Genomic DNA, 104,652 nt, shown 5'->3' on the forward strand with positions numbered 1-104,652 from the left:
CGTTTACAAGAAGCTACTGGTGTTTCATTTTTAACACCCATATAAGTCTCCTGCTTGTTAATAAACATGCAGAAATCTTAAAGAAATCAGGTCCAGCATCACACCCCACATAAATTTAGTACGTACGCCCGCAGGACCGGCCAGCCGGCCGGCCTGTGGCCCTGGGCCATCCTGGCTGGCGCAGCTGAGCGCTGAGCCTCTGCCGGCTGTCCTGATTGGCAGACCTGAGTGGAGGTCCTGACAAACAGTCTGGTGGCCCCTGCCGCTTTGGAGAGCTGCGCCATGGCTGGCTGCTGGCTGTTGTCAAATGGTGACCCAGTCAGGGATAGCGCACATGGCCTTGAGGTCAGAGCAGATTTTCCCTGAGATATGGGCGGCCAGAGCACGGCGGCGGGTGTCGTCTGCAAGGCACAGGGCCAGAGACTTGTCCATGCGGTAAAAGTCAGGCTCGTCGGTGCAGCTGTCCATGCTGTATCTGCTGTCCATGATGTGTCTGCTGTCCTTGTTGTACCTTCTGGTGCTGCTGTCGCTGCTGTGCGGCTGCTCAAGGTTGCAGGTCAGATAGCGGAAGTTGATAAAGCCGTCAGTCTTGCGTGCGCTGGCTGTATAGCCAAGGTATTCAAGCAAAGAGGCAAAGCTGTCAGTAAGGTGAATGAACTGACGTTCGACCTGCTGGCCATGGGCATCAAAGAGCACAGGGCCGTAATACATCTGTTCGTAAAACTCGACCTTAAAGGCGATACGGCTGCCATCAGGCAGGTTTTTAATGCCCAGGCACAGCGACGAGCAGCAAGGACAGTCAGAGCTGTAGATATCCATCAGGGATGGTAAGGATGAGCTGTCATCAGGCTCAAGCTGCAGCAGCCATTGCTCAGGCTGTGCCACAGTCTTTTTCAGGGTACTTAAATCTGACTTCAGGGCTGTACTCAGATCCTGCCAAAAAAGGCTCATCAGCCGGGCGCGCACCTGGCTTAAGACATCACCCATATCAAAAAGAGGCCCCAGCATACGCCTGTCATCGAGCAGGGACTGAGCAAATGATGCGGCGACCGGGTCTACTGTGTTGTTGTCACTCATATCAGCAAGCAGCTCCTTATACTGGTTAATACAGTCCTCAAGACGTACAGGCAGGCTCAGATGTCCCGGGCAGCACTCCAGCCATTTGATGAGATCATCGCGCCATGACATGCATACTGTAGCTCCGGCAACTGACGCAGGCAGTCCTGTAAGGCTTATCTGCTCTGGTGCATGTCCATCAGGGGTGATATAGACAAGGACAATTTCCTCATTGAGCCAGCCCTGATTTTTAAGTCCCCTCCAGTAGCGCGCCAGTTGACGGGGCTGATCCGAAGCATAAATCTTATTTTCTATAACCAGAGCCAGGCGTCCTGAAGGCACCTGAGCCTCAATGAGGATATCAATAAAGCCCCGCTGCCCTTCATCATCGCAGGTCAGGTATTCGCAATGAACACCCATCAGTCTGAACTTCAATCCGAAGTGAGCCTCAAGATTAGCCCCAGCCCGGCCCTCATCCCGCACGTTGCCGTCATCGTCCCCGGCACCAGCACCGCTCTCAGCCCTGGCGACGTTCTCGCCGCCAGCAACGACATCGGTTCTGGCACTGTTCCCGGCGTCACCCCTGGCTGCGTTCCCGACTAAAGCACTGGCACTGCTTCCTGTGTCACGAATGGCCGCGATCCCGAATAAAGCACTGGCGCCGTTTCCGGCGACAGTACAGGCTCCGTTCCCGGTACCAGCACTGGGAGATATGGCGGCATAACCAGCTATCCCGGTATTCTCTATATTCATGGCATAACCTGACGGCGCCATGTCACAGGACTTCGCTGCATCCTGCAGTGCCCCGGCAGATGAAGTAATGCTGCTGCAGCTGCTGCAGTAGCTGGGGTCAGAGCACTGAGCTGATGCAGCTTCATGAGCTGCACAGATGCAGGCGCCTGTTTTCACGCTGCTCGTCAGGGCTTCACTTGCATCGGCCTGGCTATAGTGAGTATTACCCTGTTCAGAATCCTGATCATGGACTTGGCCATGGTCATCCCCACAAGTGCTGCAGTCCTTGGCGATACTGCGGTCCTGGCTGCCGCAGGCTGCCTGCCTTGCATGGCAAGAAGAGTCATTGCCCTGGTACAGGCCGGTCAGGATGTCATTGCCATTTTCAGTTTCACCAGCCTCGGAGATCTCAGACACGCAGGATGAACAGGCGCTGGCTGTCCCAGAAAGCGTGGCTGCGGCTGAAGCTGCAGATGCAGCTGCAGATACAGCTGTGCCCAAAACGGCTGCCTCAGGGGCAGTATAGTTGCACATAGGTGATGGAGCACAGACATTGCTGCCAAGGTAGCCAGGGATGCTGTGGCTTGCTGGACTGTCCTTGCTGTGCAGGGGGCCAGGGGCGTTTTGGCAGCTGTCTGCGAGAGCCTCATCCCTGCTGTGTTCAACTGTGTTGTCCGGGCAATGACAGACAGTGCTGTCAGATGCAGCTGCCAACTGGGTCATTGTCGAAGCAAGGTCAGCACAAAGGCTCGCACCAGAATTATCCTGAACTTCATCATGCCCTGCCCAGGCACCAGCCCCGGCACCAGTATCAGTTGCGCTGGTTACAGCAGCCCGTGCTGAAGGGCATAGCTCCTGGTTGTTTTGTGTCTGGCTGGTGCAGCTGCGGCTGGCTGTGGAGTTCAGGTGTGGGCTGTTGGAGCCATGTAGTGTTGTGCTTTGATCATCGTCACCATCATTATCAGGCTGCAGGCACTGGCTTTCCTCAGGCTCTTTCAGGCTTACTGTTACCAGAGGATTGAGCATGCGGAACTGAATCTGTCTTACCAGCATGCGTGCCAGATCCTCACCATGGTGAGGATCGCTTAGCAGAGCATGGATAAATCTGCTGTGAGCACGCTCATCTGTGCTCAGACCAAAAAGGGAAAAGAGATTGAGATTGCATGGCCGCTGCACGCGCAGCTGCTGCTCATACCGGTCTCGGGCTTGAGCATAGTCCTTCAGCAGCTGCATCATCATATTATTATCCATGCCTTTGCTTTCCAAAACAGGGATGAGAACCATGCCCTCCCTTTGCCAAAAATAACTGCTTGCCAGGCAAGAGCTGTTTCACAAGCCTCACTGCCAGTTTAGCCTGAGCCAACATCCAGCCTGAGCACGCATACTGTCAAAGCCCACATCCAGGCTGAGCTATCACCTGCCTGAGCAATCATCAGCCTGAGGCCGCATCCGGGCTGTACTGTTTATTCCCGGCACAACCAGGAATAACCAGGCATTATAGGCTCCTGCGGCTGCCGCCGCTCATAAGTAAGCTCATCAGATGCCGTTCAGATTTCATTCCATACCATGCCATGAGCACAGTCTTTGGGGCTGACTGTGCCTCACTTTGAGAATGAGCCAGTGTCAGCCTTACTGACCGCCAGCAGCATAACAGCTCATAGCTTGTCCATGCCCCTAAGCTCAGCTCACGGTAATCATCAGTCCAGTGTGCCTGCAGATGCCCGGGATAACAGACTGTAAGTCCGTTTGACCGAGCATATAGCGACTGCTCTGACAATTGAGGTGTATGCAGGTCTGAGCAAAGCCGTTAGACATCAAGTAGCCATTGTCTCTGACCTTTCCATTGGGCAGTCGCAATTGGGCGGCATTTGAGCTGCATTTGGAGCGGTACTGTTTACCTGATGCATGGGCTTACCTTGCACTGACAGGTGACGGTGCCGCAATGGACTGTCATAGCGGCAGAGCTGAAGCTGCACAATAGCGCACCGGGCACGGTTAGGGCAAGGCCACTCTTAAGTTCGTACTTCATAATGATGACAGTCCTTGTGTCACAGAGGCATATTATGCGGCGTATTAACGTACCTGGAACACTATCTGGCTACGTGCCTGGTAAATCAATGGTAAAGCCTGGTAAAGCCTGTTAAGCCCATGGCGCAGCCAGGTATGTTGCTGCTGCCCCAATAAGCATATTCAAATCATCCATGGTGCATACAGACGGAGCTACGTCTCCCATAAAAGCCCGCAAAGGCAGGACAGAGCCAGGTCAGAACCATATCTTATTCTGACGGCTGTCATCAGATTAAGGCTGGAGATGAGCCAGCAAATGCTGCCCTGCAGTCAGGGCTGCCAGGATGGATAAAAGCTTACCATGGCCATATGCCGGGGATTATCTTGTGATGCTTTGCCGGTGAGGTTATCCCGGAATCAGCGATACCATATTCCTGGTTGCTCGGTGATTTGTTCAGTCCTGCCCTGCAAGGCCATTGCAGGTGCTGCCAGGGCCAGTACATGGACGGTCCAGGCATGACTGCAGTGCCCAGTAGCAACAGTTATACACTCTGCTGTCCTTAGGACAGCTCGTGTGGCTGCATATACAGGAGGGATGGTGGAACAGGACAGTCTTGCTTGTGCGGGTACCATGGCATGGCACTGTCTCAAGTACGTATTCCTGTGGTCACTGTATGTTTGGTTATGGAAAGCGACTGTGATGACCGGAAAGCAGGATCTTTGAAAGTCAGGCAGTTGAGGGAAATGCAGCCCCGGCTCTAAGTTTGATGCCCGGGCTATGCAGTGCTGCATCAGGATATGGCAGCAGACAGCTTCATTGGAGAGGAAAGATACCCGCTCATGTGTAACAGTGCTGGATGCTCAGTTGCAGGTAAGGCCCTGCACAGGACACAGGTGCTTGCTGGCAGGGAGAATATGTCGGGACTGTTGTCTGTGATCTTGCCTGTGCAGGTGGGAGTGATATGGATTTTCCTGTGCTGCTTGAGGAGATTGCAACAGGATCGCTTGCTGTCGGCCATGCCTTTTGTGAGTTGACAGCACATGGACCAGGCTTTTCACCAGGAGTATGGCTATCAGGCCAAAATCATGGCCATCAGCCATGACCGGAATTGGGCAGTGGGGCAACAGCCGGGCTTGAGCCCCTGGATGCGGGCCAGCAGCCAAGAGCAGAGCGGACCATGAGAACATGGCCATGGCCATGGCCATGGCCCTGGTCGGCAGTAACCAGCCGAGCCAGCCATTGGGGCAACGGCCGGGCTTGAGCCCCCGGATGTGGGCCTGGACCTGGGCCAGGAGCCAGGGCAGTGGCAAATGGCAAGGGCGCTTAGTCGTTGCTCCTTGCAGTATTACTGGGGGCGTACTACTCAACGGTCACGTCTGGCAGGTCGCGTACCTTTTTGACCAGGCCTGATAAGGTACCCAGCTTTGGCAGCTCTTTGTAACGGGCCCATCCTTTAATGCCCGGGGTATGCGGGAGAACAGGTTTGAGTATCGAGTTGAACATGACAGCCGAGGCGGCTCCCATGCTCCACAGCTGGCTGTTTACAGCGGCACGGGCGTACAGCTCAACAGCCATTCTTTCAGCCTTTGAGCCGTCATCTGAAAGCTGTGGTGCCTGAAGAGCCGACAGCTGCTGCGCGGTGGCCTGCTGTTCAGGCAGGGCCTTGTCTGTGCCAGGGCAGGCATCGGCTGCTCCACCAGAGGCAGGCAGTTCAGGGGCAGCGGAATGGGTCGTGTCAGCGGATAAATGAGCCTGCCCGGCTGCAGATGCGGCGGCAGTGGCCGCAGCGCTCTCTGCCTGGGCGGGCTGGGGGATGCCAGGCATCTGGCCTGCGCGTATGGCGCGCAGGTGTCGGATAAGCCGGGCAAGGGGAATCTTTTCCGGGCAGACTTCGGAGCAGCGGCCGCACTGGGTGCACAGTGAGAGCATTTCACCATGCTCTTTGATGCCAAAGATATTAGGGGTGATGACCTCGCCAATCGGTCCTGTGTAGATGCTGCGGTAGGCATGGCCACCTATCTTGTCAAAGACAGGGCAGAAGTTAAGACAGGTGCCACAGCGTATGCAGCGTAAGGCCTCGTGGAGCTCTCGGTGAGCAAGCAGGGAGCTGCGTCTGTTATCAAGCAATATGACATGGACTTCACGTGGCCCGTCCTTTTCACCTGCCTTACGCGGGCCGGTAATGATATTGCAGTAGGCAGGGATAAGCTGACCTGTAGTTGACGGGGTAAGCAGATGGGCAATGGTAGCGGCATCTTCAAGGCTTGGTACCAGTTTCTCTATACCGCAGACAGCTACATGGATATCAGGAGCTGTGGTGCACATGCGTCCATTGCCTTCGTTTTCTATCAGCCACAGGGCGCCCTCAGAGGCCGCTGCAAAGTTAACCCCTGATATGCCCATTTTCAGCCGGGCAAAGTCAGAGCGCAGATGTTCACGGGCTATGGCATTGAGCTTTTCAATGTCTGACTCCAGGGGAGCGCCCAGGTGCTCATGGAAAATCTGTCCCACCTCATAGCGGTTCTTATGCAGGGCCGGTCCCACAATATGTACCGGCATCTCCCCATTGAGCTGAATAATAAGTTCGCCCAGATCAGTCTCTATGGCATCAATACCACGCTCCTGTAAAAAATGGTTGAGCTTTATCTCCTCTGTGGCCATGGACTTGCCCTTAAGCACACGCTCAATGCCCCGGGAGCGCATCAGCTCATAGACAATGGTGCAGGCATCCTCTGATGTGGAGGCGTAATGAACCTGCATTCCATTGCTCACAGCATTGCGTTCAAAAGTCTCAAGCATTTTGCCCAGACTGTTGAGAGTCTCATCCTTAATCTGGCGGCCACGTTCACGCAGTCCCTCCCAGTCAATAAATTTGCTTTGTATAGTACGCTGGCGGTTGGCCTGCATAGTGTGCATAGCGGCGGCCAGATTTTCACGCATCTGCCTGTCCTCAAGCTTCTGCTGAACAATGGTTTTATGAGCAATAGCTAAAGCGTCCATGTGCTGTCTCCTGGCCTAAAAAAACAGATCCCCGCCATGTCCCGGGCAAATAATTCGGGCACTCTTAACTGCAGGAGCGTCTATCTTAGCGCCGCATACATCGGCTTACGAGGTCTGCACAGCTACGGATCCGAAGCTGTCTGTTGAGGTGCAATTCCTGACCGTTATGGTTCACGGCCAGCCATGTCCCAGCCAGGCCAGGGCCTGCCTGGCCCAAACCTGCCTTGCCAGGACCAGGGGCCAGGTAATCGGCCAGTGCAGCACTGCCTGCAGGCTGACCCTGCCATGGCAGTTCCATGCCGGAGCCGTGTCGTGTCGTGTCATGCCATGCCGTGATGTATCAGGGCAATGCCATGCAGTGCCATATGGCATGCCGGGAAATGGGCATGGCTGGACTGGTGAGCAGGTGCGGTCTTTGGGCTTAACTGTTCAGATTATGGAGGCCGTATTATGGGACGAGGCTGTGATGATTTAAGCTGAGGGGAAAGATAAGACGAGCTGAGCGCGATGACTGTGGGACAGGTGGCCGGGCTTTGCTGGCTGCGGGTATGGATTTGACCCGTGTTGTGGGGCTATTACAGTTATAAACTATTTTGGAAAGTGATTATGGTTTGGGGTATGCCGCGACAGCGGCCGGGGGAGATTGATGGCCGGTGCAGCTGAGTGAGGGTATGGTCGATGACCGGGCAGCCGGGCGGGTCGTCCGGATCTGATGAACGGATGGGGTGCAGAAAAAGGCAGGGCCGCACCCGTGAGGGAGCGGCCCTGCTTGCTGGGGCTGAGCTCATGCAGCAGCCCCTGGTGCTGTCCGGACAGGCCGGGCAGCGGCGTTATTAGAAGTCGTAGCGGGCAGAGGCATTGACGGCAACGTCGTCTGCGTTCTTGGAGCCCTTGTAACCTACGCCGACTTCAGCTGAGAAGGCACCGTTCTTGACGCCCAGACCAGCCTTGACGCCATAGGTGATCTCATCGGTAAGCTCGTTCTGAACTGCAGTAGACAGGTTCTGAGCACCGGCCCACTGTACATTACCCTGAGTATCGGTATCACCAAGGTTGGCGGTGACATCAAGAGCAACCGATGGCTTGATATTCCAGGTACCGGAAGTGATGGTACGGGAAATATTGATACCTACAGGTACGGATACCATGGTGGAGGCATCAGCACTGTATTCGGCTACCTTGCCCTTATCACTGTTAACAGTGTAGCTGTCGGTCTTGACGTGAGATACACGAATACCGGCATAAGGGCTGATACGGGTGTCACCAAGGTCATTGTTGTAGTAGGCCTTGACACCGGCACTGATATTGGTGGCCTGAGCATCAGCAGTCAGACGGCCGCTGGTTGCAGTCTGGGCCTCAACATCACCCTTGCTCACAGTTACGCTGGCATCAGATACGACGGATAACTTGTTGTAGTCGTAACGGGCATAAGCACCGGCACCAATGTACTTGAGATCGGACTTGACGCCATCTCCAATGCCATTACCTGTACCGTCAGCGGTACCGGCGTGGATTTCACCACCAACAGCCAGCTGTGGATGCAGGCTGATGTCAGCACCAATGGTGACGCCCTTCATGTCCAGATCGGCACCGTAGGTACGATCGTCAGCCTCGAGATCCTCAGACTTGAAGTCATGGACCTCAGGGGTGAACCACAGAGAAGCACGGCCATCGGTGTTGACCTTGGTTGGGCTGGCATCGGTGCTGTAGCGGGATGCCAGACGTGCGTTGACAGTCTCGCTTACATTACGGGAAGCCTGAATGGCTGACTGGGTAACACCGCCCATCTCACCCATACGTGCAGCAATTTCAGCATCACGGCCTGATACAGAGCCGGTAGTGATATTGTGCAGCAGAGGGTTGTAGGCTGCCTTGTAGACATCATAGCCACCGCTGGCATTGCTTACAGCAAGGTAATCATTCTTGTTGAGCACCTGACCGGTAGCATCCTTGAAGTCCTTGCCATCGTAAGTTACACCGGCTGCGGCGCCATTGTGTACTGTGCCACGGCCAACTTCACCCAGCTTGTTCTGAGGGTCAGAATAGGCAATAAGAGTCTTTCTGACCGGAGCGGAGGCATCGGTAAAGAGGCTGCCGGCAGCATTTCTGTTGATGGTGAGCTGGATATCCTTAATCTCACCTGGGTTTAAGCCGCCTTCGAGCTGGTACAGGCCGTTGACGGACTCAACAGCAATAGCCTGATTACCTTCAGTCTTAAGCTCGGCATAACCGGCACCCTTGTTATCAGCAATAAGCTTGATAGAAGAGGTGTTGTTAACATTGCGACCGGCCAGCAGGATCTTGGCACCCTTCTGAGCGTAGACCACAGCATTTTCGTTTTCAAAGGTAACTGCAGCAACGCCTGAGGTGGCAGCGCTGTGGCTTACAGCCAGAGCTGAGTTGGCGCCCAGATAGAGGTCAGAGCCGTTAACATTCTGGGTGTCAGCTGCAGAGGCTAAAGCCATGCCGCCCTGATAGCTCTCAAGGGTCTTTGTAGCATCAACAACGATCTTCTTGCCATTCTGTACGGTAACAGGCTTAGCTGCGTAGAACACGGCACCCACAGCCTTGCTGTCCTTTGCAGGGTCGATAAGAGAACCGTTCTTGTCCATGAGAGGACCAAAGGCCTCACGCAGTTCGTTCATGGCAGCATTGGCATTGGAGGTATCCACACCAACAGCCACGATGGAGTTCTGCAGAGCCACGATGTTGCCATCGATGACGCCAGCAGAGGCCACAACCGGACCGGTGCCGCCATTGTCACCACCGGTACCACCACCGGTGCCGCCGCCAGAGCCGCCCTCACCACCGGTGCCGCCGCCAGAGCCGCCCTCACCGCCATTGCCACCACCGGTGCCGCCGCCAGAGCCGCCCTCACCGCCAGTGCCGCCACCGGTACCACCACCGGTGCCGCCGCCAGAGCCGCCCTCACCGCCAGTGCCGCCACCGGTACCACCACCGGTGCCGCCACCAGTACCACCACCGGTACCGCCGCCGGTACCACCACCGGTGCCACCGCCGGTACCAGCATCGCCGCCAGTACCACCCTGATTTGCGTCAGGGGCAGTGGTGTCACCAGATGCAGCCAGAGCGTTCATCAGGGCTGGAGCAGTGGTCTTGCCCACGGTATTCATAGCCACGATGGATACTGGTGAGCCATAGGCCGGATCAGCGTATAAGGTACCGCCTGCCAGGTCGAGATTACCGGCAATCAGGGAGGCTGAGCCGCCGCCTGTTACAGCAGTATCGTCAGAGCCTACAATCAGGTCCTTATTGGTGGCCATGGTGACATTGGTAGCACTGGTAGTGCCGCCTGCCAGATGGGTGCGACCATTGAAGTTTACGGTGTTGAGCTGGTTGTTGCCATTGAGGGTAGCGTCATCATTAATGGTGGTGTTGCCGCTAACCTGCAGGTTGCCGGTAAAGTTAATGGCCTGACCGCTGCCGGCGCCATCACCCTTAACAGTGAGCTCCTTGGTGGTCAGCAGACCCTGGCCCTTGCCATTTGCTGAGGAAGCAAGGAACTTGACATTGGTCTTGCCGCTGCCACCCTCAACATTGATACGGTCGTTAACCTCGAGAGTACCGACATCAACACCCTCGGCAACAACGGTATGGCCGTTGACGGAGAGCATGGTGTTGTCAGTACCACTGACCTTGGCGATATTGGTAGTTCCGGTACCACCGGTAGCCAGTGTGGTAGGAGCTGTGGAAGTACCATCGGTCAGAGTTACAGTGCCGATGTTACCGCCATTGTTCAGAGCGCTGTAGGAGCCGGCAGTAATAGTGGCATTGGCGACCTTGCCGGTATTCTTATCAACAATGTAGTTGCCACCGTTGCCCTGAGCATAATTCAGGGAACCATTACCAAGGGTGGCGGTAGCACCATTGAGCTCTACGGAACCAAGGTTCATGCTGATGGTGTCATTGGTATCGACATTGGTCAGCTGAGCCTTGTTGAGCTGCTCGGTCTGAATATCAGAGAAATTGCCGTTTTCTACGTCAGCAAAGTCCTTGATCTTGTCCCAGTCGAGCTTGTTGTCTTTTCCGACCTCAATACCCTTGAGCTTGGCATTACCTAGCTTGAGGTAACCTGACTTGAGCAGACCGTCTGAGGTAAGGGTGCTGTTGTGCATGAACTCTTTACGCAGGGCTGCTACATCAGATGCAGTCAGCTCGACAGAAGAGTCGAAGTCCAGGTTCAGAGTGCCACGCTCGTCAAGTACGATGACATCAGCATAGAGATTGTTTGGATCAATATTGGCTGCAGTCTGATCGCTGGTTGAGTTGTTTCCAGAGCTCTGATCACCTGAGGTTCCCTCAGCATACAGATTACCAGCAAGCATTCCGGCAGTCTGCTCAGCATCACCCTGGGCTTCAGGAGTGCCCTGCTGACCACCCTGTTCGCCTCCTTCTGGGGCTGGAGGTGCTGGAGGATCCTCACGAAGCTTAATACCGGCCAGGGCCTCCTTACCAATAGTAAGCATGGCGTCACGGCCAATAACAGTAACAGTACCTGAGGTTACCTTGTAGACATAGTCTTTAGCCTGATCTTCAGGGACGTTGCCATCAGCCTTACCTACAACTGCATCACCCCAGATCTTGACTGTACCATCAGTCATATCGAGATTCTTGATATTTGCGGTAGTACCGGCATGAACATCAAGGGCAGAACCTTCCTTAAGGGTCAGCTTGTTGAAGGATACAGAAGGACGGCCACCATCATAATTAATCTTTGAGGTGTCCAGACCATCAATGGCCTTACCAACAGAGATGCGACCATTGGTTGCCTCAACGTCTGAAAGATTCCAGGTGCCGTAGGCAACAGCCAGTTCAGACTGACGCTCCTTGTCCTGACCGTCAAGCTTGATGTTGGCTGAGATGAGACCGGTTTTGCTTGAGTGGGACTCAAGTTCGCCAAGCTTACCGGCGGCACTGAGGTTGCCCATCTCATCTTTCTTGAGGGAAGCATGACCAAGCTCAAGAGCAGCTACAGACTTCTCACCAATGTTAATGGTGTTCTTGTTGCTGCTGCGGATTTCATCACCGGCAACCAGTCGACCTGTGCTGATCATGAAATCACCAGTTGCACGGCCTGAGCCTGACTCCAGTTCAGCTACGTTGAGGTTGAGCTGCTTGCGGGCAACAATGGTATTGCCCACACCGATGTCGATCTTGTCGCCCTGAATCCAGGCATTTTCGGTAATAAGAGTATTGCCTGAGCCTTCAAATCCGATGTAGTCGGAAGTGACCTTTTCACCGGCTGCTGCATAGGCCTTTGGCTTCTCCTCAGTGGTCATGTTGACCAGCTTGGAGGTCTCAAAGCCACGGGTATCACCCTTGAGGTCTCCCATGATTTCCATGGTTGATCCGGAGCTTAAGACAACAGCAGCACCGGCAGCCTTATCTCCCTTGCGCTGATTCTTTACATTGAGCAGCTCTTCAAAGTTAGCCTTGCTCAGCTTAATATCAGACTCTACAGCCTTGACAGTGGTTACATTGGTCTCGTGTGCAGTAACGGCTACAGAGCCAGATGTCAGATCCAGTTCACCACGGCCGGTGTACTTAACGTTTTCACCAAGATCTGCAATAGAACCATTGCTCTGAATAAGGATCTGATCGCCTGATGTGGAGTTGGTAAGATTGAGTTTACCCTTAATAGCCAGGGAGGTTGCGGCACCTACGAGATCTGCATCATCTTTGAATCCGCCAATCTGCAGCTTGCCACCACTGAGGGTAATATCATCCTCTGCTGTATAGTGACCAGCCTTAACAGTAATAGAACCGCCAGACTCAATCTGTACCTTACCCTTTAATGTACCGCTGTCAGCAACATTGATTTGATGATTGATACCTGGGCGGTATGGATTTAATTCTTTGTGAACATTCTGCAGCTCAACCTGGTCTTTGAGGCTGTAGTAACTGTTGAGCTGATCGTTGTAATTCTCAAAAGTGACATTTGAGGCAGCGCGGACAGCCTTGAAGCCAAGGGAACCGCCACCAGACTGCTCGTGAAGAGTTACATTGTCAGCAGCCAGAGTGATCTTGCTTGCGGCATCTCCAGTAAGAGCTGACTTGATCTCAAGGTTGTCAGCACGAACAGTGCTGCCTGACTCACCAATCTTGATCTTGCCGACACCGCCCGCAGTGCTGAACTCAAGTGCGTTAATCTCTGCGGACTGACCAGCATCAGCAATCAGGTAGAGCTCGCCATTGTTGCCCAGCTCAACTGCACCGGCCTTGTCCTGGACGGCAGCTGCACCGTCAGCGCCAGTCTGGTTGTCAGCCGACAGGTAGGACTGGAGCTGAGCATTGCTGATCTTCAAAGTGGCCTTGCTGTTTCCAGTGCCTACCTTGATGGAGCTGTTCTCGGTTGCAGCAGTAACAGTAGAACCGGTACCAATCTCAAGGGAGCCACTGCGAACTTCGATTGCACCAGTTGTTGAGGTGCCACTTTCTGTGTGGCCCAGAGTTACCTTGCTGTTGTTGATGCTCAGGTTGGCAGTCTGCTTCTCTACAGCAGCCAGAGCGGTATCAAAATCAAATACAGCAGTAGCTGTACCGCTGCCTGAACCCTTGATGTGGATGTTGGTCTTGTCAATCTTGCCCTGGGCCTTAAAGGTACCGTTACCCTTAAAGTAAATATCGCCACCCAGAGAGTCGACCTTGCCATCAAGGACAGCTTTGTCAGCAGCAGTACCATTGAAGACAATCTCACCATTGTGTCTGAGATTGGTGACTGAGCCGTCGCCAGCGCCCAGCTTGCTGTCAGCACGACCAAAGATGGCCTGGCCGCCGTTACCGTTGATAACGACGTTACCGCCCTTCACACCGCCGCCAATGGTTACATTGCGTGCAGATACCTGGGTCTTGCCACCTGATGCTGCATTGACATTGAGGTAGCCCTGCTCAATGGAGGCAGAGCCGATGTCCATGTCGAATTCGTAATTGCTGTTAGAGCTGCCAAAGTTAACGATGGCTGCATTGTTGGTGCTCATATTGAGCGAACCGGCACCAGTTACCTTAACCTTCTGAGTTTTTTGATTAAAGGTAATACCGGAGCCTGAACCATCAGTTACGTTAAGGTTAGCTTCCCACTTGCCGTCAGCATTGTTGATATCGATATTCTGCTGCTTTTTCTGGGAGAAGCTTACGTCGCCCTTATTGGCCAGATCGGTGAATGCATTGATCTCAGCGGCAACTGCTGTGTTGACCGCGCCGACGGCTCCGATTGCAGTGCCCAGGAGGGCTGTTGATGCCAGTCCCTTGACGTAGGCATTGTGCAGCACTGCTGAGTATTCGGCAGTTAAAAACTTGAGGGTTGAGTTTGTCTGTTTCATTTTTGCTTCCATTTAGCAGGAAGGCAGCGTGGTTTCCCGAGCGATACCACCCTGCATTGGAGAAATTTAACTAAATTAAACTGAACCTCAAGTCTCACAGCGAAAGGCAAGACCCAAGTTCCAGAAAGACCGCCCTTTTCCTGCCCTGCGCTGTCGGGCTGGCCTCTCAATGTCCATACTGGACAGCTAGTTAAGGCCCAGACCCTGTAGCAGAGTGCTGGCAGATTTATTCGAGCATCAGGCTGATTCGGCATACATGTGCAAAAGCATGCAGCGGCTGCACCACTGCAATCTGCAGCAGCGGCCGACGGGGACGCCGAAAGATACCAGTAAGCACCGATATCAAGGCCCTTTGCTGTAAATGACCTGGCTCATGTGCTGCCTGCATGGCAGGCATGAGGGCACAAGAGCCGGGCAGACCGCACGCAGCTTCAGGCTGCATGCGGCTGTCCTTATGCTCAGTCCTTATGTCCGCTCACAGGCGGCTACATAGCCTGAGACAGGCGTATTTTTCAGGCCGCAACCCGGACTCAGGCAGGGTAGGCGGCAAAAAAGGGAGGTATAGTGCTGACAGAATGCGGCAAAATTGGCCATAAAGTCCAAAGTTACACTACGGGACGTTCTGTCAGGCATAGTTACATTTGATGTTAGCACGCATCATGCCATTGTGCGCCTGTATTTGCGCAATGAAAGGAGCGTACCTCACAATTTATGAATATGTGCTGTCTCTGCCTGTTCTTAACGGCCTTTAACCTCTCTTCTGCAGTAGCAAAGTGTGACCTCTAATCTGTAGACAGAATTTAAGGGATCAAAAAGCGCAGACAGGACGGAGCGGCAGTTATCCTCCTGTGTTTAGCAGCCATATTACCAGATCCGCTTAGCCAACCCTTATATATATAGGAGTTGGCTTTTATTTTGTCTACAAAAATTTTTTATACTACTGGGGGATTCAGGGGGCCCACTATGATAGAATTGGGCTCTATCATTAGGTATGGATATTTGGGGGAGCTTATGTACCTGAGGTTGAAGACCAATCGTGGCAGGAAGTACCTGCTTATGATGGAGTCGGTTCATGATCCTGAAACAGGCAAGTGCGTCAAAAGGATGGTGAAGAGCTATGGCAGGTACGAGAACTTACCTGAGGAGGTAAGAAGAGCGTTTGAGGACGAACGAGCTCGCAAGCAGCTCACTGCTGAACTGGAACGAGACTGTCTTAATGCACGGCTGACCATGGCAGCAGAGTCAGCAGTAAAGGCGGCTGATGTTGCTAAGGTTGATGATGATGGCCTGGAGTGTGACGATACCCCCAGGTTGAACGGGGCTTTCGAGCTTAACTACGGCCATCTTGCACTGAAGCCAATATGGGAGAATGAACTGGGACTGAAGTACAAGATCAGTTATCTTCAGCAGGCTTATACCGAAATAGAAGCGTGGAGCCTCAATGATCTGCTGTTCTACCTGGCGTCAGTCAAAATTCTCAGACCACAGTCATACTTGCAGGCAAGCAACAACAGAAGTGACTTTATCTACTGCCCCTGGAGCCGAATCAATCAGGATAACTTTTACCGTGCTCTGGACTTTGTTTATGAATTTAAAGACGAGCTGTTAAGTCATGCAGTAAGAACTCACATGGAGCATAAGAAAAAAGCGATAAGACTGGCTTTTTTTGACTGTACAAACACATGGTTTGAGACTCCCTATGATGATGTTACCTGGCGTGCCATCCGCTTCGCACGTACCACTCGTGAATACATGACTAATCAGGGAGCAAGCCATGAGCAGGTCAATGCTTACATGGAGACCGAGGAGTATCAGCTTGCACTAAGTGAGGCTCTTGAGCTGGGTAAAAACTCAGATATACGAATGAGAGGACTATCTAAGGAGGGGAGGTACGCTCAACCTCTTGTTTCTATAGCACTTGCTATTGATGAGGATGGCTTTCCAATCGACTGCCGTATATTTGCAGGCAACATTTCTGAAATTCATCAGGTTGAGCCAGTCATACAAAGTCTTCAGGACAAGTACGGCATAAAAGATTTTTATTTTGTCGCAGACCGGGGCATTAATGGAACTGAGGTTCTCAGCAAGGTACAGGAAAGGAATCTTGGTTTTGTAGTTTCACAGAAAGTTTCTCAACAAAACCCAAAGGATCGAGCTCAGATGCTCGACATATCAGGGTACCGCAACTACCTTCCGGGAGACGATGGGGCCTTTGTCATATCAACTGAAGATGGCACCGTGAAAGAGAACGAGCTGCGTTTCAAGATATGTGACTACGTCAAGACCGCCCGTATCAAGGGTGAGGTTGATCCGACTTCTGGGAAAATAAAATCAAGAACGATCAAGGTACCATGCAAGATCATTTACACGTTCAGCCCAGAAAGAAAAGCAAGAGATCTTGCACAGCTTGAGGAACAGAAGAAAAAGGCAATGAAAGCTGTTCTTAATCATGAGTTGATTGGTGCAGCTGTCAGTGGCTGGCGAGCATTGGTGAGAACCGAACGCACTGATGCTACTGCAGGAACAAAGAGAAACAGCAGCACAGGCAAAGACGAGAAGGAAGCTTTCAGAGCAACCGGGCTCAAGGATGAGCTAATCCGGAAAAAAGAGGAGATTGCAGGCTACAGTGCTGTTATCTTCGACCATCCTAAGGGTGAGCATGCCCAGATTTTATCTGACACAGGAGTGCTGGATACCTATCATAAGCTGGTTGGCATTGAGGAGAGCTTCAGGATAATGAAGAGCTCTTTCAGCATCAGGCCTTTATATGTAAGGCTTCATGAAAGAATTGAAGCTCACTGTTACCTCTGTGTATTTGCTCTGATGATGCTGCGCATTCTTCAGGACAGGCTGCTCAATCTTGGATACAGGATGTCAACGAAGCGCATTTGCGAAGCACTGGCAGATGCCCGTGTTGTACCTTCAGCTAAGACCAGGGATGATGTCTTCTTCATTAACATTCGTAGCCGCTCGAGACTGTACGACCCATGTAACACTGGTAAAGGCCAGATACAGTATGGGCTCAATGATCTGGTCCCAAAAGAAGATGTTTTTAATGGTTTTGTCCAAAACAACTTATTTATGAGAGGAGACACGCAAATTGTTATGGATGCCGCAGGAATGGGTGAGGTGCCTCTCCATGTTGGTCTAAAGCAGCTGAAAAGACTGCTCAAAATAGGCACCTGCCCTGACAGTAAGGTGCTTGCCTACGAGCATGCTGAGCTTATAAAGATTGCGGGGATTTAAAGCATTGCATCCCCTGGAAGATTAAAAAAATTAAAGGCCTTAATCCCTTTACGGATAAGGCTTTTCTTATAAAATGGCTGCTAAACACAGGTATTTGCGCAATGAAAGGAGCGTACCTCACAATTTATGAATATGTGCTGTCTCTGCCTGTTCTTAACGGCCTTTAACCTCTCTTCTGCAGTAGCAAAGTGTGACCTCTAATCTGTAGACAGAATTTAAGGGATCAAAAAGCGCAGACAGGACGGAGCGGCAGTTATCCTCTCTATCATGGAGAGGAACTCTACGTCCAGGTTGCAACTGAGCTCAACAGGATCGTTACCATGCTGCCAGACCGATGTCAGTCTGTGAAAAGGCCATGCAGCTCAAAAGCAAAAGACCCCGCTCTGGCATCCAGAGCGGGGTCTGAGTCAGAAAGGACATTACTCAAACGATCTGTACGGCAGGCAAAGCTCCGTACCAGACCGGTGGAAATCCTTTCTGAGCAGTATGACTTGCAGCAGGCTCAGCTGCTTAAAGACAGCTGCGCAGCTGACTGTTAGTCATCAATGTTGAAAGAGGCATTTACGGTGGAGCTGACAACAATAGGCTCAATGGCATAAGTGCTTACAACTGCTGAATCATTTTCAGCCATAGGAGCGGCGTAGGCCAGAGCGCGGTTGCTCATGGCGCGGTAAACGCCAATATGGCGATCCTGGAAGTTCAGGGAGCATGGCTTGCCCAGTTTGACTTCAAAGCCGTCAGCCAGTAACTGAGCACGCTCACGGGCATCAGCTATAGCGAGCTTTGCAGCTTCCTTTTCGTGCTTCTTCTTGTCAGACAGAGAGTACTCGAAACCGGAAATCTGGTTGATGCCTGACTTGATGGCCATATCGTTAATCTTGCCAATCAGAGCAAAGTCAGCAATCCTGATTGAGACGTTGCGGCTGGCCTCGTAACCAACGAGTTCCTGCTTTTTGGCCTTCTCGTCGTAGCGATAGCTGGCTGTTACCACAATGGAGTCAGCAACGAAAGCCTGCTTGTCCAGCTTAAGGGATTCAACTTCCTTTGAGAAAGCAGTAACAGTCTTCTCTACTTCCTTGCGGGCCTCATCGGGTGTGGCCTTGATGGTCATGACACGGTAGTTGAGGGTAGCGCGGTCCGGCATAACCTTTACCTCACCCTCTCCGGTAACATTAATCTTTCCATAATCCATAGAACACTTCCCGTCGGCAGCCATGGCAACGCTTGAGGTAAGGGCGGCAACAGCCAGAGCCAGAGCGCTGATACTTTTCTTGAACTTATTCATGGAGACCTCATAAAACAGTCATGGGCAGGGCGGCATACCTGTCAGAAGGTCTTTCCCCAAAGCCGGTCTGACTTACCCTTATCCCCTAAAGACACAAGGACAGGAATCACTTTGGAATTGAGCTGCTGCTGTCTTACAGCAGCTCCGGCCCGGCACTGATTCCCGGTATGCCGTTGCCGGTCTTAATGACCACGGATTCATAATAGCCCGGCAAAATTAGAAGGACCTTAGATACTGCATAATCACAGTTGAGGCCCGCCAGCTGGCCAAAATTCGGCAGCCCAAAATGCTGTTGCATGATCCTTATTGCAGTCACTGACAACACCAGTACTGGCAGTCCAGGCGAACTTACAGAATATGACCAGGGTAAAAGCTTCCGTAAACGCTTTAGGTAAAGGACAGAATAGCCCGTCACAAACAGTTAACAGGCCTCCACTAACCGCATAGCACCATGGGTATGAGAGCAAGCTGCTGGAGACTATATCCTGACGTGGCAACACAGGATAAATAAGGATCAGGAACAATTTAATGCGCCTGTCATACTCTCAAAATCTTGTCTGTATCAGGCCATTTGGCTAAGATAGCAAAGTGAATTCTAACTGCCCGTCTGCGGGCCGTAAGCGTTAACGAAAGCTGCGGCTCAGGTGTGTGCTTGAGGGCCTTTTCTGGAGAATCCCATGTTTTTAGATACCAAAAGCCGTTTCCCTTTCCTCCACACAGGTGAGCTTTATGATTCCAGCATAGCCGAGCTGTGCACCGAGCAGCGCAAGTGCCTGAAAGCCATGAATGAGTTCAATGCTTCCGCTTATAACGATCTTGAACGCCGTTCCCAGCTCCTTAAGGAAATGTTCTGGTCAGTAGGTGAGAACTGCTTTGTTGAAGCTCCTGTTCGTATGAACTTCGGCGGTAATCACGTTATCCTGGGCACTGGCGTGTATATTAACTACGACTTCTGCGCTGTAGACGATACTTTCATTACCATTGGTGATTACTCTCTGATTGGACCTCGTGTAGTGATTGCCACTGCTCTGCACCCGGAAAATCCTGAGCTTCGTGCCCGTGCCTACCAGTTCAATCGTCCTGTCACCATTGGCAAGCGCGTCTGGATCGGTGCCAACGTCACTATCTGTCCTGGTGTAACCATTGGCGATAACTGCATTATTGGCGCAGGCTCTGTTGTAACAAAGGACATCCCAGCTGACATGGTGGCTTTCGGTACCCCATGTCGCGCCATACGACCAATCCGTCCGGATGACTTTACCTGTCCTGAGGCTGCACAGTAACAGCAGCATTAAAAGTAGTATCCCTTACCAGGACTTGAATTCCTTTCTAAATACAAATAAACCTGGTGCACTGTCCTCACAACATGGCTATGAGACTGGATGCACCAAAAAATAGGGCGCTTTCCAAAATGGAAAAGCGCCCATTTTTATTTCAGAAAACAAGGCATACCATGCACTGCGTCATGTACAAAACAAACATATTGAGCCGACTCTGCCTGCACTGCACATATCAAAACAATGGGATAAACCATGGTTACGTGTTGAAAAAGTACAATCTCAGAGCAGGTTTACATCCCGATTTGTAGAGCAGATCCAGTCAGCCGCCAATCACAGGCGCAATAAAATTATTATCATCATAGCCACCAGCACCTCCAGCACCAGAACCAGAACCAGCAACGCCACCACAGCCAAACTAATCAGAATCGGAAATATGCATTACAAAATATAAAGTATTACAGGCAATATAAAATGAGATCTGATGTTGAGGAAAGCATCTTTCAAGGAACTTAGCATAATTTAATGATCGTTTCTTATGCCAGGTTGCGCCAGGTATTTTTATTTACAAAAGCCGGGAAACACCAGGTAAAGCAATGCCATGCGTGTAAAAATAACCCTGCTAAGGAGACCTGGAAGATGCTTTTCAAAAAACTAACGAATTGCATTTAGATCAGAAACCAAACTTTTTCGGAAAGCGTCATTATTTGCCGGGCAATGAATTGTGAGCTTAATTCATGCTTCAGGTGTCGGAAAACACGCCTGACAAAACTATGGTCAAAAAGCAATTATATGGGGAAAATGTCAGAAAAATGGACATGATATAGATATGAATCGCTGTATCTTTACATGTGCTTTACAAAGAGCCGTATCATGGTCAATTGACCGGCACTTTTCTGGTCGGGAGTGCGCTCATATACAAGGCATGATACAGCGTTAAAATGGCTTAAATATGCGTCACGTGATGTATAAGGGCATGTGTGGCAAGCCTTTTGCTACATTGTCGGTATGAACAGCTGTCAGACAAAGACCAGTGATCAGTAACTGACAGTACCATTAACCAACGTTCACCGTACTTACGGCGCTCCACAATCTGACATGCGCCGACAGTTTTGTGAGATCAGGGCACACAGTGCCGAAGAACTGCACTTACCTGAACGCCGTAATTGAGAGTATTTAAAATGAAGCAGACTAACTCAACTTTGACTTTCCTGTCAGCCCAGTACCGCGCTGTGATGAAGGACGCCTACCTCAAAGGTCTGGCTTCAACAGCTCTCCTGAGCACAGCCGCCATGGGCTCAATCTACGCCTCCACCGCTGATGCTGCTCCAACTGACCTTAACGATTTCAAGGATCTCGCTCAGTCAGGTGAGGTTTCCTATAGCAAGGATGCAGCTAAAGAAATTGCTATTGCTGACAGCGGTGAATGGAATGCTAAGTTAAGCGTAACTAATGGCAAGGATGACGGCGTCGTATTCAAGCCAACCGCCAAGGATGTTACTGTCAACGGTACTGGCTCTCTGACCGTATCCTCTAGCGATTCAGCTGTAGTAACTTTTGGTGATGCTGCCCAGAATTACGAGTTTGCGATGAACATCGAGTCTATCGATGTTCAGCAGGGCAAGATTCAGATTAAGGCTGGTCAGAGTGGTGCAAGAACATCGGTTGCTGCTAAGAATATCACTATCGGCACTGCAGATACCTCTGCAAAGGCAACTGGCACCCATTTAATCGATATCCAGGGTAAGAGCGGCGCAGTAGCTTCCCTTGGTAATGCCACCTCTCAGATTGCCCTCAACTCAAATGGTGCCATCCATTTCAATGGTGAAAATGCAGATGCTGCTGTTCTTAATGGCCAGATTACCGGCAAGGGCGGCGCTATTGAGTTCAAGCAGAATGGTACCTTTAAGGCAGGCGGTAAGACTGAAGGCACCAATTTCAAGATTTATGCAGGCAAGACTGCAGTATTTGACTTCGACGCTGCTCTGGCAAAGGTTGAAGGCACCGATGCCAACCTGAAGATTGATAACGGCAACATTGAGATTGTTGGAAACAGTGGCGGCACAACTAATGCCGGCACCATGCATATCAAAAATGGAAATGTCCATTTAACTGCCAAACTGGTTGGCAAAGAGGGCAACTCACAGTTAAAGATTGGTGACGGCAATGAAGCCCAATCAGCAAAGCTCACTGGCTACTGGGGTAATCTTACCGACTACCTGAATGCTAAAGCAGGAAATAAGAACAACTCCATTGAAATTGAGAAAGACGGCACTCTTGAGGTTAAGCTCTGGAAAGATGACTATGTAACTCTTGGAGAGTTTGCTTTTAGCGATAAGCTTCAGGCTGGTAAGGTAAAAGTTGCTGATGGAGCAACTGTTCAGGCTGATAAGCTGCATATAGGTAGCATGCTTATAAAGGATAGCGGCGCTTCAGAGCAGTTTAAGAAAGCTAAGTATATCAATATCAAAGCAAGCACTCTTAAGCTGAGCGAACCAGCTTGGAAGAATGGTGGAAATGAGGACTATGGCTTTAAGCAGGCTACTACTGAGAAGCTGGAAGTTGTTCCGCATAGTGGCTCTACTTTCAACCTCTTGAACGAAGTCAATGTTGTCAAGACCACTCAGATCGATAATCCTTACGTAAAGGACACCAAAGTAACTGTAGGTGCTGATAATACCCTCGATGGCGAGATCCAGGTAGATGCTGGCGGTAAGCTCGTAGCAGCTGCTGGTAACCTTACTGCAAATGGCAAGCTCAAGGTTGACGCTGGTACCCTGCAGGTAGGTGGCGCACCAGCCTCAGCTAAGGTATCTGGTGTTGATGCATCCCTGATTGCCAGTGGCGGTCTCGAGATCATGAACCAGAATGCTGGTGGCACTGTTCAGGTCTTAGGCAATGGTGCTCTGGAGATACCTACAGATGCTTCTACTGGTAAGGTTACCTACGAAAGCCAGGGCAAGCTCGATCTGACCAAGGGCGATCTGACTGTAACTGGTCATGCCTCCAACTTCACCACTTTCAAGGCCTCCAACGGTACTATCGCTTTAAACCAGAAGAATGCCGATGAGCTCCTGAACACTCAGGGCAAGCGTTCTGGTGGCACTGCAAAGGGCGCTGCTGTAGAGCTGGGTAACAACGGTGTTCTGGATATCCAGGGTGATCTGCATGGCAAGGCTACTGGTGACAATCAGTATGCTGCCTTTGATGCAAACAACATTACAAAGCATACCGGCAGCCCTGAATCTGACATGATCAGCTTCAGCGGTACCGGCAATACCGTGATTGCCAACAATGCTCACCTCGCCGGAGAGGCTCTGCAGATCGGTGCTGGTAACACACTTGCAACCCGTCAGGCTCTTACCCTTGACTCAACCGCTCAGAAAATTGATGCAGCTTTAGATCAGGCCCGTAACCTGCTGGCCGCTGCTCAGGGCGGTGACGCTGACAGTTCTGCAAGCCCGGATGCTCCTGCAAAGGCTGTAGAGTTCCAGCTTAGAAATGGTACTGTTTCCGTTGGTACCGCTTTAAAGACCAATGTTAAAGACCAGATTCTGTCCGTTACCCATGACGAGTCAACCTCAGCTACTCTTGAGCTCGGTCAGGCCTCTCTGGGCAAGGACCGCTTTGGTCAGCTGACCCAGTCCGGCTCTGCTGGCGTTCTGGCCAGCCACTCAGAGTTTGCTGAGGGCTCCGGCGGTACCGTCGATATGGCTATGAAGCTCGATGGTCTTGCCGAAGACAAGATGGCTGCTCTGAAGGTCAAGTATGGCAAGTGGACCGCTAAAGATATAACTGCAAGCAAGGGTCTCATTGAGATTGGCAGTGATATCGATGGTATGACTGCTGACAAGATTCAGTATGGCAAGGATGGCTCTCCAGTTCTCAATGCACAGACTGTAACTCTTGCTGACGGCTCTAAGGTAATCGTCAACGTACCTGCCAGTGGCAGCTTTGACAAGCTGGACATTAAGAAGGGTACTGTTGATGTTGCTGGCAAGCTCCACGCAGGTCAGTTAAATATGGCTGATGGCAGCAACTACAACGTTACTGGCAATGCTACTGCCAACAGCATGACCATGGAAAGCGGCAGCACTGTTACCGTAAGCGGTGCTGGCAACATGGTCGTTGCACAGGCTGGAGATGGTAAGGCCGATGCAGCTCAGTATGCCTTTACCTCCAAGGACGGCTCCGCTATCAACGTAACCGGCCACAGAGCCAATTTCACCATTGGTGCTAAGGGCCTCGATGGACTCAAGCTGGAAAATGGTGATAAGGGTCTTGATCCAGACAATAAGTACGCTCAGAACGTAACTCTTGCCTCTGGTGGTACTCTGACTCTCGGTTTCGAGTCTGGTACCAAGCTGAGCTCTCAGGACCTGATTAATCTGAAGAAAGAGTTCCTCAAGGGCTATTCAGGTGCTGGAAGCAAGGTTGACGGCGCTCTGGATATTGGTAAGGCAGTACTTACCGATATCGGTGATGTCATCAAAGATGGTCGTGCTGACTGGAATGAACTTGAGCAGTACGTTAGCGCTGGTTCCCTTGACGGCGTTATCAACGAGCAGCTGAGCAACACCACTGTTTACAATGTTGGCTCCGGCGATCGCTTCAGTGCCAATGTAGGCAGCATGGAGGCTTCCGGTGACGTTGTTCTGGGCAATGGATCCCTGAATAATGCTGGTCTTAACAGCCAGAATAACTTTATCGCTGATCAGAAAGATCCTTCCAAGGTAGGCAACGCTACCCTCGATACTGGTGCCCACTTCGCATTCAAGAACGGTGGTAACGTAGGCGAGATCACCATGAAAGCCGGTGATGCCAACGACAAGACCACTATGGTTATTGGTGGTGATACCTCCAAGACCACCAATATCGCCGCTATCAAGGGTGCTGCTCATACCATGGTCGACATCTCTGCCACTACCAATGTTTCTGGCAGCGTAACTGATGTTGCAGATCTGGATGTTAATGCCAGTCTGAAAGTTGGTGGTGATGTTACTGCAGATCGTCTGCTTAGCTCAGCCAATGCCTCCGGTACCAGCCTGACTGCCAAGAACCTGACTGTTAAGGGCGCTGAAGAGACCCGCTTCAACGGCGATATCAATGTTACCGAAAAGGCTTCCTTTGCCGGTAAGGCAATGCTTGGCGGTTCCAACACCTTCGGTTCTGTCGAGTTTAAGAATGATGCTCACCTGACCTCAGGTAAGAACGTAGCTCAGAACGTAACCATTGGTGCAGGCAAGAACCTCTTCGTTGGCACTGACGGCCCATCCGGCACATCTGCCGTACTGGCCGCCCAGAACCTGCAGCTCAATGGCGGTACCATTTACGCTGACCCAGAGTACGGTCAGGAAGCCACCATGGTTCTGATTGGTTCCCTTGGCAAGCAGGAAACTGCACAGCTGCTGGCTGATGCTGGCAATGGTGATGGTACCCAGAAGCCTGAAGGTGAGCAGAAGCCTGATGCAGGTCAGGGTGGTGCTGACCAGGATAAGATTCCAGCCCTGCCAATAAACCCAGCTCCAAAGCCAGAGGGTGATGCTGGCGGCAACAACGGCGGCTCTGATGTTCAGATTGCCTCTGCCGGTCGTCTCGACGGTAACATCCACGCTCTTAAGAACTCCATCGTTGCACTGGGCGTAGACACTGCAAATCTGCAGGCTGCAGTTGACGATCTGAAGAATACCTTTGCTCCATACATGAAGAATGGCTCTCTGCAGGATCCATCTTCTGCACCTGGCGCTGTAGGTGCTATCGCTTACGTAGCCAAGCCAATCACTGTTGCTAATGGCAGCAAGATTGTAGTTGATGCAGGCGCCTCCAACACTCCAGGCTTAGGCGAGGAGGCCAAGCCAGCCTCTGCCAATACAGCAGATACTTACATCGGCAAGAACTCTGCTCTGGCTATGAGTGCTCAGGCAGTATCCGGCAAGCAGGCAGCTGTTACCTTCGAGAAGAAGAACGCTACCATCTATGCCGACGATGGTGCCAAGGTTCTGCTTACCGCTGACGGCCTGCAGAGCGATCAGAGCATCAAGCTCTTTGCTGACGCCGATGGTACCGTTACCCTTGAAACTGCTGGTAACAAGAACCTGGCTGTTCAGTCAGTAAATGGTCTGTTCGAGGTTGAAGGTGGTCTGGCTGCCGGTGAGATCGGTGATGTCAAGCTGACCATGAATCAGAGTGTAGGCAACACCCTCTACCATGATGCCTCTGACCCAATTCGAGAGACCATCAATGCCTACAACAACACCAATGGCACCAATGAGCTGCTCAACAAGATCAAGTACGAGTCCAAGACTGGTCGTGATGCTGACTCCGCAGCCCGTCTGGCCGCTATGGGTGGTGCTGTAAACGCAGCTCTTACCGCCAACAGAACTACTACTGATGCTGTTGCTGCCCGTATGGGTGTAGGCGTAGGCGCCAATGCTGAGGGCAAGAACATTAGCTCTCTGGGTTCAACCCGTGGCTCTGTATGGGCAACCCCTGTATACACCCGTGGTGATTCCAAGGGCATGGAAGCTCAGGGTCAGAGCTATGGCAACAAGACCGACATGTACGGTATGGCCGTTGGTGCTGATTACCGCGTAAGCCGTGATGTTGAGGTAGGTGCTGTAGTCAACGTAGGTAAGGGTGAGGTTACCGGTAAGGAGCTGGCTTCTAACGTATCCAACGACGTAAGCTACATGGGTGCAGGTGTTTACAGCCGCTTCAAGAACGGCGACACCTCAGTTGTAGGTGATTTAACCTACACCCAGGCTGACAACGACCTGAGCAGTAACCTTGATGTTGCTCCAGATCGCAAGCTCAGCGCTGCCGCCGATACCAAGGTAATTTCTGCCGGTGTAACCGCCAAGCGTGACTTCAATGTCAATGGCTATGAGGTCAGCCCTCATGCTGGTGCCCGCTTCAGCCACATCAAGACCTCCGGTCACGATGTCAAGATGGGTGACAACGTTGTTGCCTCCTACAGCTCCGAGGCTCAGAATGTTGTTTCCATCCCTGTAGGTGTTACCGTATCCCGCAACATCAACAGCAATGGCTGGAACATCAAGCCTTCTGCAGATGTTCACGTAACAGCCAACCTGGGCGACACCTCAAGCAAGGGTGAAGTCTCATGGACCGGTACCAAGGATCTGCGTACCAATGTTGAGACTGAGGTTATCGACCGCGTTACCTATGGTGCTGCAGTCGGTGTATCCGCCACCCGTGGCAACTTTACTGCCGGTGCCGGTGTTTCCTACAACGGCTCATCCAGCAGCAGCGAGGTTGCTGTAGGCGCCAACGTTCGTTACGACTTCTAATATCAGGCAGCCCGCAAGGCGGGCTGCCATGGCTTGCCGCTTCGGTATGAAGCTGCAAGCCTGAAGTAAACGAACACCATCGTGTTTTTAACTGTCAGGTCAACCTGACAAGGATTTAGCCGCTGCTTCCATAGGGAGCAGCGGCTTTGGCGTATGCGTAGTCGGCAAAATAGCGCTTATCCGGCAGACTCTCAAAGAAAGAAATAGACTGTCATGAATTTTTAGAAAGCAGGGCTGTACTTCAGGGATTAATTTAGCGGTGTCTGGAGAGGTCCTGCTGTGTGACAAGTATTCAGAGTCGGCTCTATTAGCGGGATTTTGTAGTCAGATGCATTGATTGATCTAAATATAGATGTTTTACGGTTGCTGGGAAGTGCCAGGTTGTGCCGGGAGTAATCTGCATTTGAAACAGTTGCGAAAATGTAGCTAGGGATAACGTCTGAAGGCCTGTCATGCGGTATTAATAATACTTTTTTCGGATTTGACCTGAGCTTTCGGCTGCCTGATTAAAATATTGGCAGTTTTAAATGCTTTCTCTAGTGTAAACAGCATGTAAATAAGGTTTGACGAAGGGGAAAAGGTGGGAGTGCAGACATGGTCAGTTGGTAGTAACAGGGCAGAGGCTGGTCACAATCGGTGCAAGTATGGGCACTGTTCACATTTTGACAGTGTAAAGTCAAAGAACTATCAGTACCTGCCGTTAAATGCATCGCTGTATTGCCTTTTGTCCCTGCAAGGACCCGGCATCAGACAAACATACTTACTGCCACTGCCTGGTGGTATAAATTAAACAGTACCAATCTATTTGGAAACTGAAGAGAGAGCTGCACTACAGTCGTCATCAGCCAAAACCTGACCTGCCATGAGCAGCGCAGGATGTCTGTCACTGGTTGTCTTAACTTTAAGGTCACATCTTAAGCTGATGGGCCTCCCTGGCAGACGGTCAGCAACATAAAGAGACGCAGGGCCAAGCCCAAACTGTACTGCAGTAGAGAATAACTGGCTCCTGAATATGGAGCACCACTTTCTTATTTGCCCCCGGCCTGGACACATGTCCTACCTGCCTTAACAGCAAGGCAGGATTATTCTGCTCAGCCGGCTGGCGCTACGAGAAGAAGAACAACATGAAGCAAACAAATTCCACAATTACTTTTCTGTCGGCACAGTACCGTGCTGTTATGAAAGATGCCTATCTCAAGGGTCTGGCTTCTACTGCTCTTCTCAGCACGGCCGCCCTCGCCTCTGTCTATTCCACCTCTACTCAAGCTGCAGAGCTTAATAATCTTGAAGAGCTCAAGAATGGCGGCGATTTTACTCTCAGCTCTGATAAGGCGCCTAAACAGTTTAACGTTGACAAGCAGATTGAGTGGAATGGAAATCTGAGCATTACTGCCGGTCCGGCTGCAGGTCAAGGGGTTCACTCGATTAAGTCTAATGGCCCTTCCGGTCAGATTACTGGTGGTGGCTCTCTATCTCTTGAAAGTAGTGATCGCTCTATCATTGCTATTGGTGAGCCTAATGCCGGTTATGAGTTCAAAATGGACATCGGCTCTGTCGGTGTTCAGCAGGGTGAGCTGCGCCTGCGCTCTGGCTTTCATAGCGGTGGCAATGTCCAGTTAAGTGCAGACAGCATCACTATTGGCAGTGGTCAGGCTGCACGAGCCAGCAGCGGCGGCGCCGACAGCAGTGGTGACGCATCTGTTGGCCCAACCGCTATTATTCATGTCGCCAGTCAGGGCAATAATGGTGCTACAGCAACTTTAGGTCGTGCCGCATCAGGTGGTAAGTCGGCTTCAGAGATTCATCTCAATGAAGGCGGCATGATCATCATGAACGGCAAAAAGGCAGAGAATGCTGTTCTTCTTGGAACCATTAATGGTAATGGCGGCATCATTTCTTTTGCCGAGCACAATAATAAGGCAGATTTTAATAATAACGGCACAATCAAGGCTACAGGCTCTCTAAACGGTACTACCATCAAGGTGGGACAGAACCGTACTGCAGTTTTTGATTTTGATAAGGCCCTTGATGCAGCAAATGGTGAAACTGCCCATATGACTATTGGTGGTGGAACCATTGAAATTAATGGTAATGCCTCCCCTGCTAATGCTGGTAAAGTTGAGCTTAGAAATGGCATCATGGAGCTTACTCCTGATACCAAGCTTGTAAGCAAGGACAGTGACAATGGTCGTTTTGTTATTGGTGACGGCAATACCAGTCTTGAAGCAAGACTCAAGACCAGTACACAGCAGGTAACAGATTTCGTTAATGGCGGCGGTGAAGGTGGCGGTCAGAAAGGTACCGTTGTTATCAAGGGCGATGGTGTACTTGATTTCTCGTCAGAAGGTGGTGAGCTCAAGCTCGATGAGCTGCAGTTCTCTGTCAACCCTGAAGCCGGCAAGATTGGCGTAGAGTCAGGCGGTACTATTGCTGCAACCACTATTGCCATCGATAAAGCAATTTCCGATACCACAGGTCCAAACAGTGTCGGCCGCAATCTGAATCTTGAAGCTGACACTTTGCAGCTGACCGAAAGCGGCGATGCCAATATTGATTACAACTTCAATAAGGCTGCTGCCAAGAATCTGCAGCTCAACGCTGCAGCTGATGGCGTTTTCAACCTCAAGAACAAGGTTGAAATAATCAACAGCGAATATGTTGATAACAAGTATGATCCTGATGCTCAGGGTTACTATGCCGCTCAGGAGGGCACTGTTGAAGGTGCTGTGCAACTGGACAGCGGCAGCCGTCTGACCATAGGTGCAGGCAAGATCACCTCTACTGGTGAAATTACAGTTGGAGAGGGCGTTCTGCAGGTAGGCGGTCTGGCATCAGATACTCAAACCGATGGTGTTGACTCAACCCTCCATGCCGACGGTGGTCTGCATCTTAGCAGCAAGAGTTCTACCAGTATCAAGATTTATGGCAATGGCGAGCAGCAGATAGACGGTGGTACCGGCATTGACGGCCAGCAAAAGCCTGCATTTAAGTACCATGGCCATGCATCTGTTGATCTTACCAAGGGTAAGCTCACTGTCGATGGTGTATCGCACCGCTCAACCTTTGATATCAAGGATGGCTCCATCAAGCTTAATGAGGCAAACGGCCGTGAGCTGCTTAATCTTGATAATCAGCGTTCAGGCAACCTTTCTCAGGGTGCGGCCGTCTTCCTGGGCGGCAATGCCTCCATGGTGATTGAGGGCGACATTTACGCCAGCGGTGGTAAGGCAATTTCCACTGACCGCATCTCAAAGGTCAGCTCCATTGGTGCAGTAAAGACTGACAGCGTAGGTATGTCAGGCACAGGCAACATGCTGCAGGCCAATAATATTCACCTGCAGGGCAACAGCATTGATCTGGGCAACGGCAATACTCTCAAGGCTGCAGGCGATCTCAAGATCGATGAGCAGAAGGCAGACAGTAATGTAACCATTACCAGCGGTAAGGTCATTGCCGGCAGCAGAATCAGTTCTGACAGCGGCATGAAAGAGCTGCTGGTGGGCAACAGCGGTGGTGAATCAGCCTCCCTGGAGCTGGGCTTTGCCGAGCGTGACCGTGATGAATTCGGTCAGCTGACTGATGCCGGTCTGGCCGGTCAGTTCAGCAGCGTTTCAGCTAATACCGGTACTGTGGACATGAGCGTCAAGCTTAACGGTATGTCTGCTGATAAACTCGCCGCCCTCAAGGTCAAGTATGGCCAGTGGACTGCCAAAGATGTTGATGCCTCTACCAATGCTCTTATTGAAGTCGGTACAGAGTCTGGTGCTGGCGATCTGGGGCTGCCTCAATATGGAAACGGCACGCCTGCACTTAATGCCGGAAAGGTTGTACTGGGCGCAAATTCCAAGATTGTTGTCCACGAGCAGAGTTCTGCTTCTTTTACCAGCGCAGAAATTCAGAGCGGCACCATTACAGCCAAGGGCGATGTAAGCCTTGGTGAGCTGAAGATGTCTGGCGGCAGCATAGATAGCACTCACTCACTTGCCGGCGGCAACATGGCATTCAAGGACGCCACAGTCAAACTTGGTGGTGCATTGAGAGCATCCGGATCCGGATCCATTACAAACACCAGTATTGAGGCCAGTGGTAATGTCGGTTTTGTAGGTGACATGACCCTTGAGGGCACCTCCAAGCTTACCGCCAATAAGGATCTGACTGTAAACGGTAAGGCTGTACTTAATTCAGGCACCACTTTAAACGTCAGTGGGGCCATGGTTGCCGGAGCCGCCTCTTTTGATGGCGCCAACGTTGTTATTGGCCCTGGAACTGACGACAAGCTGTCTCAGATTGACAACTTTAGCATGTCAGATGGCAAGCTTACCCTCAACGGCAAAATGGTGGTAGGTAAGGCTCCATTTGGAACATCTGATACTGATAAGGAAAAGTACGGATATACCACTACTGGTGGTGCCATTGATATTCAGGGTGCTACAGCCCAGATGGAGCTCGGTCCTGAGGCACTGCGTCACATCAAGATTAACTATGACATCACTGGAAATAACGGAAACGACTATCCACCAGGATGGACTCCTTCTGTTATTGATCCTGATAACAAGATTACTAATAACATTACCATCAAGAATGGCGGTACTCTCAAACTTGATCTGGGCACTACCGGTGCAATAACTGCTGAAGATCTTAAGAAGCTTAAGGAACAGTTCCTGACTAATCCTCAGGATCCTGTTGATGGTACTTTCGATATCGGCGATACACAAATTGCCGAGCTTGATAAGGTAATTCGCCCAGATGGCACCGCTGACTGGCAGATACTCAAAGTATTCATGTCTCAGCAGGGTTTAGACGGTTTCAAGAATGACAAACTTGCTAATGCAAAGGTAGTCAATATTCGCGATGGTGAAAAGGTTGTAGTACACGCCGGCTCCATGGCTGTAGACGGCTCTCACGTTGTGCTGGGTAACGGCTCCCTGAGCAATGCTGAAGGCAATGGGGGCATGTTTATTTCTGATACCAAAAATAATGCTGTGGTATCAAATGCTACCCTTGATTCAGGAGCTGCATTTAAGTTTATCAACGGCGGTAAGCTCGGTAATGTAATCCTTAAGGACGGCAGCTCAACTGATGAGACCATCCTGGCTGTAACAGGTAATAATGCCGCGCTTACTGAGATGAAGAACGTTGAGGGCGGCAAGTACACTAACATGCAGATTGAGGCTACCACTACTGTTGCTGAAAATATCAGCAAGGTAGCCAATATTACTGCAGCCGGTACTACAGTTAGTGTAGGCAAGCACATTGACCAGTTCACAAAGATTGATCTGTCCAATGCTGTTGCCACCGTCGGTGAAAACATCGAGAATGGCCAGACTCTGAACATCAACTCAGGCTCCACTGTAACTGTCAGCAACAATGTTGCTAAGGTTGCTGCTGTTAACGTTAACAGCGGCAGCCTCAAGGTTGGTCAGCACCTCTACGAGAGCACCAATGTCAATGTTGCCAAGGGAGCTCAGCTGCAGGTAACTGGTGATATCAAGAATGTTGCAAATCTTAAGAGCCAGGGCGATCTGAAGGTTGATGGCAATATCCTCAGTGGCGGCAATCTGCAGGTAGACGGAAAGACTGCTGTAATTGGCGATATCAGCGTCAGAAACCTTACTGGTAAGGCTGTCACTGCCGATGGTGACTCAGGTGTAACCCTCCAGGCTGCCAGCCTGCACGTGGGCGCTCCTGAGGTGACCGATACCACCGACTACACCGGTAATATGAAGATTTCCGGACATGCAGCTTTCATCAACAAGACTGTACTGAGCGGTAACAACGAGTTTGGCTCACTTGAGTTTGGCCGTGATGTACACCTTGCCAAGGGTGATAACACTACCGGCTCCTTAAAGCTGGCCAAGGGTGTTGAGGCCCGTGTCGGCTCTGACGGTAAAAACGGTACTGCCCGTATCGTTACCGGTCATACCGACCTTGCAGGCGGTACCATCATTGCCGATCCTGGCTATGGTGAGCAGACCACTATCGTGGCCATGAAGAGCGTTGGCAACTCAACCCCTGTTACCCCTGAGAAGCCTCAGGATGGTACCGGTGGCGGTTCTGCTGATGCCGGTGGCTCTGCTGGTGGCGCTCATGGCGCACCTGCCAAGCTGGCTGCCGCTGCAGCTGTCGGCAGTGCCGGTGAGCTCAATGGTACTCTGGTTGCCCTGAAGAACTCTGTTGTTGCAATGGGTACTGAGGCCTCCGATGTCGATGGCGCTCTCAAGGAGCTCCAGACTGCATTTGCTCCGTACTTCAAGAACGGTTCCCTTCAGGATCCGGTAAGCTCTCCTGAGGCTGTAGGTGCTATTGCCTATGTTGCCAAGCCAGTAACTGTTCAGAACGGCAGCAAGATTGTTGTTGACGCGTCCCGCAGCTACTCTGAGTATCAGTCTGCTGATGCCGATTACAAGTCCAAGGTTGCCAGCAACGACGTTTACATGGGTAAGGGCTCTGCTCTGGCCATGCACAACAGCGCTGTTAACAGCAAGGCCAATGCTGCCATCACCTTCAACAAGCCTGATGCCAGCATCTACGCTCAGGAAGGTGCCAAGGTTCTCATCGCAGGTACCACCATCAATCCAAATGGTCCGATACGTCTGTTTGAGGACCAGAACGGTTCTGTTGACCTCACTACTGAGAACAATGCAACCATCAAGGTTGAGTCTGTAAACGGCCTCTTTGAGGCTCCTGATGGCCTCAATCCAGGCAAGGTCGGCGATGTAACCATGGTGGTTCGTCCTCAGGTAGCCGAGGCCAGCTATAAGGATATTTCATCTCCTGTACGTGAGGCTCTGGCTGTCTACGGCGGCTTTGATGGCAACCCTGAGCGCGAAAAGCTGCGTGGCGAAGTTGCTCCAGGCGTTACCTACAATCCGGACAAGAAGCAGTTCAGCGACAGCGAGGGTAACATCCTTGCAGCCAGCAAGTATGTTTCTGTAGACAATGGTGACGGTACCTACAGCGTTTACCATGCTGCCAGCAACCCACTGCTCAACCATGTTGTCACTGCAACCAACAGTGGACGTGATGCTGAGGCTGTGGCCCGTATGGCCAATCTGGGTGGCGTAGCCAAGACTGCCATTGCTGCCAATGAGACCACTGTTGAAGCCATTGCTGCTCATGCCGGTCTTGATGGTAACGATCTGTCTACCTATATTGCAGGCCAGCCACGTCGTGCCGTACCTTGGATGAACGATAAGCGTAATTACTACACTGCCGCCAGTGCCCAGAACCGTGGCTCAGTCTGGATGACTCCTACCTATAAGAAGGTGGACAGCAAGGGTCTTAAGGCTGACGACAGGGATTATGGTAACGAGGCCGAGCTCAACGGTCTGGTAGCAGGTATTGACGTACGTCTGGGTCAGAATACCGAGGTGGGTGCAGTAGTATCCGCAGGTACAGGAACTACCTCATCAACCGGCATGGTTGAAGGCGTAGAGAACGATACCAAGTATGTTGGTGCCGGTGCCTATGCCCGTATCAGCAACGGTACTACCACTGTGCTGGCTGACGCTACCTACACCAGAACTGATAACGATCTCTCTGCCGAGACAGCTCTGGGCAAGGCAACTGCCAATGTTGATACTGAGGTAATTTCCGCAGGTCTGACTGCACGTCATGACATCAGAGTTGGTGGTAATGACATCACTCCTCATGTGGGTGCCCGCTTCACCCGCATCAGCACTGATGACCATGAGGTGTCTATCAACAACACTTCAGTTGCCAGTGTTAAGAGTGATACTCAGAACCTGGTCTCTGTACCAGTTGGTGTTACAATCTCACGTAACATCAAGCAGGGTACCTGGAGCATCAAGCCTTCTGTTGACCTCACTGTTACTGCCTATGCCGGTGACAAGGATAACAACTCCAAGGTCAAGTGGACTGGTGTAAGCAACATGTCTACACCTCTGAGCTCTCAGGTTGTTGATGACGTCACTGCAGGTGTAAAGGCTGGTGTAAGCATGCGCAACGGCAACTTTGCCGCCGGTGCTTCTGTGTCCTACACTGCATCTGAGAACATCAAGGATCTGGCTATTCAGGCCAACGCCCGTTACGACTACTAATACAGGCTTCTGGCGCAACTGTCCGCAGCACAAGGCTGCGGACCTTGCCCCAGCTGCCTATTTTGCCAGGCACGAGGCCAGCAGATGGCATCACAGCCTGGCTTTATTTTACCTGTTAATATTTAAATATATCTATATAAAGATGTGTTTATGTGCCCTGTGATATATTGACGGCAATCAGGTCAGTGCTACTGTCACAAAAGCGAAATTGTTGTATTTATAAAAGGCTTATTTACCGGTAATATTAGGCTTTGGGGCCTGTGACTTGCATAACTATGACAAGTTTTCCGAATACTATAACAGGTAGTCTGCAAATTTAATTGTCAGTGCAGGCAAACATCCCTGAATCAGCTATTTTAAGCGCACGCAAGCATGACTTGCTGCCCTCTGATGCCATCGTACCAGCCTGGCTGCCCTCTGATGCTATCGTACCAGCCCGGCTGCCCTCTGATGCCATCGTACCAGCCTGGCTGCCCTCTGATGCCATCATACCAGCCAGCTGGCCTGGCTGTATGTCAGTATGCTGCGCAGTATCTCTATTGATTGACTGCTGCCGCGACAGGGGTAGAAGGGCATATCAGAGCCACATGCGCTTACCTGGCCGCAGCCCGGCTGCCGCCAGTGGTCAGGATACATTCTTATCAGAGCCGGAACTGCCAGACATTGAGCAGACTGCCCGGTCATTGGACAATTAAGGCCTGCGCCAGCCTGAGCGCTGTCGCAGCATGGTAAAGAACCGGATGCCGCCGGATTTACCCTCTCCATAAGTGTTGAGATTTCAAAATATGAAGCAAACAAATTCCACTATCACTTTCCTGACAGCACAGTACCGTGCTGTTTTAAGGGATGCCTATCTCAAGGGTCTGGCTTCAACAGCAATTCTCAGCACAGCTGCCCTTGCGTCCGTCTACTCATCAGCAGCGGAGGCTGCACAGCCTGCAGATCTTAATGACCTTGAGCAGCTTCAGAAGCCGGGTGACTACACCCTTGACAGCGGCAGTGGACCTAAAGATCTTCAGCTATACAAGAAGCTCGACTGGCAGGGAAATCTTACTGTTAACAGCAGCGTAAAAGGCAACCCTCATAAGATTCGCTCGTTTGCCGAAGGTTCTGACATTACTGGCAATGGCTCCCTGACCGTTAAGGGTAATGGCGCGGTTCTGGCCATTGGCGAGCCTCCAGGCAACTACGAGTTCAAAATGAATATCGCCAAGGTCGATGTTCAGGAGGGCGAGATCCGTCTGCGTGCCGGATTCCACCCTAATGCAAATGCACAGCTGGGCGCTGAAAACATTACTATTGGTACAGGTGCTGGAAACAAGACTGCAATTGTCCATGTTGCCGGCATTTATGACAATGGCTCAAAGGCCATACTTGGTCGAGAAGCCTCTGGAACCACAGCAGCCTCCCAGATCAATCTCAAGTCTGGCGGCATGATTCTCATGAATGGTAAGACTGCTGAACAGGCTGTTTTGCAGGGCAAAATCACCTCTAATGGAGGAACCATTTCTTTTGCCGAGAATCCTGGTGTTCAGGACTTCAATAATAACGGTACCATCAAGGCTACTGGCGAGCTCAACAACGTCACCATAAAGGTAGGCGCCGCCAGTCATAAAAGCACCGCTGTTTTTGATTTTGACAAAACCCTGGAAACTCTTCCAGGCAGCGATTCTCACCTGAAGATTTCATCAGGCGAGATTCAAATTGCCGGCTCTACCTCCCAGTCAAAGGCCAGTCAAGTTCATATTAAGAATGGCACGCTTGAGCTCGGTCAGGACGTAAAAATCACTAATGGTGGCGTGCAGAATGCCCTCATTACTATTGGTGATGGAAATGGTCAAGATGAGGCAAGATTACGTGCCGGATGGAAAACTGTCCATGAGTTTGTAAATACCAAAAACTATGACACTGGACCAGCAAATCATAACAGTACTATCCATATTCAGAGCGATGGCGTACTGGAGCTAAGTACGGCCAATGGAAAGCCTGTATCACTCAATACTTTTAAGTTTAACAATCAGAGACAAATGGCTCAGATTCAGCTCAGCGATGGTGCTACCATCGCAGCTGACCAGATGCTTGTTGACAGGCAGTTAAAAGCTGGATCTGGTACCAGTGGTAATTGGACTCCTGGAGATGCTCTTCATCTCAAGGCCAATACGCTGGTGCTCAAGGAAAGTGGTGCTGCCAATATTGACTATAAGTTCAAGAAGGCCATTGTAAAAAATCTTGATCTTACCGCATCTGGTGATACCACATTCAATCTTAAGAACAAGATTGATTTTGTAAACACTTCTGAGACACTAAATCCTTTTGGAAAGGATCTGAAGAAGCCTGTTGTCGCTGGTAAGGGTTCCATTAATAGGGCAGTCAAGCTGGAAAATGGCGGCAGTATCAATGTTGCAGCAGGAGATATTACTGCCCAGGGACTGATTGAGGTATCAGGTGGTGACCTGACTATTGGAAGCAGTACTCCTTCTGACGAAGCCAAAGGTGTTAATGCCAGTCTGAAAGCTCAGGGCGGAATGAAGCTGTGGAACACCAAGTCCACAACCATCAAGATCCACGGAAACGGCGAGCAGGAGATTGCTACAAAGGATACAAACTCTTTTGTAAAGTACCAGTCTCATTCCAGCCTCGATCTCACCAGTGGCACTCTAACCGTTCAGGGAAAATCTGATAAACAAACTACCTTTGACATCCAAAACGGCTCCCTTAAGCTGAGTGCTAACAATGCTGCTGAGCTGCTCAACACTGATGGTAAGCGCAATAATTCAGGCGCTGCTGTGTTCCTTGGTGGCAACGCCTCCATGGAGATTGCTGGTAACCTTCAGGGCAAGCTTGAAAATGGCAAGCAGCAGGGCCTTTCTGTTGACAAGATTCAGGCAGCTGCCAATGCTGCAGCTGTGGCTACCGACACTGTAGGATTATCAGGAACTGGCAATACCATTGCTGCAACCAATATCCATCTGCAGGGTGACAGCCTTGACCTTGGTAAGGGTAATACCCTCAAGTCCACTACTGACTTGAAGCTTGACTCCAAGACTACTGGAAAGAGAGACTTCACTTTAACCAACGGAACTATGGTGGTTGGCGAAGAGCTCAGCTCAACCAATGGCGTAAATAAGCTCATTATTGGCAACAATAACGGCTCCGCTGCATCTCTTGAGCTTGGCTTTGCTGAGCGCGAGAAGGATCAGTTTGGTCAGCTTACAACTGATGGTGCTGCAGGCAAGCTGGGCACTGTTTCTTCAGAAACAGGCGGCGTGACCACAGATATCGTACTTAACGGTCTTTCAGCTGATCAGATGGCTGCTCTTAAGGTCAAATATGGTCACTGGACTGCCCAGAATATTGATGCCTCAAACAAAGGTCTGATTGAAGTCAGCTCCGCTCTTGGCGCCGGAGAGACTGCTGCGCCTCAATACAGTGGCGGTGCTCCTGTACTGAGTGCTAATACTGTCTCTCTTGCAGACGGATCAAAGATCAATGTCTATGAGCATGGTGCACTTGATTTTGAAAAGCTCAACATGACTGGAGGCACCATTGACTCAAAGGGCGACATGAACTTTGATGAGATGCTGGTCTCAGGAAACAGCAATATCGCTGGCACTGCAGATATAACAACCCAGAAGGCAAACCTCACTGGTGGAACCATAGCCGCTGGAAATGACTTCATTTCAGCAGGCTCTGATTCAAACGTTATAAGTGGGACAACCTTAACTGCCAACAACGATATTGAGTTAAACGGTGGTGCTGAGGTAACCAAGGGCGTTATTAACGCAGGCAATGACCTCACTGTAGGCGGGAAGTTTACGGTTAACAGTGGCCTTGACAGCCATCAGGGCCCATACCATATCAGTGCCGGTAAGGATATCAATGCTCATGACATGGAGGTTCTGGATGGCAAGGTACACGCAGGCAATAACATCAATGCCAGCGGCACCCTGTCTGTCAGCGGTGGCACCGTAGCTGTTGAAAAGGATATCAGCGGCGGCACTCTTGCCTTTAACGGCGGCAGCACCGAGGTAAAGGGCAAGGCTACAGCAAAGGGTGACTTTACCATTGGCGGTACTGCGGACCTTAAGGTCAGTGGTGACGGCACTGCCAGAGACTTTGTTATCAAAGGCGGTAAGGCCACCTTTGGCGGCAAGATTGCCGCTGCCCAGGGACTGCGTGGCAATGGTGGTGAGCTTACTGCCGCTGGCAATATTGAAACCGGTTCTGTGACCCTTGATGGTGGTACCGTCGGTACCTCGGGTGATCTGCTGGCTTCTGGCAATGTTGCTCTGGGTGGCAGTTCGGCTCTGAATGTATCTGGGGCGGCCAATGTGTCGGGTACCTGGGCTGCTCTGGGCGGTAAGGCCAGCATTGGCAAGGATCTGACCATTGCAGGGTCTTCTGCCATTATGGGCGGTGAGCTTAAAGTCAGTGGTGCTATGAACGCAGCTGATATCAAGGTCGGCGGCGGCAAGGTTGAGGCCGGTAAGGGCCTTAAGGCTCAGAATGTCACCATCAATGGCGGTGAGTTCAAGGTAAGTGGCAGCTCTTCAGCTAAAGAGCTTAATGTCAGCGGTGGTCAGTTCTCCTCTGCTGGCAAGCTTGCCGTAAACAATATGACCATGAACGGCGGCAAGGTTGATGTGACCTCTGCTGGCGGTGCCGGTGGCACTGGCGCTGTTGCCGGTGAGCTTACTGTGGACAATTTCTCCATGTCCTCAGGTACTCTCACTGTTTCAGGCACCATGATTGCCGGTAAGGCACCTGCTGGTACTGCTCAGGATGATCTGAGCAAGTATGGCTTTACCACCACTGGTGGTGACATCAATATCAATGGCGCCAATTCAAAGCTTGAGCTTGGAGCTGAGGCTCTCAGGGATCTTGAGTTCAATCATGAGATCCATGGTAATAACGGTAATGAGCACCCTGATGGCTGGCAGGGCGGCGAGATTGATCCTAAAAACAAGTACACCAACAACATCTCTCTAAATGACGGCGCCACTGTCAAGTTCAATTTTGACAGCAAGACTGCCATTACCAGCGCTGATCTTGAGAAGCTCAAGCAGGAGTTTTTCAAAAATCCTGACAAGATTCAGGACGGTACCATTGACCTGGGTGGAGCCAAGGTTGAGGGACTTGATGATATCCTGGGCAAGGGCGATGTTGACTGGCAGAAGCTTAAGGTATTCATAGCCGATCTGGGCCTTGAGGGCGTCAGAAATGATCAGCTGGCCGCCTCGCGTCTGGTTAACATCAAAGCCGGTGAGAAGGTGGTGGCTCATGCCGGCTCCATGGCTGTTGACGGCAACAATGTATTGCTGGGCAATGGCTCACTGAACAAGGCATCATCCAACAGCGGCAACTTTATATCTGACCGCAATAAAGGTGGTAATGCTCTTGCTGATGCTGTGCTCGATTCAGGAGCTACTTTCGAGTTCAACAATGGCGGTAAGCTCAACAACATTACCCTGACAGCCGGTACCAGGGATGATAAGACCAATCTGGTTATTGGCGGTGACAGCAGTACTGTTACTTCCATCAACAAGATTCAGGGTGGGGATAACAGCAATGTCTTTATCAGTGCACTGACCAAACTGGCTCAGGGTATCGATAACGTCGACAAGCTGGTTGTTTCAGCCAAAACTGATGTTGGTGGCAAGCTTTCCAATGTTGACAGTATGACTGTTGGTCCAAAGGGTGATCTGACAGTTGCCGGCGATCTCGAGAAGGTCAAGGATATCGTAGTTGCCAGCGGTACCATGTCTGTTAAGGGCAATATCAGCGGTACTAAAACTCTTACAGCTGCCAATGCCACACTGAAGCTTGATAATAAGCTCGATTCAGTGACCACAGTTAACGGCCAGAAGAGTGATATCACAGTCAATGGCGGTATCAGCAACACTGACAGACTGAACATGTTTGATGGCAGCACTCTGACAACAGTCAATGGCGGCCTTGATAATGTAAGACAGTTTGGTCTGAGTCAGTCCAAGGCTGATATAGGCGGTGACATCAAGGGATCCACCAGTGTAACCATAGCTGAGAACAGTACTCTTAAGACTGCAGGCTCGATGGTTAACAATGCCAATGTATCCTTTAGCAGTTCTGCAGCTGAAATTGGTGGAGATATTAAGAACTCTTCCTCACTTACAGCTCTGTATGGCAGCAAGGTCAATGTAGCCGGCTCATTAGACAAGGTGAATACCATTGGTCTTGACGGCTCTGCTGCTACTGTGGGTAAGGATATCAGCGGCTTTGATACCCTGGTTGCTCAGAACAGTGACCTTACGGTATCAGGCAGCATCAGCAGCGGCACTGAGCTTTCTTTAGCTGGCGGCAAGGCCTCAGCAGGCAGTATTGATGCAGTTAACAAGGTAACTGTAGACAAGGGAGCCAGACTTGAGGTTGGTAAGAACATCAATGGCTCTTCTATGGTAACCATAGCTGCCGGGTCAAGCCTCAACGTCAAGGGTGATGTCCAGAATGCTGACTTCTTTGATGCCTCTGGCCATGTCAATGTAACAGGTACCCTGCAGGCTAATACCCTTACCGGAAGTTCAACAGCAGGAGCAGATGGCAAGCCAACAGCATCAATTCAGGCTGCTGCCCTGGACATTGGCGGAGCTGCAGGCGCTGCCCGAACTGTTTACAGTGGTGATCTCAAGGTCACAGGCAAGGCCTCTTTTGCCGGCGATACTGTGCTTTCAGGCACTAATGAATTTGGTGAACTTGATGCCAGCAACAGTATCCATCTTGCCAAAGGCAATACCACAGCTGGCAAGCTCCATCTTGCCCCTGGTGCTCAGGCTCGCCTGGGCTCCGATGGCAAGGGCGGCACTGCCCGTATGGTCATTGGTCAGGCTGATCTGGCCGGTGGTACTCTGATAGCCGATCCTGATTATGGTGAGGCCGCCACCATTATTGCCATGAACACACTGGGCAGCGCAGCATCAGCACCAGGAACGGGGCCTGATGCCGGTGGTGGTCAGGGCGGCAATCCTGATGGTAACGCCGGTCAGGGCGGTAACGGCGGCCAGCCGGTACAGCCTGGCCAGCCAGGCCAGCCAGGCACTGGCGGCCAGGGCGGCAGTCCTGCTGCCCATGGTGCTCCGGCCAAGCTGGCTGCAGCCGCAGCTGCAGCTGCTGCTGTTAATAGCGCAGGCGAGCTCAATGGTACTGTGGTAGCTCTGAAGAACTCCGTAGTAGCAATGGGCACTGAGGCCAAAGATATTGACGGTATGGTCAAGGAGATTGAAACTGCCTTTGCTCCATACTTCAAGAACGGTTCACTTCAGGATCCTTCTGTGGTTACCGGTCCTTCCGTACCTCAGGATCCATCAGCTCCTCAGGACCCATCAGCCCCTCAGGGACCGGACTCTGCTGGCAGAACCGCAAACAGTGGTGCTGTGGGAGCCATTGCCTATGTGGCCCGTCCGATTACTCTGAGCAGCGGCAGCAAGATCATTGTTGATGCCGGCCGCAGCTATGAGCAGTACCAGGCTGCAGATGCCGACTACAAGGCAAAGATTGCAGAAAATGATATTTATCTGGACCGCAATTCGGCTCTGGCCATGAATAACAGTGCAGTTAACAACAAGGAAACTGCAGCCATTACCTTCAAGAAGCCTGATGCCAGCATTTATGCCCGTGAGGACGCCAAAATCCTCATTGCCGGCAGCACCTTTAATCCAAATGGCCCTGTCCGCCTCTTTGAGGATGAAAATGGCAAGGTTGATCTGATCACCGAGAACGGTAAGCCAGTCAAGGTAGAGTCGGTAAATGGTCTGTTTGAGGCTCCAAATGGCCTTGGCCCTGGTCAGGTTGATGATCTCATTCTGACTGTCAACCCAACCGTTGCTCAGAAGAGCTTTACTGATGTTTCTCAGCCGGTACGCGATACCCTGGCAGCCTATGGCGGCTTTGATAATAATCCTTCACGTCCACCTGTACACGGTGATGCTGCCCCTGGTATACGCTACGATGCTGACAAGCAGCAGTTCCTTGATGACAAGGGTAATGTATTAGCTGCAGGCAAGTACGTACCGGTTAAGAATGCCGATGGTACTTACAGCGTTTACCATACAGCCAATAACCCTCTGCTCAATCAGGTCATAACCTCGACCAACTCAGGTCGTGATGCTGAGGCTGTAGCCCGTATGTCCGGTCTGGGTGGTGTCCACAATGTCACTCTGGCTGCCTCAGAGGCTCTTACCGGAGCCGTGGCAGCTCGAGCCGGTATGAATAACGGTGATGCAGACAGCGCATCTGCAGCCAGTGCACGTCCTGCAGTTCCTTGGATCAATGACAAGCGTAATGTCACAGCTTCAGCTGCAAAGACTCGTGGTTCAGTGTGGCTCACTCCTGCCTACGAGAAGATTGATGGCTCAGGTCTGAGTGCCGATGACAAGTCATATGGCAATGACATCGAGCTCAATGGTCTTACCGCCGGTGTCGATGTCAAGGTACATCCAAATGTCGTAGTGGGTGGTGCAGCCAGTGTAGGCACAGCTGATGTCAGCTCCAGTGATCTGGTATCTGGTGTAAGCAACGACAGCAAGTACATGGGCCTTGCAGCCTATGCCCGTTACAGCCGTGGTGACACAGCCGTACTGGCCGATGCCTCATACACAAAGACTGATAACGATCTGTCCACTGACACTGCCCTTGGTAAGGCAACTGCCTCGGTTGACAGCGAGGCCGTGTCTTTAGGCGTCACTGCCCGTCATAAGATGAAGATGGGTGATGTTGAGGTAACTCCACATGCCGGTCTGCGCTACACCCGTGTTGAGAGTTCAGATCACGATGTGCAGATTAATGGTTCTACCATTGCCTCGTCCACAGGAGCAACTCAGAATGTGGTATCCATACCTGTAGGTGTGACCGTTTCGCGCAACATCAAGCAGGGCACCTGGAATATCAAGCCTTCGGTTGATCTCACTCTCACCGCCAACGCCGGTGACAAGTCTGCCGGTACCGAGGTCAAGTGGCAGGGGGTTAACAACCTCACTACCTCACTTGATACCCAGGCTGCCGATGACATCACTGCCAGCATCAGAGCCGGTGTAAACGTACGCAATGGCCGCTTTGCAGCCGGAGCCGGTGTCTCCTACACAGCCTCGGACAACATCAAGGACCTGGCAATCGAAGCCAACGCCCGCTACGACTATTAATGCCCAGCCGGACGGTCCATGCCGCCCGGCTGCCAGCTTCACCAGCAGCAGTCGTCCGCAACCACTGCTGCAAAAAAAGCCAGGCTCACTGTCCGTCCCATTACAGCATTACACCACGTCATGCTGTAATTGGGCATGAGGCGGCATGACACATGACACATGAGACATGAGGCATGCTCCATGGTCCATGATCCATGGTGCCGCCAGGGTCGCGCTGTAGATGGATGCCGCGCATTCTTCGGCTGCCACTGGTCACAAGGCCGAAGTTCAACTTTATTCATCAAGGTTATCAGGAGCCGCACAGCTGCTTCTGAGGCCTTGCTGCGCCCTTAGAGTTCGCAAATTTCAAACATGGCACCATATCCATGGCTATACTCCATGCCCGTAAAGAGCTCGATTGGACAAGCAATGAAATGAAAAGCAATACAATGCAATTCAATTCAATTCAATTCAATGCGTGCTCTGATCGGCAGGAGTCATACCGGACATCAGCGTAAATTTATTGGGCACGCTTCATTGGCATATGAGGGGCTATGCAAAATGTGGCGAGGAATGCCAACAAACTGACTAACTGACTGTATTACTGTAATTACGATACAGGGATCACATACATAGTGTATGTAATTGTAAGTAATTGCATTTATTGACATCGATATTATTGAACGGGCTTAAAGATTTAAGTAAGTGCTCGAAAGATGTAAAGCCTGTAAATAAGGGAAATCATGGCTCTAACGTCATGTTTATAGCTACATATTTGAGCATGTTGGCAAATAAATTGCATTTATTTGATAAATCTTATACTTAACCATGCCTTGCGCTTATTGGCCCATGGGCATGACTTCCAGATTTTCAGGCCCATAGGGCCGATTTAAATCCCATTTTGGAGATAAGTATGGCCCTGTACGTTAATACGAATGTCAGCAGCATCAATGCTCAGCGCAAGCTCAGTAATGCCACTTTAAGCCTTAATACCAGCTACCAGCGCCTCTCTTCAGGCCTGAGAATCAACTCTGCCAAGGACGACGCAGCCGGCCTCCAGATTTCCGACCGTCTGACTTCACAGATCAATGGCCTCAACCAGGGTAACCGTAACACCAATGACGGCATCGCTCTGGCCCAGACCATTGAAGGTGCCCTGGACGAAACCACCAACATGCTCCAGCGCATCCGTGTGCTGGCTGTACAGTCTGCCAACGGCACCAACTCTGCTGCAGACCGTAAGGCTCTGCAGGAAGAGGTAACCCAGCTGTCCCAGGAAATTACCCGTATTGCCCGACAGACCACCTTTGCTGGTCAGACCATTCTTGATGGCGCCGGCCAGGGCCTCATTCCAGCCAACGGCAAGCTCACATTCCAGGTAGGCGCCAACGCAGGCAACACCCTGGATCTTAACTGGAACGATGCCTTTAACTTAAGCGGCATCGCCGACCAGGCCGGTATTCAAAAAGCCAATCAGAAAAACACATTCGGATTTACAACAGTAAAGAACGATAAAAATAAAAACACCATTGTCTTTACTATTTCTACTGCTTCACGTGCCACTTACGTACTTGAGAACATCGACAAGCTTATCCAGGCAGTAGACTCCAAGCGTGCCGGCCTTGGTGCTTTACAAAACAGAATGGAAAGCACTATTCGTAATCAGGCTAATATCTCTGAAAATCAGTCCGATGCCCGCAGCCGCATAAGAGACACAGACTTCGCCTCTGAGACCGCTGCTCTGACTCAGAACAATATTATCCAGCAGGCTTCTCAGACTGTACTGGCCCAGGCCAATCAGCGACCAACCATCGCTCTGAGCCTGCTCGGAGGCTAATGAACATTTATAACAGGGCTATCCCTGTTGTTTTAGCCTTTTAAAGCTTATTCCCTGATTCTCTGATTTTGATATCAGACTGCAACGCTCCAGGCATTTTATGCCCGGGGCTTGTTGCGTTTATGGGCAAGTCATCCTTTTGGGATGGCGGTGCTGCTTTGAACGCTGAAAATTAAGAAAGAAAGAAAGAGAAATGAAAGAATAAGGCCCCTGGTCCTTATTCTGTAAAATGATTTAGAGAGTATATTATGGCTTTATATGTTAATACGAACGTCAGTTCCATCAATGCCCAGCGCAAACTAAGCAATGCCACTCTGAACCTGAATACCAGCTATCAGCGTCTCTCATCAGGTCTGAGAATCAATTCTGCCAAGGACGACGCAGCCGGCCTCCAGATTTCCGATCGCCTGACCTCACAGATCAATGGCCTCAACCAGGGTAACCGCAACACCAATGACGGTATTGCCCTTGCCCAGACCATTGAAGGTGCTCTGGACGAGACCACCAACATGCTCCAGCGCATCCGCGTGCTCGCCGTCCAGTCCGCCAACGGCACCAACTCAGCTGCTGACCGTAAGGCCCTCCAGGAAGAAGTAACCCAGCTTTCAGCTGAAATCACCCGTATTGCCAAGCAGACCACCTTTGCTGGTCAGCTGGTTCTCAATGGCAAGTACGATGCTCAGAACAATAAAAACAGCCTCATTCCAGCTGATGGCAAGCTTACCTTCCAGGTAGGCGCCAATGCTGGCAATACCCTGCAGCTTGACTGGGGCAACGAGTTCACTTTAAGTGGCATTGGTAAGCTGGCCGGAATCCAGGATGCTAACATAAATGCTACAGGTGATAAGGGACTGGTAAAGTCTGGTGCTGGTGCTAATCAGGTTGTTCGTTTTGGTGTTTGTACTGCCGAGGTGGCAACCAAGACTCTCGAAAATATTGATGCCCTGATTCAGGCTGTTGATTCCAAGCGTGCAGGTCTTGGTGCTTTACAAAACAGAATGGAAAGCACTATTCGTAATCAGGCCAATATTTCTGAGAATCAGTCTGACGCCCGCAGTCGCATAAGAGACACAGACTTCGCCTCTGAGACCGCAGCCCTTACCCAGAACAATATTATTCAGCAGGCTTCTCAAAGTGTACTTGCCCAGGCTAATCAGCGTCCAACTATCGCTCTTAGCCTGTTAGGCAGGTAACAAAGCAGATATATCTCTATCTTTATCATCCACGGCGGGGGCACCCCGCCTTTTTTAGCTCTATACATATCAATTAAAATCGATTTGACTGGTACAGGGGGATTGGGAGCGTTTATGCACATACAGGCAAGCGTACAGTACAGCACTCAGAGCAGAGCGGCAGCAGCCGTCTGCGCGGCCAGGTATGTCGTATAGACCTTTTTACGTGGGAGCAACTGATCGAATGCACACATGCATCAATGGCGCTTTTAAGGAATTGAAGCAAGGTCTGGGGTAAGAGCGTGCATGAGAGCAGCAGTGCAGGTGCTGACCCCTGAGGGGCCTTTGAGTTGGGAAAAGTACCTTTGGCTGTCACCTGTCCCATCCTTTGGATGGGAACTTCACAGCGCTGGCTCTATAGCCAGGAGTGTGCCTGCGAGTCCGACACGGGGCTCCACACCGTTTGCACAGGCAGGCAGAGCATGGTGAGCCACGTTCTCTGCATATGCAGACAGAGCATGGTGAGCCTGATTCTCTGCATGTGCTGCAGTTGCGTTCATGCTGGGCTGTTCTTAGGGAGGGTAGTAGCTCTACCGTCCATAGTTCTGTCTGGGGGAGTAAGGTATGACAGGACAGACTGTATTTGAGAGGATAGATTTGTTTGTGGGTGGTTGCTGGTTTGAGGGTGGGGTTTTGTGCTTCTGGAGGCACAGATAGATACTGATATAGTGTTTGTTAATGGGCGAAATTACGGGCTTTTTCATTGGGGCTCATGTTTTGCATGTAATAGAATGGAGCCTTTTTCAAGGTGCTCATTTTCTGTTAGCGATTGTTGCCAGAGGTGATAAATACGCCATTGTAGATGCTTCATAGATGAGCCGAACCAGGCATGATGACAGTTAAGCGTGCCGGTCGATGTCTTTTGAGGTCTTTGTGATGTGTAAGAAATTCTGGTCACTAATGGTGCGTCTATCAGCATATGCTGAAATCAGGACAGCGCAGCGCGAAACAGTTCGGACATATGCGTCATATCCGCAGTGCAAAATGCATGATGCATTTAAATTTATGGAGTTGTTTTTAAATCCATAAATCTAAGGTGCCATGTTATTGACGGATGATGAAGCAAATGGCGTCCGCAGGCCGTTCTGGCTCACATTTCAATGAGAAATGTCCAAAGTTTGTCCTTATACGACCGATAATAGATTATTACCAGAACTGTGTTCTGTTGCCCGCCGTCATAAGTGATGACAGCATCTGCTCAAAGGCCTGTCCGCCTGACATGCCGGCCATACATCAGCGCTGACATGCCAGCCATACAGCAGCGCCTTAACCGGACAGAATACAGTGCAGTCTGATGCAGCCTGAGCTCGTTCAGACCGCAAATTAAACAATTCTGATTTTCAAGGAGAGATTTGTCAGCCTGCCCGGCGGCAAATCAGGACTGCATACCAAAGGAGGCTCATGCTTCTGTGCGGCACTGCAGTCCCAGCTGCAGCTGCAACTGTAGCCATGAAGCTGGAGGTCATCTTCAGGTGTCCTGCAGCTTAGCAGCAGGCCCGGACTTGCCTGTCATGCTCAGTCACGTTCAGCTCTTTGCGCAAGTATGTGCAGTACTGCCAGGGAGATATTCAGGAATACCTGCCATATAGTCCTGAATATCCAGGTAAATATCGATGCCTTTACGGCCTGTGCAGCGGCGGCAAGCCGCTTACAGTTATGGGGACAGCCCCATGAGCGCAATTTACCGACTACAGGAGTAAACGCTTTACTCCCCAGTGTCACAGTGGCATGCCGCTGACAGTCATGGGGACAGCCTCATGAGCGCAATTTACCGACTACAGGAGTAAACGCTTTACTCCCTGCTGTCACGGCAGCTTGCCCCTGTCAAATCAGATTAGATATTGACCCCTGTACCCGCCATCTGCAGATGACGGACCTGACAGCTTCAGGCTGTCTCCAGCCCTCAAGGCACCTTGCCCGGCCTGAGGTCTGATGGTCTGCCCTCCTGCAGGCAGGAAGTCGTGTTGAGAAATAACCATGAAGCAAACAAACTCCACTATCACATTCCTGGCAGCACAATACCGTGCTGTACTTAAGGACGCCTATTTGAAAGGTCTGGCTTCGACCGCACTTCTCAGCACGGCTGCGCTGGCATCCGTCTACAGTTCATCTGCCGAGGCAGCCACAAAACTCGATAACCTCGAGCAGCTCGGTACTGCTGGTGACTACACCCTGGATGACACAGCCGGTTCAAAGGACCTGCGTGTCAATAAGGACCTCAACTGGCAGGGTAATCTGACTGTAAACAGCTCAGTAAAGGGCGACCCTCATAAGATCATCAGCAATGTTGAAGGTGCTGACATCAATGGCAACGGTTCTCTGTCTGTCAATGGCAAGGGAGCTGTTGTGGCTGTTGGCGAGCCACAGGGCAATTACGAATTCAAGATGGATCTCGGCTCGATTGATATTCAGGAAGGCGAGATGCGTGTGCGCTCTGGTTTCCATATGGCAGGAAACACCCAGGTAAGCGCCGATAACATCACTGTGGGCAGCGGTGATCCTAATCGTGAGGCCATCATCCATGTAGCGGGCATGGGTGACAACGGCTCCGTTGCTGCTCTGGGCCGTACTGAGGGTAATGGCAAAAAGGCCTCGGTTATCAACCTGCAGTCTGGCGGCCGTATTCTCCTCAACGGCCAGAAAGCCGAGCATGCCGTTCTTCAGGGACAGATTACCGGCAATGGCGGCACCATCAGCTTTGCCGAAAATTCAGGCCAGCCGGGCTTTTATAACAACGGTACCATCAAGGCCACCGGTGTGCTTGAAAACACCACCATCAAGGTAGGTGGCAGGAGCACTGCCGTCTTTGACTTTGACAAGGCCCTTGGTACTATTCCAGGCAGCGATTCCCACCTCAAACTCAATTCCGGCACCCTTGAGATCAAGGGCGCACCTGCTCAGGCTGACACCGGCCGTGTCGAAATCCATAATGGCACTCTTGAGCTGGGCGCAAATGCCAAAATTTCCAATAATCATGAACAGAATGCTCTTCTGACCATTGGCGGTGGCGACGAGGATCAGGAAGGACGCTTAAAGGCTTCCTGGGGTCAGGTTAACGAATTCGTCAATGCCAAAAACGGTAATCATCACGGCACTATCGAAATCAGAAAAGATGGCGTGCTGGAGATGGCCAATGCCAATGGCTCTGATATTCATCTGAACAATTTCGATTTCAATGACAAGCGCTTCATGGGTCAGATACAGGTCCATGACGGCGGTACTGTTGCTGCTGATAATCTTAAGATTGATCGCGCGCTGAAGACCGGAGCCGGTGCTTCAGCCGGCTGGTCAACAGCCAACAGTCTTGATCTGCGTGCCGACACTCTCAAACTCAAGGAGAGCGGAGCCGGCAATATCGATTACAAGTTCCGCAAGGCTGTAACCAAAAATCTGCAGCTTGAGGCCAATGGAGGCTGGAAGCAGACCTTTAACCTCAAGAACGATATCCGCATTGTTAACAGCCAAATGCAGGCTCATCCTGACGATGCCAATGGTCCTAAGTACTATCAGGCAGGTCAGACCGCATTCAACTCGGCTGTTTCCATCGATAAGGGCGGCCGTCTTGATGTGGCAGCCGGTACTCTGACCACCAAAGGCAAGGTGACCCTCAATGAGGGCAGCATGAATGTTGGTGGTCAGGAGCTGAATGACACCTACAACATGCGTGAGCGCACCAGTGGTGTAGACGCTCAGTGGAAGGCTGTGGGTGGCCTGCATATTACCAGTAAAGCCCCAACCAGTATTTCCATCAAGGGTACAGGCGAGCAGACTGTAGGTGCTGATGCTAACGGCAGTGGTGGCAAGACCATCAAGGGCCAGGCTGTGCTCGACCTGACTTCCGGCAAGCTCACTATTGCCGGTAATAGCAAGCCTAAGAACAAGGCCACCTTTGACATTCAGGACGGATCTCTCAAGCTCAGCACTGATAATGCCCGTGAGCTGCTTGATACTCAGAACAAGCGCAAAGGCAACACTGCCATTGGTGCAGCCGTGCATCTGGGCGGCAATGCCAGCATGGTTATCGAAGGTGAGCTTAATGCCCTGGACAGAGGTAAGAGCACTGGCATCTCTACTGAGATCTTCAAGCAGGTTTCCGGTGCTGATCAGCTCAACACTGACGAGGTAGGTATCTCCGGCACAGGAAATACTGTGCAGGCAGTTAACATGCATCTCAAGGGAGCTGAGCTCAATCCTGGCGAGGGTAACAGCTTCATTGCCCGTGAGGGTATGACCATTGATGCTCAAAAGCAGTCCAACGGTGAGTTTGCTCTTACCAGTGGCCGTATGGTCGTGGGTAACAGACTGAGCTCTGATGGCGGTGTCAGCCAGATCAATGTGGGTAAGGACGCCTCAACTGCAGAGCTTGAGCTTGGCTATGCTAAGCGTGAGACCGATCGCTTTGGCGATCTTACTGCCGCAGGTGCCGCTGGTACTCTTACTGATAAGTCTGCTGAAACCGGCAATGTCCAGATTGACATCAAGCTCGATGGTATTAACCCGGACAAGCTGGCTGCCTTAAAGGTCAAGTATGGCAAGTGGTCTGCAAAGGATATAGACGCTTCACAAAACGGTTTAATTGAAGTCGGCTCCGCACTGGGGACCGGAGAAACTGCTGCGCCTGTATACGGCAATGGTGTTCCTGCACTTGAGGCTGCCACTGTAACTCTGGCTGATGGTTCCCAGATCATTGTGCATGATCAGAGCTCTGTTGATTTTGACAAGCTCGATATGAAGGGCGGCAAGGTCAAGGCTTCCGGCGATATGCACTTTGATGACCTGGCCATGGCCAATGGCACCATTGACACCAGTTCTGATATCACTGCCGGTACTGTCAATATGACCGGCGGCACCATCAATGCCGGCAAGAATCTCACCGCCCGTGGTCCTGGAGCCTCAAATCTCAATGGAGGCCTGATCAATGTCTCCGGTGATGCCGTATTTGAAGACGAGCTCAATGCTGGTGGTACCCATCTTACTGGCAGAAAGAATGTCACTGTCCTTAAGAACATGAATCTTTCTTCCGGCTCTGTAACTGCAGCTGGCACTTTCCTGGGGCAGGGTGATGTTAATCAGACCGGTGGTGTGTTAAGCGCTGGAACCATTAATGTTTCCGGCGATTACACCATGGATAACGGCGCCATTGGCGGCGCCGGTGACATGACCGTCAGTGGCGACATGACCGTCACCAGTGGTGGTGTAACTGTCAATAAGAACCTGACTGCCAATAACTTTGATTTCCGTGGCGGTGAAATCAATGTTAAAGGCAATTCTGTTGCTCTTGATGATTACAAGGTAAGTGGCAAGGCTCTGGTAAGAGTCAGCGGCGACGGTGTAGCCTCAGGCGATTACATCATGGAAGGCGGTGCTGCCAAATATGGTGGCAGTCTGATTGTGGGCAAGAATCTCGATGCCCGTGCCGGTGTGCTGACAGCAGGCAAGGATATCAAGGTCAGTGGTGACTCCAGCATTGGCAAGGTTACTGTCACTGCATCCGGTGATTTTATTACCGGTGATCATGTCAGCCTGAACAATGGCACCGTCAACGCCGGTAAGAATTTCCAGTATGGCACCATGCAGATAACTGCAGGCAAGGTCAACGCAGGTGGTAATGTCAGTGGCGGCAATATCACCATGTCGGGAGGCACCATTGCCGGCAGCGGCGACTTTACTGTGGGTGCTGTTACCATGTCAGGAGGTACTGTTACTGCAGGTGGCAAGTACCAGGGTGATGACATCACCATGTCAGGTGGCAGTCTTACTACAGGCTCTGACATGACTGTTGACAATGTCATCATTACCAGCGGTACTGTCACTGCTGGTGGCACCTATTCTGGTGGCGATCTCACCATGTCCGGCGGTGAGCTCTCCAGCAGTGGCGACATGACTGTTGATAATGTCAACATGACTGAGGGAACTGTAACCGCAGGTGGCAGATTCAGCGGCGGTAATCTCACCATGTCCGGTGGCAGCCTCAATGGCAAGAGCGATATTACTGTCAACAATGTTGATATCAACAAGGGCACAGTAACAGCAGGTGGCGTCTTCAACGGCAACAACGTCAATGTTTCCGGTGGCTCCATTACTACCAGCGGTGCTTTTACCGCCAGTGGCGAGCTCCATGTTGAAGACAGCGGCACTGTAAGCGCCGGTGGCAACCTTGCCGCTCAGGAAATCTATGTTAATAAGGGTGAGATTACCAGCAATGGTAATCTGTCATCTGATGGCTACATTGAGGTCTATGACTCAAAGTTAGGCGCTGGCGGTAATCTGCATGCTGCCCAGAATATGATTGTCAGCGGCACCTCTGAGGTGCAGGTCAGTGGCAACGGTCTGGTTGAAGGCAAGTTCAACATGAAGGGCGGCACTGCTTCCTTTGACCGTGGCCTTGCTGTAGGCCAGGAGCTGGTTATAGACAATGGCGACTTAACCTCAAAGGGTACAGTCAGCGCAGGCTCGCTTGACCTCAATGGCGGCTCTCTTAGCGCCGGTGATTTCAGCTCCATTGGCAATACCACTCTGGCAGGCGGTAATTTCAATGTCAGCGGCTCAGCCAATGTTGGTGGCAATCTCAAAGCCACTGGCGGTACTGCAAATATTGGCAACCGTCTTGATATCCAGGGTAATGCTCAGCTCGATGGCGGCAAGATTACAGCCGGCGGTGCATTGACTGCCGGTACTATGCATATAAACGGCGCTGATGTTTCTGCCGGTAATGGCCTGATCACAGGCAATCTTGAGGTCAGCAAGGGGTCGCTTACTGTCAGTGGTGCTGCCACTGTTGGTCCTCTTGAAATCAATGGCGGCTCCATGTCCGTCAATGGTCAGCTGGCTGCCGGTGATGTCGGTATTACTGCAGGTGAGCTCAATACCTCTGGCAGCATGACTGCCGATCGTCTCAATATGGCTGGTGGTACCATCAATATTGGTAACCTCAAGGGACCTGACGGCAGTATTATCAAAAATGGCGATCTGACTGTTAAAGATTTCGCCATGTCAGATGGTGTCCTCAATATCATTGAAAGCAAGATGACAGCCGGTAAGGCTCCTCTGGGTACTGCTGCCGGTGACAAGCTCGATTACGGCTTTACCACTACCGGTGGTGACATCAATATCAGCGGTGCTACTGCCAAACTGGAGCTGGGCATTGAGGCTCTGCGTGATCTGGTGTTCAAGCATGACATCAGCGGTAACAACGGTAATGAGCACCCTGATGGCAGCAATGGCGGTCCTATTGATCCAAAGGACAAGTACACTAATAACATCACCCTCAGTGATGGCGCCACCATCAAGTTCAATTTTGACAACAAGACCTATCTGACCAAGGAAGACATCAAGAAGTTAAAGGAAGAGTTCCTCAAGAATCCTGATGGTGTTCCTGATGGCAATATCGATATTGGTGATGCCCTGCTCGACGGTCTTGAAGATGTCTTCCTGCCTAATGGTGATGTTGACTGGCAGAAGCTCAAGGTATTCATTTCTTCCATGGGCCTTGACGGCGTCAAGATCGACAAGCTTGATGAAGCCCGTCTGGTAAATATCAAGGACGGCGAGAAGGTCGTAGCCCACGTAGGCTCAATGCGTGTGGACGGTAATGACGTACTGCTCGGTAACGGCTCTTTAAACAATGCCGCAAAGAACAATGGCAATTTTGTAGTCGACACTACCAATAATGATGCCCTTATTGACGTGACCCTCGACTCCGGTGCCTCCTTTGCCTTTAATAATGGCGGTAACCTCAAGGACATCATTCTCAAGGCCGGTAAGGAGAGCGACAAGACCAATGTTGTCATTGGCGGTAACAGCTCCACTGTAACCAATATCAACAAGATTCAGGGCCAGGGTGACTATACCAATGTCTTTATTGATGCTCTGACCAGCATTGCCGATGGTATCGACAATGTCGATCGCGTCTCGGTAACAGGTGAGACCACCATTGGTAAGAACCTGACCAATATCGACAAGCTCGAGGCAGGTAATAAGCTGAATGTGGCCGGAAATCTGGAGAACGTCAAGGATATTGCCATTTCTTCAGGCGATGTCACCGTAGGCGGCAGCATTACCGGTACTGACAATATCAGTTCTGTCAGCGGCTCCCTGTCTGTACAGAGCGGTCTTGACAAGGTCAAGCAGATCATTGCTCACAGCTCCGATATCAACCTCAAGGGTGGCATTGCCAATACTGACAAGCTCCAGCTGGTTGAGGGCAGTAACCTTACTACCTCAGGTTCAGGTCTGCAGAGCATCAAGGAAATTACCCTTGCAGCCTCCAAGGCTGTTATCGACGGCGCTATTACCAGTGGTGACAGCCTGACCATGGTCAAGGGCAGTGAGCTTTCAGCAAGCGGCTCTCTTGATCAGATTAAGGACATCACCCTCTCTGCTTCCAAAGCAACCATTGGCGGTGGCATCAACGGCACCACCAGTCTGGCTCTGGTCTCAAAGAGTGAGCTTAATACCTCTGGTGCCCTTAATGATGTTCAGAAGGTTACTGTTCATGATTCCAAGGCCAGCATTGGCGGTGGTATCAGCGGTACTGACACCATTGCTCTGACCGGAGGCTCTGATCTCAAAACTCAGGGCGGTATCGACAGGGTTAAGGAAGTACTCATGGCCGGCTCCACTGCCAATATCGGTGGTGCCATCAATGGTGCTGAGACCGTAATTGTCACCGGCAAGAGTGAGCTTAATACCACTAATGGCGGTCTTGAGCAGGTCAAGAACATTACTCTTATGGATTCCAAGGCCACTATTGGCGGTGGAATCAATAACTCTGACAGCCTGACTCTGGCCTCTGGCAGTGAGCTGACCACAGCTGATGCCATCAACGAGGTCAAGAAGATCATTGCCTCAGCCTCCGCTCTCAATGCCGGTAAGGGCATTAAGGGCTCTGAGAGCCTGACTGCTGTATCAGGCAGCACCATCACTACTACTGGTGGCGGTCTGTCCAGCATCAAGGATATTGGTATCAGTGACTCCACTGCCAATATTGGCGGCGATATCAGTACCTCTGACAAGATGGTGGCTCTTAACAGCACAGTCAATGTCAGTGGCAATATCGACAAGGTAAAGGATCTTGGACTTGGCGGCACTACTGCTACTGTAGGCGGCAGCATCACCAATGCTGACAAGCTCACTGCAATTGACAATTCCAGCCTGACCACCACTGGTGGCATTGATAATGTCAAAAATATCGCCTTTAACAAGTCCACAGGCAACATTGGCGGCGTGATCAGCGGCTCTGAAAGCCTGCAGCTGTTAAACAGTGAGCTCACAGCCGGTGGCGGCATCAATGAGGTCAAGAAGGTCCTGATGCAGGGCAGCAACGTCAATGCCGGCGGCGATATCGCCAATGCCGACATCATGCAGCTGACCTCAGGCAGCAAGCTGGCCTCTACAGGCGGAGTAAACCAGGTCAATCAGATCGTGGTGATGAACAGCTCCACTGATATTGCAGGCAGGATTGACGGCAGTGAAACCATTGAGATTGGCTCCGGTTCCACTGTTGGTGCCGGCGGTATTGCCAACAGCGATACTCTGGTAGCTCAGGACAGCACCATCAAGGTCAGCGGCGATATCGATAATGTCCGCAAGTTAATGACCTCCAATACCAAAACTGAGGTGGGCGGAAGCGTCTTTAATTTTGACAAGGTACTGGCTGACAGTGGTGCGCTCAATGTCTCCGGCAGCATTGCCAGCGGCAGCGAGCTCAACATGACCTCAGGTACCACCCTTACTGCCCAGAACATTGACGGCGTCAAGAATGTCTACCTCGGTGGCACTGCTGATATTGCTCAGAACATCCAGAATGGTGAAGTCCTGTCCGTCAACGGCGGCGGCACTGTAACTGCCGGAAACAATGTGACCGGCATGAACAAGGTCCAGGTCACTGCCGGCACTCTCAAGGTAGGCAAGGATCTGGAAAAGAGCACTCAGCTTGATGTGGTCCGTGGCTCTACCCTTGAGGTTGGTGGCAATATCAATGATATTGAGTTTGTACGTGCCAACGGCAAGATTGTAGTAGCCGGTACCTTCAAGGCTCAGAACCTGACCGGTACTGTACCAGGCGCCACTCCTGGCACCCCTGAAAACCCAGGCTCCACCGGAGCCTCAATTGAGGCTCAGGAGCTGGATATTACCGGCAATGTCGATACTCTGCTTACCGAATACAGCGGCGACATGAAGGTCAAGGGCAAGGCCCGCTTTGGCAACCAGGCCATTCTCAGCGGCAATAATGAATTTGGCTCAGTCGAGTTTACCCGTGGTGTCCACCTTGCCAAAGGCAATACCACTGCAGGTCAGCTGGATCTGGCTCAGGGCGTGGAAGTCCGCGCTGGATCTGATGGCAAGGGCGGCACTGCCCACCTGCTTGCAGGCTACGCCAATCTCAATGGCGGCACCATCGTGGCTGACCCTGAGTATGGCGAGAAGGCCACTATTGTTGCCATGAACAACATGGGCACAGATCCGTCCCTGCCACAGCCCCCTGAGGGCGGCACCACCCCTGATGCCGGCAACGGCACCGGCCCTGACACCGGCACCACCCCAGGCACAGGCACCACTCCAGGTGCCGGAGGCACCGCTGGCACCAGCCCTGAGACAGGTGCACCAGCCAAGCTGGCTGCTGCCGCTGCAGTTACCCGTGCAGGTGAGCTCAACGGTACAGTGGTAGCCCTTAAGAATGCTGTAATCGCCATGGGCACCTCAGCTAAGGATGTTGACGGCGCCGTTAATGAAATTCAGACCGCTCTGGCACCTTATTTCAAGAACGGCTCGCTGCAGGATCCGGCATCCTCTCCAGATGCCATTGGCTCTGTAGCCTACGTAGGCCGTCCAGTTACCCTGGCCTCAGGCAGCAAGATTGTGGTCGACGCCACCCGTGGCTATGACGAGTACCATGCTGCTGATGCCCAGTACAAGGGCCTGATTGCTGCCAACGATATTTATGTGGACAACAATTCAGCTCTGGTACTGCATAACGATGCCGTACAGGGTACTGACTCAGCTGCCATAACCTTTAAGAAGCCCGATGCCAGCATGTACGCAAAGAAGGGCTCCAAGCTGCTCATTGCCGGTACTACCATCAATCCTAATGCCCCAATCAAGGTATTCCGTGATACCAATGGCAAGATTGAACTCATTACCGAAGATGGCAAACCAATGGATGCTGAGTCTGTAAACGGACTGTTTGAGGCTCCTGAGGGTTTTGGTCCAGGTCAGGTTGATGATCTCTTCCTTACCGTCAATCAGACCGTGGCTGACAAGAGCTTTAACGATGTTTCTCAGCCGGTACGTGACTCTCTGGCCCAGTATGGCGGCTTTGACAACAATCCAAACCGTCCACCACTGCATGGTGATGTAGCCTCAGGCGTGACCTACAATCCTGACAATCAGCAGTTTACTGATGGCAGCGGCAATGTACTGACCGCTACCAACTTTGTTCCGGTCAAGAATCCTGACGGCTCCTACAGCGTTTACCATAAGGCCAACAACCCGCTGCTCAACTACATTGTTACAGCTACCAATTCCGGTCGTGATGCTGAGGCTGTAGCCCGTATGTCCAGCCTTGGTGGTACTGCCCGCAGTGCTCTGACCGCCTCTGAGGTTACTACTGATGCCATTGCTGCCCGTTCAGGCATGACTACAGCTTCCGTAGATGATCGTTACACCTCAAAGCCGGTTCAGGCTGTGCCATGGATGAACGACAAGCGTAATGAGAAGCAGGCCTACAGCAAGGGCTCAACCTGGATGACTCCAACCTACAGAAAGGTTGACAGCGACGGCCTGACTGCTGACAACAAGAGCTATGGCAATGATATTAAGCTTGCCGGTATGACAGCAGGTCTGGATGTACGTGTTCACCCTAATGTCGAGGTCGGTGCAGCTATCAGTGCCGGTACTGTTGACGGTGATTCAAAGGGACTGGTATCGGGTGTGAAGAACGAAGGCAAGTACATTGGTGCTGCTGCCTACGGCCGTTACACCAGAGGTCCGATCTCCGTGCTTGCTGATATGGCCTATACCCAGACCAATAACGATCTCTCCACTCAGACAGCTGTGGGAGAGGCAAAGGCATCTGTGAGCAGCAAGGTTATCACCGCCGGTGTTACCGCCCGTCAGAAGATGCAGGCAGGTCCTGTTGAGGTTACTCCTCATGCCGGTATCCGCCTGACTCATGTCAGCACCTCGGATCATGATGTCTCCATCAATGGCTCTACCATTGCCCGCTCCACTGGTGACACTGCCAATATGGTCTCCATACCTGTTGGTGTAACCGTATCGCGCAACATCAAGCATGGTACCTGGAGCATCAAGCCATCTCTTGATCTGACCATGACAGCCAATGTCGGTGACAAGTCCAGCAAGAACGACGTCAAGTGGCAGGGTGTTAACAACATGACCACCAGCCTCGACTCCCAGATTGTTGATGACTACACCGCAGGCATCAAGGCCGGCGTCACCGTCCGCAACGGCCGCTTTGCAGCCGGTGCCGGCGTAGCTTACAGAACCTCGGACTCCACAAAGGACCTGGCAGTCGAGGCCAACGCCCGCTACGACTACTAACCCGCCCCAGCCCGCAGCACAGCTGCGGGTAGCGGCGGGCCGCCACGTCCGGCAGCTGTGCTGCGGGGCCGCCGCTGGCACTATGATGCATGGGCAGTCAGGCGTCATTCCATTGGCGGATCGTGTTTTGCATGTGAAAAAATGGACTGTTTTTCTGTCACATTGCAGCAGGACCAAAGCCATAATGTCCTGACAGAATGCCTCTTGCCCAGCCATGGCCCATGCCATCCCAGGACCGGCTACGCCTGAGCGGCCAGCGGCCTAAGGGCTGCAGCCCCCGGCTGACGCCCCTGGCATGTGCCTTCGGCTGACGCCGCAGGCATTTGCCTGATGAGCAAGGTCAATCCTTGCTGCACGGCCCAGTCCTTACTGAGTATCAGTTTTTTGCACCTGAGCTCAGTACAGCCAGCAAAGAGGTGGTAATACCTGCTTTGAGAAGGCTGATATTTACGGCATGTATCCCGAAGCGCAGCTTTCGGGTAAAGGCGTAGATCAAACTGATCACCATTGGTGCATTGAAAAAAAACAGATAGAATTAAGAGAAGAGAGAAGAGAATCCCGGCCCGGGCATCAGTGTCCGGCCGGGGATGCCTGTTGCTGGTATCAATCCGATAAACAGGCTGATCGCATTACAGACATAAGGCGTATCTTGCCCCAAAAGTAAAATACGTCAACATAGATATGAGAGAAGATACATTGACAGCTGATGTGCAAGGCCATTGCTGCAGTCAGCCACGGCTCACACTTTGAGCATTTAAGGTCAAATTTTGCGTAATGCTGCCGATAATAGGACATTACCTGGTCTGAGCCAGGTTTTGCTCAGTCCGGGGCATTGAAGCCTTAACTGAACGAACAAACAGACAAAACCGCGCTGTCCTGACAAAGACAGCAGACTTAACAACTCTGATTCACAATCTCCATACAGTCGCCAGACTGTCTGTCCAGATTAAATATGTGCAGTACTGCTCAGGAGAGAGCAGGGAAGAACCATAAGGATTTCCCCGACAGCAAGGGTTAGCGCCACATACTCATGTAACACCACAGCACATGAGCTCGAGGCACACCTTCACTGTCTCCCCGCCAGCCGACAAAGCCGCCTGCCCATAATCGAACCAGAGTCCCGATTTCCATTTTTTTTAACCCTGTATCCGATATCTGCCTCGGACCGGAACTCCACAGCAAGGCCAGTTGCCCGGCCCTCTGTGACCGGATCCGGTTATCCTGACAGGTTGTCGTGTAGAGAGCTAGTTATGAAGCAAACAAATTCCACCATCACATTTCTGTCAGCACAGTACCGTGCTGTACTGAAGGACGCCTATCTCAAAGGTCTGGCTTCTACCGCTATTCTCAGCACGGCAGCGCTGGCCAGCGTCTACTCCTCCACCGCCGATGCTGCAACCCCACTGAATAATATTGATCAGCTGCAGAATGGTGGAGACTACACTCTTGACGGCTCAACCGGCGGTACATCCAAAGATTTTAAAGTCAACAAACAGCTCAACTGGAAGGGCAATCTGACTGTTACCCATGGCAACAGCTCCGACCCGTATAAGATTCGTGGCTTTGGTCAGGGCTCCGGTATTACAGGCGATGGATCACTTAAAATTAGCGGCAGTGATGCGGTTATGGCCCTTGGTGAGCCAGAGGGCGGTTACGAGTTCAAGATGGACATCGGCAAAATTGATGTCGATCAGGGTGAGCTGCGTATACGTTCAGGCTACCACTCAGGCAACAGTGTTCAGGTAAGTGCTGATACCATCAATATTGGCTCTGGTGGTACTGTTCACATTGCAGAAACCGAAAATGCACATGGCTCATTAACAGCTTTTGGTCGTGACCATACTCATAAGGATGGTGCATCAGAAATCAATCTGAATGGTGGCACCATTATCATGAATGGCAAGAATGCCGAAAACGTCGTGCTTCAGGGCAATATTAAGGGCACTGGCGGTACCATTTCTTTTGCTGAGCATAACGATAACCCGGCAGCTGGCTTTAATAATAACGGTACTATTAAGGCAACTGGCACTCTGGACAACACTACTATTAAGGTAGGTGGTGGTCGTACTGCTGTATTTGATTTTGACAAGGCTGCCCCTACTCTTCAGGGCTCTGATACCCATCTGAAGATCAACTCCGGTAACCTTGAGATTGAGGGTGCAAAGGCTCAGGCTGATGCAGGCAAGGTCCATCTTAAAAACGGTACTCTTGAGCTTGGTCAGGGTGCAAAGATAACCAACCAGCACAAGCAGAATGCACTGCTTACAATTGGTGATGGAGATGACCAGAAAGCCAAGTTAAAGGCATACTGGGGTCAGGTTAATGACTTCGTAAATGCTCCTAAGGCCTCAAACAATCACAACGGCACTATTGAGATAAAGAACGATGGCGAGCTTAATCTGAGAACTCAGAACGGCTCAGCTGTTCACCTGAACAATTTCAAGTTTAATGACAAGCGCTTCATGGGCCAGATCCAGGTTCATGAAGGCGCAACTATTTCTGCTGACAAGATGAAGGTAGATAAGGCCCTTGTAACCGGCGAAAAAGCAACAGCTGGCTGGGACCTTGGAGAAAATCTTAATCTAAAGGCTGACAACCTGGAGTTGAAAGAGGTCGGCAAGGATAATGTCGACTACAACTTCAAGAAAGCCACAGTTAAGAATGTCACTCTTACTACTGTTGGCGATAAGACCTTCAATCTGAAGAATGAGCTGGAGTTTGTTAACACTAATCAGGTAGAGAATCCATATGGTCAGGATCTGAAAAAGATTACTGAGGCAGGTTCAACTTCTTTTGAAAACAACTTAAAGGTTGAAAGCGGCGGAAAGATTCATGTCTCTGCAGGTGATGTCCATCATAAGGGATATCTCAATCTGTCAGGCGGTGATATCGAGGTTGGTGGAGCTCAGGCCAATCCTGACGCCAAAGGTGTAGATGCTACTTTCAAGATCAAAGAGGGTATAGCTCTTCAGAATCAGAAAGACACTGTTATCAGGGTACACGGCAATGGCGTACAGGAAATTCAGACTGACAACAGTGGCGGCAAGATTGACTACAACAGCAAGGCTACACTTGACCTGTCTACTGGTACTATCGCTATAGGTGCAAGCAATAAGCATAAGACCACTTTTGATATTAAGGATGGTGCGCTGAAATTAAACGGCGATGGTGCTGCTCAGATCCTGAATACCAGTGATAAGAGCAAGAGAACTAATTCAGGAGCAGCAGTCTTCCTCGGCGGTAATGCCAGCATGGTCATCGAGGGTGATCTTGATGGCGGTAAGAAGAATGGTATCAAGCAGGCCTTTGACTTTGGCAGATTCCAGAAGGTTTCTGACTCTTCTAAAGTAAAGACTGACAACATTGGCATTTCAGGCAGCGGCAATACTGTTGATGCCAAAAACATGCGTCTTAAGGCTGATGCCATTGATTTTGGCAAGGGTAATACCCTCATTGCCAGAGAGGGCATGACCATTGACAGTGCCACTTATGGAAAAGGTGAGCTCGATCTGAAGAGTGGCAAGCTCGTTGTCGGTAAAGAGCTTAACTCAAAGAACCAGGTTGAAAATATCAAGGTTGGCCATGAAGCAGAGGTACAGCTTGGTTTTGCAGATCGCAAGACAGACCAGTTTGGCCGTCTGACCTCGGGCGGTGCAGCTGGTGAGCTTGCATCGCATTCAGCTGATACTGGTCATCTTGATATGAACCTTAATCTGGATGGCCTCGATGCCAAGCAAAAGGCTGCCCTTAAGGTCAAGTATGGCTACTGGACTGCCCAGGATATTGATGCCAGCAAGAATGCTGTGATTGAAGTCGGCTCCCCAATGGAGGCTGACCACACTGCTGCGCCTGAATATGGCCAGACTGGAGCCCCTGTACTCGATGCCGGCACTGTAACTCTTGCTGACGGTTCCAGGATTGATGTACATGAGCATGGCTCGCTTAATTTTGACAAGCTCGCCATGAATGGCGGCACCATTGATTCAAAGGGTGTGATGAACTTTGATGAGATGGTCATGAATGGCGGTGATATTGAAAGCACCGAGTCCATAACAGGCAAGCACGCTTCTCTTAAGAAGGCCACTGTTACCACTCAAAAGGATTTCATTGCATCTGGCGACAAGGCAAATGTCGTTGAAGATACTACGCTCCAGGCAGGAAACGATATAGTCCTGAATGGCGGAGTAGATGTCACACGAGGTGTTCTCAATGCTGGTCACGATATCACTGTAGGCGGTACTTTCAAGGCTACCAGTGCCCCTAATGGAGTATTCGGTCCAAATATCACAGCAGGCAATGATATCAATGCCCACGAGCTTGAAGTTCTTCGCTCACGTCTGAGTGCAGTCAACAATGTCAATGTAGATGACAGACTTTACATAGCAGGCGGCTCCGTAGAGGCAACCAGGGACATGAATGTCAGTGGTGATATTGTCGTGTCCGGCGGCGCAGTAACTGCCAGAGGTACTCTGACTGGCCATGGAGATGTTGTGCAGTCTGGCGGTGTTGTAAGTGCTGGCATCATTAATGTTGATGGCAAGTACACAATCAGCAGCGGCTCTATTGGTGGCGGCAGCGACGTAAGTGTCGGAGAAGAGCTTAAGATTTCTGGCGGTAACATCATTGTCAACAGAGACCTTACTGCCGGTGATTACACAATGACCAGCGGCACTGCAAACATTACCCGCGACGCCAATGTCTCTGGTGACTTTGCCATGAGCAATGGCAAGACTGACATAAAGCAGAATCTGACTGTCGGCAAAGACATGACCGTTACCGGCGGTGCTCTCACCGTTGGCAAGAATGTCAATGTTGGAAATGACGCTACTGTTGAAAACGTCATAGTTAAAGTTAAGGGCGACTTTAATGCACTCAAGGGCCGCGTCACTGCAGCAAAGAAAGGCAATCTGCAGGTCGATGGTGCCTTTAACTTTGGCAATGTAAAAATTAATGATGGCACTATAGGAGCAGGTGGTCCTGTAACTGGCGGCAACGTCGACATGACCGGCGGCAGACTTGAAGGTAAAGGCAATGTAGAGCTTGGTAATGTCACCATGAGTGGCGGTAACCTCGTTGCTCATCAGAAGTACAGCGGTGGCGATCTGACCATGTCAGGAGGCAATCTTACTGCCTCTGGCGACTTTGCAGGCGAAGACATCAGCATTACCAGTGGTACTGTTAGTGCAGGCGGCGCCTTCTCCGGCGATATTCTCGAGATGGCTGGTGGCAAGCTCTCCAGCAGCGGTGACATGACTGTAGGTAATACCGACCTTGAGGGCGCAACTGTCACTGCAGGCAGCAGCTTTACCGCCAACAATTTCGACATGTCCGGCGGAACTCTTACTGCCAAGAATGACATTACCTTAAACAATGCTGATCTGAATAACGGTACAGTAACTGCTGATGGCAAGTTCACTGGCGGCAATGTCGTCATGAACGGTGGCAGCATTACCAGCTCTGGCGACTTTACTACTACAGGTGAGCTTGATGTCAGCAACAGTGGTACTGTTATTGCCGGTGGTAAGCTTACCTCTGACGATATCTTTATCGACGGCTCAACTGTAACTGCCAAGAATGACCTGACCTCTACAGGTTATATCGATGTTTACGATTCCAAACTCGATGTAGCAGGCAATCTGTCCGGTGATCGCAGCATGATTGTTGAGGGCAACTCAACTGTAAATGTCAGTGGTGCCGGTACTGTAGGAGGCCGATTCTCACTTGAGGGAGGTAAGGTCGACTTTGGTGGCAGCCTGGCTGTTGGTGATACTCTGCGTACTGAGGCCGGTACTCTTACAACCAAGGGCAATATTACCTCTGATAACCTGCTCATGAAGGGCGGTACCGTCAGTGCCAGTGGCGATCTGTTGCTGGCAGGTAATGCTGATATTGAAAGTGGTGACCTGACTGTTGGAGGCAACGCCAGTCTCGGTGGCAATATGACTACCAATGGCGGCAAGACCACAATTACCAACAGACTGGATATCCTTGGTGATGCCGTACTCAACAGTGGCAGCATCACCGCCGGAAGCGCTATTACTGCAGGTAACATGCAGGTTAATGGAGCTGCAGTCAGTGCAGGCAATGGTCTGATTACCAAGCAGCTTGATGTAACCAGCGGTTCTTTAAATGTTACTGGAACAGCCAATGTTGGTCCTCTGAACATCAATGGTGGCAGCATGTCCGTAACCGGCATGCTCAACGCTGATGATGCCAACATTACTGCTGGTAAGCTCAATACCTCTGGCAGCATGATTGCCAACAGCCTCAATATGGCTGGTGGTGAGGTAAATATCGGCACCATTACCAATGTTGACGGCTCAGTTTCTTCAGGCGAGCTCACAGTCAAGAACTTTGAGATGTCAGATGGCACTCTGAACATTCTCAACAGCAAGATGACTGCAGGTAAGGCCCCTATTGGCACTTCAACAGGTGACAAGCTCCAGTATGGCTTTACCACTACCGGTGGTGATATCAATATCAGCGGCGCTACTGCCAAGCTTGAGCTTGGTATTGAAGCTCTGCGAGATCTTGAGTTCAATCACGATATCCATGGCAACAATGGTAACGAGCATCCTGAGGGCTGGGACGGTGGTGAGATCGATCCTAAGAACAAGTATCTCAACAACATTTCTCTGACCGATGGTGCTACCATCAGATTTAACTTCGACGACAAGACCGTCCTGACTAAGGATGACATCAAGAAGTTAAAGGAAGAGTTCCTCAAGAACCCTGATCAGGTACCTGATGGCAATATCGATATCGGCGGCGCCTTAATTGACAAGATCGAGGACGTAATCCTGCCTAACGGCGATATTGACTGGCAGAAGCTCAAGGTATTTATCGCTGAAAACGGTCTTGACGGTATCAAGTCTGACAATCTGATTGGCCGTCGACTGGTTAACATCCGTGACGGCGAAAAGGTTGTAGCTCACGTCGGCTCCATGCGCGTTGACGGCGATGAGTTACTGCTTGGTAACGGCTCTGTTAATAAGGCTGATGGCAACGGCGGCAAGTTCCTTGTTGATACCACCAGAAATGACGCTCTGATCGACGCCACTCTGGACTCCGGTGCCTCCTTTGAATTTAACAACGGTGGCAAGCTTAAGGACCTCTACCTCAAGGCAGGCAAGGAGAGCGACAAGACTAATCTCGTTATCGGTGGTGATGGCAAGGTATTAACCGAGGTCAACAAGATTCAGGGCCTTGGTAAGGGTGATTACACCAATGTATTCATCGAGGCACAGACCAAGTTCTCTGATGGCATCGACAACATTGCCAACGTAGCTGTAAATGCCCAGACAGAGGTCACTAATAATCTGACTAACATTGATAAGCTTGAGGTAACCGATAAGCTTAATGTTGGTGGCAAGCTTGAGAATGTTAAGGATATTGCTCTTGCATCCGGTGACGTAACCATTACTGGTAACATTACAGGTACCAATACCATTGGTGCAGCAGGCAGTACTCTTACTGCCAATGGCGGTCTTGAAAACGTCAAGCAGATTATTGCTCACAGCTCTGAGCTCAAGTTCAACGGCGGTGGCATTAAGAATGGCGACAAACTGCAGCTGGTAGCCAAGAGTGACCTTCAGGCTTCAGGTGCTCTGGAAAACATTAAGGAAATTATCCTTGCTGATTCCAAGGCAACACTTGGCGGTGGTGTCAGCAACTCAAATTCCCTGACCATGGTTAATGGCTCTGAGCTCAGCTCAACTGGTGGCTTTGATCGCATCAAGGACATCACCATGGCTGGCTCTACAGCCACTGTAGGTGGTGCTATCAACGATACCACCAACTTTGGCATGATTGACAGCACTCTGACTGCCAATGGTGGTATGAACAAGGTTGACAAGATCACCGTTCATAACTCCACAGCCAATGTCAGTGGCGGTATTGTTGACTCCGACAGCCTTGCTTTAACCGGCAACACTACCCTTAATACTCAGGGCGGACTTGATGATGTCAAGGAAGTTCTGATGGCCGGCTCCAAGGCAAACATTGGCGGTTCCATTACTGACTCCAAGAATGTTCTGCTTGCAGGTAACAGCAAGCTGACCACTACTGGTGGTGGCCTTGACCGAGTTGAAAAGTTTGAAATCTACGGCTCAAATGCAGATATCGGCGGAGCTATCAATCGCGGCGATAAGCTGGCTGCTCTCGACAGTACTCTTAAGACTTCTGGCGGCATGTCCGGCGTTAAGGATATTGGTCTGTCCAATACCAAGGCTACTGTTGGTGGCGCAATCGATAATGGCGATAAGCTTACTCTCGTCAACGGCACTCAGCTGAGCGTCAATGGCAATATTGATTACGTCAAGCAGATTGCCATGGATGCCTCCAGCGGTACTGTCAGCGGTTCTATTACCAATGCCAATGAGTTGCTTGCAGTAGGCAACAGTAAGCTCACTGTCAATGGCGGCCTTGATCAGATTAAGGAAATTGGCCTGTCCAAGGCTAATGTCAGTGTAACTGGCGCTATCACCAATTCTGACAAGATTACTGTTCAATCAGGTGGCACCCTTGCAGCCAATGGCGGCATCAAGCGCGCTGATGAAGTTGTATTTAACAGCGCCAGCGGCAGCTTCGGTGGTGAGATCAGCAATGTCGACAAGTTTGTTGCTGCAAACAGCACCATTACAGGTAAGGCCGCATTTGACAATGTTAAGGAAATGGCAGTCTCCGGCGGTAGTATCACTGCAGATGGTGGCTTCAAGAATGTAAACAAGCTCACTGTTACCGGAAGCGGAACTCTGACTACTGCCAACGCCATGACTGGTGTTAAGGAACTTGCACTGGCAGGTTCAAAAGCCACCATTGCTAAGAATGTCCGTAACACCGATAAGCTGATCGCAACTGACGGAAGCACCATTGAGATTAAGGGTGATGCCCGCAGAGTACAGGACATTTCCCTTGATAAATCCAAGCTGACTGTTGGTGGTGATGTTTATAACTTCGACAGCATTCTGGCCCAGAACGGAAGCGCCATTAACGTTTCCGGCGGTGTCACCAGAGGTGATTCTCTTACTGTCAACAGTGGCAGCACCATCAATGTTGCCAAGGGCATTGACGATGTTAAGAACGTAGTCATCGAAGGTACGGCCAAGGTTGGTGAGAACATCGACGGCGGCGACAAGCTGGCTGTTGCTCAGGGCGCAACCCTTGAGGTAGGCGGAGATGTCCTCGATGTTGATGCAGTATCTGCCTTTGGTAACCTCAAGGTTAAGGGTACCCTCCAGGCTGACAAGCTGATCAATGACCCTGCACAGGGTGCAGCACTCTTTGCTGCTGCAAATCCTCCTGCCGGTACCATCGAGGCTGAGGCCCTGGAAATTGGTAATGACAGTGGTATCGGTCAGACCGATTTCAATGGCAACCTCAAGGTCAAGGGCAAGACTGTATTTGCCAACCAGACCACACTTAACGGTGACAATGAGTTTGGTACTGTTGAGTTCACCAGAGGCGGTCACTTTGCCAAAGGCAAGACCAGTGCTGACGAGCTTCGTCTGGCCAACGGAGTTGAAGTCCGTGTTGGCTCAGATGGCAAGGGCGGCAGTGCTACCCTCTTTGCCAAGCACGGTAATCTCAATGGCGGCAGTCTGGTTGCTGACCCTGAGTACACCGAGCAGGCAACCATCGTGGCCATGAACACTGTTGGTTCCAAGGCTCCGACAGCTGCCAATACAGCAGGTGAGATTAACGGTACCGTAACTGCTCTGAAGAACTCTGTAGTGGCCATTGGTACCAGTGCCACCGATCTGGATGGCGCTGTTAAGGAAGTACAGACTGCATTTGCTCCATACTTCAAGGATGGCGCTCTGCAGGATCCAGCGAACAACAAGAATGCCACCGGTGCTATTGCTTATGTAGCAAAGCCTGTAACAGTAGCTCAGGGCGGCAAGATAGTTGTTGATGCCGGCCGCAGCTATGCTGATTACAAGAATGCTGACTCAACCTACAGAGGCAATGTTGACGGTAATGACATTTACCTCGACAGGAACTCTGCACTGGCTCTGCATAACAATGCCGTAACTGACAAGAATACCGCTGCAATCACCTTCAATAAGAAGGACGCCAGCATCTACGCCCGTGAGGACGCCAAGATTCTGATTGCAGGTACTTCATACAATCCATCTGCTCCTGTGAACCTGTTCAAGGATGCAGACGGCAAGGTTGAGCTGGTTACCGAGAACAACAAGAATCTCAAGCTCGAGTCTGTCAACGGCCTGTTTACAGCAGCTGACGGCATTGCTCCAGGTCAGGTAGGCGACGTTCAGCTCACAGTTAACCGTGAGGTTGCTGCCAAGAGCTATAACCAGATCTCCCAGCCGGTACGTGATGCTCTGGCTACCTACGGTGGCTTTGCAGACAATGCCGATCGTCAGAATGTGCATGGTGACCTGGCTCAGAACGTTTCTTACGATGCCAGCAAGAATCAGTTTACTGATGAAAATGGCAAGGTACTGGCTGCCGGCAAGTATGTGGCCGTCAAGAATGACGACGGTTCTTACAGCGCTTACCATGCCGCCGATAACGGTCTGCTCAACCACGTCCTGACTGCTACTAACGACGGTAGTGATGCTGAAGCTACTGTACGTATCGCCAGCCTTGGTGGTGCAGCCCGCACCGCGCTGGCCGCCTCTGACAGTCTGGCTGATGCTGTCGCAGCCCGCTCCGGTATCGATGCCGCAACTAACCCTGAGATTGTGGCCAGCGATTCTGACAAGGGTGGTCTGACTTCAACTCAGAGCAATGGCGGTGTCTGGGTAGCTCCTACCTATCGCAAGATCGATAATTCCGGTCTGAGCGCTGACGGTATGGACTATGGCAACGAGGTTGAGCTCAACGGTATTACTGCAGGTGCAGGCTTCCGCGTCTCCAGCAATGTTGAGGTTGGTGCAGCTGTTTCTGCAGGTAAGGCCGATGTCACCTCCAACGGCATGGCAGCTGGTGTAAGCAACGAAGCCAAGTACTTCGGTGGCGCTGTCTACGCCCGCAGTGAACACGGTCCGGTTACTATTGCCGGTGATGTTTCCTACACCAAGGCTGACAACGATCTGACTGCTCAGACTGCTCTTGGCGCTGCCAAAGCATCTGTTGACAGTGAGGCCCTGTCTGCCGGTCTGACCGCCAGCTACGCTATCAAGGCAGGCTCAGTGGACATCACTCCTCATGCCGGTGTACGTTTCACCCGTCTGGAGACCTCAGACCACGAAGTTGCTGTAAGCAGCAACCAGACTGCAAAGATTTCAGGCGATACTCAGAACCTGATCTCCGTACCAGTTGGTGTGAGCGTATCCCGCAACATCAAGCAGGGCACCTGGAACATCAAGCCATCTCTTGACCTGACTGTAACTGCCAATGCCGGTGACAAGAACACCAGCAGCGAAGTCAAGTGGGAAGGTGTGAAGAACATGACCACCAACCTGAGCACTCAGGTAGTGGACGATGTTACCGCCGGTGTTAAGGCCGGTGTCAGCGTACGCAATGGCGGCTTTGCTGCCGGCGCCGCCGTCACCTACAAGACCTCAGACACCTCTGATGATCTGGCAGTAGAGGCCAACGCCCGCTACGACTACTGATAAGTCCACAGAGCCGGGGCTGCAGTGCAGCAGCCCATGGCTCAGTACCGCAGGACCACAGGACTGGCTGCAGAAGGCCGGCCTGCATACGATTTCCTTACCAGGACCCGCATGGTTCATGTGCTGCCTCTGGCAGTGCCTGCGTCATGCGGGTCTTTTTTTGCCTGCTGTGCGCCTATTTGCATAGATACAACACATCAATAAAAGCAAATATAAGATCCCCGATATTGTCAGTGCTTGTGCGCAGGCCCGAGGGCAGGCTGTTACCCCATGGCATGGGCCCAGGCCTGATGGCAGGCTGTTACCCCATGGCATGCGCACAAGCCCGAGGGCAGGCTGTTACTCCCCTGGCATGCGCTCAGTCATTTCCGCTCATCGAGCTGAACATATTGATAAGATCGCGCAAGTGGGATAAAAGCTGATTTAGCGGCGCTGCAAGCTGATACAATGCCCCAGCGCTGCCCGACCATGGACAGTAAGCCCTGCTGTTAAAACGGCAGGACCATGCTGTTATAAGGCATTGGGTGCATTCCATGCCTGCCAGCCGTCCTGCCATAGATGCCGGGCATGCCGTGGATGCCGGCCTGCCCGGGATGCCATGCATGCCGAGCTGCCATGAGACCACTGCCTGTCACACAGAAAGGCAACCATGCTGTTGCATGGGCGGGGTGGAGCGCACTGAGGAAATAATTTGCTGAGGACTCATTGATGATGCCACGTAAGCTGGAACTGCTGTCTCCTGCCAGAAATCTGGAGGTTGGAACTGCTGCCATTATGGCAGGTGCCGATGCCGTCTATATTGGCGGTCCATCTTTTGGTGCCCGCTCGGCAGCCGGTAACAGCATTGAGGATATTACAGCCCTGTGCGCCTTTGCTCACCGTTTCGGCGCGCATGTGTACATGACTGTTAATACCCTGCTCTACGATCATGAGCTCGAGGGTGTCGAGCAGCTCATAGCTGACGGCCGTAAAGCCGGTATTGACGGCATTATTGTTCAGGATCCGGCTGTTCTGACCATGGAGGCCGCCCGTGGCCTTGAAATCCATGCCAGTACTCAGATGAATATCGACACGCTCGATAAGGTGGCTTTCTGCAAGAAGCTGGGCTTTGGCCAGATTGTGGTCCCTCGTGAGTTCAGCCTCGATGAGATTCGTTCTTTCTGCCAGACTTATCCTGAGATCCGCTTTGAGGTCTTTGTCTCCGGTGCCCTGTGCGTAAGCGTCTCAGGTATCTGCTATATCTCAGAGACCATGACAGACCGCTCGGCCAACCGTGGTTCCTGCGCTCAGATTTGCCGTCTTCCTATGGACATGTTCCATCACGATCGCAAAAATCCTGAAGCCCCTGATGAAAAGATTGCCTCAGGTCACCTGCTCTCAATGAAGGACAATTTACGTCTGCATGAGCTTGAGGATCTGGTAGAGGCCGGTGCTTCATCTTTCAAGATTGAGGGCCGCCTCAAGGACCGTGATTATGTGGTCAATCAGGTAGCAGCTTTCCGCGAGCGTCTGGACAAAATCATCGCCGCCTCCAATGGTCGCTATGAGCGCTCTTCCTCAGGCGTGGTCAGCCGTGGCTTTATCCCTGATGTCTCCAAGACCTTTAACCGTGGCTTTACCTCAGCATGGCTTCATGGTGACAATGCCAATATGACCAATACCTCCTCTCCAAAAAGTCTTGGAGAGCTTATGGGCAAGGTCACAGCCCTGAGCAGCACCCAGCTGCCAGGCTCAGACAGAAGAGCCTCAGGGAACAGAGGCACAGCCCAGCGCGGCCATAATGGCCGCAATGGCTCAGCCCATGGCGCAGGCGGTGCCAGCACCGGCGGCGGCAGCGCCAGCGGTGGCGGTGCATGGATCGACATGCGCATGGAGCGCGCCACCATGGTATCCAATGGTGACAGCTATACTTTCTTTGATGCCACAGGTGAGCTCACCGGCTTCAGAGTCAACAGAGTAACCCTTATTGACGATGCCAGCACAGGCAGAAACGCATCCGGTAAATCAGCCTCAGGCGGGCGCAACGGAACCAGCGGAGGCAAAGGCGCCAAAGCTGCAAAGAGCGGATGGACCGAGGTCAAAGGGGTACGCAAGGGCGAGACCGCCCAGGTTGCAGCCGCCACCAGCAGCGCCACTGCGGGTGCAGCGGCTCCGGCCGGCAGCATTGCTGTGCAGCCGGGCCAGACTGTACGTCTGCATCTGCTCTCAGCCATTGAGGGCATGAGCGTGGGCTGTGCCCTGCACCGTAATGTTGATGCTGTGTTTATCAGAAATATCAACATGCCAAAGGCACTGGTGCGTCGCATGCCTCTGCAGGCCGGCATTGCCTTTGATGGCAATAATGTTGTTATCAGCTTTGCTGACGAGCTGGGCCGCAGCGGCAGCGCTGCAGTCTCAATAAGTGAGGTGCATGCCTCTCTTATGGCTGAAAATCCTGACTTTGATCTTGGTGGTCTTAACCCACTTAAGCCAGAGGTGATGCTTTCCAAAATGGTTAAGCTGGGTGACGATAATGTCAGCCTGGCTGAAAGCGCCATCAAGCTTGATATAAGTGAGCCTGAAAAGCTGCTGATGCCGCTGTCGGCCTTTAACAGCCTGCGCCGCGCAGCCCTGCAGGATTATCTGAGCACAGCTCAGCTTACCCGTGAGCAGTGTCGTGAGCGCAATCTTGCCTATATGGGCGGCACCACTGACTGCTACATCTTCCCAGGCCTCAATGCCAGCGGCTTTGCCGCCGCCCCGGTCTGCGACCCTGACAGCGCCGACCTCATTGCTGCTGCCGTCACCTCCGGCCCGGCAAATGTCGCAGCTGACGCAGCCGATGCTGCAGCTGCCGCTGCAGCAGGCGCTGAGGGCGCACCAGCCGCTGAATATGACAACGAGCTTGATTTCATGGGCGGCATTGACAGCCGTCTGGTATTCAATGAGCGTTCCCGTGCCTTCTACATGCAGCACATGGGCGGACGACTGGAGCCTCCTAAGCCAATTATTGAAAAGGCCGTCATGACCTGCCGCAACTGCCTGATTAAAAATCATGCTGTATGCCACGACGATGGCGGCTCTACCGTGGGCTACTATCTGCTCATTGGCAAGCACCGTTTCAATATTGTCACCAACTGCAAGCGCTGCCTGATGTACCTGGTACCGGCCGAGGGCAACCCGGCCCCGGTCAAAACAGCCGGCTGACAGAGCCGGCACGACCTGCATCCCGGCTACCCCGGACAGGCCATTATCTGAGCCCTGCTGCCTCTGATGCTGCAGGGATCAGCCACAAACAGGCCAGGTTCATCAAAGGCCCCGCCATGACGGAGCAACAGCCCTGCCATGACAGCCCACCATTAAGGGCTATCAGAAAGCACCATCACCGGCCCGACACAGCTGTGAATGCCCCCAGCATGACCATTTATGGTGCGCAGTCGCTGTCCTGACACAGCCGTGGCTGCGTACAGCTGCCTCCACGGCCGTGACATGAATGGGCCGCATCCCTGATATTGCCCTGGCTCATACATCACGGAGCATCATCCCAGTTGTGGCGGCACGATGCGACGAGGCAATGAGTGTTGCATTGAAATATGGCTGATCTGCTCTCTTCTGCGTATGTGCCATAACCATAGCTGTGCCCATCCCCAATTCAGGATGATGCAGTCTGCATAAGCACAGTGAAAATGGCTGCCTGTATGCGGTGAGCAGAGACGCATGATGCACAGGTGAAGCATATTGCTTTTGCTGTCAGGATGCATGATTTCAGGGCACAACAGCTTACAAGTTAAAGAGGCCATGTGTGCAGCTTGCGGAGGAGTATGTGCGCAAGTGGCTCCAGTGCTCAGTCTGAAAGGTGTTGCAAGTGCTGAGGTTGCAAGGTGTAGCAACTGCTCAGGAGCCCCTGCATTGGGGAGATCAGGGTTGCAATTATGAGCCACCGGTACGCTTTTGCCGTGTAATCTTTTGCATTGGCTTTGCTTGTGGCAATATAATTAGCCCTCATTAAGCGTCCTTATGTCCTCCTTACCTGACAGCCCGCATACAGCCTCCCAGGCAAAGTGCCACCACCACAGCCTGGCGTGGCCAGAAGATGCGCAGCACTGGAAGCACTGTAAAGCGCAGCACCACTGGAGCAGGGGCAGAGTGCTGATGCGCATCTGCAGCAGCACAGCATATACTGCAGCGCGGCCGACAGTGCCCATGGCCTTTACGCTATGCCTGCATGGTTGCCTGCCTGCAGTCCTGCCTGCCTGCGTGTATGCAGGCACAGCTGCCTGCAGGCCATGCTGTGAGGTATCTTTGGGATGGTGGGGTCAGGGCATTATGGGGCCTTTTTACATACTGGTTTAGAGCAATTAACGGAGCGTGATATGGATAGTTTTCCCCTTAATAGAATCGAAGATATTAAGTGTCATCCAAATGACTTCCGTCTGCTGGAGCGCGTGCCTGTCACTCGTGCAGATGTTCAGGAAATGCTGCCAATCATCCTGAATGACAAGCTCGAAGGTGAAAATACCTGGTCAGTAGTTTTCCTCGATACTGAGACCACAGGTATGAACGCCGTGTCCGACAAGGTAATCGAACTGGGCATGGTGCGCTGCACCTTCTCTCTTGACCGTAAAATTCTGCTCTCCATTGACAGAATTTTTGATGCCTACGAGGATCCAAAGCGCCCAATCCCTCCAGAAATCACCCGTCTGACCGGTATCAGCGATGATATGGTCAAGGGCCAGCGCTTTGATGATGAGACCGTACTTAACTACTTTGTTGACGGTCCGCTGGTAGTGGCTCACAACGCATCCTTTGACCGTCCTTTTGTCGACCGTCGTTTCAGCAATCTCGAAAGAATGCCATGGGCCTGTACCCAGAAAGAAATTGACTGGAGCAAGCTGGGCTTTGGCGGCTACAAGCTTGAATTCCTCTTACAGAGCTCAGGCTATTTCTATGAGGCCCACCGCGCCTGCAATGACTGCCTTGCCCTGTGCTATCTCATGTACATAACCCCAGGGGCTTTTGAGTTCCTTTATAACAGCTCTATCGAGGCTACCTATAAGATTGAGGCCATTGGCGCTCCTTTTGACTGTAAGGACAATCTCAAGAGTCATGGCTATCGCTGGGACAGCAATGAAAAGTTCTGGTATATCCAGGTTACCGGTGCAACTGCCGTCACTGAGCAGCTGTCTTTCCTGCAGGGACTGTACAGACAGGCACGCGACAAGGTACGCATCATCGAGTTTACCGCCCGCGAGCGCTACCGCGCCTGACCTGACGGTCAGATGTCAGCCCGGCCCCCGGCCCTGCAGGCCGGTCCTGGCCAGACCGGCCGCCGCAGCTGCACGCCGCTGTGCCTGCAGCCCCATGACCAGTCTCATAAAGCCGCACAGCCCCATCTGTGCCCTTACCAGAGGACGAAGCGCTGCCGCGTTTCGTCCTTTGTGTTCTCTGGGCAGGCAAATATTTCCCATGGCTCTGCCTCTGTCATCAGCAAGGGGCAGCGGGCAGCGGCCCGTCACCAGATCTGTTGAGCTGCCAGGCATGACTGCCACACAGCCGCCCCTGCAACCAGTCATTCCAGGCGTTGGGGCGGACGGACATCACAGAACAGTTCAGTCGACTGGCCTGAACGTACTCCACAGGCCAGTGCCGCCACGGCAGCCACGGCAGACAAGTAAGTACCAGGATGTACAGGGGGGCACTCCTGCTCTCAATTTGCTGCAGGCCAGTGCATGGATCATGTGCCAACGCTTCGCTTCGTGGGCAAAAGGTGCGGTGCTGAGGCGCTCACTTACCATTTGCTGCCTGTTAAAGCTCAGCAGCACTGGCCAGCCATTGATGTCGTGACTGAATGGTTCCCGGATCTGTAGTATTTTGGTATGGAGATGGAGCCGGATGAGCCACGTCTTATGAGTATTTTGCCTGGGCAGTCAGGAGCGTACTCATTTATTCAGGTTCGGGAGCGGCCGACCGACATGCCGGCGGGCTGGTTGAACGGGATTTTCTGGTGGGGATTTTCAGCGTGATTTTGCTGGGCAGAGGCTGTCCATGCGGATTTTTGTTCGCAGTGGTCTGATCGGGCAGATTTTTGGATGTGGCCAAAGGGGCGGATGAGTATTTTGGATGGGCAGGAGGGGCGGCTGACATTTTGGATGTGGCCTGAAGGGCGGCTGACATTTTGGTGGGGGATGGGGCGCAGCTGCGCTCCGGAAAGTGAGAATATTGAGCGCTAATGGCGGTATTTTTATGGGCGGGAAAGTATCAGGTCCTGATATGGGGCATCAAGTGCACCATTTGGGGGTTAAAAGAGCTCGAGGGCGATTTTCATGGGTAGCAGGGGCTGTGCATGTGGACAGTCTTTTGTGTCATAAATTATGCGGGCAGCCGGGATTTGCCGGGGGATAACCTGAACGTACAGGCGTGTGTTTTCCACAGCAAAGGCGGACGATCAGCCGGTTTTTCTTGAGATATAGGCCATTATTGCTGTATATTAGGGCAGTTTTTTGTTTCTGCCCTACAGCGCCCGTGTTCATATTCAGGTTTGTCTTTTTGACCTGCGGAATAAACTTATTCCTCACACATGCTAATCACTTCCTGAGCACAAGGCTGTAAGCGCTCTCACGACAGGCCGGACCGGTAGCGGACCGTGCTTTTACCTGAGCAGCTGCGCTTATAATCAGGCCGGGGAATCAGCTGTGCAATGCGCATCAGGCCGCATCAGGGCAACAGAAAACAGGCAAGTAAACGCTTCTGCATATCTGCAGCCTCAACGCAGCCCGCCAGCTTTTCCCGGCAGGCAGGCCCGGAGCAGCTGCAACTGTCTGTATATTACCTGGCTCTGTCCAATATCAGCAGACCGAAGTTTTGCGCCATGACTGAGGCATTGCCTGCAGGTCAGGGCTGGCAAAGGCATGGTCATGCTGTCAATATCTGGCGCCAGTGATTTAGACAAAGGCAGAAGGCGCGGATCCCATTTCGCGAGCCATATACTCACGAGCTGCAAGCCGGGAGGCTTGTCAGAGCACTGTGCAAAACATACTTATTGCTCTAACGCAATATGCTCCCAGAAAGCATTTCAAAGCGTAGTACTAAGCTGTCTTTCACTCTGCGGGCAGCGCAGCCTTTTGTACCATGACCATTTTGTCCCTTTGGTTGCAAAGGCGCTTACTGCGCAGGTTTCACAAACCACCTGAGCTCAATCAGCTGACTGACCATAAGTTCAGTATCAAACCACAGTCTCACAGCTGGCCGGACTTTTACTGTCCGGCCGGCCCCTGTGACCTGTCAGACACTATGTCTGAAAGAGAGTTGCCACCACCGGGCCCCTGGTCCGGCGGCAGCTGGTTTATATACTGACTGGTCTATTATCAGGAACCGTGGCGGCATGATGCCCCAGCCCTGATGATACTGACGCAGCCGCAGCGGTGACTGTCTGTCCTGTGCACTTAAGGTGCAGCGGACATAAGCAGACGCCAGCGACCCTGCCTGACCTGCAGACCTCAGCCTCATGGCTGACGGCCCTGAAGTCAGGGACAGAAGGCGCCATGCAGCATGCAGCATACATCCAGCAGTTATGCATCCGGATGTATGCATAGCTGCAGGATGCCCCATGCAGGAATCCCCATGCACGAATCCCCATGCAGGAGCCTTGATGCATGAATCTTCATGCACGAATCTGCATGCAGGAAGCATGAGGCTGTGCCTTGCACATGCGGTCGCATGTGCTACACAAGGCGCGCTGTGAGCTGAGCAGTCTGCCCCCTGGTGGCAGACTGGTCAAGTCAGGTCAGATCCCACATTTTTCCGCAGCAGTCCGGCATCATGTCGGAAAACACCTGAGTCTGCAGTTATGGCATATTCATCAGGGCCCCACGGCCACGCTGATGAACATCCCATGCCTGCAGCCGGGGCTGCATCAGCCTCTGACTTTTGTAAACTGCCAGGGCTTGTCCATGAGCAGACCACAGTGAGGTCAGGGCTGCACCGGGGCTTTGCCCGGCACTGCCAGGGCACAGGCCGGGGCGTATGCCCTTAATACCGGAAAGGAAAGATATGGGCCGGGAGCATTGTTTTGTCTAGCTTAGCTTACCCCTTAATTTGCTAAGAAGGTAACGTTTATGTTTACATATACTTTTGGTATGGAGGAGACCCTGGCAATTGCAGTAGTCCTGCTGCTGCTGGGTCGCTGGATTAAGGAAATCTTTACTGTCCTTAAGCGCTTCTTTATCCCTGCCCCTGTAATCGGTGGCATCATTTTCTCCATCTTCACTCTGATTGGCCACGTGACTGGATCCTTCCAGTTTACTTTCGACTCCCAGCTCAAGAGCCTCCTGATGCTGGCCTTCTTTACCACCATTGGTTTTGCCGCATCCTTTAAGATGCTGATTCATGGTGGTTATGCCGTAGCCCTGTTCCTTGCTGCCTCCATCGGCCTGATTCTGGTACAGAACACTGTAGGTATTTCCATTTCCTACCTCTTTGACCAGAACCTCTTCATGGGTCTGGCTGCAGGCTCCATCTCCCTTACCGGTGGTCACGGTACCTCCGCTGCCTTCGGTCCATTACTGGTGGAAAAGGGCCTTGAAGGTGGTCTGACCGTATCTGTGGCTGCTGCCACCTTCGGTCTGGTAGCCGGCTGTATGATTGGCGGTCCTATTGGCAAGCGTCTGATGGCCCGTTATCACCTCAGAGCTTCTGACGATCAGATCAACCACGTAGTTGAGAACCCTGATATTGTTGAGGGTAAGCTCACCAAGGAAGAGAAGAACATTGATGAGCCTCTGCTGTTCTCCGCAGCCTGCTACATCATTGTGGCCATGGGTATCGGTCACTTCATCATTCTGGGCCTCTCTGCCCTGAACATCACCATTCCGGCCTACCTTGGTCCTATGATGGTGGCTGCCGCTATCCGTAACTTCCTTGATTTCAAACACAAGAGCGTTCCATTACACTCCATCAACGTAATCGGCTCCATCTCCCTGCAGCTGTTCCTGGCCATTGCCTTAATGACCATGAACCTGTGGGAACTGTCCGCACTGGCTGTACCTCTGGTAACTATCCTGCTGGTTCAGACCGTGGTTATGGCTCTGTTTGCCTACTTCGTTACTTTCCGTATCATGGGCAAGGACTACGATGCTGCCGTAATCGCTACCGGTCACTGCGGCTTCGGTATGGGTGCTACCCCTAACGCCATGGCTAACATGGAGACCTTCACCGGTGCTAACGGTCAGTCTCCAAAGGCCTTCTTCGTAGTACCTATCGTAGGTGCGCTGTTCATTGACTTCGTCAACTCAGCTATCCTCTCCTTCTTCCTGGCCTTCCTGCCAGCCTGATAAGATCCAGACCCGGCTTAAACCAGTCCCGGCCTCATGCCGGGCCTGAGGCCGGCCTGAAATAATAAAGGGCACAGCAGCATGACTGCCGTGCCCTTTATTATGCCCGCCAACTGCACCCCCCACATTTTTCACTCTCAAACCCTCCCTGCCCAGCTGCGTACTGCAGCGCCGCGCCGTCGCGCCATGCAGCTGCACGCCGCGCAGCAACAATCTCGCGATCGGCCCCCTGTTCCCAAGGCACAACGTCCCGGCAATCAGGCATCGGGTCCGACCTGATGCTCCTGTATCCGGCCTGAATAGCCATCAAGGTGCATGTAACAAGGCGCATGGCTCATAGCCCAACCCAATCAGGCAAAGCCGTCCATGAGCACGTAGCCTTAACTGGTCACCGTTCTCATCATCCCCTGTCCATAACGCCCAGACTGCAAAGGGGCATTGAATTCGGCCTGTATCCAGTCAGCATGTCAGCCTGGCAGCCGTCAGGCGGCAGGTCCGAACCTGTCCTTTACAGCACAGCCCTGCACCTCTTCCTGTGAAGTTGCAGGCGCAGATGCGCGACCCTGTCCTTATCTTTCAAATGTGCGCCTTTTGCTGACGCCGCGTATGCGACTTCCAGCGACCATGGTCAGACTGAGCAGTTTGCACAGCCTGCGCCGCATCCACAGCCTGCGCTGCATGCTCTGAAAACCATGCCGAAGCAATGCCATGGCCTGCATTGAGCCCAGCTGACACTGCACTGGCCTGGCCATAAGGCATATCCTTGTAAGGCTCTCACTATGATGGCGCCATACATTAGCACGGCACTGGCGCGCTTCTTATCCATCACTATGTCAAGCTGCTATGTGCCCTGGGCATAAGCCTTGCCAGGCTGTTAGTGCCTGCAGTAAGGTCTGTGCTGCCCTGCAAGGCACAAACTGGGCTCTCAAAATTAAGCTCTTGGAAACCAGCCTGTCTTAGCAGGTCATAAGGGTCAGGCCATAAATGGCCTCATGGCTACGGGGCTCAGCTTTGGCCCGTAAGCAATAGCTGACCGGTAGTTGGCATCACTTTGCGCACCATGCACTCAAAAAGCCTTTGTGGCAAGCGGGGCATGCCCAGAGCCTTGGCGCAAGGGCGCATGCCTGGCCCTGAGTGTCAGTCCCATCATAAGCTCTCAGATCCTTAAGAATCAGGGTGAGCGGTGGGACCATGCCCTTTGATATGGTTTAGCATAGCCCTGCAAGTAAGCATAAAGTTGCCTCAGATCACAGATACATGATTATCTTCCTGTCCCGGGCATTAAGTCCGTTTCTGAGAGACTCAAATGGCTAAAATTGTTCTCTGTCAGCTAAAGAGCCAGGCCCGTCACAATGACGCGCATATCGCTCATGCCCTGTGCTTTAATCAGCACCTAAAGAGCGCACAGCGACCGCCCTGAGTCTGTTCAGGCCCGGGAAGTGGGGAATACTGTGCCTCGTAGTGCCGGGTATGCGTCCTCATCAGGCTGTCGCCAGTTGCGGCTTTGGCCTGCAGCCGCCCAGGTCTGCAGTCAGCATGGCCAGCAGGTTCCCGGCCCACAGTATTCATGCTCTCCCAAAAGCCGAACAGCCCCACTGGAAGTTCAGCCGTAGTCGCAGTCTCCTGCATGCTCTGTTTTGTGCCAGGCCACTGTGCCCTGGTCAATACCTGGAGACAAACCCGTAAGCTGGCTGCCGGACACAGTGACGTACAGACAAGCATCAGAGCCAGCTCATTGCTATAATCAAAGCTTGTCAGCAGCTTATAACCAGCTCAAAATTGTAAGAATGAGCCCGGGCCGGAACTGGCTTTTGCCAGGGCGGGTTTTGGTCAGGCGAATGCGCATGCGCAGTCGTAAGGATTCAGACTTCATGGGTACGGCCTGAGAGAGCAAAATACCGATGTGGTGCCTGAGATTTGAAAGATCAGGCCTGAGCGTCAGGCTGTAACTTCGTTTTCAGGATCATGATGCGAGCCTTACCCGAAGCCGCAGCCTGAGGCAGAACAACAGCTTGAGACATAGCCACAGCCAAAGTCATAGTAATAGCCGTCGCGAGGGGCAGAGCACCAGTCAGGGGCAGAGCCACAGCCACTGGCAGGAGCGCGGCCGCAGATTGCTGCCCAAGAGAATGGGGCGCGGATATGGCGCCAGCGGAGGCTGCCGAGCGGAACATGGCAAGGCTTCTGTGGGGCCTGGTGGCCGTTTGGGGGCCAGCCGGGGCTGCCAGAGCGCGGCATGGCAAGGCAATGGTGCAGGCTGCGTGTCCGGTTCTGGCAGTTCATGGCGGCGCGTCTGCAGGTCTCTGGCATCGTGGCTGGACAGATTTTCATGACAGCGGTCGGACCTGGGGTACGCCCAGCTGACCGTTACAGCTCAGGGGACAGGCAGCACTGCTCTGCCGGTCGCAGACATAAGATTTATTATTACCAATGTACAGGAGTTTCGTGCATGAAGGGCAATAACGACATTGAAAAGCTGGTCAAACTTCAGAACTTTATTTCTGGTACCGCAGAAAATCTCAGGGAGAACTATGCCGATCGTAACAAGGATGATGCCGATACTCTCAAGGTCCTTGATACTTATGCTGACAGCCTTGATGTAGAGCAGATTATGTCCATGATTGAGGGCATCAGTCCTGAGTTCATTGAAAATCTGACCCGCCCGTCTGAGGCAGCTGCGTCCGATGAGGCCGCACAGGCACCTGAGGGGCAGAAGGGGCAGGATGGCAGTAAGGCTGCTGTCAGTGCCGATGAGGACGATGACAATGGACCAGGTATAATTGCTGCGCACAAAATCATGGAGCTCTTCAAGGCACCTGAGATTGAGAATGCGGACGAGGTTCGTGGTGTCCGAGGCTTTTTCATGTGTCCTCCTCAGGAGACTACCAGTCTTGCTCTTGACAGCCTGGCCGTCTGCGGCTGTCATATAAATTCCCATGTGCTGATGGCCTGTTATCTCATCAATATCGGCAAAATCAAGACTGAAGAGCGGATGAATACTGTCGGTCAGGTGCTTGACCAGGTTAAGCGTTATGACCTTGTGATCAGCCGTCTTGCCAAGATTTACTGCAAGCTGCGCCAGGGCAATGATTATATGACTCTGAGCACAGTACAGTGTGCTGCCATCAAGCTTACCTGCCTTTTTATTATTGCCGTAATTTCAAAGGGCTTTGTTGAATTTGAAAAGTCCCTTGAGCCATGGTGGTCAGAAGGCAGGTTCAGACTGAATATTGAGCCTTTTGCCCGCGATATGGAGCATCAGCTGCGCCACTCCATCATCTATGATGTCGAGGGTCCAATGGATCCGGACATGATCTCAATGGTCTTCTTTTTTACTGACACCTGCAGAGTGACACAGGCAGTAGGCCTGAAGTACTTTGACGCCCTCAGGAGGATCGATTTGCCACCAGCTCTGGTGGGGGCCGTACCTGGTATGAACAAGTGGGTTAAAAAGCTGCCTCTGGCAACCAACAGGAATGTCAAACGTGCTCTGGTAGAGCTCATAAAGAGCCACCTTGGCAAAGGCACCTGCTATATGGGCAAGAGCCTGGGCAGCCAAAAATAACAGACCAGAGCAGTCCCGGCACCGTATATAGCCAGGGGCACAGGCAGGATCACAGCCCCATCACTGGTTCCAGCCACATCTCAGGGGCTGTACTCATCCCTGGCCGCTCCCTGCCCCGCGCCATGGCACAGGTCCTGGCACGGCCACGGTCCTGTGCCTGATATCCATCAGCAATACCACCTTTGCCAGCCCATCCAGTCTTTAACCTGCTCAGCCTGGCCAGTCTTACCGGTTCTTGCCTGCAGGTCCACGACCTGCTCAGCCCTGCCGCTCATGACCGGTTCATGGTTGCAGGGCTTTGACAGGCTCAGCAAATCCTGTTGTGATGTTCATGCTCAGCTATGAGCACTTGCTCTTTGGCCGGATGTCAGTCTTATGCAGGTGCGGGCAGGCAGGCAAGGCCGGTTTGAAAAGCATGATGCCACTGGCACAGCTGCACTGGCCTGAATGGGCATGGTGCAGCCCTGTGCAGACTGTGGCATCCTTGGGCATCATGCGGATGTTTTCCGTCACTGATATGCACTCACTGAACCGCGCGGCCGTGCACAGCACTGGCATGCACTGCATTGTGCTGCGTGCTGAACGGCACTGCATGGTATTGCCAGTTTTGTGCATAATGGTTGACGTCGTCGTGCAGAGGCCTTGAGGGCGCTGTGATACTGAGGTGATGAGGCTCTGCTGCAGTGTTCAGGACGACAGGTATCAGTCCTGGGCCGTGCCAGGAGTTTTGACTGGTTTATTTTGCTTTCCAGAATTTGAAGGTAAGTATTTTTTGGGGGATTTTCCAATCCTCCATTTTTGAAGGATTAGATATGAGTTCAATTGATCAATGCCAGGCAGAAGTGAAAGGTTTTGACACTGACACAGTGGTGCTTAAACTGCAGGAGGCCATGCTCCATCCTGAATATGCCGCGCTCAGTGAGCGTGACGGTAAAGTGTATGATTTGAGCCATCAGACCATGGCCGAAATACTTGGCGTCCCCCTGCCTGATGATGGCAGCAAGGTTATGGCTGCCACACGAGATTTATTTGGCAAACAGTTCTCTGTCAGATTCATGCTCCAGAACAGCTCACATTTCTCTGCTTCGATAATCGCAGCCCGACTGGTGATGGCTGCCGGTCTGATTGCAAATGGCAGTATTAAAGATGCCAGGCAGGAGGTGCAATTTTTCGAAACAGTCAGTGCTCTGACGCTCATGTCCAATATGCAGACAGTACTGGAAAGACTGATAAAACAGCATGCAATCTCTCTCATGAAGCTTGAGCTGACAACAGGTCATGATTATTTTTCAGCTGTGCTGGCCTTATATCAGATAAGACTTCTGGAGCAGCTGGTAATGCTTGAGGATAATTTGCCAGAGTGGTGGAAATTGCCAGAGGCAGAGCTCTCTGCCACTAATGCATATATTTTCTGCATGATTTCGTGCGTCAGGATTGTATTGTCACAATACAGCGAGCCTCAGATTGTTCTGGCTCATTCCGTTGCAAAATTGTACGGTGACTACCTTGACCTCATCAAGGAAGGTAAAAGATCCATGACTGATGAAGATCTCATCGAAAGCAAAATAGAAGCACTGTACGGGCTCAAACTGCCTGAGAATGTAATAAATGCAGTTCCAGGACTGAAAACTCATATGAAAAGTCCTGCAATTGAGCCTGACGAGAGCATCGATCGCAGGAAGCTTGATACATTCGGGGAATTTTGCTCCACTCTTGAGTACTTCCATCACCTTGACAAGTATCAGTTCATAATGTGATCTGCAGGGCAGGGCACCGATCAGAGCACAGGTCAGGCCTGCTCAGGCCTGATGACATGTAACATCCGACAGCTCTGACGGCTCTGGCAGCTCTGACGGTTCGGACGACTCTGACGACCCGGTCCGCCCGGACAGCCCCGGCAGCTTTCACGGCTTTGCCGGGGCATTTCATGCATTACAGTAAGCCAGCCCGGCAGCCCATATTTGAGTCAGTGCCAGTTCCCTGTCCACCTTTACTTCTCTGTGATAATACTGCCCTGCAGGCAGCTGTCCCTGGTGAGCAGCTGCCTGAGATTACATCCCCACTGCCTGAACCTGGTGCCATGGCTTGCCTGAACTTCGCTCCGGCATCCGTCCCGCACTGTCACCCCTGCCTGCCCAGATTGTGCCGGTAAGCCCCTGACCAGTACGTAAACACCTTACCTGACAGTGAAGAAGCAGCCATTGAGGCGGCCCAGCAAGCAGCTGCGCAAACTGAGGCGCCTGGCCCTGCCCCTGCATTTGCATCTGCGGCCGCATTTGCATCTGCGCCTGCGGTCGCTGCATGGGCATGCAGGGCATTGCCGGGCAACAAATGCTATGGTTACGGCCAGCTTACAGCTGTGCGCCATGTTCCATTGACTGGTCAGTGGCAGACTGTGCTTTACAGCCTCCTGCTCCTGTAGCTTTATGTCGACACAATAAGCGCTGCCCTCTTTCATCCTCTACTGTGCAGGTTCCAGAGCGGCTCTGAGTCTGCAGAGACAAGAGTGTTGCCTTGAAATGTTGTCCCACATACCATCAGCTACCCTGCAGGCCGTCTGCACGGACTGCTGCACTGAGAACTTAATTGAAGAGTTCGGGGAGGTCGACATGAAAGACCAGGCCGGAGATTGCAGACAGGGCTGCATGAAGTCCGGGCAGCAGAGTGCAGGCAGGGCTGCATAAAGTTCGGGCAGCAGAGTGCTGGCATATCTGCATCAAAGACCTTGTCAATGACTGTCAGACGGCCTGAATTACAGCTGCTGTCGCTGCTGCAGCCGCATCCGCCGCCATTGGCTGGCGGCCGGCGGCTGGGAAGTGTGCCTGCGTGGCCTTTTGTGAAAAACTTTAATTTTGGAGAAAAACATGAGTTCAGTGGAGCAATGTCTTGCTCAAGTGGAGAGCTTAGATGTTCTTACTGTGCTGGATAAAGTCGAGGCTGCTTACAGTCATCCTGATTTTGAGGTGTTCCGCAGCATGAAAACAGACACCGATTTGGAGCTGGTACCTTTGCTTGCCGGAGTTCCTGTGCCTGATGACTTCCACGAGCCGGTCATCAATTTCTTCAAAGAAGAGATGGACAGGTACATTCCTTTTATCAGATTTGTCAAAACACCAATGCCAAAGTACGGACAGATCTTCGACGTCAGAATGGTTACTGCCGGTGCTCTGATTGCAAGAAAGAAGATCAAAACCCCTGAGCAGGAAGAGATCTTTCTTAATACTGCTGCCCGTCTGGTTGCCCTTAACAATATCCAGAAAGCCATGGATATTATGTTAGATCAGGTGTTTATCTTAAAACACAAGGGAGAGGCCATGACTGTGGGGCAGCTTTACCTTTACCGTGTGCTGGCCATGTTTCAGGCACGAATCAATGAAGCCCATTATCTTCTTGAGGAGAATCTGCCGCAGTGGTGGAAGGTACCTGAGCTCAAGTATCCGGCTGCTGATATTTATGCCCTCAGGCAGTGCAAGTACATCATTGCAAGAAGGGCTGAAAATCCTGATTATCAGTATGATTTTTCCGTACAGGGGATGAAGGAGCAATGTGAAGAGATGCTTGCCCGTCCTGAGCTTGAAACAGGTGCCAGAATGCTCGAAAAGCTGCGTATGGTAAGCATTAAGCTTGCGCATTTTAAACTTCCAGCGGAGGTTATTGCGGCACTGTATGAGCAGCAGTTCTTCCTTAAAAGGAATTCAATTGCAGCTGCACCTGGCATGAAGCGTAATCTGCTCAGAAGGTTCAAAGAAGTCAGCGCCAAAACCCTGATGTGTCCTTACACAGGAGATGCATTGCTCGACGCCTTCATAGAGGGTCTTGACAAGGAATATGTAGTTGACAGCCTGCACTATATGGCTCCCGGGATCAAAGATTTGATAAAACTGGCCCAGATTCTCTGAACAGACTCAGTTTCACATGCTCATGACCTGATTGAGCCACCGGATATGCCCTGTCGCCTGGCATGAGCAACTGCTGTCCGGCCTGTCTGTCCAACGCTGCCACTGCACCAGTCACTGCGCTCACTGATGTGCCTGACAGCAGTCCGACCCAGGCAGCCATGAAGCCAGGCAGCCGCCCTTCCCCGGCGGCTGTCAAGGCCATGCATGCCCCGTCCATTGCCGCCCCGCCCCATGGCAGCGTGAGCATCATTACCCATACTCTCCCCAACTGCAAGTTCTGCCCATAAGCAAGTGCTGCCCATAAGCCTGTGTCCACAGGCTTATGACTGTGCGCAGCAGCAGGCACCAGGTGAGCACAGCAGCTCCATGGCTGCAAGGCAGCACAGTTCATATGGGCTCTTTACCCACAGGACAACCGCTGCTGTCCCCAGACAGCATCAGCCAGTACTGTCATTACCGTATGCTCAGACGAAAGTACGGTCATGCTCAGCACCGGAGCTCCTGCAGCCCCATGCTGCACCCGGCCCCGGCTGTTATGCTGTACCCGACCAGGGGAGGACTGACATGCAGAGACGGACTGGCTCAGTACGCGCAAACTCGAGCACAGGGCCAGTTGCAGGCAAATATCCCAGTGCAGGCACATATCCGGATGTGGTCTCATTGCGCGCTGTATGCTCATTGTTTTCTGCAGGCCCATATCCCTTTGATGTCTGTCTGATGCCCAGCTGTTGACGAGTATTTTCGGAGGATAGTGCGCTTTGAGCGACCCTGCCGGGCAATGCTGCAACTGCCTTACGGCTCTGACCGGCTATGCATTTAGGGACCGGTTCGTGGCGTGCTCCCCGTATGCCTTCCAGCCTGAATGAACGACCTGCCCTGCGCCATGCAGATCCTTACCTCCTGCGCCTGTGCACAGCCTTGTGGGCTGATACCTGCACCATGTGAGCTGATACCTGTGCCAGGTTAGCTGTTATCCGAGCTTGCGCTTCAGCCTGTACACTGACAGGTGCAAGCTGCCTCTGCTTAATAAGGAGCACCTCTGGAACAGCCTTTGAAACGGCCTTACCTTGTGCCTGCCATCCTCAAAGATCTAAATACTCACAGCGTGCTGGAGCTGCTGAGCAGTATTTCTTTTGCCCATATTAATGAACTGGCGCAAAGCGCAAATTTCTCCCCTGATAAGCTGCTGCAAAAACTCCTGCCGCCGCAGACCGTGCCTGCAAGTGATCCTCTCCAGGACCGTCCTTCCCGCCCTGTCCCACAGTACCCTTTACGAAAGACAGCTGCGCCCCGGCGCACCGCTTCATACCAGCGCGCTGTTGCACAACAGCGTACCGCTGCCTCCCGGCTCACAGTCGCTTCCCTTGAACAATCAGCCAGGGCAGCTGCGCTCACCTTATCCCCGGAACAGGCGCTATCAGGACCAGAAGCTCAATCACAATCTGAGGCAGCGTCAGTTGCAGAACACAGTGGTACGGATTACAGGGCCGAAATGAGTGACACTGGTGGCACAGCTGGCAGAGGTAACAGGGGTGGCACAGCTGGCAGGGCTGTCAGTGCTGACACAGCTGTCAGAGACGGCACAGCTGAAAGCCCGGCACTTACCTGCGATGTCAGGACCATTGCCCTGACCATGGATTCTCTTGCTCATGCCTGTGCTCTGGGCGGAGTCTATTTAAACGATATCATCATGGCTGCCTGTATTGAGTACTCTCGAGGAAAACTGAGCCAGAGTGGACGTCAGGATCAGGTGCTGGAGGTTACTGCCCGAATCCGGGCCCTTGATGCAGCCCTGTGCCGTCTGATTAACCTTGCAGTGCTGCTCAGCTCCACTGTGTGCGCCTCAGACAGTCGTCCTGACCACCAGCGCAGCGCAGCTGTGGCTGCGGCTAATCCACATGCCCCTGCCTCACCAGTCAGGTTCAGCGCAGCTTACTCTGGCAGCCGCGCGCCCTATGCTGACCATTGTGCGACTCATGGTGGCCGCCCGGCCGGCCATCGGCACAAGGGCGTCAGGTCAGGCAAGTCATTGGCTCTCTGCAGGTACCAGACAAAGACAATAAGCGGCCAGCCTCACTTTCGCTCCCTGTCCGACCGGCAACCGTCCCCTGACAGCGGCTGGGCCTCTGGCCCATACCTGACAGGGGACAGCAGTGGAGCCATGTCAGCTCTGAGCACAGCCGCTGGTGAATCTGGTGCAGCTGTGCATATTGCAGCTGTACGTGCAGCAGATACACCAGCTGCTGCTGCAGGTGCAGATGCCGGAGCTCTGTCTGTTACAGGCAAGATCGCTATTAGGCCTGTATCTGTCCAGGGGCGCGCCTGCGCCAGCTCCAGAGCAGGTCCTGTTGCGACTTTGGAGTGCAGTGCCCCTGAGCGTGCAGGTCAGAGCAATGCAGGTCCTGGTCAAACTGCAGGCCGCACCGCTGCCGCCGCGCCATCAGCCCGGCATGCGTACTCAGGAGCTTTAAGTGTTACTTCAAAGGACCAGGACGCTGCAGCGGGCCACGACAGCTGCGACCGGGCCTGGTCAGAACTGGCTGCCGTTTTGGCTCACTACGCCTGCGTATTATTTAAGGAAGCTTCTGACCTTGGCAGTCAGCTGCCTCAGTGGTGGCAGACAGTTAAATGGGACTTTACCTGCGGCTGTGAGCTTGCACAACATCTTAAACAGCAGCTGTACTGCCCCTGCACAGACCATCAGCGCAGGCAGAGCGCCCATCCTGCCGCCCTTGAGCAGGCAGCGGCTGTGCAGACATCAGTATCAGCATCAGCATCAGCCGCAGCAGAAGAGATGGCGGAGAAATCAGGGGCAGCCCCAGCAGGCGCGTCAGCAGATGCTATGGAGACAGTCAGTACGCAGACCCTGACAGACAGAGCCACAGTGCGCTCTCGTATGGACAGTATACTGTCAGCCCACAGGCTGCTGTGCTTGCGTCCCCTGCCTTACTGGCTGACACAGTGCTTTCCCCGTATGGATCGCTGGGTGCGTTCCATCAAGGGAAGCGAGCCTTCACGTTCTGAGCTGATCTTTGCCCGCAAACTAAAACAGATCTGCCCGGCCGGTACTTACCTTATGGGCTATGACCCCGACAGCCCCCTGAACTGACTCGTCCCCTTGTGCAGGTTACAGCCAAGGTCAGGTCTGACAGCCTGCAGGTACTGTCCCATGGGCTTAACAATGCGCATAGCGCCTCAGCCCGGCGTCAAAGAGAGCCAGGAGACAAAGAGAATCCACGCCACAACCGGCAGCAAGGCCACACATCCAGGGAGCAGCCGCCCATTACTGGCAGCCATGCTGGATGATCATGCCAGGAAGCAAAGCAGCTCCGCCCCATATCTCCATGTCAGCATTCTCTGGCATGTGCCTCGTACCATGTTGACCTTGCCACCGCCAATGCGCATAACCAGCCGCCCGTCAGCCAGCCATAGCCAGCTGCGCATAAAAACCTGGATTCGGGCCTGCGGGCCATCCGGCCCCTCAGCAAAGCCCCTGGCCCCAGCTCTCTACGTTTCCCATCTACCGGTTTCCGCCCAGTGGTAACAGCAGCAAGAGGGGCACGCCGTCCAGGCCATCCAGCCTTATGCAAAGGCAAAAACCCCACCTGCCACACAGCTCCAGTCCACCATCCTGAGCCAAAGGGCAACAGTGACCTCATGACTCGGGCATCAGCCCCTTCGGCCCATTAGCAAAGGCCCCGGCACAACCTGCCCACGGCTCCAGCCTTCCTATTTCTGACCAGGGAATCAGTAGTATTAGGGGCACGCCGTCCAAGCCATACGGCCCATCAGCAAAGGCCAAAACCATACCTCTCCACGTTTCCCATCTATCAGTTTCTGCCATGAGTAAGGGTAGCCTGATGGGCCAATCGTTCAGGACATTAGGCCTTATGCAAAGGCCAAAACCACATCTCCTGCTCCAGCCATCACTTCTCAAAGGCTATGGTCAGCCTGAACTTGCAAAAGGGCAACAGTGACCTCAGGACTGAGCTATGCTGGCTGTCTTTCTTGCTGTCCTGGTCATAAGGAAAGAACCACGTCTTAACTGTAGTCTGGACGTGCGGCCGTATTCCCCCTGTCTGTAACCATGTATCAGGGGTCTGCTGCTGAGCACTTACGGGGCTGTACTCATGGCTCTCTGAGCATAAGCCCCTTGTGTACTTACTGTGCGACCGGTCATGGCCTTGCTGCACTATATGTCTGATGTCGTGGCTGTATGCAGGGGATTCTGAGGCTTATCATTTTTGCGGTATTGAACTGACATCTCAAAGGGCTGCGACTGAGCCCGCCATCAAGGTTTAGTACCTATGATGCTGATATGTCGGCCCTGATGGAGGGGATTGGGCTGTGCGCTCCCACTATGTGATGGGGGTGGGGCAGTGGGTGGTCTGTTTTGGCCAGTGAGCGGTGTTGTTCTGGCCTTGTTTTTTCAGAGGTGCCGGCTGGTGGTAGCGGAGGGGCGACAGTATGATCCGGGTGGAAAATTTTTTTCTGATTGAAATAAATGTCCGTGCCAGATGATATCGGTATCTATCGCTGTATGTCCGGCAGTCACTTATGAGTGATGATATGCGGCGCGATAGTGTTGGAAGCAGAATTTGCCTGTTATGGAGGAGATGGTTGTCTGACAAGTGATTGAGTAATGCGCAACTGGTATTTTAAGTACATTTGCCTGGATGGACGCTGTCATATTTGCGAATATTGCGGAAAACGGCTCATATATGGGATTTTTTTTAACTTAAATATTTGCAAAAGTTGCCGTGAACAAAATAACAGGAAGGGCACTGTTAAATTGCATTAATGTGTTCTGGTGCACGTTTTGAGGCCGCAGATCCTTTGTGCAAAAAGGATTGTTTAGTTTTTCCACTGACCCTGCCTTATAATGAAAGCAGTCAGCACGGTTGCTGTCCGTGCCTGACTACATGCTTTGTGCTTTGTGATTTGTACTGTGCTGCCTGGCAGTGCCGACAAATCGGCTATGTTTCAATGCACGCCTTACGGAACTGTCCCTGCAGTTGCTGCTTTGTTTTAGCGGCAGGACTGTATGCGCTTTATCCGTATACTGGCTGTCTTTTTGTAAGGAGAGCACTTTACCTGCCTGTCTGCCCTGTCACACGCCATGAGGTCAGTATGGAGGTCAGCATTTGTGCTGCGTGCAGCCTGCTGTGGGATTTGTCCTTGTGAGACCATGCGCTCTGAGGCTTTGTCCTGTGGTCAGCGGGTTTGCTGTCAGCAGGGCTGTACTGCATATTGTCATGGAGGCATGCGTTCAGAGCAAAGTAATCGGGATGCCTGTTATCAGGCCGTCTGTAGTTGTTTATCCCTGCCTGGCACAGCAGTCTGTGCCTGACCTGAGCTAAACGGACAGTTGAGCTGTTGCACCGTATTCCCGGTACTCAGGAAAGAAGAAGTGCTGATACATCATGTTTCACGTGTTTCTTAATGCTAGTACCCGATTCAAAATCCTTGTAGGATTTCTGATCGTTATCTTTATCAATTTCCTTGTAATGTCAGTATCTCTGATGGCTCTGAATAATTCCCGCATCGCCGCTCAGAACATTGACGAAATTCTTGCCAATGCCTTCACCCGTGTTCAGACTGTTCAGGAAGTAGCCCGTGATACCAACGTGAACTTCTGCCGTGGCATTAACGACATGGAGCCTACCTACAATCCTGGCCTGTTCTATACCCAGTATGAGACTATCTTAAAGCGCTATGAAAATTCTGTAGACGTGCTGCAGACCAACGCCGTACCAACCAGACAGTATGTTGAAACTGTTCAGGCCCTGCAGGCAGCCGTAAAGAAGTTTACCACCCATCTGCGCACCAAAGTGGCCCCGCTGCTCAAGACTGACAAGGCTGATACCGCTCTTGACGTCTACACCATGGATTCCCTGCCACTGTGGATTGACTCCGTAGCTCTGGCCGGCAAGGTAACCCGCATTCAGACTGCCTACACCATGAAGCTGGCTGATGAGAGTGCCAATCCAAAGAATATATATATTGTTACTTCCCTGGCTGTCATTGGCTTTATTGCCGGTATCAGTATAGCTCTTTGTATTGCCACCTATATTGCCCGTCAGGTCCGTGCCGCTATTGATCAGATTGACCGTATGTCTGGCGGTGACTTCTCCCGTCTTTCCGAGGTCCAAAACCATGATGAGTTCGGCCATGCTCTTGAGGCCCTCAACAAGCTCAATATTTCAGTAAGCAAGATCATCAATATGACCAAGGATGAGGTACACAAGCTTGATCATGAGCTCGAGCGTGTACGTCAGTCCTCCCAGATTATTTCCCGCTCTACCGATGACGTTGAGTCCCAGGCCATGACCGTGGCTGCCGCCTCTGACGAAATGGTATCCACTACTGCCGACATTGCCCGCAACTGTGAGACTGCAGCCCATGGCTCCGATGTCTGCCGTGAGATTACCTCCAACGGTGTTACCGTGGTCAAGCGCGCCTTTGACAACGTTCAGCAGCAGGTTGCCAACACCAAGGACAACTCAGCCAAGATTGAGCTGCTGGCTGCCAAGAGCCGTGACATTTCCATGATCGTCTCTGCCATTGACGACATTGCCGCCCAGACCAACCTGCTGGCTCTGAACGCCGCCATTGAGGCTGCCCGTTCAGGTGAGGCCGGCCGTGGCTTTGCCGTGGTAGCTGACGAAGTACGTAACCTTGCCATCAGAACTGCCAAGTCTACTCAGGAAATTAATGAAATGGTCAAGACCATTCAGGAATACGCTGAGTCTGCCTCGGTATCCATTACCAACTCCGTAGAGAATATGGATAACGTAGCCAATGATGCCAAGGAGCTGGAGAATCTCTTAAACGACATCACCAGCCATGTAGTTGAGCTCAACAGCCAGATCACCCAGATCGCCACCTCTGCTGAAGAGCAGACCACAGCCACAGGTGAGATTTCTGCCAATGCTCAGAACGTAACTACCGCATCAACTGAGATGACCTCCCAGGCCTCCATGCAGAATGACTGCATTGCCTCAACCCTTGAGGAGTTAAAGGGTCTTCAGGAAGCCCTTTCCTTCTTCCGCACTTCAAAGACTTAAGGTACCAGTCAGTACTGACCTGCAGCAGGGCCGTGCCGCATGGGCGTCCCTGCCAGTATCACGGGCTTGCCGGCCCGGACACTGTAACGCCGTGCAACTGGCTCACGGTCTGATATCGCTGTCATGATACAGACCCTGTCAGGGGCGGCACAGAGCATAACAGCCGGTCTCATGACACCGTGGCAGCCGGGCAGTAAGGCGCTGCGCAGGCCAAAACCAAGATTCAGGTTGACTGCAGGGAGCAGTTGCAAAAGACATCCCCACGGTCAGCCGTATCCCTTAGTATTAAGAAACCAAAGGCGTAGCTGCTTTGTCAGTTACGCCTTTTTTGATCCCCGCACAAAGGCCACGCCGCACTGCCCTGGTCAACTCCGCCTGCACCGCAATGCCCCAGTCAGGTCTGGCTGAACTGCACAGGTACCGACGCTCCGGTCGCACCACAATGCCCCAGTCAGGTCAGGCTGTGCTGCACAGAGACCGCTGGTCCGGTCGCACCGCACAGGTACCAGCAGTACGAACAAGGTGCTCCGGCAGTAGCGCTCTGAAACAGCGTTTATCACATGGCGCCACGAATCCACACAGCGCTGCATGGATCCTCACATCACGGCACCGCACTTCACACGCAGATCGCGCTTCACACAAAGTGGCGTGCTGCGCTGTACAGCCCTGCACAGGCGGACCGAACGGGCCACGAACGCCGTACAGCACTGCCTCTTATTGCCAGTAAGCACAGGAGTGAGGCTGGCGCAGGTGCTCAAAGGGGCTGCGCTGCAGACCTGCACAGGAGGACAGTGGACGCAATAACTTACTGTTTAGCCAGTATTGGCCGGTGAAGCTGGTGGGGCGGCTGTGAGCGGCAGGGACAGCCAGATACGGCGCTGTCTCTGACAGCCAGGACGTACAGGAGTGAGGCTGGCGCGGGCGCTCAAAGGGGGCGGCTGTTAGTGGCAAGGACTGGCAGGTACGGTGCTGTCTGATATGCCCTTTGGCTACTGCTACAGTGAGACCTCAGTACAAGTGAGGTAAAGCGCAATGTGAGAGGCCCTGGCCACTGTGACTCTGAGGCGTCAGGACAGGTGGGGAACGGCCAAAAGTGAGAAACCTGAGGCACAGTGACTCTGATGATTCTGGCTGGAGGCCACAGCTGACTGAGTGGAAGACTGTGCCCCGGATGAATACATTCAAAGCTCTGTCTTACTCCGGGACTGTGGTGATGATATTTTCCCCAAAACCAGACAGGGAGGCAGGAAGACAGCATGCAGAAAGACAGACAGGCAGACCGACAGACACTATGAGGAAAGACAGAGTGGTCAGGCATACAGAATGACGCAGCATGGCCCGGCGGGACAAGGACAGGCAGTGAGTAAATTTTCAAAACGCTATTGTCACGAGGTCCGGGAAAACAGCTTATCCGGTGGTGGCGAGACTGGGTACTACCGTAAACCCCATAAAGGCAACTGTGTGTTTGTAATGTGGCTGCGCCAAGACGGGGCTGGTGAACAGGCATTGCCAAACCCTCCTCACTGTACCCTCCTCCCTGCTTTATCTGCTCAACTGATGAGAAGCACTGAGTTCATGTTGGGCTTTGACCTGGAAAGCAAAAGACCGGCACGCTGAGCCTGCAAACCAGCAATTGAAGAGCCCAAACGAAAAAAGCACCCTTTACGGGTGCTTTTTCATGTCTGAATGCCTGGTGTCATGGTCTTTAACTTACTTATCAGCTCGCGGCGCGCTCATGTCTGGGCCCCTGTAAGTTCCTGTGCCTGCTGTACTATGGGCCCGGTCTTTCAGCGTATCAGTGACGGGAGCAGAAAGTTAAAGGCTAAGGCATGCAGACTGTCAGTTAAGTCCTGCAGTTAAGGATAATCCCCTGGTGCCTGCTCGCTATTACGCCACCCGGCGAACACAAGGTGTCCTGCAACTGCAGCTTAACCAGGCAGGATATCAGGCCGGCGTCATGCTGGTCATTCGACTGGTTATCCTGCATGAGCGGTATCATCATGTGCCTGAAGCTGATACATAACCTGAAATATGAGTACCTGCCTGCTTGCGGTTCACAATACGGAGCCTTTGCATGAGGTGCAGGTCTGACAGTCAGTCGCGGCTGCCCTGGAGCCTGACAGAGGTGCAGCCGGGAAGTCAGTGAGCCGTATGGCGCCCTGTGGTGTGCCTTGAACGGGGCTAGGCCTTGTCCTGGCTGGAGGCAGCTGCCGGGGCGGCATTACTGGAGTTGCCCTCGGCAGGTGCGGCGCTCATGTCGGGATGCTCAGCAGGGGCTTCAGAGGCTGGAGTTGAGACAGATGCCGATGGGGCTTGAGCAGCTGGTGTTGCCGGGGCTGCAGCAGAAGGGGCAGCCGGGGCGGCTCCGTGTTCGCTGTCGCGGGCGGCAGCAGCGGCGCGGGCGGTAGCAGCAACAGCAAGAGGATCAGGACCATAGCGGTTAGGACCGGCGATGCCCGGCTTTACGGCCAGATAGAGCATATACAGATGGGCTGCAACTGCCAGCACATAGATTGGGGTGGAGACATAGTCCACTGAGGCCGGGGAGACAATATGGTTTTTGGTGAACTGAATGAGCAGGCCCAGAGGAGCAAGCATAATGAGCAGGTGCAGGGCACTTTTGTTGAGATCATGCAGGCGGCGGATAAAGGCCAGCAACAGCATCCACATTAAAGGCAGGGACATCATCACGCACATGAAGATGCCAAAGAGAGGAATAACAGTAATAAAGGCCAGAATCGGGGTGCATATCAGGCAGCACAGCGCAAACCACCAGAACTCTGATCGGCTGGCCCTTCCTGAGGCATTACAGGTATTGGTATGAGCACAGCTGATCAGTGCTTCTTTCATGGTAAGCATGGTGATTGTTCCTTTATTGTCTTTCAGTGGTTGACCTTAATAACCCATTGCTGCATGGCCCCAAGAACCATTCAGGATGCCTGTACCAGCGGCGCTGGCGTGACATCTGTACCATGAGCCTGCCATTGAGCCTATGACCGGGGCTGGCCACGGACTGGTGCTGATTCAGGCAGGCTCACCGCCATGAGCCGTGCAGGAGACTGCAGTTTCTGGCGTATGTCATAGTCTCATGGCTGATGAGCGTCAGGGCAGCTGAGCTGCTGGCCAGCTCTTACGGGAGGCTGGACTGCAGGGCTGTAAGCGTAAGCTGCCGCCAGGGCGGGGTTACGATTTGATGCCAGGCCGGTAAGGGCTCTATGGCGTCCATAGTGGCCATGAGCTGACAGCTGGAGCAGGCACGGAGCCTGCCAGAGCCTTTTATTTAGGCCCTGCATGCTCGGACATCAGTCCCGGGTTATTGTGGATGAAAACATAGCACGATTTCTCTTAATCTGTTTTGCAGGTGCATTTTTTATTCGCCTTAAACGTGCTCAGAGCCGATGTTTGTGAGCCGTGCAGCAAAAGCAGGTAACACGTGGGATGAGCTGACAGCTGATCAGGACAGATGAGCTTACCGAGGTGGGAGCGCTCAGGGGACTTTACATGGTGGGTATTGGGGTAGAGGCAGTGCCTGAGCTATGACATGTAGGGGAGCACCTGAGACAGGTAATGACGGACATTATGGCTGGTGTGCCTCAGTAGTAGGGCTTTATCTGGGACTTAGGCCATGGGCGGGAATTGACCTCAGTCCTGTTGTGAAGGGAAAGCTGCCGGTTACCGGCAAGGCGGGGCATCATGGCAAAGGCAGCATCCCAGGTTTGCTTAACCAGGGCAGGGGCTTTCAGGGGAGCTGAGCACTGTCCAGCCAGGTGTGAATTCAGTTCAGCTGCCGGTCACAGGACTTTAGGCTGTAGTGCGATGTGACTGTGGCCAGGGTCGCCCCCTGCAGGTAGACGACCTGCGTCAGGTTATGGAGGCAGGCATATCAGTAGCAGCCAGGCGGGGCATTATGGCTAAGAGCCTGAAGTCAGCCCTTGAGCAATTTACTGATGGTTGTCAGGGCACTGGGCAAGATGCCGCATGACTGGCCATGGTGTCTGCTCAGATGACAGCAAGAAGAGACCATGTTGCTTGTCACACAGGAGAAGTGTGCTCCCGGAAAAATATTTTTTTCACAAAATTTAAGAGCATGAAATTTACTGCCAAAGTGGTGTAAACGGCCTGTATATCGCACGTTTCGTGGTTATGAGAGAGTAAAAAGGCAGGAAAAACTGAGCAATTTATGCGATACAAATCACATAAAATTAAATGCAAGCATGGCGAATCGTCCAGAAATAGAATATCTTAGCAATGCTGGACGGACTTAATAAATGTGGTCCTCCAGTTCGCTGCACTCCTCTTTAACAGCCAGCTGGCTGTTGAACAGTGCCGAAGCAAATTGACCCAGGCTCACCATGGTCACAGTGGTCATACTGTCCTGCAAGAAACAAACATACCTCAGGAGCCCGGAGTATCCGGACATCACTACAGGTAAACATAAGGACAGCTGAGACTTCTGGCATCTCTCCATTTTCTCCCCTGTCCTTTGACTTCCCACGGACTGTATGATCTTGCGCTGTTGCCCATGGCCTGCAGTGCAGACTGCTGTTGTCTGAATTTTATGAGCCTGAAACTGGCAGCTTACTGACCCATGGGGCCTGTGCCTCTGTTAATGTCAGGCTGTTTTCAGGAACTCTCCTGAAAGCTGTGGCTGCAGACGCTTATTTGCCCGGGCAGCAGGTTATGCAGTGAGCTTAATTTAAGCTTATGCACATGCATTGAGCTGTTGAGCATGCCCATGCTGGTATATCCGGCATACGTGCATGCTGTAGTCAGCCATTTGTTCCAAAGCTGTATCTGCCTGGCGGCGCCTGTGCTGTCAGGCAGGGCAGCTTTGCAACCTACAGATGTTTATCCTCGAGCCCGGAGGGCGGCGCGAACATACATCCGCGCAGCCGGCACCCGGGAGTCACCTTAAAGGCACAAAGCCTGAGACTGCCTGTCACATGGTTATGACCACGGGACAGATCTGCAAGGTCCATCACCTGGTATCAGACAGAGACTCAGAATCTTACCCTGTCCACCAATGGACAGGAAAGTTCCAACTTTGGTGACTGCTGCGGCGCTGTGCAACGCGCCGGGCTTAATGGTGAAAGTTAAAAGAGACCTGCAGGCACGACATGGCATTGCGCTCACAACAGATGAGCGGGCGCCCTGCACCTGACAGGCATCATAAGCACAACAGAAAGGTTTTAAGTCAGGGGAGCATACTGTGCATGCTGCCTGGCAAAACAGTTGCCCCAGGAGGCGGCTTTACTCATTGACTTTACAGGTCCATGAGGTGCTGTCCTGTCCCTGGTGTATCTGCGTCCTGATATGTTGCTCAGACCTGAGGTAAGGTACAGTCCGTTCCCCTGTGTCCCAGGACCGGCTCTCGGACTGGACATGATGTGCCTGTCACAGACCTCTGAGCAAAATATCAGGAATGATGTCCCGGCTCTTTGTGGCTATGCGCCCCCAACGGCGTGAAATCCCTCATAACTGCCGGACAGTCTCCCTCCTGCCACTTCCTGCCTTTATTTTGTGCTGTGCCGTATGACCGGTAAGCACCTCAAGTAATGGGCGCTCAGTCCCGGCGCTGCTGTTAGCCTTATTAAGGTATTAAGCCCTGATCTAATAAGACAATGTCCCAGTATCAGGGCACACCTGCCCGAATGGATGGCGGTGCCAAAGACAGGGCCTTGTATGCGGGCGGTGTCTTATCACAGCCACGGCTTGCCGCAAGGCAGTATCCCATTGCCACCAGAGCCTGTACGTTTTGGACACAGCCACGCGTTTAACAGGGGCTGGGATGGGGCCAGATATCAGGGAAGGTCCAGCGGCTGTACCCAGGGCTGTCAGTGCCTTGCTGTATAGTGCTGTATTGTCTTAATGAGTTCTGGTGCTGAGCGGGCGCCTGCCCAGGCAATGCGCCGCTGGTACCGTCCATGATTGAGTGCCGACAGCGGACTGCTGCGCTGATATGCTACACGGCCCTGAGCCCAGCCAGGCTGAAACCGTGCCCGGACACGAGCCCGGCCAGTCTGATACGGAGCCCGGACACGAGCCAGGCCAGTCTGATACGGTGCCCGGACATTAACCTGCAACCGGACGTGAGCCCAGCCTCGTCTATACAGCAGCTGGCTCTGAGCCCTTCAGGTGACGGCATGTCCATGGCATATACCTGTGAGACAGCTCAGCTGAGCACAGTTCGTAAACCTTAACTTTCATCAATATAAATCTCTGCATAAATGGCTACATGCAGTTTGATCCATTAGCAGCCAGCTTGCCCCAATATATTCAAGCGAGGTTTGAGATGAAGAAGTGGTTTTACGACCTTAGCAGCAAGGCCAAGCTCATCATACTGTCAGCAACACTGATTTCCATGATTATTGCTGTGTCCGCAGTATCCTGCTGGGCTGTCTACAGCAGCTCCCGTGCTGCCGAGGACATTTCCGTTATTCTGGGCCGCTCAGCTGCCAAGATCAGCAAGCTGCAGATTGAAGTACGAGCCATGGACAATGTGTCATTGTCCTATTTAAGTGACGGCCCAGGTGCTCCGGCCAACTACACCCAGTACCGTGCCCGTACTGAAAACGCCCTGCGTTCAATCGTCATGGCTTCTGCCAATCTTAATCCCAACCGCATAGGCAGTCTGCAGTCCACCCCTGAATATGCATCCATGGTACAGCACATCAAGAATAATTCTGACAAACTCATGGATCTGTTCAAGAGCAATACAGATATTATCCAGAAAGACAAAAATGCCGCCCTGCTGCACTATCTGCGTAATGTCCGTCCAGGCGTTGCTGATATCTTCAGTACCTGCATCAAGATCTCTGAAATGCAGGAACGTCTGGTAGTAAAGCTGTCCCGTGCCGCCGCTGACATGCGCCTTGTCTGGGTATGTCTTGGTATTGCCATCGGTGCGGTAGTAATAGGCGTTACCCTCTCCTGGATTATCTGCTCCTATATTGCTCACTGCGTCAGACGTCAGCGCAACTTCTTTAATGAGATGTGTAAGGGCAACTTTGTCTTTGAGATTGCCGGTCACTACGATGATGACTTTGGCGCCGTAATCGGTCAGATCAGGGAAATGCGTGACAATCTCAATAAGGCCCTCAACCAGGTTCAGGAAAACTCCCGCATTACTGAGCACGCCCTGCATGATGTCATCAACCTCTCCCAGAATATTGCCGAGAAAGTAAGCGATTGCGAGGGCAAGAGCATTACCGTATCAGCTGCCTCAGAGCAGATGCTGTCCACAACACAGGACATTGCCAAGAACTGTGAGGACGCCTCCCACCTGTCCAAGTCCACCAAGCATATTATTGATGGCGGTGTAGCCTCTATCCAGAAGACCATTGAAGCTATCCGCGTCCAGAGCAAGGAAATCCATAACAACTCCATAGCCGTTGAGAAGGTTGCCAGACGTTCTCTGGACATTAACTCCATTGTAAATACCATCGAGGAAATCGCAGCGCAGACCAATCTGCTGGCTCTTAATGCCGCCATTGAGGCGGCCCGTGCCGGTGAGGCCGGTCGCGGATTTGCTGTGGTAGCCGATGAGGTGCGTGCCCTTGCCAGCCGTACCAGCGCCTCTACTCAGGAAATTGCAGGCATGGTGGCCGACATCCAGCGTGATGCCGCAGCTGCAGCCGAGTCCATCAACGGATCAGTCTCCAGCATGGAAAGCACCAGTCAGGAAACTGCCGAGGTAGAGAGCACCATGCACGACATGCTCGAGCACATCGATCAGGTCAACATGCAGATTACCCAGATAGCCTCAGCTGCCGAAGAGCAGACTGCCGCTACCAACGAGATCTCCCTGCACATTCACGACATCTCTGACCTGGCTCAGAACGCCAACAACGAAGCCCAGAACACCCAGAGCATCATTGATAAGACAGTAAAGGCCCTGCACTCCCTGCGCGAGAGTATTGCCTACTTCAATGTTGACGGCAGTGGCTGCAACCACCCACGCGGCTGACGCCATTGATTAGCACCTGCAGCTGCACCTGCAGCTGCTGCATAAGCGCAGCCAGCACTGCTGTTTCCAGCTGCGCACTGATTCTCAGCCTGAACATGCAGCAGCACAGGAGCACGCAATCATGATCACTCAGTCACGAGCCTGCAGTCAGGAGTATGCAATCATGAGCACACAGCCACGAGCTTGCAATCATGAGCACACAGCCACGAGCTTGCAATCAGGAGCATGCAGTCAAAGGGGCCGAGGTGCTGAACATCGCAAAAGCCCGTTACAGCCTGAGCTCTGAAAGCAGGTGTTAAGATTTCTCCTCTAAGTATGAACCGGCCCGGACAGCAATGTCCGGGCTTTTTTTCATCCGTGTCGGACAATCAGGCAGTTTAGGGGGAACGGTAATCAACAACAGGAGTACGGCCAGATCTGCATTTGCAAACGAAAAAATTTCTCTCTCTGGTTATGGCTCAAGCACAATCGCAAATGGCTGTAGCATGAGCTTTGCGCCCTGTGGATACTAAAATCTTTGTCCAGTGTGTATCTATTCATGAAGTTACATTAATCACTGTAACAAAAGACAAAAAATGACGGCTGCACAAGGTGGTCGTATAAACAAGTTGTAAACAGCATATAAACAGGGATAGCTGCCGCCCCATATGCAAGAGCAGTCAGAGAACATGCGTACATGAAACGAAATCTGATGCAAAGTGGCGACTTTAAGGCGTGTCGACGTGATGGTAGTGAGTTCTGGCTGAATATTTGTCTGAGGCACACGTTAAGCACAGTAGTACAGTGCCGGGCTGCCACCGTGCCGGCACAATATGCACAGTTTCTCTCTAAAGGACATCACAATGGCAGTATACGTAAATACCAATGTAAGCTCGCTTAACGGCCGTAGATATCTGAATAATGTTCAGAATCAGCTGACTACCACGTACCAGAGACTCTCTTCAGGTCTGAGAATTAATTCTGCCAAAGACGATGCTGCCGGCCTTCAGATCTCCAGCAGACTGACCACCCAGGTTAACGGCCTGAATCAGGGTAACCGCAATGCCTCTACGGCGTATTAAGTGCTTGTGATTTTCATCACGTTTTTTGATAAATCCTTATATTTATGCGATTTGCGCGGGTATGATTCATAACTTCAACATATGAATGTAAGTCTGAGAGGTGACCCTATGCCA

General features: G+C 52.1%; 25 protein-coding genes and 1 pseudogene. 19 read left to right on the forward strand and 7 right to left on the reverse strand.

Features of this window, described 5'->3' with window-relative positions:
- Positions 1 to 303 precede the first annotated feature (303 nt).
- The 3 genes from MXE39_RS06130 to MXE39_RS06140 all read right to left on the reverse strand — a co-directional run bounded on the left by MXE39_RS06130 (position 304) and on the right by MXE39_RS06140 (position 14,136).
- Positions 304 to 3,039: a PD-(D/E)XK nuclease family protein gene (locus MXE39_RS06130; RefSeq protein ID WP_246977617.1), complete on the reverse strand. Its 2,736-nt coding sequence runs from the start codon at positions 3,037 to 3,039 to the stop codon at positions 304 to 306.
- 2,116 nt (positions 3,040 to 5,155) lie between these two features.
- Complete coding sequence (locus tag MXE39_RS06135) at positions 5,156 to 6,796, reverse strand: LutB/LldF family L-lactate oxidation iron-sulfur protein (RefSeq protein ID WP_246977616.1); 1,641 nt, start codon at positions 6,794 to 6,796, stop codon at positions 5,156 to 5,158.
- Between the two features lie 833 nt (positions 6,797 to 7,629).
- The gene (locus MXE39_RS06140; protein WP_246977615.1) at positions 7,630 to 14,136 is read right to left on the reverse strand and encodes an autotransporter outer membrane beta-barrel domain-containing protein; all 6,507 of its coding nucleotides are present in this window, start codon (positions 14,134 to 14,136) and stop codon (positions 7,630 to 7,632) included.
- A gap of 915 nt (positions 14,137 to 15,051) precedes the next feature.
- Between MXE39_RS06140 and MXE39_RS06145 the strand changes: the two genes are divergently transcribed.
- A complete protein-coding gene (locus MXE39_RS06145; RefSeq protein WP_247073865.1) occupies positions 15,052 to 17,382 on the forward strand; it encodes an IS1634 family transposase in 2,331 nt (776 codons plus the stop codon).
- Positions 17,383 to 17,917: 535 nt separating this feature from the next.
- Here the strand turns inward: MXE39_RS06145 and MXE39_RS06150 are convergent.
- Positions 17,918 to 18,667: an SIMPL domain-containing protein gene (locus MXE39_RS06150; RefSeq protein WP_246977612.1), complete on the reverse strand. Its 750-nt coding sequence runs from the start codon at positions 18,665 to 18,667 to the stop codon at positions 17,918 to 17,920.
- A gap of 133 nt (positions 18,668 to 18,800) precedes the next feature.
- Positions 18,801 to 18,965, reverse strand: coding sequence for a hypothetical protein (locus MXE39_RS06155; RefSeq protein ID WP_246977611.1), 165 nt, complete (start codon positions 18,963 to 18,965; stop codon positions 18,801 to 18,803).
- Positions 18,966 to 19,344: 379 nt separating this feature from the next.
- Between MXE39_RS06155 and MXE39_RS06160 the strand changes: the two genes are divergently transcribed.
- The 14 genes from MXE39_RS06160 to MXE39_RS06225 all read left to right on the forward strand — a co-directional run bounded on the left by MXE39_RS06160 (position 19,345) and on the right by MXE39_RS06225 (position 88,444).
- Positions 19,345 to 19,950 (forward strand): sugar O-acetyltransferase, encoded by a 606-nt coding sequence (locus MXE39_RS06160; protein WP_246977610.1) that lies wholly within the window; start codon positions 19,345 to 19,347, stop codon positions 19,948 to 19,950.
- 1,175 nt (positions 19,951 to 21,125) lie between these two features.
- A complete protein-coding gene (locus MXE39_RS06165; protein WP_246977609.1) occupies positions 21,126 to 27,251 on the forward strand; it encodes an autotransporter outer membrane beta-barrel domain-containing protein in 6,126 nt (2,041 codons plus the stop codon).
- Positions 27,252 to 28,375: 1,124 nt separating this feature from the next.
- The gene (locus tag MXE39_RS06170; RefSeq protein WP_246977608.1) at positions 28,376 to 35,311 is read left to right on the forward strand and encodes an autotransporter outer membrane beta-barrel domain-containing protein; all 6,936 of its coding nucleotides are present in this window, start codon (positions 28,376 to 28,378) and stop codon (positions 35,309 to 35,311) included.
- Positions 35,312 to 36,096: 785 nt separating this feature from the next.
- Positions 36,097 to 44,481, forward strand: coding sequence for an autotransporter domain-containing protein (locus tag MXE39_RS06175; RefSeq protein ID WP_246977607.1), 8,385 nt, complete (start codon positions 36,097 to 36,099; stop codon positions 44,479 to 44,481).
- Positions 44,482 to 45,373: 892 nt separating this feature from the next.
- Positions 45,374 to 46,297, forward strand: coding sequence for a flagellin (locus tag MXE39_RS06180; protein ID WP_246977606.1), 924 nt, complete (start codon positions 45,374 to 45,376; stop codon positions 46,295 to 46,297).
- Between the two features lie 248 nt (positions 46,298 to 46,545).
- A complete protein-coding gene (locus MXE39_RS06185) occupies positions 46,546 to 47,490 on the forward strand; it encodes a flagellin (protein WP_246977605.1) in 945 nt (314 codons plus the stop codon).
- A gap of 2,016 nt (positions 47,491 to 49,506) precedes the next feature.
- Complete coding sequence (locus tag MXE39_RS06190; protein ID WP_246977604.1) at positions 49,507 to 60,090, forward strand: hypothetical protein; 10,584 nt, start codon at positions 49,507 to 49,509, stop codon at positions 60,088 to 60,090.
- Positions 60,091 to 61,340: 1,250 nt separating this feature from the next.
- Complete coding sequence (locus MXE39_RS06195) at positions 61,341 to 71,672, forward strand: hypothetical protein (RefSeq protein ID WP_246977603.1); 10,332 nt, start codon at positions 61,341 to 61,343, stop codon at positions 71,670 to 71,672.
- A gap of 708 nt (positions 71,673 to 72,380) precedes the next feature.
- Entirely contained in the window at positions 72,381 to 74,858 is a 2,478-nt protein-coding gene (locus MXE39_RS06200) for a U32 family peptidase (RefSeq protein ID WP_246977602.1), read from the forward strand.
- Positions 74,859 to 76,024: 1,166 nt separating this feature from the next.
- Complete coding sequence (locus MXE39_RS06205; protein ID WP_246977601.1) at positions 76,025 to 76,918, forward strand: 3'-5' exonuclease; 894 nt, start codon at positions 76,025 to 76,027, stop codon at positions 76,916 to 76,918.
- 2,847 nt (positions 76,919 to 79,765) lie between these two features.
- Entirely contained in the window at positions 79,766 to 80,980 is a 1,215-nt protein-coding gene (gene gltS, locus MXE39_RS06210; protein WP_246977600.1) for a sodium/glutamate symporter, read from the forward strand.
- Between the two features lie 2,449 nt (positions 80,981 to 83,429).
- Complete coding sequence (locus tag MXE39_RS06215) at positions 83,430 to 84,545, forward strand: hypothetical protein (protein WP_246977599.1); 1,116 nt, start codon at positions 83,430 to 83,432, stop codon at positions 84,543 to 84,545.
- 755 nt (positions 84,546 to 85,300) lie between these two features.
- Positions 85,301 to 86,302: a hypothetical protein gene (locus tag MXE39_RS06220; protein WP_246977598.1), complete on the forward strand. Its 1,002-nt coding sequence runs from the start codon at positions 85,301 to 85,303 to the stop codon at positions 86,300 to 86,302.
- A gap of 1,137 nt (positions 86,303 to 87,439) precedes the next feature.
- Positions 87,440 to 88,444, forward strand: coding sequence for a hypothetical protein (locus MXE39_RS06225; protein ID WP_247073867.1), 1,005 nt, complete (start codon positions 87,440 to 87,442; stop codon positions 88,442 to 88,444).
- Positions 88,445 to 89,897: 1,453 nt separating this feature from the next.
- On the opposite strand, the gene MXE39_RS06230 is transcribed toward MXE39_RS06225, so the two are convergent.
- A complete protein-coding gene (locus tag MXE39_RS06230; protein WP_246977596.1) occupies positions 89,898 to 90,095 on the reverse strand; it encodes a hypothetical protein in 198 nt (65 codons plus the stop codon).
- A 1,323-nt stretch (positions 90,096 to 91,418) separates the two neighbouring features.
- Here MXE39_RS06230 and MXE39_RS12955 point away from each other — a divergent pair.
- Together MXE39_RS12955 and MXE39_RS13080 are read left to right on the forward strand one after the other, a co-directional pair.
- Positions 91,419 to 91,553, forward strand: coding sequence for a hypothetical protein (locus MXE39_RS12955; protein ID WP_281503487.1), 135 nt, complete (start codon positions 91,419 to 91,421; stop codon positions 91,551 to 91,553).
- A 2,323-nt stretch (positions 91,554 to 93,876) separates the two neighbouring features.
- Positions 93,877 to 95,511 carry a methyl-accepting chemotaxis protein gene (locus MXE39_RS13080; protein ID WP_247073869.1) on the forward strand — a complete coding sequence of 545 codons (1,635 nt, stop codon included), beginning with the start codon at positions 93,877 to 93,879 and terminating at the stop codon, positions 95,509 to 95,511.
- Between the two features lie 2,181 nt (positions 95,512 to 97,692).
- Here the strand turns inward: MXE39_RS13080 and MXE39_RS06240 are convergent.
- A complete protein-coding gene (locus MXE39_RS06240) occupies positions 97,693 to 98,361 on the reverse strand; it encodes a DUF805 domain-containing protein (RefSeq protein WP_247073871.1) in 669 nt (222 codons plus the stop codon).
- A 3,442-nt stretch (positions 98,362 to 101,803) separates the two neighbouring features.
- Between MXE39_RS06240 and MXE39_RS06245 the strand changes: the two genes are divergently transcribed.
- Both MXE39_RS06245 and MXE39_RS06250 read left to right on the forward strand, forming a co-directional pair.
- Positions 101,804 to 103,477 carry a methyl-accepting chemotaxis protein gene (locus MXE39_RS06245; protein WP_246977593.1) on the forward strand — a complete coding sequence of 558 codons (1,674 nt, stop codon included), beginning with the start codon at positions 101,804 to 101,806 and terminating at the stop codon, positions 103,475 to 103,477.
- Positions 103,478 to 104,319: 842 nt separating this feature from the next.
- Positions 104,320 to 104,526: pseudogene (locus MXE39_RS06250) on the forward strand (flagellin); the annotation flags it as partial.
- Between the last annotated feature and the right edge of the window lie 126 nt (positions 104,527 to 104,652).

It is taken from the genome of Anaerobiospirillum sp. NML120511 (assembly GCF_023050955.1).
GTDB lineage: Bacteria > Pseudomonadota > Gammaproteobacteria > Enterobacterales > Succinivibrionaceae > Anaerobiospirillum.

Coding starts and splice junctions, on each gene's coding strand:
- MXE39_RS06205 (WP_246977601.1), top strand. CDS start 76,025: ATGGATAGTTTTCCCCTTAATAGAATCGAAGATATTAAGTGTCATCCA.
- MXE39_RS06135 (WP_246977616.1), bottom strand. CDS start 6,796: ATGGACGCTTTAGCTATTGCTCATAAAACCATTGTTCAGCAGAAGCTT.
- MXE39_RS06245 (WP_246977593.1), top strand. CDS start 101,804: ATGAAGAAGTGGTTTTACGACCTTAGCAGCAAGGCCAAGCTCATCATA.
- MXE39_RS06185 (WP_246977605.1), top strand. CDS start 46,546: ATGGCTTTATATGTTAATACGAACGTCAGTTCCATCAATGCCCAGCGC.
- MXE39_RS12955 (WP_281503487.1), top strand. CDS start 91,419: ATGGATCGCTGGGTGCGTTCCATCAAGGGAAGCGAGCCTTCACGTTCT.
- MXE39_RS06150 (WP_246977612.1), bottom strand. CDS start 18,667: ATGAATAAGTTCAAGAAAAGTATCAGCGCTCTGGCTCTGGCTGTTGCC.
- MXE39_RS06230 (WP_246977596.1), bottom strand. CDS start 90,095: ATGAGCAAGAGAATCCATGGTCAGGGCAATGGTCCTGACATCGCAGGT.
- MXE39_RS06155 (WP_246977611.1), bottom strand. CDS start 18,965: ATGCAACAGCATTTTGGGCTGCCGAATTTTGGCCAGCTGGCGGGCCTC.
- MXE39_RS06175 (WP_246977607.1), top strand. CDS start 36,097: ATGAAGCAAACAAATTCCACTATCACTTTCCTGACAGCACAGTACCGT.
- MXE39_RS06140 (WP_246977615.1), bottom strand. CDS start 14,136: ATGAAACAGACAAACTCAACCCTCAAGTTTTTAACTGCCGAATACTCA.
- MXE39_RS06170 (WP_246977608.1), top strand. CDS start 28,376: ATGAAGCAAACAAATTCCACAATTACTTTTCTGTCGGCACAGTACCGT.
- MXE39_RS06240 (WP_247073871.1), bottom strand. CDS start 98,361: ATGAAAGAAGCACTGATCAGCTGTGCTCATACCAATACCTGTAATGCC.
- MXE39_RS06180 (WP_246977606.1), top strand. CDS start 45,374: ATGGCCCTGTACGTTAATACGAATGTCAGCAGCATCAATGCTCAGCGC.
- gltS (WP_246977600.1), top strand. CDS start 79,766: ATGTTTACATATACTTTTGGTATGGAGGAGACCCTGGCAATTGCAGTA.
- MXE39_RS06195 (WP_246977603.1), top strand. CDS start 61,341: ATGAAGCAAACAAATTCCACCATCACATTTCTGTCAGCACAGTACCGT.
- MXE39_RS06130 (WP_246977617.1), bottom strand. CDS start 3,039: ATGGATAATAATATGATGATGCAGCTGCTGAAGGACTATGCTCAAGCC.
- MXE39_RS06160 (WP_246977610.1), top strand. CDS start 19,345: ATGTTTTTAGATACCAAAAGCCGTTTCCCTTTCCTCCACACAGGTGAG.
- MXE39_RS06190 (WP_246977604.1), top strand. CDS start 49,507: ATGAAGCAAACAAACTCCACTATCACATTCCTGGCAGCACAATACCGT.
- MXE39_RS06215 (WP_246977599.1), top strand. CDS start 83,430: ATGAAGGGCAATAACGACATTGAAAAGCTGGTCAAACTTCAGAACTTT.
- MXE39_RS06165 (WP_246977609.1), top strand. CDS start 21,126: ATGAAGCAGACTAACTCAACTTTGACTTTCCTGTCAGCCCAGTACCGC.
- MXE39_RS06200 (WP_246977602.1), top strand. CDS start 72,381: ATGATGCCACGTAAGCTGGAACTGCTGTCTCCTGCCAGAAATCTGGAG.